General features: G+C 72.6%; 103 protein-coding genes, 3 tRNA genes and 2 pseudogenes (1 of these 108 only partly in view). 49 read left to right on the plus strand and 59 right to left on the minus strand.

All coding sequences use genetic code 11. The annotated features are described in order from the left end of the window. Positions 1 to 834 (plus strand): S-(hydroxymethyl)mycothiol dehydrogenase (locus IG84_RS0112110; RefSeq protein WP_051861641.1); only part of this gene is annotated, 834 nt, incomplete at its 5' end. Further along, a pseudogene (locus tag IG84_RS0112115) lies at positions 777 to 1103 on the plus strand (MBL fold metallo-hydrolase); the annotation flags it as partial. The gene IG84_RS0112110 and the pseudogene IG84_RS0112115, both read left to right, overlap by 58 nt. Before the next feature lie 51 nt (positions 1104 to 1154). Here the strand turns inward: IG84_RS0112115 and IG84_RS0112120 are convergent. Continuing rightward, positions 1155 to 2093: a TIGR03619 family F420-dependent LLM class oxidoreductase gene (locus IG84_RS0112120; RefSeq protein WP_031054893.1), complete on the minus strand. Its 939-nt coding sequence runs from the start codon at positions 2091 to 2093 to the stop codon at positions 1155 to 1157. 144 nt (positions 2094 to 2237) lie between these two features. Here IG84_RS0112120 and IG84_RS42175 point away from each other — a divergent pair, with 144 nt between their 5' ends. The 4 genes from IG84_RS42175 (at position 2238) to IG84_RS0112135 (ending at position 7593) form a co-directional block, all read left to right on the plus strand. Beyond that, on the plus strand, positions 2238 to 2570 hold the full coding sequence (locus IG84_RS42175) for a type 1 glutamine amidotransferase (RefSeq protein ID WP_245659319.1): 333 nt from the start codon (positions 2238 to 2240) through the stop codon (positions 2568 to 2570). A gap of 208 nt (positions 2571 to 2778) precedes the next feature. Next, on the plus strand, positions 2779 to 2973 hold the full coding sequence (locus tag IG84_RS42180) for a type 1 glutamine amidotransferase family protein (protein ID WP_245659320.1): 195 nt from the start codon (positions 2779 to 2781) through the stop codon (positions 2971 to 2973). A 344-nt stretch (positions 2974 to 3317) separates the two neighbouring features. Next, a complete protein-coding gene (gene ppdK, locus IG84_RS0112130) occupies positions 3318 to 6101 on the plus strand; it encodes a pyruvate, phosphate dikinase (protein ID WP_245659321.1) in 2784 nt (927 codons plus the stop codon). A gap of 484 nt (positions 6102 to 6585) precedes the next feature. After that, positions 6586 to 7593, plus strand: coding sequence for an ArsR/SmtB family transcription factor (locus IG84_RS0112135; RefSeq protein ID WP_078648777.1), 1008 nt, complete (start codon positions 6586 to 6588; stop codon positions 7591 to 7593). Here IG84_RS0112135 and IG84_RS0112140 read toward each other — a convergent pair. The 11 genes from IG84_RS0112140 to IG84_RS0112190 form a co-directional block, all read right to left on the minus strand. Next, entirely contained in the window at positions 7571 to 8731 is a 1161-nt protein-coding gene (locus IG84_RS0112140; protein WP_031054899.1) for an alkaline phosphatase PhoX, read from the minus strand. The genes IG84_RS0112135 and IG84_RS0112140 overlap by 23 nt on opposite strands. Positions 8732 to 8854: 123 nt before the next feature. Beyond that, on the minus strand, positions 8855 to 9793 hold the full coding sequence (locus IG84_RS0112145) for a TauD/TfdA dioxygenase family protein (RefSeq protein ID WP_031054901.1): 939 nt from the start codon (positions 9791 to 9793) through the stop codon (positions 8855 to 8857). Between the two features lie 243 nt (positions 9794 to 10036). Continuing rightward, positions 10037 to 10873, minus strand: a complete 837-nt coding sequence (locus IG84_RS0112150) for a carbohydrate ABC transporter permease (protein WP_031054902.1) — start codon at positions 10871 to 10873, stop codon at positions 10037 to 10039. A gap of 6 nt (positions 10874 to 10879) precedes the next feature. Then, positions 10880 to 11794, minus strand: a complete 915-nt coding sequence (locus IG84_RS0112155) for a carbohydrate ABC transporter permease (protein ID WP_031054903.1) — start codon at positions 11792 to 11794, stop codon at positions 10880 to 10882. Further along, positions 11791 to 13059 carry an ABC transporter substrate-binding protein gene (locus IG84_RS0112160; RefSeq protein WP_031054905.1) on the minus strand — a complete coding sequence of 423 codons (1269 nt, stop codon included), beginning with the start codon at positions 13057 to 13059 and terminating at the stop codon, positions 11791 to 11793. Before IG84_RS0112160 ends, IG84_RS0112155 begins: the two co-directional genes overlap by 4 nt. Before the next feature lie 153 nt (positions 13060 to 13212). Beyond that, positions 13213 to 14388 (minus strand): bifunctional 3-oxoadipate enol-lactonase/4-carboxymuconolactone decarboxylase PcaDC, encoded by a 1176-nt coding sequence (gene pcaDC / locus IG84_RS0112165; protein ID WP_031054912.1) that lies wholly within the window; start codon positions 14386 to 14388, stop codon positions 13213 to 13215. 63 nt (positions 14389 to 14451) lie between these two features. Next, positions 14452 to 15852 (minus strand): 3-carboxy-cis,cis-muconate cycloisomerase, encoded by a 1401-nt coding sequence (pcaB, locus tag IG84_RS0112170; RefSeq protein WP_245659322.1) that lies wholly within the window; start codon positions 15850 to 15852, stop codon positions 14452 to 14454. Then, complete coding sequence (gene pcaG / locus IG84_RS0112175; protein ID WP_078648778.1) at positions 15839 to 16429, minus strand: protocatechuate 3,4-dioxygenase subunit alpha; 591 nt, start codon at positions 16427 to 16429, stop codon at positions 15839 to 15841. The genes pcaB and pcaG overlap by 14 nt, the downstream gene beginning before the upstream one ends. Then, the gene (gene pcaH / locus IG84_RS0112180; RefSeq protein ID WP_031054918.1) at positions 16429 to 17196 is read right to left on the minus strand and encodes a protocatechuate 3,4-dioxygenase subunit beta; all 768 of its coding nucleotides are present in this window, start codon (positions 17194 to 17196) and stop codon (positions 16429 to 16431) included. Before pcaH ends, pcaG begins: the two co-directional genes overlap by 1 nt. Before the next feature lie 9 nt (positions 17197 to 17205). Next, complete coding sequence (locus tag IG84_RS0112185; protein ID WP_031054919.1) at positions 17206 to 17985, minus strand: CoA-transferase subunit beta; 780 nt, start codon at positions 17983 to 17985, stop codon at positions 17206 to 17208. Next, positions 17985 to 18827 (minus strand): CoA transferase subunit A, encoded by an 843-nt coding sequence (locus IG84_RS0112190; RefSeq protein ID WP_031054923.1) that lies wholly within the window; start codon positions 18825 to 18827, stop codon positions 17985 to 17987. The genes IG84_RS0112185 and IG84_RS0112190 overlap by 1 nt, the downstream gene beginning before the upstream one ends. A gap of 107 nt (positions 18828 to 18934) precedes the next feature. On the opposite strand from IG84_RS0112190, the gene IG84_RS0112195 reads away from it, so the two are divergent. Then, on the plus strand, positions 18935 to 19372 hold the full coding sequence (locus tag IG84_RS0112195) for a MarR family winged helix-turn-helix transcriptional regulator (protein ID WP_031054925.1): 438 nt from the start codon (positions 18935 to 18937) through the stop codon (positions 19370 to 19372). A 55-nt stretch (positions 19373 to 19427) separates the two neighbouring features. Here IG84_RS0112195 and IG84_RS0112200 read toward each other — a convergent pair whose 3' ends face one another. Continuing rightward, entirely contained in the window at positions 19428 to 20180 is a 753-nt protein-coding gene (locus tag IG84_RS0112200; protein ID WP_031054927.1) for an IclR family transcriptional regulator, read from the minus strand. Positions 20181 to 20375: 195 nt separating this feature from the next. On the opposite strand from IG84_RS0112200, the gene IG84_RS0112205 reads away from it, so the two are divergent. From IG84_RS0112205 to IG84_RS0112240, 8 genes are all read left to right on the plus strand, one after another. Beyond that, positions 20376 to 21731: an MFS transporter gene (locus IG84_RS0112205; protein WP_078648779.1), complete on the plus strand. Its 1356-nt coding sequence runs from the start codon at positions 20376 to 20378 to the stop codon at positions 21729 to 21731. A 185-nt stretch (positions 21732 to 21916) separates the two neighbouring features. Next, complete coding sequence (locus tag IG84_RS0112210) at positions 21917 to 23317, plus strand: condensation domain-containing protein (RefSeq protein ID WP_031054932.1); 1401 nt, start codon at positions 21917 to 21919, stop codon at positions 23315 to 23317. Positions 23318 to 23385: 68 nt separating this feature from the next. Further along, on the plus strand, positions 23386 to 23715 hold the full coding sequence (locus IG84_RS0112215) for a hypothetical protein (protein WP_031054933.1): 330 nt from the start codon (positions 23386 to 23388) through the stop codon (positions 23713 to 23715). 165 nt (positions 23716 to 23880) lie between these two features. Beyond that, entirely contained in the window at positions 23881 to 25038 is a 1158-nt protein-coding gene (locus tag IG84_RS42605) for an acyl-CoA dehydrogenase family protein (RefSeq protein WP_031054935.1), read from the plus strand. A gap of 11 nt (positions 25039 to 25049) precedes the next feature. Continuing rightward, entirely contained in the window at positions 25050 to 26642 is a 1593-nt protein-coding gene (locus IG84_RS0112225; protein ID WP_245659323.1) for a thiamine pyrophosphate-binding protein, read from the plus strand. Continuing rightward, on the plus strand, positions 26639 to 27826 hold the full coding sequence (locus IG84_RS0112230) for a glutamate dehydrogenase (RefSeq protein ID WP_031054938.1): 1188 nt from the start codon (positions 26639 to 26641) through the stop codon (positions 27824 to 27826). The genes IG84_RS0112225 and IG84_RS0112230 overlap by 4 nt, the downstream gene beginning before the upstream one ends. Continuing rightward, entirely contained in the window at positions 27823 to 29997 is a 2175-nt protein-coding gene (locus IG84_RS0112235) for an acetate--CoA ligase family protein (protein ID WP_051861676.1), read from the plus strand. Before IG84_RS0112230 ends, IG84_RS0112235 begins: the two co-directional genes overlap by 4 nt. A 143-nt stretch (positions 29998 to 30140) precedes the next feature. Continuing rightward, complete coding sequence (locus IG84_RS0112240) at positions 30141 to 30878, plus strand: dienelactone hydrolase family protein (RefSeq protein WP_031054941.1); 738 nt, start codon at positions 30141 to 30143, stop codon at positions 30876 to 30878. 303 nt (positions 30879 to 31181) lie between these two features. On the opposite strand, the gene IG84_RS0112245 is transcribed toward IG84_RS0112240, so the two are convergent. Then, positions 31182 to 32747, minus strand: a complete 1566-nt coding sequence (locus IG84_RS0112245) for an APC family permease (protein ID WP_342668422.1) — start codon at positions 32745 to 32747, stop codon at positions 31182 to 31184. A 148-nt stretch (positions 32748 to 32895) separates the two neighbouring features. Here IG84_RS0112245 and IG84_RS0112250 point away from each other — a divergent pair, with 148 nt between their 5' ends. Continuing rightward, on the plus strand, positions 32896 to 33504 hold the full coding sequence (locus IG84_RS0112250; protein ID WP_078648780.1) for a TetR/AcrR family transcriptional regulator: 609 nt from the start codon (positions 32896 to 32898) through the stop codon (positions 33502 to 33504). Here the strand turns inward: IG84_RS0112250 and IG84_RS0112255 are convergent. Both IG84_RS0112255 and IG84_RS0112260 read right to left on the minus strand, forming a co-directional pair. Then, a complete protein-coding gene (locus IG84_RS0112255; protein ID WP_031054947.1) occupies positions 33497 to 33739 on the minus strand; it encodes a DUF397 domain-containing protein in 243 nt (80 codons plus the stop codon). The two genes, IG84_RS0112250 and IG84_RS0112255, sit on opposite strands and share 8 nt — an antisense overlap. Continuing rightward, on the minus strand, positions 33736 to 34590 hold the full coding sequence (locus IG84_RS0112260) for a helix-turn-helix domain-containing protein (RefSeq protein WP_051861643.1): 855 nt from the start codon (positions 34588 to 34590) through the stop codon (positions 33736 to 33738). Before IG84_RS0112260 ends, IG84_RS0112255 begins: the two co-directional genes overlap by 4 nt. 210 nt (positions 34591 to 34800) lie before the next feature. Between IG84_RS0112260 and IG84_RS0112265 the strand changes: the two genes are divergently transcribed. Continuing rightward, entirely contained in the window at positions 34801 to 35268 is a 468-nt protein-coding gene (locus tag IG84_RS0112265) for an ATP-binding protein (protein ID WP_107053863.1), read from the plus strand. A 4-nt stretch (positions 35269 to 35272) separates the two neighbouring features. After that, the gene (locus IG84_RS0112270; protein WP_031054950.1) at positions 35273 to 36658 is read left to right on the plus strand and encodes an FAD-binding oxidoreductase; all 1386 of its coding nucleotides are present in this window, start codon (positions 35273 to 35275) and stop codon (positions 36656 to 36658) included. Here IG84_RS0112270 and IG84_RS0112275 read toward each other — a convergent pair. From IG84_RS0112275 to IG84_RS0112300, 6 genes are all read right to left on the minus strand, one after another. Next, positions 36636 to 37574, minus strand: coding sequence for an oxidoreductase (locus tag IG84_RS0112275; RefSeq protein ID WP_031054951.1), 939 nt, complete (start codon positions 37572 to 37574; stop codon positions 36636 to 36638). The genes IG84_RS0112270 and IG84_RS0112275 overlap by 23 nt on opposite strands. Positions 37575 to 37802: 228 nt before the next feature. Beyond that, on the minus strand, positions 37803 to 38180 hold the full coding sequence (gene nirD, locus IG84_RS0112280) for a nitrite reductase small subunit NirD (protein WP_030249331.1): 378 nt from the start codon (positions 38178 to 38180) through the stop codon (positions 37803 to 37805). Further along, complete coding sequence (gene nirB / locus IG84_RS0112285) at positions 38177 to 40774, minus strand: nitrite reductase large subunit NirB (protein ID WP_031054952.1); 2598 nt, start codon at positions 40772 to 40774, stop codon at positions 38177 to 38179. Before nirB ends, nirD begins: the two co-directional genes overlap by 4 nt. Positions 40775 to 40776: 2 nt before the next feature. Continuing rightward, positions 40777 to 42021, minus strand: a complete 1245-nt coding sequence (locus IG84_RS0112290; RefSeq protein ID WP_031054954.1) for an NAD(P)/FAD-dependent oxidoreductase — start codon at positions 42019 to 42021, stop codon at positions 40777 to 40779. 110 nt (positions 42022 to 42131) lie between these two features. After that, positions 42132 to 43325: a M20 metallopeptidase family protein gene (locus IG84_RS0112295; protein WP_031054956.1), complete on the minus strand. Its 1194-nt coding sequence runs from the start codon at positions 43323 to 43325 to the stop codon at positions 42132 to 42134. A gap of 83 nt (positions 43326 to 43408) precedes the next feature. Further along, positions 43409 to 44707, minus strand: coding sequence for an MFS transporter (locus IG84_RS0112300; RefSeq protein ID WP_051861645.1), 1299 nt, complete (start codon positions 44705 to 44707; stop codon positions 43409 to 43411). A gap of 150 nt (positions 44708 to 44857) precedes the next feature. On the opposite strand from IG84_RS0112300, the gene IG84_RS0112305 reads away from it, so the two are divergent. Then, positions 44858 to 45877 carry an Lrp/AsnC family transcriptional regulator gene (locus IG84_RS0112305; RefSeq protein ID WP_031054959.1) on the plus strand — a complete coding sequence of 340 codons (1020 nt, stop codon included), beginning with the start codon at positions 44858 to 44860 and terminating at the stop codon, positions 45875 to 45877. Between the two features lie 10 nt (positions 45878 to 45887). On the opposite strand, the gene IG84_RS0112310 is transcribed toward IG84_RS0112305, so the two are convergent. Beyond that, the gene (locus tag IG84_RS0112310; RefSeq protein ID WP_031054960.1) at positions 45888 to 46760 is read right to left on the minus strand and encodes an aldo/keto reductase; all 873 of its coding nucleotides are present in this window, start codon (positions 46758 to 46760) and stop codon (positions 45888 to 45890) included. Between the two features lie 73 nt (positions 46761 to 46833). Here IG84_RS0112310 and IG84_RS0112315 point away from each other — a divergent pair, with 73 nt between their 5' ends. Beyond that, positions 46834 to 47619 carry a TSUP family transporter gene (locus IG84_RS0112315; protein WP_211266457.1) on the plus strand — a complete coding sequence of 262 codons (786 nt, stop codon included), beginning with the start codon at positions 46834 to 46836 and terminating at the stop codon, positions 47617 to 47619. A gap of 45 nt (positions 47620 to 47664) precedes the next feature. Here IG84_RS0112315 and IG84_RS0112320 read toward each other — a convergent pair whose 3' ends face one another. Beyond that, a complete protein-coding gene (locus tag IG84_RS0112320; RefSeq protein ID WP_031054964.1) occupies positions 47665 to 48291 on the minus strand; it encodes a hypothetical protein in 627 nt (208 codons plus the stop codon). A gap of 160 nt (positions 48292 to 48451) precedes the next feature. Next, complete coding sequence (locus IG84_RS0112325; RefSeq protein WP_031054966.1) at positions 48452 to 48781, minus strand: cupin domain-containing protein; 330 nt, start codon at positions 48779 to 48781, stop codon at positions 48452 to 48454. A gap of 161 nt (positions 48782 to 48942) precedes the next feature. On the opposite strand from IG84_RS0112325, the gene cutA reads away from it, so the two are divergent. Beyond that, positions 48943 to 49287 (plus strand): divalent-cation tolerance protein CutA, encoded by a 345-nt coding sequence (gene cutA, locus IG84_RS0112330; protein WP_051861646.1) that lies wholly within the window; start codon positions 48943 to 48945, stop codon positions 49285 to 49287. Between the two features lie 18 nt (positions 49288 to 49305). On the opposite strand, the gene IG84_RS0112335 is transcribed toward cutA, so the two are convergent. Continuing rightward, positions 49306 to 49908: a SanA/YdcF family protein gene (locus IG84_RS0112335; RefSeq protein ID WP_107053866.1), complete on the minus strand. Its 603-nt coding sequence runs from the start codon at positions 49906 to 49908 to the stop codon at positions 49306 to 49308. A gap of 169 nt (positions 49909 to 50077) precedes the next feature. Between IG84_RS0112335 and IG84_RS0112340 the strand changes: the two genes are divergently transcribed. Together IG84_RS0112340 and IG84_RS0112345 are read left to right on the plus strand one after the other, a co-directional pair. After that, complete coding sequence (locus IG84_RS0112340) at positions 50078 to 50590, plus strand: gamma-glutamylcyclotransferase family protein (RefSeq protein ID WP_051861647.1); 513 nt, start codon at positions 50078 to 50080, stop codon at positions 50588 to 50590. A gap of 7 nt (positions 50591 to 50597) precedes the next feature. Continuing rightward, positions 50598 to 51596, plus strand: coding sequence for an adenosine deaminase (locus IG84_RS0112345; protein ID WP_031054980.1), 999 nt, complete (start codon positions 50598 to 50600; stop codon positions 51594 to 51596). Between the two features lie 13 nt (positions 51597 to 51609). On the opposite strand, the gene IG84_RS0112350 is transcribed toward IG84_RS0112345, so the two are convergent. Continuing rightward, positions 51610 to 53709: a molybdopterin oxidoreductase family protein gene (locus tag IG84_RS0112350; protein ID WP_031054982.1), complete on the minus strand. Its 2100-nt coding sequence runs from the start codon at positions 53707 to 53709 to the stop codon at positions 51610 to 51612. A gap of 219 nt (positions 53710 to 53928) precedes the next feature. Here IG84_RS0112350 and IG84_RS0112355 point away from each other — a divergent pair, with 219 nt between their 5' ends. The 6 genes from IG84_RS0112355 to IG84_RS0112380 all read left to right on the plus strand — a co-directional run bounded on the left by IG84_RS0112355 (position 53929) and on the right by IG84_RS0112380 (position 61376). Continuing rightward, complete coding sequence (locus tag IG84_RS0112355) at positions 53929 to 54756, plus strand: sirohydrochlorin chelatase (RefSeq protein ID WP_342668423.1); 828 nt, start codon at positions 53929 to 53931, stop codon at positions 54754 to 54756. Then, positions 54753 to 56183, plus strand: a complete 1431-nt coding sequence (locus IG84_RS0112360) for a deoxyguanosinetriphosphate triphosphohydrolase (protein ID WP_078648782.1) — start codon at positions 54753 to 54755, stop codon at positions 56181 to 56183. Before IG84_RS0112355 ends, IG84_RS0112360 begins: the two co-directional genes overlap by 4 nt. A 178-nt stretch (positions 56184 to 56361) precedes the next feature. Continuing rightward, positions 56362 to 57627 (plus strand): NAD(P)/FAD-dependent oxidoreductase, encoded by a 1266-nt coding sequence (locus IG84_RS0112365; RefSeq protein WP_031054991.1) that lies wholly within the window; start codon positions 56362 to 56364, stop codon positions 57625 to 57627. A 10-nt stretch (positions 57628 to 57637) separates the two neighbouring features. Beyond that, a complete protein-coding gene (locus tag IG84_RS0112370; protein ID WP_037800088.1) occupies positions 57638 to 58087 on the plus strand; it encodes a GNAT family N-acetyltransferase in 450 nt (149 codons plus the stop codon). Between the two features lie 44 nt (positions 58088 to 58131). Continuing rightward, positions 58132 to 60036, plus strand: a complete 1905-nt coding sequence (dnaG, locus tag IG84_RS0112375) for a DNA primase (protein WP_031054994.1) — start codon at positions 58132 to 58134, stop codon at positions 60034 to 60036. Positions 60037 to 60164: 128 nt separating this feature from the next. Further along, the gene (locus IG84_RS0112380) at positions 60165 to 61376 is read left to right on the plus strand and encodes an RNA polymerase sigma factor (protein WP_031054997.1); all 1212 of its coding nucleotides are present in this window, start codon (positions 60165 to 60167) and stop codon (positions 61374 to 61376) included. Between the two features lie 38 nt (positions 61377 to 61414). On the opposite strand, the gene IG84_RS0112385 is transcribed toward IG84_RS0112380, so the two are convergent. After that, complete coding sequence (locus IG84_RS0112385; RefSeq protein WP_078648783.1) at positions 61415 to 62932, minus strand: FGGY family carbohydrate kinase; 1518 nt, start codon at positions 62930 to 62932, stop codon at positions 61415 to 61417. Between the two features lie 114 nt (positions 62933 to 63046). Then, positions 63047 to 63346, minus strand: a complete 300-nt coding sequence (locus IG84_RS0112390) for a hypothetical protein (RefSeq protein ID WP_030249277.1) — start codon at positions 63344 to 63346, stop codon at positions 63047 to 63049. 218 nt (positions 63347 to 63564) lie between these two features. Here IG84_RS0112390 and IG84_RS0112395 point away from each other — a divergent pair. The 6 genes from IG84_RS0112395 (at position 63565) to IG84_RS0112415 (ending at position 66363) form a co-directional block, all read left to right on the plus strand. Beyond that, positions 63565 to 63637 (plus strand) — tRNA-Asn (locus IG84_RS0112395). A 5-nt stretch (positions 63638 to 63642) separates the two neighbouring features. Then, positions 63643 to 63715: transfer RNA gene (locus IG84_RS0112400), tRNA-Asn, on the plus strand. A gap of 288 nt (positions 63716 to 64003) precedes the next feature. Continuing rightward, a tRNA-Ile gene (locus tag IG84_RS0112405) sits at positions 64004 to 64080 on the plus strand. A 701-nt stretch (positions 64081 to 64781) separates the two neighbouring features. Continuing rightward, the gene (locus IG84_RS37915) at positions 64782 to 65228 is read left to right on the plus strand and encodes a hypothetical protein (RefSeq protein WP_157848862.1); all 447 of its coding nucleotides are present in this window, start codon (positions 64782 to 64784) and stop codon (positions 65226 to 65228) included. A gap of 321 nt (positions 65229 to 65549) precedes the next feature. Continuing rightward, positions 65550 to 65903 (plus strand): hypothetical protein, encoded by a 354-nt coding sequence (locus IG84_RS38865; protein WP_051861649.1) that lies wholly within the window; start codon positions 65550 to 65552, stop codon positions 65901 to 65903. 28 nt (positions 65904 to 65931) lie between these two features. After that, the gene (locus IG84_RS0112415) at positions 65932 to 66363 is read left to right on the plus strand and encodes a 3-deoxy-7-phosphoheptulonate synthase (RefSeq protein ID WP_157848863.1); all 432 of its coding nucleotides are present in this window, start codon (positions 65932 to 65934) and stop codon (positions 66361 to 66363) included. A gap of 70 nt (positions 66364 to 66433) precedes the next feature. Here the strand turns inward: IG84_RS0112415 and paaE are convergent, their stop codons facing one another. From paaE to paaN, 10 genes are all read right to left on the minus strand, one after another. Next, positions 66434 to 67549 carry a 1,2-phenylacetyl-CoA epoxidase subunit PaaE gene (gene paaE, locus IG84_RS0112420; protein WP_031055006.1) on the minus strand — a complete coding sequence of 372 codons (1116 nt, stop codon included), beginning with the start codon at positions 67547 to 67549 and terminating at the stop codon, positions 66434 to 66436. Then, positions 67549 to 68097, minus strand: coding sequence for a 1,2-phenylacetyl-CoA epoxidase subunit PaaD (paaD, locus tag IG84_RS0112425; RefSeq protein WP_051861650.1), 549 nt, complete (start codon positions 68095 to 68097; stop codon positions 67549 to 67551). Before paaD ends, paaE begins: the two co-directional genes overlap by 1 nt. A gap of 2 nt (positions 68098 to 68099) precedes the next feature. Continuing rightward, the gene (paaC, locus tag IG84_RS0112430) at positions 68100 to 68990 is read right to left on the minus strand and encodes a 1,2-phenylacetyl-CoA epoxidase subunit PaaC (RefSeq protein WP_245659324.1); all 891 of its coding nucleotides are present in this window, start codon (positions 68988 to 68990) and stop codon (positions 68100 to 68102) included. An 82-nt stretch (positions 68991 to 69072) separates the two neighbouring features. Beyond that, positions 69073 to 69390, minus strand: a complete 318-nt coding sequence (paaB, locus tag IG84_RS0112435) for a 1,2-phenylacetyl-CoA epoxidase subunit PaaB (RefSeq protein ID WP_031055016.1) — start codon at positions 69388 to 69390, stop codon at positions 69073 to 69075. Beyond that, entirely contained in the window at positions 69387 to 70406 is a 1020-nt protein-coding gene (gene paaA, locus IG84_RS0112440; protein ID WP_031055020.1) for a 1,2-phenylacetyl-CoA epoxidase subunit PaaA, read from the minus strand. Before paaA ends, paaB begins: the two co-directional genes overlap by 4 nt. Before the next feature lie 155 nt (positions 70407 to 70561). After that, entirely contained in the window at positions 70562 to 71446 is an 885-nt protein-coding gene (locus IG84_RS0112445; RefSeq protein ID WP_078648785.1) for an enoyl-CoA hydratase/isomerase family protein, read from the minus strand. Further along, entirely contained in the window at positions 71437 to 72270 is an 834-nt protein-coding gene (locus IG84_RS0112450) for a 3-hydroxyacyl-CoA dehydrogenase family protein (protein ID WP_031055024.1), read from the minus strand. The genes IG84_RS0112445 and IG84_RS0112450 overlap by 10 nt, the downstream gene beginning before the upstream one ends. Before the next feature lie 47 nt (positions 72271 to 72317). Then, positions 72318 to 73187, minus strand: a complete 870-nt coding sequence (locus tag IG84_RS0112455) for an enoyl-CoA hydratase/isomerase family protein (protein WP_051861651.1) — start codon at positions 73185 to 73187, stop codon at positions 72318 to 72320. Then, on the minus strand, positions 73184 to 74422 hold the full coding sequence (locus tag IG84_RS0112460; protein WP_031055028.1) for a thiolase family protein: 1239 nt from the start codon (positions 74420 to 74422) through the stop codon (positions 73184 to 73186). Before IG84_RS0112460 ends, IG84_RS0112455 begins: the two co-directional genes overlap by 4 nt. A gap of 1 nt (position 74423) precedes the next feature. Further along, positions 74424 to 76181 carry a phenylacetic acid degradation protein PaaN gene (gene paaN, locus IG84_RS0112465; RefSeq protein WP_078648786.1) on the minus strand — a complete coding sequence of 586 codons (1758 nt, stop codon included), beginning with the start codon at positions 76179 to 76181 and terminating at the stop codon, positions 74424 to 74426. A 127-nt stretch (positions 76182 to 76308) separates the two neighbouring features. On the opposite strand from paaN, the gene paaI reads away from it, so the two are divergent. The 5 genes from paaI (at position 76309) to IG84_RS0112490 (ending at position 79947) form a co-directional block, all read left to right on the plus strand. Continuing rightward, positions 76309 to 76686, plus strand: coding sequence for a hydroxyphenylacetyl-CoA thioesterase PaaI (gene paaI / locus IG84_RS0112470; protein ID WP_031055031.1), 378 nt, complete (start codon positions 76309 to 76311; stop codon positions 76684 to 76686). Between the two features lie 5 nt (positions 76687 to 76691). Beyond that, positions 76692 to 78041 carry a phenylacetate--CoA ligase PaaK gene (gene paaK / locus IG84_RS0112475; protein ID WP_031055035.1) on the plus strand — a complete coding sequence of 450 codons (1350 nt, stop codon included), beginning with the start codon at positions 76692 to 76694 and terminating at the stop codon, positions 78039 to 78041. A gap of 63 nt (positions 78042 to 78104) precedes the next feature. Continuing rightward, positions 78105 to 78722 (plus strand): TetR/AcrR family transcriptional regulator, encoded by a 618-nt coding sequence (locus IG84_RS0112480; RefSeq protein WP_031055037.1) that lies wholly within the window; start codon positions 78105 to 78107, stop codon positions 78720 to 78722. 252 nt (positions 78723 to 78974) lie between these two features. Beyond that, positions 78975 to 79358: a thioredoxin gene (gene trxA, locus IG84_RS0112485; RefSeq protein ID WP_030249222.1), complete on the plus strand. Its 384-nt coding sequence runs from the start codon at positions 78975 to 78977 to the stop codon at positions 79356 to 79358. Next, positions 79351 to 79947, plus strand: coding sequence for a histidine phosphatase family protein (locus IG84_RS0112490; protein WP_031055040.1), 597 nt, complete (start codon positions 79351 to 79353; stop codon positions 79945 to 79947). Before trxA ends, IG84_RS0112490 begins: the two co-directional genes overlap by 8 nt. Before the next feature lie 105 nt (positions 79948 to 80052). Here the strand turns inward: IG84_RS0112490 and IG84_RS0112495 are convergent, their stop codons facing one another. From IG84_RS0112495 to pgfA, 10 genes are all read right to left on the minus strand, one after another. Beyond that, positions 80053 to 81084, minus strand: coding sequence for a rod shape-determining protein (locus IG84_RS0112495; RefSeq protein WP_031055044.1), 1032 nt, complete (start codon positions 81082 to 81084; stop codon positions 80053 to 80055). 130 nt (positions 81085 to 81214) lie between these two features. After that, complete coding sequence (locus IG84_RS0112500) at positions 81215 to 81862, minus strand: hypothetical protein (protein ID WP_245659325.1); 648 nt, start codon at positions 81860 to 81862, stop codon at positions 81215 to 81217. Continuing rightward, positions 81846 to 82679, minus strand: coding sequence for an FkbM family methyltransferase (locus IG84_RS0112505; RefSeq protein ID WP_031055050.1), 834 nt, complete (start codon positions 82677 to 82679; stop codon positions 81846 to 81848). Before IG84_RS0112505 ends, IG84_RS0112500 begins: the two co-directional genes overlap by 17 nt. After that, positions 82676 to 82936: a Trm112 family protein gene (locus IG84_RS0112510; RefSeq protein ID WP_031055052.1), complete on the minus strand. Its 261-nt coding sequence runs from the start codon at positions 82934 to 82936 to the stop codon at positions 82676 to 82678. The genes IG84_RS0112505 and IG84_RS0112510 overlap by 4 nt, the downstream gene beginning before the upstream one ends. Positions 82937 to 83021: 85 nt before the next feature. Continuing rightward, entirely contained in the window at positions 83022 to 83774 is a 753-nt protein-coding gene (locus IG84_RS0112515) for a class I SAM-dependent methyltransferase (protein ID WP_031055054.1), read from the minus strand. Continuing rightward, entirely contained in the window at positions 83771 to 85195 is a 1425-nt protein-coding gene (locus tag IG84_RS0112520) for a condensation protein (RefSeq protein ID WP_245659326.1), read from the minus strand. Before IG84_RS0112520 ends, IG84_RS0112515 begins: the two co-directional genes overlap by 4 nt. After that, positions 85192 to 89736 carry an alpha-(1->3)-arabinofuranosyltransferase domain-containing protein gene (locus IG84_RS0112525; RefSeq protein WP_078648787.1) on the minus strand — a complete coding sequence of 1515 codons (4545 nt, stop codon included), beginning with the start codon at positions 89734 to 89736 and terminating at the stop codon, positions 85192 to 85194. Before IG84_RS0112525 ends, IG84_RS0112520 begins: the two co-directional genes overlap by 4 nt. Continuing rightward, positions 89733 to 90458: a class I SAM-dependent methyltransferase gene (locus IG84_RS0112530; RefSeq protein WP_031055062.1), complete on the minus strand. Its 726-nt coding sequence runs from the start codon at positions 90456 to 90458 to the stop codon at positions 89733 to 89735. The genes IG84_RS0112525 and IG84_RS0112530 overlap by 4 nt, the downstream gene beginning before the upstream one ends. Positions 90459 to 90465: 7 nt before the next feature. Next, positions 90466 to 91539 carry a glycosyltransferase family 4 protein gene (locus tag IG84_RS0112535; RefSeq protein WP_031055066.1) on the minus strand — a complete coding sequence of 358 codons (1074 nt, stop codon included), beginning with the start codon at positions 91537 to 91539 and terminating at the stop codon, positions 90466 to 90468. A 106-nt stretch (positions 91540 to 91645) separates the two neighbouring features. Further along, positions 91646 to 92680: a cell envelope lipid trafficking protein PgfA gene (gene pgfA, locus IG84_RS0112540; RefSeq protein WP_078648788.1), complete on the minus strand. Its 1035-nt coding sequence runs from the start codon at positions 92678 to 92680 to the stop codon at positions 91646 to 91648. Between the two features lie 270 nt (positions 92681 to 92950). On the opposite strand from pgfA, the gene IG84_RS41560 reads away from it, so the two are divergent. Beyond that, positions 92951 to 93097 carry a hypothetical protein gene (locus IG84_RS41560; protein ID WP_169749872.1) on the plus strand — a complete coding sequence of 49 codons (147 nt, stop codon included), beginning with the start codon at positions 92951 to 92953 and terminating at the stop codon, positions 93095 to 93097. A gap of 97 nt (positions 93098 to 93194) precedes the next feature. On the opposite strand, the gene IG84_RS0112550 is transcribed toward IG84_RS41560, so the two are convergent. Together IG84_RS0112550 and IG84_RS0112555 are read right to left on the minus strand one after the other, a co-directional pair. Further along, entirely contained in the window at positions 93195 to 93818 is a 624-nt protein-coding gene (locus IG84_RS0112550) for a mycothiol-dependent nitroreductase Rv2466c family protein (protein ID WP_031055073.1), read from the minus strand. Between the two features lie 4 nt (positions 93819 to 93822). Next, on the minus strand, positions 93823 to 94320 hold the full coding sequence (locus IG84_RS0112555; protein ID WP_078648789.1) for a MarR family winged helix-turn-helix transcriptional regulator: 498 nt from the start codon (positions 94318 to 94320) through the stop codon (positions 93823 to 93825). Between the two features lie 96 nt (positions 94321 to 94416). Here IG84_RS0112555 and IG84_RS0112560 point away from each other — a divergent pair, with 96 nt between their 5' ends. The 6 genes and pseudogenes from IG84_RS0112560 to IG84_RS0112590 all read left to right on the plus strand — a co-directional run bounded on the left by IG84_RS0112560 (position 94417) and on the right by IG84_RS0112590 (position 102159). After that, the gene (locus IG84_RS0112560) at positions 94417 to 95436 is read left to right on the plus strand and encodes an NADP-dependent oxidoreductase (RefSeq protein ID WP_031055078.1); all 1020 of its coding nucleotides are present in this window, start codon (positions 94417 to 94419) and stop codon (positions 95434 to 95436) included. A gap of 260 nt (positions 95437 to 95696) precedes the next feature. Further along, positions 95697 to 96125, plus strand: coding sequence for an organic hydroperoxide resistance protein (locus IG84_RS0112565; RefSeq protein WP_031055080.1), 429 nt, complete (start codon positions 95697 to 95699; stop codon positions 96123 to 96125). 323 nt (positions 96126 to 96448) lie between these two features. After that, positions 96449 to 97648, plus strand: coding sequence for a LacI family DNA-binding transcriptional regulator (locus IG84_RS0112570; protein WP_078648790.1), 1200 nt, complete (start codon positions 96449 to 96451; stop codon positions 97646 to 97648). Continuing rightward, positions 97645 to 99258 (plus strand): sugar ABC transporter ATP-binding protein, encoded by a 1614-nt coding sequence (locus tag IG84_RS0112575; protein WP_031055087.1) that lies wholly within the window; start codon positions 97645 to 97647, stop codon positions 99256 to 99258. The genes IG84_RS0112570 and IG84_RS0112575 overlap by 4 nt, the downstream gene beginning before the upstream one ends. A 28-nt stretch (positions 99259 to 99286) precedes the next feature. Continuing rightward, a pseudogene (locus tag IG84_RS42195) lies at positions 99287 to 101202 on the plus strand (ABC transporter permease/substrate-binding protein). A gap of 24 nt (positions 101203 to 101226) precedes the next feature. After that, positions 101227 to 102159, plus strand: coding sequence for a ribokinase (locus IG84_RS0112590; RefSeq protein ID WP_037800092.1), 933 nt, complete (start codon positions 101227 to 101229; stop codon positions 102157 to 102159). 10 nt (positions 102160 to 102169) lie between these two features. Here the strand turns inward: IG84_RS0112590 and IG84_RS0112595 are convergent, their stop codons facing one another. From IG84_RS0112595 to IG84_RS0112615, 5 genes are all read right to left on the minus strand, one after another. Further along, positions 102170 to 103081: an ornithine cyclodeaminase family protein gene (locus IG84_RS0112595; protein ID WP_031055097.1), complete on the minus strand. Its 912-nt coding sequence runs from the start codon at positions 103079 to 103081 to the stop codon at positions 102170 to 102172. Further along, the gene (locus tag IG84_RS39785; protein WP_078648791.1) at positions 103078 to 104442 is read right to left on the minus strand and encodes a nitrilase-related carbon-nitrogen hydrolase; all 1365 of its coding nucleotides are present in this window, start codon (positions 104440 to 104442) and stop codon (positions 103078 to 103080) included. Before IG84_RS39785 ends, IG84_RS0112595 begins: the two co-directional genes overlap by 4 nt. A 7-nt stretch (positions 104443 to 104449) precedes the next feature. Beyond that, a complete protein-coding gene (locus IG84_RS0112605; protein WP_031055103.1) occupies positions 104450 to 105754 on the minus strand; it encodes a pyroglutamyl-peptidase I in 1305 nt (434 codons plus the stop codon). Positions 105755 to 105872: 118 nt separating this feature from the next. Next, entirely contained in the window at positions 105873 to 106919 is a 1047-nt protein-coding gene (locus tag IG84_RS0112610) for an aldose epimerase family protein (protein ID WP_031055105.1), read from the minus strand. 42 nt (positions 106920 to 106961) lie between these two features. Then, positions 106962 to 107885, minus strand: a complete 924-nt coding sequence (locus IG84_RS0112615; RefSeq protein WP_031055107.1) for an SGNH/GDSL hydrolase family protein — start codon at positions 107883 to 107885, stop codon at positions 106962 to 106964. A 326-nt stretch (positions 107886 to 108211) separates the two neighbouring features. Here IG84_RS0112615 and IG84_RS0112620 point away from each other — a divergent pair, with 326 nt between their 5' ends. Beyond that, entirely contained in the window at positions 108212 to 108706 is a 495-nt protein-coding gene (locus IG84_RS0112620) for a DUF3145 domain-containing protein (protein WP_031055108.1), read from the plus strand. A 63-nt stretch (positions 108707 to 108769) separates the two neighbouring features. Continuing rightward, entirely contained in the window at positions 108770 to 109645 is an 876-nt protein-coding gene (locus IG84_RS0112625) for an NAD(P)-dependent oxidoreductase (protein WP_031055109.1), read from the plus strand. A 141-nt stretch (positions 109646 to 109786) separates the two neighbouring features. Here IG84_RS0112625 and IG84_RS0112630 read toward each other — a convergent pair whose 3' ends face one another. The 3 genes from IG84_RS0112630 to IG84_RS0112640 form a co-directional block, all read right to left on the minus strand. Then, positions 109787 to 111067, minus strand: a complete 1281-nt coding sequence (locus tag IG84_RS0112630; RefSeq protein WP_031055111.1) for a beta-ketoacyl-[acyl-carrier-protein] synthase family protein — start codon at positions 111065 to 111067, stop codon at positions 109787 to 109789. A 76-nt stretch (positions 111068 to 111143) separates the two neighbouring features. Next, positions 111144 to 111392 (minus strand): acyl carrier protein, encoded by a 249-nt coding sequence (locus IG84_RS0112635; RefSeq protein ID WP_016642582.1) that lies wholly within the window; start codon positions 111390 to 111392, stop codon positions 111144 to 111146. A 101-nt stretch (positions 111393 to 111493) separates the two neighbouring features. Then, on the minus strand, positions 111494 to 112020 hold the 3' portion of the coding sequence (locus IG84_RS0112640; RefSeq protein WP_031055117.1) for a ketoacyl-ACP synthase III. Its footprint extends 520 nt past the window's final position; the window shows 527 of its 1047 coding nt (coding positions 521–1047); the start codon falls outside the window, past its right edge; it ends in the stop codon at positions 111494 to 111496.

Genomic DNA, 112020 nt, shown 5'->3' on the forward strand with positions numbered 1-112020 from the left:
CCCGGCGACTTCGTCATTCTGAATTGGCGTGCGGTGTGCGGGCAGTGCCGGGCGTGTCTGCGGGGGCGTCCGCAGTACTGCTTCGATACGCACAACGCCCAGCAGAAGATGACGCTGACGGACGGTACGGAGCTGTCTCCGGCCCTCGGTATCGGTGCGTTCGCGGAGAAGACGCTGGTGGCGGCGGGGCAGTGCACCAAGGTCGACCCGGCCGTCTCGCCCGCCGTGGCGGGACTGCTGGGTTGTGGCGTGATGGCCGGCATCGGTGCCGCGATCAACACCGGCAACGTCGGGCGGGGCGACTCTGTTGCCGTGATCGGCTGCGGTGGGGTCGGTGACGCGGCGATCGCGGGTGCCCGGCTCGCCGGCGCCGCGAAGATCATCGCGGTGGACATCGACGACCGGAAGCTGGCGACCGCCGAGACGATCGGCGCCACGCACACGGTGAACTCCAAGTCCGGGGACCCGGTCGAGGCGATTCGCGAGCTGACCGGCGGCTTCGGTGCGGATGTGGTCATCGAGGCGGTCGGCCGTCCGGAGACCTACAAGCAGGCGTTCTACGCCCGCGATCTGGCCGGGACGGTGGTTCTGGTCGGCGTCCCGACGCCGGAGATGACGCTGGAGCTGCCGCTGCTGGACGTCTTCGGACGGGGCGGGGCGCTGAAGTCCTCCTGGTACGGGGACTGTCTGCCCTCCCGCGACTTCCCGATGCTGGTCGATCTGCACCAGCAGGGGCGGATCGACCTCGGCGCGTTCGTGACCGAGACGATCGGGATCGGGGACGTGGAGAAGGCGGGGACGGGCAGGTCTTCTCGGTCGCCGGTACGGAGCTGACCGTGCTGCACACGCCGGGGCACGCGCCCGGCGCGGTGTGCCTGTACGCGCCGGCGCTGGGGGCCGTGTTCACCGGGGACACCCTGTTCGCCGGCGGCCCCGGCGCGACCGGGCGGTCGTTCTCGGACTTCCCGACCATCGTCGAGTCGATCAAGGAGCGGCTGCTCAGCCTGCCGCCGGAGACGAAGGTGTTCACCGGCCACGGCGACAGCACCACCATCGGGGACGAGGCGCCGCACCTGGAGGAATGGATCGCCCGCGGCCACTGAGCCACGGCACCACCTGCACGGCCCCTCAGCACGACCTCGCAGCACGACCCCTCAGGACGTCAGCCGATCCACCCGCCGCATCACCTCGCGGCAGAAGCGGCCGACGTCCTGCGGGTCGTCGGTGAACTGCGACGGCTTGATGCAGAACGTGCCGAAGCCCTGCGCCATCTGCTCCGGCACGCTCTCCAGCGCGCGGCCCAGGTCCGCGACCGCGTCCGGACCGGGGAAGACCGCCCGGGTACCGCCGATCATCTCCAGCTCGTCCATCGAGCGACCGGCCTCCGCCATCGCCGCGCGCAGCTTCTCCAGCTCCTCGGGGGCCGGCCGGCCCAGCGGGTTGAAGCCGTGGCCGTAGCGGACCAGGCGGCGCAGCAGCGGTCCGTGCAGCGAGCCGCCCCCGAACCACAGTTCCGGACCGCCGGGCCGGTACGGCTTGGGCTCCAGGTAGACGTCCTCGAAGCGGTAGTGGTCACCGTCAAAGGACGCGGGGGAGGGGCGCCAGAGCTGTTCCCATGCCGCAAGGTGCTCGTCGAGCAGCTTGCCGCGCTTGGCGAAGGGGACGTCCAGTGCCGCGTACTCGTCGCGGCTCCAGCTCACCGTCGGCAGGACGACCAGCCGCCCCTTGCTGAGCAGGTCCAGCGTGGCCAGCTCCTTGGCGAGGACGAGCGGGTGGCGCAGCGGCGCCAGGATCGCGCCGGCGACCAGGCGCAGCCGCTCGGTGACCGCGGCGATGGCGCTGAGCAGGACGACCGAGTTGGGCCAGGGGGTGTGCGGGTCCTGGTTGCCGGGGAGCGCGTACTCGCGCGGGTTGGGCATGACGCCGTTCGCGCCGGAGTCCGGGCCGAGGACGAGGTGCTCGCTGAGCATGACGGAGTCAAAGCCCGCGTCCTCTGCCTCGCGGGCCCAGCGGACCAGCGCTGCCAGGTCGCAGCGGCCGCCGGTCATCGTCCAGTTCTCGCTGAGGACGAGCAGCATGCGGGGGGATGTCATACGGCGGCCTCCGGGGATCGGCGTTCTTGTTTGATCCCAAACGGTAAGCCGGGGAGCCGGGTGGCTCAAGGGGTGCGGCGCGCCTGTGGGTGCCAGTAAATTTGAACCCAAACGACATCTCCGTACGAAGTGAACGAGGTCCCCGTGACGAAGCGCGCCCTGGTCATCGCCCACGACCATCTCTCCGCCGCCGGCCATGTCGGCGACCGGCTGGCGCAGCGCGGATACGCGCTCGACGAGCTGCTCGTGGTCCCCGCCGAGCGGTACGCGACTCCGGACGTCGAGCCCCGATTTCCGGCGGCCGCCGAATATGACCTGATCCTGTCGCTCGGCGCGCCCTGGTCGGTGAACCGCATGAACGAGTGGATACGGGCCGAGCTGGACCTGCTGCGGGACGCACGGCGCCTGGGGATACCCGTGCTCGGCATCTGCTTCGGCGGGCAGTTGCTGGCCGCCTCACTGGGGGGGCTCAATTGAGCGCGCCCCGCGCTTCGAGCTCGGCTGGACGGAGGTCGAGGCGGAGGAGCCGGGGCTGGTCGGGCCGGGGCCGTGGTTCCAGTTCCACGGGGACCGCTGGCTGCTCCCGGAGGCCGTACCGGAGGAGGGTGGCGCCGGTCTGCCGCTCCGCGAACTCGCGCGCAATGGGGTCGCCTCGCAGGCGTTCGTCTGCGGGCGGTCGTTGGGCGTGCAGTTCCATCCGGAGCTGACGCCGGGGGTGCTGCGGGCCTGGTTCGACGGCGATGACACGGGTGTCGCGGAGTCGCTCGGCGCCGACCCCGATGCGCTGGTCAAGGAGGTGCGGGCGGCGCTCCCCGAGGCGCGGGAGCGGGCGTACGCGCTCGTGGACGCCTTCCTGGGGCGGGTGGCGACGGCGGGATGACAGGGGCGTTACCTGTCCGCCGACGGGTCCGAATCGTGGGATCGGGGGGCCTCGGAGCGCGTGATTCTCGCCACCCTTGATAAGGGTCGCGCTCAGATGAGCGTTTCATCGGGGTTCTATGTCTCCAAGGCTGGCACTGGGTGCCACGACTCTTGAGTTCAGATGATCAAGGCAACCGTCGCGCTCCGTGCGGAACCAGCCATGATCACCCGCACCTTCCGGAGTCATTGCTTCATAAGGTGAATGCATGGTGCCGAGACAGGCGACTTTCGATCTGTTGGCTGACGCCGGGTTACAAGCGCATGTCGACCGAGTGGACGTACCCAGACGCCTTCGATCTGGGTATGTTCCTCGCCGTCAGGGCAGCCCGTCCGCGAGGAGTCAGTCCCGTGTCGGAAACACAAGATCCCCACGTATCCCCGTCCGCCGACGCGGTGAAGTTCGTCTACGACTTCACCGAGGGCAACAAGGACCTGAAGGATCTGCTCGGCGGGAAGGGTGCGAACCTCGCCGAGATGACCAATCTGGGACTTCCCGTCCCGCCCGGTTTCACCATCACCACCGAGGCGTGCAAGGAGTACCTGGAGAGCGGCGAGGAGCCGGCGGCACTGCGTGCCGAGGTCACCGCCCACCTGGACGCGCTGGAGCGCCAGATGGGCAAGAAGCTCGGGCAGGCGGACAACCCGCTGCTCGTATCGGTCCGTTCCGGGGCGAAGTTCTCGATGCCCGGCATGATGGACACCGTGCTGAACATCGGGCTCTCGGACGAGTCCGTGAACGGCCTCGCGGAGCAGGCCGGTTCCGAGCGCTTCGCGTGGGACTCGTACCGCCGCCTCATCCAGATGTTCGGCAAGACCGTGCTCGGCGTGGACGGTGACCTCTTCGAAGAGGCGCTGGACGAGGCCAAGAAGGCCAAGGGCGTGAAGGTCGACGTCGAGCTGGACGCGGCCGACATGAAGAAGCTCGTCGGGCAGTTCAAGGAGATCGTCTCCAAGGAGACGAAGCGCGACTTCCCGCAGGACCCGCGCGAGCAGATGGACCTCGCGGTGCGCGCGGTCTTCGACTCGTGGAACACCGACCGGGCCAAGCTGTACCGGCGCCAGGAGCGCATCCCGGGCGACCTCGGCACGGCGGTCAACGTCTGCTCGATGGTCTTCGGCAACCTCGGCCCGGACTCCGGTACCGGCGTCGCCTTCACCCGCGACCCGGCCAGCGGCCACCAGGGCGTCTACGGCGACTACCTGCAGAACGCGCAGGGCGAGGACGTCGTCGCCGGTATCCGCAACACCGTTCCGCTCGCGGAGCTGGAGCAGCTCGACAAGAAGTCGTACGACGAGCTGATGCAGATCATGGAGACGCTCGAGACGCACTACAAGGACCTGTGCGACATCGAGTTCACCATCGAGCGCGGCAAGCTGTGGATGCTGCAGACCCGCGTCGGCAAGCGGACGGCCGGTGCGGCCTTCCGTATCGCCACGCAGCTCGTCGACCAGGGCCTGATCGACGAGGCCGAGGCGCTGCAGCGGGTCAACGGCGCGCAGCTCGCGCAGCTGATGTTCCCCCGCTTCGACGAGAAGGCGAAGACCGAGCTGCTGGGCCGCGGCATCGCCGCCTCGCCGGGCGCGGCCGTCGGCAAGGCCGTCTTCGACTCGTACACCGCCGTGAAGTGGTCGCGTTCGGGCGAGAAGGTCATCCTCATCCGCCGCGAGACCAACCCCGACGACCTCAACGGCATGATCTCCGCCGAGGGCATCCTCACCTCGCGCGGCGGCAAGACCTCGCACGCCGCCGTCGTCGCCCGCGGCATGGGCAAGACCTGTGTCTGCGGCGCCGAGGAGCTGGAGGTCGACACCAAGCGCCGCTGCCTGACCGCGCCCGGCGGCGTGGTCATCGAGGAGGGCGACGTCGTCTCCATCGACGGCTCGACCGGCAAGGTCTACCTCGGTGAGGTGCCCGTCGTGCCCTCGCCGGTCGTGGAGTACTTCGAGGGCCGGATGCACGCCGGCGCCGATGACGCGGACGAGCTGGTCAAGGCCGTGCACCGGGTCATGGCGTACGCGGACCGGGTACGCCGGCTGCGGGTACGCGCCAACGCCGACAACGCCGAGGACGCGGCGCGCGCCCGCCGGTTCGGCGCGCAGGGCATCGGCCTGTGCCGCACCGAGCACATGTTCCTCGGTGAGCGGCGCGAGATGGTCGAGCGGCTGATCCTCGCCGACACCGGTGAGGAGCGCGAGGCCGCCCTCTCGGAGCTGCTGCCGCTGCAGAAGGGCGACTTCGTTGAGCTCTTCGAGTCGATGGACGGGCTGCCCGTGACGGTGCGGCTGCTGGACCCGCCGCTGCACGAGTTCCTGCCCGACATCACCGAGCTGTCGGTGCGCGTCGCGCTCGCCGAGTCCCGCAAGGACTCCAACGAGAACGACCTGCGCCTGCTGCAGGCCGTGCACCGGCTGCACGAGCAGAACCCGATGCTGGGTCTGCGCGGCGTCCGCCTCGGCCTGGTCATCCCCGGCCTGTTCGCCATGCAGGTACGGGCGATCGCGGAGGCCGCGGCCGAGCGCCGGGCCGCCAACGGCGACCCGCGCGCGGAGATCATGATCCCGCTGGTGGGCACCGTCCAGGAGCTGGAGATCGTCCGCGAGGAGGCCGAGCAGGTCATCGCCGAGGTCGAGCGCGCCCACGGCGTGGACCTGGGGCTCACCCTCGGCACGATGATCGAGCTGCCCCGTGCGGCCCTCACCGCCGGGCAGATCGCCGAGTCCGCCGACTTCTTCTCCTTCGGCACGAATGACCTCACGCAGACCGTGTGGGGCTTCTCCCGGGACGACGTGGAGGCCAGCTTCTTCACCGCGTACCTGGAGAAGGGCATCTTCGGCGTCAGCCCGTTCGAGACGATCGACAAGGACGGCGTGGGCTCGCTCGTACGCAACGCCGCCGAGGCCGGCCGGGCCACCCGCCCCGACCTCAAGCTCGGCGTCTGCGGCGAGCACGGCGGCGACCCCGAGTCGGTGCACTTCTTCCACGAGGTGGGCCTGGACTACGTGTCCTGCTCGCCGTTCCGTATCCCCGTGGCGCGCCTGGAGGCGGGCCGTGCGGCGGCGGAGTCCAAGGGCAGCGACAGCCGCTGACCCGAGGACAGGGCAGCGCTGAGCCGCTGACCCCCTGAGCACGTCTGCCGACCGGTGCACGAAACTCCGGTCGGCAGGCGGTACAACGGCCGGTTTCCCGGCCTGCAGACGACCGGAGCCGCTGTATGGGCCCCCGACCCTCAGCCTGTGGGCGGCTCCGGCTCGCTGAAACGAGGGCGGCACCTGTGCGGAGGTGCCGCCCTCGCCTTTTCCGGACTCCCCCCTCGGGAGCTGCCGCCGCCAGCTCGGCCCGGGCGGCGGCCTTCGGCGGGTAGCGGGACGGCCGGTGATGACTCGTCACCCCCCACGGGTCCGAGCAATCCGTGCCATCCGTATCGCCACCGAATTGAGCAACAGCATTCCGGGAGTTCGTCCCCGGCGCGACCCTTTTCAAGTCTGGCCAAAAGTCCGTGGTGACGCCACGTGGCCGTGTGCATACTCAAGTGCTCGGGGGCCGACAACGGATGGCGATGGTGGGGTTTCGGTGCTGCGCGTCCATTTCAGTGGACCGGATCTGGCCCGCGTGCGGATCGCCGCACGCCCTGATGTGCTGTGGGAGACCGTTTTAAGTTTTCACCGACTTCGTGACCGGCAGGGTGGTACGACGCTGAACGAATGGCGTACCGAAACCCGCTCCCGGTTGAATGGTGAAACACGTTATCTCGCCCCGCTGATACCGTCCAAGGGATATTTTCCCGATTTCCTGACGCCCCCCGAGGGACTGCTCGGAATCGATGACGCACTCGCCGCGCTCAAGGCGACTCCGACCCCGCGGCTGCACAGGGACCTCACCCGGCTGACCGAGGGCCGCCCGCCCCAGCCGTGGCTGCGCGACCTCGCGCAGGGCGACACCCGGCCGCTGCACCGGCTGGCCGGCGTCCTGCGGCACTACCACGACGCGGCCATCGCGCCGTACTGGCCGCACCTCCAGGCCCGTATCGAAGCGGACCGGGCGACCCGCGGCCGGGCCCTGCTGGACGGCGGCGCCGACCGGCTGCTCGGCTCGCTGCCGCCGATGATGCGCTGGCGGCCGCCCGTCCTGGAGGCGGACTACCCGGTCGACCGCGACCTGCGCCTGGACGGGCGCGGGCTGCTGCTGGTCCCGTCGTTCTTCTGCCGCCGTACCCCGGTCACCCTGTTCGACCCGGAGCTCACGCCCGTCCTGGTCTACCCCGTCGAGCACCAGGCGCCGCGGCCCACGGCCCCCGCGGCGCCGGGCCGTTCGCTCGGCAAGCTCGTCGGCCGCACCCGCTCCGCGATCCTGCGGGGCATCGGCGGCGGCTGCACCACCAGCGAACTGGCCCGGCGCGCCGAGGTGTCACTGGCCTCCGCGAGCCAGCACGCGACCGTACTGCGCGAGGCCGGACTCCTGGTCACCCTGCGCCAGGGCAACGCGGTCCTGCACACCCTCACCCCGCTGGGCGCAGCGCTGATCAGGGGCGGCGCTCCGGCGGACCGGGTATCGGCGGCTACGCCCGGAACGGCCCCGTGACCTCGTAGGTGATGCCACCGGACGAGCTGCCGGTCGTGCCGCGCTGGCTGGAGAAGTACAGCCGCTTGCCGTCCGGCGAGAACGCCGGACCGGTGATCTCCGAACCCGACTGGCCGTTGACCCGCAGGAACGGCGCCACGACGTCGTCCGGCGTGATCACGCAGATCTCCATGTTGCCGCCGTCCTCGGCGACGTAGAGGTCGCCCGAGGACGCGCCGGTGACGTTGTCGACCCCGGTCAGCGGCGCGTTTCCGCCGCTGACGAGGGAGTCGTCGTACGCCAGCTCGTACGTGTTGTCCGCCAGGTTCAGCTGCCAGAGGCGGTTGTCGCCCTTGGTGGTGAACCACACCGTGTCGTTGGCGTAGTGGCAGCCCTCGCCGCCGTTGAAGTGCTTGGCGCCGGACACCTGGGTACGGGTGGTGGTCGGCGAGCCGTCCGGGTCGGGCACGTTCGTCCAGCTGAAGGAGCCGGCCGTGGCGGTTCCCGCGACCAGCACCTGGAGCACGCCCGCCGACAGATCGCCCCACGTGGTCGGCACGAAGCGGTACAGGCAGCCGTCCGACTCGTCCTCGGTCAGATAGACGGCCTTGCGCACCGGGTCGGCGGCGGCCGCCTCGTGCTTGAACTTGCCGAGCGCGTCCCGGCGGACGGCCGCCTTCACCCCGTACGGATCCGTTTCGTACACCGCGCCGAGCGAGACCTCCTCGCAGGAGAGCCAGGTGTTCCACGGGGTTCTGCCGCCCGCGCAGTTCTGCCGGGTGTTGGAGAGAATGCGGTATGCGCCGGTGATCGCACCGGTCGCGCCGAACTTCACCGCGCTGACGCCGCCGCCCGGGTTGATCTCCGAGTTGGAGACATAGATCCAGCCCGTGCCGTCGGCGAAGCAGGCACCGCCGTCGGGGGCGTTGTGCCAGGTGTAGCCGGTGCTGCCCACGTTCTGGCCGGACCGGGCGATGACCCGGCTGGTGAAACCGGCGGGAAGCTGGATGCCGTTGGCGTCCGCGGCGCCGAGCGCGCCGTACGGGCCGGCGCCCGGCTGGGCGGGTGCGGCGTAGGCGGCGCCGGGCATCAGGGCGCCGGCGAAGGCGGCCGCCGAGGCACCGATGACGGCTCCGCGCAGGAAGGTACGACGTTCCACGGTCACTCCACGTGTGTCGGGAGAGCCCCGGCCGCCGGGCGGCGGCCGGGGTGGCGCGAAGTGCACGCTAGGAGCGCCGAGTTGACGTGGTGCCAACAAGTGGTGACGAGGGGCCGGACAGTCCTACTGCGGCCGGTCGCCCGCGATCGCGACCCGCTCGGCGACCCGTCCGTGCGGGGCGTAGTCGGCCACCGCGTAGTGCTGCGTCGCCCGGTTGTCCCAGAACGCCACGTCGCCCGCCTGCCAGCGGAACCGCACCTGGTACTCCGGCACATGGGCCTGCTGGAACAGCAGTCGCAGCATCCGGTCGCTCTCCGCCCGGTCCCAGCCCACGATGCGGGTGGTGAAGGAGGTGTTGACGAAGAGCATCTTCCGGCCGGTCTCCGGGTGCCGGCGCACCACCGGGTGCTCGACCGGCGGGAACTGCTCCTGGAGCGGGGCGAGCCGCTCGGCCGGGTAGAAGCGCGAGAAGCCGGGGATGAAGTCGTGCACGGCGCGGGCGCCGTCGATGCGGTCCTTCACCTCCTGCGGCAGGTTGTCGTAAGCGGCCGCCATGTCGGCCCACATCGTGTCCCCGCCGAACGGCGGCACCTCACGGAGCTGGAGCACCGCGCCCAGCGCCGGCCGCTCCCGGAAGGTCACGTCCGTGTGCCAGACGTTCTCGAAGGTGGGCGCCGTGGGGTCCTTTTTGTCGAACCGCACCACCTCCTCGGTGGCCCCGCGCGCCAGCAGCGGATTGGTCTCCAGCTCGCCCCAGTTGCGGGCGAAAGCGGCCTGCGCGCCGGAGGTCAGGTGCGCGCCGCGGAAGAACAGCACCTTCCACTCCAGCAGCGCCCGGTTCAGCTCGGCGTGCAGCGCGTCGCCCAGCGGCCGGGACAGGTCCACGCCGCGGATCTCGGCGCCGATGGTGCGGCCCTGCGGCACGACCTCGAAGCGCTCGTACGGGCGGGGCTCCCAGCCCTCGGGCAGCCGGTTCAGGACGCGTACGCCTTCGTAGAGGCCGTCGGCGGGGATGCGGTGGTCGCGCAGGACAGGGGCGGTGGGTACGGCGATGGCCGTCATCTGGTCCTCCTGAAGAGACAGAGGTGGCAGGAAGGAGAAGGGCGAAAAAAGCGGAGAAAGGGGAAAAGGGGGAGAAAGCCGGAGCGGACGGGCTCAGCGGCAGGAACAGACCGGGGGAGAACCCACCCGGCCACGGCGGCTCAGGAAGCTGAGACCGCGGGGCGCGCACTCACCGCGGGGGCCGCAGAACTGCGGCTCCTGCTCACGGGAGGTCGGTCGCGCCATCATGGTGTGCACCGTACATCAATCGTCGATGCCTGTCCGCTCCACCCCGGCCACGATGTACCGCTGCAGCAGGAAGAAGACCAGGATCAGCGGCAGGATCGAGACCGCGGCCGCCAGGAACAGCTCGTGCAGATTGACGTTCTGCGCGGTCGTGAACGTCGACAGTGCCACCTGCACCGTCCACGCCTCCCGGTCCTGGCCGATCACCAGCGGCCACAGGAAGGCGTTCCACGCCCCGATGAAGACGATCGTGCCGACCGCCGCGAACACCGGCCGCGAGTTCGGCACCACCACCCGCCAGTACGTCCGCCAGTACCCCAGCCCGTCCACCCGCGCCGCGTCCTCCAGCTCGCGCGGGAAGCCGAGGAAGTACTGCCGGAAGATGAAGCACGCGAAAGCGGAGAAAAGGGTGGGAATGATCAGGCCGCGCAGGGTCGAGATCCAGCCGAGGGAGGAGACCAGCACGAAGCTGGGCACGAAGGTGACCGCGGCCGGGACCATGAGCGTGCCGAGGATCGCGTAGAAGACCGCGTTCGCGTGCCGGTACGGGATGCGGGCCAGGCCGTACCCGGCCAGCGAGGCCAGCAGCAGTGTGCCCAGCGTCGTGGCCACCGCGATCACCGTGGAGTTCAGCAGCGCGCGGGCCATCGGCAGGTTCGGGTCCGCGAACAACTCGGCGATGTTGCCCCACTGCAGCGCGCGCGGGAAGAACGTCCAGTCCGGCGCGGTGATGTCCGCCTCGGTCGCCAGGCCGTTCCGCACCAGCAGGTAGAACGGGATCAGGAAGAGGAGGGCCAGGGCGATCAGCAGGACCAGGCGCAGCGCCCGCCCGGCCCGTACCAGAGCGTTCTCCACGAGAGCTCAGTCCTCCTTGCGGCCCAGCCCGAACCAGCGGGCCTGGACGATGGTCGCCACCGCGATGATCAGCGCGAGGATCACCGCGCCCGCGCTGCCCAGCCCGAGGTTCTGCTCGCTGCCGAGCGCGATGTAGTACAGGTAGACCAGCGGCGGCCGGGCGTACGGCGGATAACCGCGGGCGTCGGAGAGCAGGTTGTAGAACTCGTCGAACGCCTGGAAGGCGTTGATGACCAGGAGCAGCACCACCGCCACCGAAGTCGCCCGCAGCTGCGGGAAGGTGATGTGCCGGAAGGTCTGCCAGCCGGGCTTCGCGCCGTCCACCGCGGCCGCCTCGTACAGCCGCGGGGAGATCCGCTGCAGCCCGGCCAGGAAGAGGATCATGTAGAAGCCGGCCTGCAGCCACAGCCGTACGGTGACGATCACCAGCCAGTACCAGGGCGGGTCCGTCGTCGACAGCCATGCCGTCTGGTCCGCGCCGAACCACCCCAGCACGGTGTTGACCAGCCCGAACCGCACCCCGTTGAAGATCGACAGCTTCCACACCAGCGAGGCGACCACGTAACTGCACGCGGTGGGCAGGAAGAAGACCGACCGGAAGAACGCCTGCGCGATCCGCACCCGGTTCACCATCAGCGCCAGCCCGAGCGACAGCGCATACGTCGCCGGCACGATGAACGCCGAGAACAGCAGGAACGTCCCCAGACTGCTGAGAAACGCGTCGTCGCCCAGCATCGAGACGTAGTTGTCCAGCCCGACGAACGTCGTCGGCGTCACGGTGTTGTGCGCGTCGAAGAAGCTGAGCCAGACGCTCCACAGCAGCGGTACGTACGTGAACAGGGCCAGCCCGACCGCGAACGGGCCGACGAACACCCAGAACCACAGGTTGCGGTTCTGGGGCCCCAGCAGGCTGCGGATCACTTCTTCTTGACCCGTTCCAGCTCCGCGTTGGTCTTGCGGACGACCGACTTCAGCTCCGACTCCGGGTTCGCGCCGTCCTTGATGATGCGGCTGACCGCGTCCTGGTAGGCGGTCTTGGCGGCGGTGGTCCACAGCAGCGGCTCGGAGTGGCCGAGGTCGGTGGCGTACGAGACGGCGTCGGCGGCCGCGCCGGAGCGCAGCTCCTTCGCCTTCTCGGCGAGGGAGATCCGGGCCGGGATGTGGAAGCCGTAGGAGAGCGCGAAGTCGCGCTGGTAGTCCGTGCGGTCGATCCACAGCCACTTCGCGAAGGCCACCGCCTCCTTCTTGTGCTTGCTGCGCGCGCTGACCGCCGAGCCGTACGCGCCGACCGGCACGGCGTCCTTGCCGCCGGAGCCGTCCTTCGGGAAGGGCAGCACGCCGAAGTCGTCCCCCAGTGCCTTCTTCACCTGCGGCAGCGCCCACAGCCCCGACCACTGCATCGCGGTCAGCCCCTGGGTGAGCGCGTCCGGGTCGGACCAGTCGGTGGGGGCGCCGAGGAGCAGGGACTTGTCGGCGTACAGCTCATGGATCTTGCCGAGCGTGCGGGCCGCGGCCGGGTCGTCGAAGCCGGTCTTGCCGTCCTCGGTGATGATCGAAAGGCCGGCGGCGTGGAGCGGGGTGCCGCCGAGGGCGCCCGCGCCGCCGTCGTTCCCCAGGAACAACCCCTTGACCTTGTCCTTCTTGCCCTTGGCGGTCAACTCGCGGGCGGCGTCGACCAGTTCGTCCAGCGTCCGGGGCGGCTTCACCCCGGCGTCCGCCAGCATGCTCTTGCGGTAGTAGAGCAGCTGCATGTCGATGACCTGGGGGATGGACCAGATCTTGTCCTGCCAGATCTTGGGCGCGAGGACGGCCTGGTTGAAGTCGTCCTTGACGGGCTCGACGGCGGACGTCAGGTCGACGACCTGGCCGCCGCGGATCTGGTCCAGCGTGGGGCCGTTGACCTCGAAGACGTCGGGGCCCGAGTCGGTCAGCAGGGCGGCGGCGGTCTGCCGGTCGTAGTCGCCGGGCCGCCACTGGACGGTGACCTGCGCCTTGTCGTACGCATCGGCGTACCGTTTCACCGCCTGCTCGGTGCCGGACTCGCCGTACTGGTGGTACCACTGGCTCAGCGCCGGGCCCGAACCTCCGCCGCTCCGGCCGGTGTTGGAGCCGCAGGCCGCCAGTGCGCCGGTGAGCGCGATACCGCCGCCGGCCGCCAACAGCCGCCGTCTGCCGATGTCCGTCATGCCTGCTGTCCCCCAGCGCTCGTCGATGATCGACCCGGTGCGGCGACCACTCTGCCGCACCGGTGTGATGCACGCATGGCAACAACGTGAAACGCGCAACAGATCATTCCGGACGGGGGACCCGCTGGGGCATCGCCTCCCTCGCCGCGCGGGTCACTCCAGCTCGGCGAGCACCTCCTGGGCGATGCCGAATGCGGCGTTGGCGGCCGGGACGCCGCAGTAGATGGCGCTCTGGAGGAGGACCTCGCCGATCTCCTCGGGGGTGAGGCCGTTGCGTACCGCAGCGCGTACGTGCATGCCCAGTTCGGCGTGGTGGCCGTGGGCGACCAGGGCGGTCAGCGTGATGCAGCTTCGGGTACGGCGGTCCAGGGTGTCGCCGGTCCAGATCTCGCCCCAGGCGTAGCGGGTGATGAAGTCCTGGAAGCGGGTGGTGAACGGGGTCTTCTTGGCCTCGGCGCGGTCCACGTGCGCGTCGCCCAGGACAGCGCGGCGGACGGCCATGCCGGCGGCGTGCCGGCCCGCGTCGTCGGCCGGTGCCTCGTCCGTCCCGGCCCCGGCGTCCGGACCCGGCGCGAAGTGCGCGGCCAGCGCGGCGGTCACCGGGCCCGGCCGGTCCACGCCCGCGAGGTGGTAGGCGTCCGCGACCTCGGTGAGGCTCGCGCCGGGGATGCCGTCGGCGATCTCGCGGGCGTGCGCGGGCGGCGTCGCCGGGTCCTCGCGGCCGGCGACGACCAGCGTGGGGGCGGTGATGCCGGCGAGCCGGTCGCGGATGTCGTACGAGGCGAGCGCCTCGCAGCAGGCGGCGTAGCCGGCCGGGTCGGTGTCCAGCAGGTCCTTGATCAGGGCCTGCCCGCGGTGCGCCGCGGCGAACTCGGGCGCGAACCAGGTGCCCGGACGGCTGGTCGCCATGGCCTCCGTACCGTCCTCGCGGACCAGCGCGGCCCGCTCCCGCCAGGTGTCCGGGCCGCCGAAGTGCGCCGAGGAACAGACCACGGCCAGCCGGGTCAGCCGCTCGGGGTGGTCGGCGGCCAGCGTCAGGCCGACCGCGCCGCCGATGGAGATCCCGGCGTACGCGAAGGTGTCCCAGCCCTGCGCGTCGGCCAGCCCCAGCACGAGCCGGGCCAGGTCGGCCATGGTCGCCTCGGCGGGCACCAGGCCGGCCGCCGAACCGCCGTGCCCCGGCAGGTCCCAGCGCAGCACGCGGTGGGTCCGGGTCAGGGCCGCGAGCTGCGGCTCCCAGACGTCGAGCGAGGTGCCGATGGACGGGCCGAGGATCAGCGGCGGGGCGTCCTGCGGTCCGTCCAGCCGGTGGTGGGGGAGCTCGGTCATGTGGGGGCCTCCTCGGGGGAGTTGCGGGTACGGATGGGGAGCGGGTGCCCGGCGGGGCCGCGGTCAGGCGCCGGTCGGGCCCGGCCGGCGCAGCGCGCGGGCGGTGAGGACGGCCGCCGAGCCGGTGTACGCGGCCGGGTCGGCCAGTGCGGCCAGCTCGTCCGGGGGCAGCGCGCCGGCCACTTCCGGGTCGGCGCGCAGCACGTCGGCCAGCGTGCGGTCCTGCTCGACGGCGGTGCGGGAGGCGCGGGTCAGCGCGGCCTTGGCCGCCTGCCGGCCGAGTACCGGCGCGAGCGCGGCGGACAGCCGCTCGGCGGCCATCAGCCCCTTGGTCCGCATGAGGTTCGCGCGCATCCGGTCGGGGAAGACGCGCAGGCCCTCGGCCAGCGCGGCGGCGTGTTCGGCGGCGCCGCCGACCAGCCGCAGCAGCTCGCGCAGCGGCTGCCATTCGGCGTGCCAGGCGCCGGCCGGGCGCTCGTCCTCGGCGGCCAGCGACCCCAGTACGGTCGCGGCGAGCCCCGGCGCCTGCCGCGCGGCGGCGGCGAGCAACGTGGCGCGTACCGGGTTGGCCTTGTGCGGCATCGCGGACGAGCCGCCGCCGCTGCCCTCGGCGACCTCCCCGCACTCGGTACGGGAGAGCACCAGCACATCCGCGGCGATCTTGCCGAGCGCGCCGGTGGCGAAGGCGAGCGCGGCCGCCAGGTCGGCGACGGGCGTCCGCAGTGTGTGCCAGGGGAGCGTCGGCTCGTCGAGCCCGGCCTCCGCCGCGTACGCGGCGATCAGCCGCTCCCCGTCCTCGGGCGCGAACGTCTCCGACAGCGCGCCGAACGCGGCCAGCGTCCCGGCCGCGCCGCCCAACTGGGCCGGCAGCCGGACCGCGGCCAGTCGCTCGTACGCGTCCAGGACCAGCGTCCGCCAGCCCGCCGCCTTCAGCCCGAAGGTGGTCGGCACGGCGTGCTGGGTGAGGGTGCGGCCCGGCATGACCGTCTCGCGGTGCGCGTCCGCCAGCCCGTACAGCGCGGTCGCCGTACGGTCCAGGTCATCCAGTACGGACGCCACCGTCCGCCGTGCGACCAGCATCGCGGCGGTGTCCCAGATGTCCTGGCTGGTGGCGCCCCGGTGGACGTACGCGGCGGCGTCCGGCGCGCTCTCCTTCACGGCGGCGGTGAGGTCCGCGACCAGCGGGATCACCGGGTTTCCGCCGGAGCGGGCGCGCAGCGCCAGGTCACGGACGTCGAAGCGGTCGGCGCGGGCCGCCGCCGTCACGGCCTCGGCCGCGGCCGCCGGAGCCTCGCCGAGCGTGGCCTGCGCCCGGGTGAGCGCGGCCTCGGCGTCCAGCATGCCCTGGAGGAACGCGGCGTCTCCGGTCGCGGCCTCGGCCGCCGAGCCGGCCCGGACGGGGGCCAGCAGCCCCACGTCCGCGGGCCCGGCCACGGATCCCTCGATGGGGTCAGTCGAAGGCAAGGAAGACCGTCTCCTTGTCGCCCTGGAGGTGGATGTCGAAGCGGTACGTGCGGTGCTTGTCCGCCTCGGCCCTGGCGAGAAGAGTCTCCCGCCGCGCGGGCTCCAGACCCGACAGCAGCGTGTCGCCGGCGGGCTCGTCGAGGTAGGCGCGGGTGAAGAGGTGGTGCAGGAGGCCGCGCGCGAAGACGCAGACGGAGAGGTACGGCGCGCCGCCGGGCGGCAGCGTGCGGACCGCGTAGTGCCCGTCGGCGTCGGTGGGCACCCGGCCGAAGCCGGTGAAGTCCACGCCGTTGCGGCCGTAGTAGCCGCCGGTCACCGGGTCGCGGCGGAGCGAGCCGGGCGCTCCGGTGAGCGAGCCGTCGGGCGCCGCCTGCCAGAACTCCAGCAGCGCGTCCGGGATCGGGTCGCCGGCGCCGTCGTACACGTATCCGTGCACGGTGATCGTGTCCGGGTGGCCGGCGGGGGCGATCTCGCCGCCGTCGGGGAAGGGCAGCGCGTACCCGTAGAAGGGGCCCACCGTGTGCGAGGGGGTGGGGGGAAGCGTCCCGTTGGTCTCCATCAGGCTCTGCTCCGACATCAGCGGCCCTCCTCGATCCAGGTGGCGGACGGACCGTCCAGGACGATGTCCCAGCGGTAGCCCAGCGAGAACTCCGGCTGGGACAGGTCGTGGTCGTAGGTGGCGATCAGCCGCTGCCGGGCCGACTCGTCGGTCACCGAGCGCAGGATCGGGTCGTACGGGAACAGCGGGTCGTTCGGGAAGTACATCTGCGTGACCAGGCGCTGGGTGAACGCGTCGCCGAAGAGCGAGAAGTGGATGTGCGCAGGGCGCCAGGCGTTGGCGTGGTTGCGCCAGGGGTAGGCCCCGGGCTTGATGGTGGTGAAGGAGTAGCTGCCGTCGTCGCCGGTCAGCACCCGTCCCACACCGGTGAAGTTGGGGTCCAGCGGCGCGGGGTGGTCGTCGCGCTGGTGGGCGTACCGGCCCGAGGCGTTGGCCTGCCAGACCTCGACGAGCTGGCCGCGCACGGGACGGCCACGGCCGTCCAGCAGCCGCCCGGAGACGGTGATCCGCTCGCCGAGCGGCTCGCCGTGGTGCTGCTTGGTGAGGTCGTTGTCCAGGGCGGTGACGTCGGTGGTGCCGAAGGCAGGACCGGACAGTTCGACGGTCTCCGGGTCGCCGTGCACCGCGACCAGCGGCTGCTTGGGGTGGCGCAGCGCGCTGGAGCGGTACGGGGCGTAGTCGCGCGGCGGGTGGTGCGCGGCGGGCGCGCCGCCGGCCCGCGCCTTGTCGTACGCGTCCTGCAGCTCGGTCACTTCACGGTCGATGTCGTGCTGGGTGAGTGCCATGGTGGTCTCCTACCTCTTCCCTGCTGCCTTGAGCGCGCGCAGCGCGGCCAGCTCCTCGGTGGTGGGCGGGGCGGTGGTGCCCACCTCGTCCGCGACCCGCAGCTCCCAGCCGGTGGCTTCCCGCACCTGGTCGACGGTGACGCCGGGGTGCAGCTCGGTCAGGACCAGCTCGGCGGTCTCCGGGTCCGGGCGCAGCACGCCGAGGTCGGTGATGACGGCGGTGGGACCGGCGCCCGGCATGCCGAGCGCGGCGCGGTCCTTGGGTCCGGCGCCGTGCCCGAGGGTGGTGACGAAGTCCAGTGCCCGCACGAAGTTACGGGTGGAGTGGCGCAGCACCATCAGCACCTTGCCGCAGTTGGAGGCGATCTCCGGGGCGCCGCCCGCGCCGGGCAGCCGGCCCTCGGGCCTGTCCGGGCCGCGGTTGACCACGGTGGTGTTGATGTTGGCGTACCGGTCGACCTGGGCGGCGCCGAGGAAGCCGACGTCGATCCGGCCGCCCTGCAGCCAGTAGTTGAACATCTCCGGTACCGGCACCACCGCGTCGGCGGTCTCGGCCAGTTCGCCGTCGCCGATGGACAGCGGCAGCGCGGTCGGCTTGGACCCGATCGTGCCGGACTCGTAGATGAGGACCAGGTCCGGATTGACGGTGGCGCGGGCCAGGTTGGCGGCGGTGCTGGGCAGGCCGATGCCGACGAAGCAGGTCTTCGCACCGGCCAGCGCGCGGGCCGCGTTGACCTCCATCAGCTCGTCGCGGGTGAACTCGGTCTCGGTGACGGGCGCTTCGGACATCAGGCGTTCGCTCCTTCGGCGTCGGCCACGGGCGCCTGCGCGCCGCGCACCTGCGTCTCGATCCACTGGGTGAAGGCGTCGCGGTCCCGCGCGATGGGGTCCCATGCCTGGTAGAAGGCGTTGTCGCGGACGGTGTAGCCGGTGGCGTACGAGGGGTGGGCGCCGCCGGGCACGGGTGCGACCGCGTCCAGTACCCAGGTCGGCAGGACGACGCCGCCGGGGCGCGGCTCCAGCTCGTCCACGATCTCCTCGACGGTGACCAGCACCCGGCTCGCGGCGAGCGCGGCCTCCTTCTGCACGCCGGTCAGGCCCCACATCTGCACGTTGCCCGCGCGGTCGGCCTGCTGGGCGTGGATGACGGTGACGTCGGGGTTGAGCGCTGCGACGGCCGCCAGCTTCTCGCCGGTGAACGGGCAGGTCACGGTCGAGACGGTGTCCGTACGGCTGGGAATGTCGCTGCCGCGGTAGCCGCGCAGGACGGCGAACGGGAGCTTGGAGGCGCCCGCGACGTAACGGTTCGCCATGCCGGCGTGGCTGTGCTCGTCCAGCTCCAGGGGGCGCGGCCAACCGTTCTCGACGGCGTCGCGGAAGCGGTGCAGCGAGCCGACGCCGGGGTTGCCGCCCCACGAGAAGACCAGCTTCTTCACCAGCCCCGCGCCGATGAGCTGGTCGTAGATGACGTCCGGCGTCATCCGGGCGAGGGTCAGGTCGGTGATGCCCTGGCGGATGATCTCGTGCGCCGCTGCGAACGGGATCAGGTGGGTGAAGCCCTCCATGGCGACGGTGTCCCCGTCGTGGATGAGGTCCGCCACGGCGTCGTGGAGGCTGCGAATCTCGGCCATCATCACTCCGCTAGTGGAAAATGCTCAGTGCACTGACTAATTCTTCAGTGGGCCGTAGACTTCCATCAAGGTTCTGATTCGTCAATGGTTCGCTTACGGGAGGCTCGATGGCTGCGGTCGATCTGAACACCCATCCCGGGCATCTGGCCCGCCGCCTGCAGCAGGCGCATTCGCTGCTGTGGGGCGCGATGGTGTCCGAGGAGATCACCTCGCCGCAGTTCGCCGTGCTCAACGCGCTGGTCGAGAAGCCGGACATCGACCAGCGCACGCTGAGCGAGCACGTCCACCTGGACCGCTCGACCATTGCCGACGTGGTCGCCAGGCTGGTGCGGCGCGGCCTGGTGGAACGGGTGCGAGACCCGCACGACGGCCGCCGCAACGTCCTCAAGCTCTCCGACGAGGGCGCCCGCCTGCACCGCAAGCTCGTCACGCGCACGACCCGCATGAACCGGGTCTTCCTCGCCCCGCTGGACGAGGACGAGCAGGAGACGCTGCTGCGCCTGATCGGCCGGGTCGCGGACGCGGCGGAGGAGCTGCGGGGCTAGCGGGCCGGGGCTGCGGTCCGCGGGGCCGCGGTCCGTACAGCGGACCCGCCGGCGCTCAGCCCGTGACGGGCAGGCCGCCGGCCACCGTGCGGGCCGCGGCCGTCAGGGACGCGACGAAGAGCGGCACCCGCTCGGCGGTGAAGCGCGCCGACGGGCCGCCGAAGGACAGCGTGGCCACCACCTCACCGCCGCGCGAGCGCACCGGCACGGCCACCGACGACAGTCCCTCCTCGTGCTCGCCGTGGCTGACCGCGTACCCGGCGCGCTCGGCCTCGGCCGCCCATTCGGTCAGGGTGCGGGCGTGCTTCGTGCCGTGCGGGGAGCGCCGCGCGACCCGCTCGACCAGCGCCGCCTCCGCGTCGATCAGCAGGACCTTCGACGGCCCGCCGGCCCACAGCGGCAGCTCGTCGCCGACCCGTACGACGTGCCGCAGCGCCTGCGGGCCCTCCTCCTGGGCGATGCAGATGCGGTGCACGTCACGCCGTACGTACAGGTGCACCGTCTCCCGGTGCTCGGCGGCCAGCTCGCGCAGCGCGCGCCGGGCGGTGGCCGGCAGCCGCCAGCCCTGGTCCGCCAGCCGGACCCAGCGCAGGAAGGTCGGGCCCGCCGTGTATCTGCCGTGCTCGTCCAGCCACAGCAGGCCGTTCATGCGGAGTGTCTGCAGTAGCCGGAGCGCGGTGGTCTTGGGCAGCCCGCTGCCCGTGACGATCTCCCGGAGGGTCAGTGCGGGGCGTTCCTCCCCGAAGAGCCCCAGGATGTCGATGGCCCGCTGAACCGTCCGCATGCCGCCGCGCTCGCTCTCGCTCATGGCGCCCAGTATGGATCCGGGTCCACTGTGCGGACCAGGGGCAGGTAATCCTCCGGTTACTCGCCGGCAACCTCTTGTAGATAGTCAGCACACGTTCTATCGTCGCCGCAGCCCGGACCGAGTGGTCCGTACAGCGGACCAGATCCGTACCGCGGACCCCGATCCGTGCAGCGGACCGGACGAAGGAGTCCCCGCATGAGTGCGACCCTGCGCCCCGCCTCGCCCCCACCCGTCGTCCCCGACACCGCCCGCCCCGCGCTCAGCCGCGCCCGGTACGGGCTGCTCGCCTGCCTCTTCGTCATCACGGCGATCAACTACCTGGACCGGACGAACCTCTCGGTCGCGCTCCCGCACATCAAGGACGAGCTGCATCTCTCCGGCACCCAGCAGGGCCTGCTGCTCTCCTCCTTCGGCTGGGCGTACCTGCTGCTCCAGGTGCCCGCGGGGCGGCTGATCGACCGGATCGGCGCCAAGCTGGCCTTCGGGTACGCGCTGGTGGGCTGGTCGCTGGCGACCATCGTGGTCGCGGCGGCGCGCAGCTTCGTCCCGCTGGTCGGCATCCGCGTCGCGCTCGGTGCCTTCGAGGCCCCCGCCTTCCCGTCCAACAACCGCCTGGTCGTGAACTGGTTCCCCGGCCGGGAGCGCGGCCGCGCCACCGCCACGTACACCTCCGGCGAGTACATCGGCCTGGCCGTCGCCGCGCCCGTGCTCTCCCTGCTCACCGTGCACTTCGGCTGGCGCTCGGTCTTCGTGATCACCGGCATCGTCGGCCTGCTCTTCTCCGTGGTCTGGTTCGCCAAGGTCTACGACCGTCCCGAGCACAGCCCGAAGGTCAGCACGGCGGAGCTGGCGCACATCCGGCAGCCCGACGAACTGGAGTCCGCCGAGGAGATCGCGGCGGCCAAGGAACAGGCGGCGGTGCTGGACACCAGCGTCTGGTCCGACCTGCGGGTGCTGCTGAGCAACCGGCGGCTGTGGGGCATGTACATCGGCCAGTTCGCCAGCGCCTCGGTCCTCTTCTTCTTCCTCACCTGGTTCCCCAGCTACCTGGTCGAGGAGAAGCACATGGGGATCATCAAGGCCGGCTTCTGGGCCTCGGCGCCCTACCTCGCGGCGCTGGTCGGCACGATGGCGGGTGGCGCGTGGTCCGACCGGATGCTGAACTCCGGACGTTTCTCTCGCACGTTCGCCCGCAAGGCGCCCGTGATGATCGGTTTCGTACTCGCCTCGGTCATCGTCTGTGCGAACTTCACCAACTCCGTACCGCTGGTGATCACGTTCATGTCCATCGCGTTCTTCGCGCAGGGCCTGATGCAGAACAGCTGGGCGCTCTTCTCCGACGCGGTGCCGCGTCGGCTCACCGGCACCGGCGGTGGCGTCTTCAGCTTCGCCGCGAACGCGGGTGGCGTGCTGACGCCGCTGGTCATCGGCGTGATCGTGGACCGCACCGGCTCGTTCGCCTGGGCGCTCGGCTACATCGCGATCGTCGTCCTGGTCGGCCTGCTGGCGTACGCCCTGCTCATCGACAAGGTGGAGCGCGTCGAGGGCTGAGCCTGACCGGCCCTTGTCAGAGCCCTTGTTCGAGCGGCCCTCGTACGGGCGCTTGTCATGACCCCCGTTTCTGTCGGCATTCCGGCTCGTTGGGTGAAGGAGCGGGTCCGGGTCGTGGCCGCCAATGCCGTCCGCCCCGACCGCGCGAGCAGCATGGCAACTGACAGGCAACGAAAAGAGCCATAGTGCTTCAGGTACCCATCGAAGATGTGGAGATCGCCCCGGGACACGTCTTTGAGTGGTCGGTGGTGGAAACGAGAATGCACGGCTCGGCCGAATCCGGCCCGCCGCATGAGACCACCACGTACAACCAGGCGAAACATTTCGCGGTCGCCCAGGACTCCCGCAGCACGGACGATTCCGTATCCGCTTATGTGGCCGGGTCGTTCGAGATTTCCGGGCCGCTGGACCGGGGCGCGCTGGAATCGGCGCTGCTGCATTTCGTGCGCCGCCACGAGGTGTTGCGCTGCACATTCCAGCAGCTCGCCGGCGACCTGTCCTGCGACGCGCTGGCGCCGGAGGACATCGAACTCAAAACGGTCGACGTGGGGCCGGTCGGTTCCGCCGACGGAATCCGCGCGTATCTGCACGAGTTCTTCCAGCGGGTCGACACGCTGTCCTGGCCTCTGATCATCATGGGCGCGGTGGTCAGGGACGACTCCACCACGGTGTACTTCGCCTGCGACCACCTGGTGACCGACGGGCTCTCGACGCCGATCGCGGTGCACGACATCGCCAGCGCGTACGCGGCCTACGCCGGTGGCGAGGAGCCCGACTTCACCGAGGTGGGCAGCTATGTCGACTTCAGCCGCGAGCAGCGGGGCCGCAACGGGACCATGGTCGCCGAGGACGGCCGGCTGGACCACTGGAAGGGGTTCATGGCGCGGGGCGGGAACTTCTTCCCGCCGTTCCCGCTCGACCTGGGCGTCGAGCCGGGCTGCCTGTATCCCACGGTCAACGAAACGGAAACGCTTCTGCCGGCGGACGGGGCCGCGGCGCTGGACGACCAGTGCCGGGCGGTCGACGGGCGGCTGTTCATGGGGCTGCTGGCCGCGGTCGGGGTGTCCCTCCGCAAAGAAGGCGGACCGTCGGTCTACCGGGGCCTCATGCCGGTCAACGAACGCGGCCGGGGCGTCTATGCGCACACCATGGGCTGGTTCATCAACACGATGCCGATGGAATTCCCGGTGCCGGAGGGCGCGGAGTTCGCGGAGGTGATGACCGGCGTACGGAGCGCCTTCGCCGAAATGCAGCGCCATGCCGACGTACCGTTCGTACAGGCATGGCGGCTGCTCGCGCCGCGCGAATACACCGCGCTCCGCTACTGGCCGTATGCCGTGAACTTCTTCTCCTACCTGGATTTCCGCAAGGCGCCGGGCGCGGAGCACCACGCCGCACGGAACGCCAGAAAGCACCTGTGGGCCTCGCGCAGCAACGGCATCTGTTTCTGGTTCCACCGCAACGACGCCGGCCTCCACATGAACTCCATCTACGTGGATACTCCGCAGGCCCGAACCACGAAGTCGGCCCTCGGTGGGACGTTGGAACACACGCTGAAGAACATGGCAGAAGCGGGAACGTTCTAAAGGACGGCTAGGTCCGCTCAGCGGACCAAGTGGCCCGTTCTGTGGTCCGCCCTCGCTACTCTGGTCCCATGGCCCTGATACCGGAACTTCCCGCCGCCACCGCCGGCGACTGGTGGGTCACCACCGACCAGTCGCTGGCCCTCGCCCAGCAGCACACCGCCGCCGCGCGCACGGCTCCCGATCTGCTGGCCACCCTCGCCGAGATCGGCCGGGTGCGGGCCGCCGCCGATTCCGCGCTCGGTGGCGCCGTGCGCGCGCTGCTGTCCTCCGGACACGACTGGGACGAGATCGCCGCCGCGCTCGGCCTGCCCGACGCGGCCACCGCCCGCCGGGACACCGCGGAAGCGCTGGCCCACGCGGACCGCGCACTGGACCGGCGCCTCGGCCGCCACGGCTGACCGAGCCGGCCCGCCACCCTCCCCGTAAGCGCCGAGCCCGCTGACCGACGATTCAGTCGGCGGGCTCATTGACATGCCCGGCCCCTGCTCCAAATACTGACTCACGATTCAGTAAGCGTCACCGCAGCGCCGCCGCGGTACGTCGCATCCGGAGAGGGAGAGCCCATGTCAGAGCTGCCCACCGAGCTGGTCCCGCTGACCCCTGAGCAGCGGGACATCATCGACCTCACCCGCGCGTTCGCCCGCGACGAGATCCGGCCGCGCGCCCGCGACGTGGACGAGGCCGACACCAAGGCCCCCTGGGACCTGTGGCGCAAGGCCGCCGAGGTCGGCATCACCGGCTTCATGCTCCCCGCCGAGTACGGGGGCGGCGGCTTCACCGACGTCTTCACGCAGGCGCTCGTGCAGGAGGAGCTGTGCGCGGGCGACCTCGGCATCGGCAACCTCCTCTGCTCCAACGGCTTCTTCGCCGACCCCGTGCTGGAGCTCGGCACCAAGGAGCAGCAGCGGACCTGGCTCACCCCGCTCACCGGCCCCGACACCCCCATGACCGCGCTGGCCACCACCGAGCCCGGCGCCGGCTCCGACGCCGCCTCGATCACCACCACCGCGACCCGCACCACGGGCGGCTACCGGATCAACGGCCAGAAGGCGTGGATCTCCAACGCCGGCGAGGCCGACCAGTACGTCGTCTTCGCCAAGACCGACCCCGCGCTGCGCGCCCGCGGCGTCACCGCGTTCCTGCTGCGCAAGGACACCGAGGGCGTCGAATTCGGCGCGCCCATGCGGAAGATGGGGCAGCGCGCGATCGTCTGCCGCGAGATCTTCTTCCGCGACGCGTTCGTACCGGAGGAGAACCGGCTCGGCGACGAGGGCCAGGGCTTCCACGGCCTCATGCGGACGTTCGACATCTCGCGCGCGGTCCTCGGCGCGGCCGCGACCGGCATCGCCCGCGCCGCCTACGAGTACGCCCGGGACTACGCCACCACCCGGCAGCAGTTCGGCAAGCCGATCATCGAGCACCAGGCCGTCGCCTTCCGCCTCGCGGACATGCGGACCCGCGTCGAGCAGGCCCGGCTGATGACCTGGCGCGCGGCCAAGCGGCTGGACGCCGGGCTGGACGCGACCACCGAAGCCGCGATGGCCAAGCTCACCGCCTCGGAGACCGCCGCGTACTGCACCTGGGCCGCGGTCCAGACGCTCGGCGGCTGGGGTTACTCGCGCGAGTACCCGGTCGAGCAGTGGATGCGCGACGCCAAGCTGGAGGAGATCGAGGAAGGCACCTCGGACATCATGCGGCTCGTCATCGCGCGGGGGATGTGATGACGGCGGTCATGACGGGAGGTCAGGCCCTCGTACGCGCACTGGCCGCGCACGGCGTCACGCAGGCGTTCGGCATCCCCGGCACGCACAACCTGGAGATCTACACCCACCTCGACGCGTACGGCATCGCCCACCTCAACCCCCGCCACGAGCAGGGCGCGGGTTACGCGGCCGACGCGTACGCACGTGTCACCGGCCGCCCCGGCGTCGCGCTCACCACCACCGGCCCCGCGCTCCTCAACATCGCGGCGGCGGTCGGCCAGGCGTACTCCGACAGCGTCCCGCTGCTCGTCGTCTCGCCCGGGATGCCGCTGCGCCACCCGCGGCAGTCCACCGGGCTGCTGCACGAGATGCGCAGCCAGACGGACGCGCTGCGGGCGGTCGCGGCGGTCAGCCACCGGGTGTCGACGGTGGCGGAGATCGGTGCGGCGGTGGCCCGCGCGTTCACCCTCTTCCGTACGGGGCGGCCGCGCCCGGTGCACATCGAAGTGCCGCTGGACCTGCTGACGGCGGCGGAGGCACCCGCTCCCGTACGGCTCGCGCCGCCCTGCGTGACGGTGGGCGCCGACGTCGGCCCGGTGGCGGAAGCCGCGCAGACGCTGCGTACGGCACGCCGTCCCGCCCTCGTCCTCGGGGGCGGCGCGCGGGCCGCTGCCTCCGAATGCCGAGCGCTGGCAGAGCAGTTGGGCGCCCTCGTGGTGACCACCGCCAACGGCAAGGGCATCGTTCCCGAGACCCACCCCCTCTCCCTGGGCGTCTCCCTGCACAGCCCGGTGGTGCAGCGCTGGCTGGCGGAGGACTGCGACGCGGCGCTCGCGATCGGTACGGAGCTCGCCGAGTCGGACGTATGGACGACCGAGCCGCTGGCCCTGGGTGGCCCGCTGATCCGCGCGGACATCGATCCGGCGCAGATGTACGGGGTGCTCCCGGCCGACATCGCGCTGGTCGGGGAGGCGCGGGAGACGGTACGGGCGCTGATCGAGGAGGCGGGGACCGAGCGGGACACGGGTGCGGCCGCGCGTACGGCCGCCGCGCTCCGTGCCGAGCGGAACGCGGAGACGGCCGAGCGGGACGCGCGCTGGCTGCCGTACCTCCGGGTGCTCCGCGAGGTACTGGACCCGGACGCCGTGCTCACCTCCGACAGCGCCCAGTGCTGCTACTACGGCGCGATCCCGCACCTCCCGCTCGGTCCCGAGGGCCGCTATCTGCACCCGACCGGCTTCGGCACCCTCGGATACGCGCTGCCCGCCGCCATCGGTGCCAAGGCCGCGGACCCGGGCCGGCAGGTCGTCGCGCTGAGCGGTGACGGCGGGCTGCAGTTCTCCGTACAGGAGCTGGCCACCGCCGTGCAGACCCGACTGCCGCTCCCTGTAGTCGTGTTCGACAACGGCGGGTACGGCGAGATCCGCGACGAGATGGCGGCGCGGGGCGACCGGCCGGTCGCCGTCGATCTGCCACCCGTCGACCTGGCTGCGCTGGCCCGTGCCTACGGGGGCCATGGCGTACGCGCCGCGAACGCCGCCGAACTCGCCGATGCCCTCGGCAAGGCACTCGCCACCCCCGGCCCCACCGTCATCACCGTCCCCGAGGAGTCCGCCCGATGAGCCGCCCTGCTGCCCCCCTGACGTCCCTCACCTGGACCGATCACGAGACCGGTCACCGGGGTTACCTGGTCATCGACCGGCTCGTGCGCGGCGTCTCCAGCGGCGGCCTGCGGATGCGGGCCGGCTGCACCCTTGACGAGGTGACCGGGCTCGCCCGCGGCATGACGATGAAGGAGGCGCTGCACTACAACCCCGAGGGCCGGTACATCCCGCTCGGCGGCGCGAAGGGCGGCATCGACTGCGACCCGCGCGCGCCGGAGGCGTACGGCGTACTCGTGCGCTATCTGCGCGCCATGCGCCCGTACATCGAGCACTTCTGGACCACCGGCGAGGACCTGGGCCTGACGCAGGACCTGGTCGACAAGGCGGCGGACGAGGCCGGGCTGGTCTCCTCCATCCAGGCGGTGTACCCGCTCCTCGACGACGAGCAGGCCGCCCGGCAGCGGCTCGCCGACGCCTTCACCATCGACGTGGACGGCATCGGGCTGGACGAACTGGTGGGCGGCTGCGGCGTCGCGGAGGCCGCGCTCGCGGCGCTGGACCGCGCGGGTGTCCCGTACGCGGGCACCCGGGTCGCCGTGCAGGGGCTGGGCACCATGGGCGGCGCGACGGCGCGCTTCCTGGCCCGCGCCGGGCTGCGCGTCGTCGCGGTCGCCGACGTCAAGGGGACCATGGCCAACCCGGAGGGGCTGGACGTCGAAGCGCTGCTCGCCGCGCGCGACCCGCACGGCACGGTGGACCGCGCTGCGCTGCGCCCCGGCGACCGCGAACTGCCGGGCGACGCCTGGCTGTCGGCCGAGGCGGAGATCCTTGTACCGGCGGCCGTCTCGTACGCCATCGACGCCGCGAACCAGGCGGGCATCGCCGCGCGTTGGGTGGTCGAGGCGGCGAACATGCCGGTACGGGAGGAGGCCGAGGCGCTGCTCACCGCCCGCGGGGTGACGGTGCTGCCCGACGTGGTGGTCAACTCCGGAACGAACGCCTGGTGGTGGTGGACGCTCTTCGGGGACATCGGTGCCGACGCGGACGAGGCGTTCGCGTACACGCGGCGGTCGATGCGGGCCCTGATCGACCAGATGCTGGCGCGCGCCGAGGCCGTCGGCTGCACGCCGCGCGCCGCCGCGCACGGCATCGTGGCGGACCGGCTGCCGGTGATCGCGGAGCGGTTCGGGTGGTACCGATGACGCGCGGCCGGACGGACGGGGAGCCTGACCCGACGGTCCCGGAGCACGACCCGCTGGCCTCGCTCTTCGATCCCCGGTCCGTGGCCGTGGTCGGGGCGTCGGCCAACCCCGAGAAGTGGGGGTACTGGCTTGCTGCCGGGGCGCTCGCCGGGCGCGGGCGCCGGGCGGTGCACCTGGTCAACCGGCGCGGCGGCGCGCTCGACGGCGTGCCCTTCCTGCCGGGCCTCGGGGCGCTGCCGAGCGCGCCGGAGCAGGTGGTGGTGGCCGTGCCGCCGCCCCAGGTGCGGGCGGTGGTCGCCGAGGGCCTGGCGGCCGGTGCCCGCTGCTTCACCGTCATCACCTCCGGCGGCACGGACGCCGCCGCGGAACGGGCGCTGGCGTCCGAGGTCACCGCGCACGGCGCCCGGCTGCTCGGCCCGAACTGCATGGGCGTCGTCGACACCGCCAGCGACCTCCGGCTGAGCTGGGGCGACTTCCCGGCCGGGCAGGTCGGCCTGGTCTCCCAGAGCGGCAATCTCGCCCTGGAGATCGGCCGCCTGCTGGCCCGCGCGGGGCAGGGCTTCTCCCGCTTCGTCTCGCTCGGCAACCAGCGGGACATCGACGCCACGGACGCGCTGTTGGCGCTGGTGCGACATGAGCCGACGCGCGTGATCGCCGCGTATGTGGAGGACTTCCGCGACGGGCGGCGGCTGGCCCGAGCGCTTGCCGCGGCGCACGCGGCCGGGAAGCCGGTACTGCTGCTGACCGTGGGCCGCAGCGCCGCGGCGGGCCGCGCTGCGGCCTCCCACACGGGGGCGCTTGTCAGCGCACGCGCCACGGTGGAAGCCGTCTGTCGGGACGCGGGGGCGTTGCTGCTGGACACGGCGGGGGAGGTGGTGGACACGGCGGTGTGTGCGCTCTCAACGGGAGCTGCGGGCAGTCGTGCCGCTGGGGCGGCACGGGTGGGCGCAGCGGCACCCCAACGGCGGGAAGCCGCGCCCACGGACCCCAGCTACCCACTACCCGCGTGCCCCCGCGTCGCCGTCCTCGCCGACAGCGGAGGCCAAGGCGCCCTCGCCGCGGATGCCTTCGCTGCCCGCGGCGTGGACGTGCCGCCCCTCTCCCCGGACACCACCGCCGCGGTCGCGGCCCACCTCCCGTCCGGCGCGGGCTGCGCCAACCCCGTGGACCTGGCCGGCGCCGGTGAGGCCGACCTCGCCACGTACCCGCGCCTCGCACGCACCCTCCTCACCTCGGGCGAGGTCGAAGCCGTCGTCCTGAGCGGCTACTTCGGCGACTACGCGACCGGCAACCCGGCGCAGGCGGCGCGCGAGACGGAGGTGGCGGGGGAACTGGCCGACGCCGCCGCATCCTCCGGCCGCCCCCTCATCGTCCACACCATGGCCCGCGACACCCCGGCCCTCGCCGTCCTCCGACAGCACGGCGTCCCGGTCTACGAACGCATCGAGCAGGCCGCCGCGGCCCTGTCCGGCTTGGCCCGCCTCCGTACGGCGCAGCTCAGGCCGCCCCTGCCCCTCCCGCCCCCGTCCCTGTACCGCGTCCCCGACGGCGACTACGAGACCACCCGCGACCTCCTCTGCTCGTACGGACTGACGTTCCCCGCCGCCGAGTTCGTCCGTACCGCCGACGAGGCCACGAGGGCCGGTCACCGCGTCGGCTACCCGCTCGTCCTGAAGGCGATGGGCCTGGCGCACAAGACGGAGGCCGGGGGAGTGGCACTCGGCCTGCCCGACGAGGCGGCGCTCCGTGCCGCCTTCGCGCGGATGACCGCCGCGACAGGTGCGCACCGTTACGCCGTCGAGGCCATGGCCACACCTCCGTACGCGGTCGAACTGATCGCGGGCGTACGGCGCGACCCCGCCTTCGGCCCGGTCCTCATGGCCGGCATCGGTGGCGTACGCGCCGAACTCCTCGCCGACACCGCACTCGCCCTGGCCCCGCTCACCCCCGACCACGCCCGCGACCTGCTGCTCTCCCTGCGCCACGCGCCCCTGCTCACGGGCTGGCGCGACGCCCCGCCCGTCGACCTGGAGGCCGCGGCGGCCGCCCTGTGCACCCTGGCCCGCGCCGCCGCCGAACACCCCGAATTCACCGACATCGAGGTCAATCCGCTCCTCGTCCACCCGGGCGGCGCGGTGGCCCTGGACGCCGCCGCTGTACTGGGGGTGTGACCGAGGTACGCGCCAAAGGGGCAACGGGATGATCTTTAAGCCCTGAGCGCTCGGCCCCCGTATTTCAGAGGGACACGCGGATTGTTCTGCCAGCGGCAGAACACCGGCCGGACCGGGCTCGACGATCACTACCGTCCAGTCTCATGACGACGATTACGACGCGTACGGTCGAGTACCCGGCCGACGGTTTGACGATGCTCGGGCACCTCGCGCTTCCTGCCGGTACCGACCGCCGGCCCGCAGTGCTGCTTGGACCAGAGGGCACGGGGCTCAGCGACGTCGAGCGCCGCCGGGCCGATGCTCTCGCCGAGCTGGGATACGTAGCGCTGGCCTTCGACCTTCACGGCGGGCGCTATTTGGGCGACCCCGAGGAGATGCTGGCCCGTTGCATGCCGTTGCTCGCCGACCCCGATCGGATGCGGGGCATCGGCCACGCGGCGCTCGATGTGCTGCGCGCCGAACCGCGGATCGACCCCGACCGGATAGCCGCCGTCGGCTACGGCACCGGCGGCGCGATCGCGCTGGAACTCGGGCGCGACGGCGTCAACCTGCGCGCGATCGGGACCGTCAACGGACTGACCACCGGCCGACCGGACGAGGCGGCGCGCATCCGCTGCCCGGTGTGGGCCGGGGTCGGGTCGGAAGACCCGATCATGCCGCCCGTGCAACGGGACGCGTTCACCGCCGAGATGCAGGCCGCAGGCGTCGACTGGCGCCTCGTGGTCTACGGCGGCGCCTTGCATGCCTTCCACCACCCGCCGGTCGACCACACCGTGCGCCCCGGCGTCGGATACCACCCACAGCATGCGCAGCGAGCCTGGCGTGACGTCGTCGACCTGCTCGCCGAGTGCCTGCCCGTGACGGAAGATCTGCGGGCATGACCCAGGCAAACAGCCTGGCGCCAGGCATGGTCCGCGTCGGGCACTCACAGTCCCCTCCCCTCAAGTCCCCATAGCAGAACCACATTCGGGCGGATGCTCGATCGCGGAGACGCGTTCGCAACTGCCGCAGTAAATACCGGATTTACTGCGACGGGGCCCCTGCCGTGATCCTCGCGACCTGCGGCGCATCAAGATCAACTCATTGCCCCTTTGGCGCGTATCTCGGCTGGACCCCTACTGGGCTGACCCGCAACCACTGGAGGGGCCGCCCGCACACCGCGAACGGCCTCTCCGACGCCAAGGTCACCCCTTCGCGCGTCGCGTCTTCGTGCCCAGCGCGTAGAACACCAACCCGATGACCAGGAACAAGGCCAGCGGCAGTACCTGGCTGAGCGTGTACGCGAGCCGTTGCCCCGCGAACGACGGTGGCAGCGAATCGGCCGCGTTGCCCTCTGTGCCGAACCAGCCCACCCCGAAGCCGGGCCAGATCAGGACCACGACCGTGAACGCCACCAGCCCCGTCGCCAGTGTGGTCACGACCCAGGCCCCGAGCCGCCCGCCCGGTACGGCGTACGGCCGTGCCGTGTCCGGGTATTTCCGGCGGAGTACCAGCAGGCTCGGGAAGGTGATCACGTATGAGATGAATGTGGTGGAGATTGTCAGGCCCAGGCCCGCCGCGAAGTATTTCTCGCCGTCGCCTTCGGTCAGGTTCAGGGCGAGTACGAAGAGGGCCGAGGCGAGGGCCGCCGACAGCAGATTCACCCGGGCCGGCGTTCCGCGCTTTTCGTCGATCTTGCCGAGCCAGGCCGGTCCCACGCCGTCCGCGCAGGCCACCGCCTGCGCCCGGTGGGCGCCCATCGCCCAGGTGACGCCACTCGTCAGCAGCCCGATGATGAGCCCGGCCGCCGCGATGCCGCCGAAGACCGAGCCCGCCCCGCTCAGCGTGACCGTGCCGTCGGCGGCGATATGACCCCCGTACACCGTGAAGACGGCCTTGCACGCGTCGATGAATCCTCCGAGGCTGCCGATCTCCTTCCCTGGAAGGACGAAGAGGATTCCGAGAATCGGGCCGCCGTACAGGACGATCGATGCCAGGCCCGAGCGCAGGATCGAGAGCGGAATGTCCCGGCGCGGGTTGGTCATTTCCTCGGCCGCCGAACTCGGCAGCTCGAATCCCACGTAGTTGAAGATCAGTACGGGGACGAGCGCGATGAATCCCGCATACGTCGGCGTGAATTCACCCGCGGGCAGCGCGTGCACGCCGTGCTCGAACGCGAAGACGACCACGGACACCAGGAAGAACCCCAGCAGCACGATCCGCGCGACGGCCCCCGCGATCGGGACCCACTTCCCGAACCGTACGGCCTGGACGACGGCGAGCGCCCCGCCCCAGATGAAGACCAGTCCGGCCGCGTACTTCCACACCCCCGGCAGCGGCGTGAAGAATTCCTCCCACGTCGTCAGCGCGATGATGCACAGGCTGCCGCCGACCCATACCGGATTGGATATCCAGTACAGGATTTGGTTGAGCCCAGCCGTGAGCCGCCCGAAAGCGAGTCGCGTCCAGACGTACGGGCCGCCCTGTACGGGGAATGCGGAGCCCAATTCCGCGACGAGCAGCCCGTACGGGAGGAAGAAGGCGAGGGCGAGGATTGCCATCCAGGTCAGGCCCTGCGGGCCCTGCGCCGCGACCGAACCGATCGTGTCCAGCCCGACCAGCGTGCAGATCAGGAAGAACAGCACGTCCAGCCGCCGCAGATCCTTCCGCAGCCGGCCGCGCTGCTCGCCCCAGCCCTCGGAGAGGTCGGGCGAGTCCGGGCCCTTGCGGCCCGATGGAGCGGACAACGGTGGCGTCTCTGTGTCTCTCACGGCGGACTCCCTGCGACGACGCGGGCGGGGTGACGGAGCGGACCGCTCCAACTAACTGAACGCGCAGTCAGTAATGGGAAGGGACTGTGGCCCCGTAGCCGGGCGGTGTCAAGGGTTCTCGCACGGCCGCCGCCTGTAGGCTGACGGCGTGGCAAGAGTCCGGTTGAACGTGGCGGAGCGGCGCGAAGAGCTGCTGCGCGCCGCGATTGAGCAGATCGAGGCCCGTGGTGTCGCGGCGGTCCGCGTCTCCGACGTGGCCTCGGCGCTGGGCGTCTCCAACGCGCTCGTCCTGTACCACTTCTCGACCAAGGAGAAGCTTGTCGCGGCGGCGTTCGCGCACGCCGCGGAGGCCGATCTCGCCCACCTGCGGCGCCTCCTCGGCCGCCGCACGACGGCGGTGCGGCGGCTGCGCGCGGCGGTGCGGTGGTATGCGCCTACCGGGCAGGCGAAGGGGTGGCGGCTGTGGATCGAGGGGTGGGCGGCGGCCCTGCGTGATCCCGTCCTGCGGGAGACGGCCGGGGGCCTGGACCAGCAGTGGAAGGCGGCCCTCGCCGAGGTGATGGCCGAGGGCGCGGCGGCCGGTGAATTCGACTGCCCCGACCCTGCGGCGTCCGCGTGGCGCCTCACGGCGCTGCTGGACGGTCTGGCCGTCCAGATGACGTCCTACGAGGGCCCGCTCTCCCGCGCGTCGATGCTGGAGTGGGCGGAAGAGGCGTTGGCCCGCGAGCTGGGCCTGACTCGGGGGTCCCTCAAGTAGTCGCGTACGCGACGAACTCGGCCCACGCGTGCGCCGTCACGGCCAACTGCGGCCCCTCCGCGTCCTTGGAGTCCCGGATGTGGACGGTGTCGGGGCAGGTCGCGACCTCGACGCAACTGTCGCCGTCGGAGCCGCTGTAGGTGGACTTCCGCCAGGAGAGCGCGACTTCGACGCAGTCATCGCCGTCGGAGCCGCTGTAGCTGCTCTTGAACCACGCCAGTTCGGTGGTGCTCATAGCGCTCCTCGCATTCGCCTCAGCAGACTCGCAGAGTCCTCGGGGGTGAGAGCCTGCGAGCGCATCTTGGCATACCGCTGATACAGGATGCTGACCTCCTTGGGCTCGGAGACCAGCATCCCGCCTCGCTGGCCTTCGGCATAGCCCAGCCACTTGTGATCCGGGCCTTCCAGCAGCCGCACGGGGCCGTCGAGGCCAGCGTGCACCGGTTGGTGGAGCGGCATGATCTGCAACTGGACGTGGTGCATCTCGCCGATGCGCAGCAGGTGGTCGATCAGCTCGCGTGTCACCTCCACGCCGCCGGTGCCGCGCTCGAGTACGGCCTGCTCAATGATGAAGCTGAAGGCGATCGGCTGCTTGCGCCGCAGCAGCTCCTGGCGTTCGAGCCGGGCGGTCACTTGCCGCTCGACCTGCTCGTCGTCTTTGAGCGGTGGCACGCTCAAGGTCACCGCTTTCGCGTACGCCCTCGTCTGGAGCAGCCCCGGCACCACCCGGCACTCGTACGTGCGCAGGCTCACCGCCTGTTCCTCCAGCTTCGCCCACTGGCGGAACCACGCGGCGAGGCCGGGCTGCCGCGAGAGATAGCGCGACGCCGCTCTCAACGCGCCGAAGGCGTCAAGGACTTCCTCTGCCCGGTCGACGAAATCGTCCGGCGGGAACCGCCTCCCCTGCTCGATCGACGCCACCGTGTGCGGGGCGTACCGCACCAGTGGGGCCAGCTCTTCCTGCGTCAGGCCGGCGCGTTCGCGGAACGCCTTGGCCACCGCGCCGAATCCCTTCAGGCTGTCCGACGACTCCGGTTCCCCACCGCACCCGCCGCCCTCGCCGTTCATCCCGTACGCCACCACCATGCCCGGTCACCTCCGGTGCTGCCCCGCCCGACTCCCCGCCCGACGCGCACATGGTTACGCGCTGTGATGCGTACTGTCCATACTTCGGACTCGTACGCTGACCCGGCGTACGGGTTCCGCGCCTAGCCGACGGGGCTGACCAGGCGCAATCGTTGGCCCATGGCCATTCCGCCGGCTCATCGGCTGCCCCGCTCGCCCGTTACCGTACGTATGTTCACGCAGCGCTTCAGCTCCACACCCCGCGGCGCCCGGCTGGCCCGCCTCCTCGCGGAGCGGCGGCTCGTCGAATGGGGCATCCCCTACGGCAGTGACGCGGCGTTCTCCGCCACCCTGATCGTCGCCGAACTCGCCACCAATGCCGTCACCCACGGCCGCATTCCCGGCCGCGACTTCGAGCTCTCCCTCACCCTCCTCGTACCGGAACACCAGGCCCCCGCGACCCCCACGATTCTCCGTATCGAAGTGAGCGACACCCGTACCGAATGCCGCCCACCGTCCCCGGAAACGCTCCCCGCCCCTTCCGCGTACTCCGAATCCGGTCGCGGCCTTTATCTCGTGTCAGCACTCGCCGACCGCTGGACCATTCGCCCCCGCAGCCCCCTCGGCAAAACCCTTGTCGCCGAGCTGGAATTGGCGGAGGACGGGCATTGCCGGAGTGCGCCCGCGGCGGGACGCTGACGCCATGAACGCGGAAACGCTGGCCGCATTGCGGAATGCCGTGCGGGGGCCCGTTATCGGGCCGGAGGATTCCGGATACGACGAGGCCCGCAAGGTCTACAACGGGATGATCGACAGGCGTCCCGGTGCGGTCCTGCGGTGCTCGGACGCCGCGGACGTCATGAGCGCGGTGCGGGCCGTACGCGAGAAGGGACTCGAACTCGCCGTGCGGGGCGGGGGACACAGCGGGCCGGGACTAGGGGTCGTGGACGGCGGCGTCACCGTCGACCTGGCGCCGATGCGATGGGTGCGGGTCGACCCCGGCGCGCGGACCGCGCAGGTGGGCGGCGGGTCACTGCTCGCCGACCTCGACCACGCCACACACCCCTTCGGCCTCGGCGTGCCCGCAGGCATCGTGTCCACGACAGGTGTCGGCGGGCTGACGCTCGGCGGCGGGCACGGGTACCTCACACGGAAGTACGGCCTGACGGTGGACAGTCTGCTGGCCGCCGACGTCGTACTGGCCGACGGCAGTTTCGTCACCGCGGACCGGGAAAACCACCCCGAGCTGTTCTGGGCGCTGCGCGGCGGAGGCGGGAATTTCGGCGTGGTGACGTCCTTCACCTACCAACTGCATCCGGTGAGCACGGTGGGGGTCGGGATTACCGTGTGGCCGGCGGAGCAGACGCGCGAAGTGCTGAGCTGGTACGGGGAATTCCTGCCGCGGCAGGGGGACGACCTGTACGGCTTCTTCGCGGTGCTGAACGTGCCGCCGGGGCCGCCGTTCCCCGAGGAAATCCACGGGCGGCGGATGTGCGGGGTGGTGTGGTGCTGGACGGGCGAACTGGAGCGGCTGGGCGAGGCGCTCGCCGCCGTACAGGAGCCCGGAAAGCCCGCATTCCATTTCGCGGCGCCGATGCCGTATCCGGAGCTGCAGTCCATGTTCGACGCGCTGATGCCGCCCGGACTGCAGTGGTACTGGCGGGCGAGCTTCTTCGACCGGATTCCGGACGCCGCGCTGGACGCGCACTTCATGTACGCGGAAGGGCTGCCGGGCGGGCTGTCGACCATGCACCTGTATCCGGTCGACGGGGCCGCACACCGGGTGGGGAGCGACGAGACCGCGTGGAGTTACCGCGACGCCCTCTGGTCCGGGGTCTTCGCCGGGATCGACCCCGACCCGGCCAACGCCCGGACGATCAAGGAGTGGAGCGTCGGGTACTGGGAGGCGCTGCGCCCCCACTCGATGGGCGGCGGCTATGTGAACTTCTTCGGCGAGGGGGAAGGGGAGGACCGGGTCCGGGCCACTTACCGGGAGAACTACGACCGGCTGGCGCGGATCAAGCGCACCTACGACCCGGACAACCTCTTCCACACGAACCAGAACGTCAGGCCCGCACCGCGGCAGTGAAGTCGTAGGTCACGCCCGTCAGTTGTTCCGAAGCCGTCCACAGGGCGTCCGACGTGGTGTCGTCCCGCGTCCACGGGGCGCGGAAGGACAGCCCGGGGGCGCCGCGGAGGCCGCCCTGCGGGCCGATGAACGCGTCGGGCTTCATGTGCGGGGCCGTGGCCGCGCACAGGGCCGGGAGCGCGCCGACTTCGGCGGGCTGGGCGATGACGCGGTTGCCGAGGGCGACGACGCGCTCGGCGCGGGTGCGGCCCTCCATGCGGACGCCCGCCGTCTGGAGATTGGTGGCGGCGTAGCCGGGGTGGGCGGCCACGGACAGCACGTCCGAGCCGGCGCGGGCGAGGCGCTTGGCCAGCTCGTGGGTGAAGAGCAGGTTGGCCGACTTGGAGCGGCCGTAGGCGACCCAGCGGCGGTAGCGGTGGTGCTCGTAGTTGAGGTCGGTGAGGTCGACATTCGCGAGGGTGTGGAGACCGCTGGAGACCGTGACGACGCGGGCGCCGGGCGTGCCGAGCAGCGCGGGGAGGAGCAGGCCGGTCAGCGCGAAGTGGCCGAGGTGATTGGTGCCGAACTGCATCTCGAAGCCGTCGGCCGTGCGGCGGTGCGGGAGCGCCATCACGCCGGCGTTGTTGATGAGCAGATCGAGGCGGGAGGGGGCCAGGTCGGCGGCGAAGGCGCGGACGGAGGCCAGGTCGGCGAGGTCGAGGGTGCGCAGCTCGATGTCGGAGGCGGGGACCTCGGCGTGCAGATGGGCGGCGGCCGCGGCGCCGCGGTCCTTGTCGCGGCAGGCGAGGATCACCCGGGCCCCGCGGCGGGCGAGCTCCCGGGCCGTGACGTAGCCGAGGCCGCTGTTGGCCCCGGTGACGACGGCCTGCTTGCCGGTGAGGTCGGGAATGTGGGAGGTGTTCCAGCGGCGGGCCATTGCCTGAACCTTTCGGTACGCGGGACTCGGCACGTGTCAGTACGCGGTACCTCTGTACCCGTCCGAGTACGCGGTACGTCTGTACTCGTCGGTAGAGCGCTGTGGCCAGCGTACGCCGCTGTGGGTGACGGTCCGCATGCGACCGCCCCGCCGCGCGCCGGGCAGGGCAGGGAAGGCGCGGGCGGGGCAGCCGGGTATGGGGGTGGCGGTCGGGCCGCCGCTGTGGGGTCAGGCGGCCGCGGCGGCCTCCGGAGCCACGCGCGTCTCGTACACCGGGACCGAGACCGACGCGTCGTCCAGGCAGGCGCCCGTCTCCAGGTCGAAGCGCTGCTTCAGGAGCGGGGAGGCCACGTACGGGCGGCCGTCGGCGGAGCCGGTGAGGCCGCGGGAGAGGACGTAGGCGCCGGTGAACGGGTCGCGGTTGCCGATCGCGTACGGACGGCCCGCGCGGTCCAGGAAGACCGCGGCCTGGCCGCCGTCGGGCAGCAGCACGGCCACGCCGCGCCCGGGGACGAGCCCGGAGGGGGCGCAGACGGCGAGCCAGCCGCGGTCGGTGCGCAGTTCGATCGTGCCGGTCGTCAGCGGGCGTTCGAGGGTCTCGGTCATCGGGCGACAGTCCCTTCCAGGGTGCGTACGGGGAGCGTGGGGCCGGCCAGCAGGTCCAGGTCCGGCTTCATCTGGTCCCGCTCGGGGACGAAGCGGACGGACGGGTCGGGCGCGTCCGGCGCGTTGACGAAGGAGACGAAGCGGGCGAGGCGCTCGGGGTCGTCGAGGGTCTCGGCCCATTCGTCGCGGTAGTGGGCGACGTGGTCGGCCATCAGGGCCTCCAGCTCGTCGCAGAGCCCGAGGGAGTCGTGGACGACGACGTCACGGACGTGGTCCAGGCCGCCTTCGATGCGCTCCAGCCAGGCGGAGGTGCGCTCCAGGCGGTCGGCGGTGCGGATGTAGAACATCAGGAAGCGGTCGATCAGGCGGACCAGCTCGGCGTCGGAGAGGTCCTGGGCGAGCAGGTCGGCGTGGCGCGGGTCGGCGCCGCCGTTGCCGCCGACGTACAGGTTCCAGCCGTTCGAGGTGGCGATGACGCCGAAGTCCTTGCCGCGGGCCTCGGCGCACTCGCGGGCGCAGCCGGAGACCGCGGACTTGAGCTTGTGCGGCGAGCGCAGGCCCCGGTAGCGCAGCTCCAGGTCGATGGCCATGCGGACGGAGTCCTGGACGCCGTAGCGGCACCAGGTCTGGCCCACGCAGGACTTCACCGTGCGGAGCGCCTTGCCGTACGCGTGACCCGACTCGAAGCCGGCGTCGACCAACCGGGCCCAGATCCGCGGCAGTTGGTCCACCCGCGCGCCGAACATGTCGATCCGCTGGCCGCCGGTGATCTTCGTGTAGAGGCCGAAGTCGCGGGCCACCTCGCCGATGACGATCAGCTTCTCGGGGGTGATCTCGCCGCCGGGGATGCGCGGCACGATCGAGTACGAGCCGTTGCGCTGCAGGTTGGCGAGGAAGTGGTCGTTGGTGTCCTGCAGCGCCGCCTGCTCGCCGTCCAGGACGTAACCGCTGGCGCCGAGGGTGGGGGCGAGCGAGGCGATGATCGAGCCGATGGCCGGCTTGCAGACCTCGCAGCCGTCACCGTCCTTCGCCTCTTCCCGGCCGTGCGAGGCGAGCAGGTCCTCGTACGAGGTGAGGCGCAGGGTGCGGACGATCTCGTACAGCTCGGCGCGGGTGTGCGGGAAGCAGCCGCACAGGCCCTTGTCGACCGTGATGCCGTTCAGCTCCAGCTCGTCGTTGACCAGGGTGGTCAGCGCCTTGACGCAGGAGCCGCAGCCGGTGCCGGCCTTGGTGCACTTCTTGACCTCGGGGACCGTGCCGCAGGAGTGCTCGGTGACGGCCGCGCGGATGGTGCCCTTGGTGACGTTGTGGCAGTTGCAGATGACCGCCTCGTCGGGGAGCGCGGAGGGGCCGATCGAGACCGGGCCGCCGGCGCCTGCGGGCAGGACGAGCTGCTCGGGGGAGACGGGCGGGACGCTGCCGGTGAGCGGGCGCAGCGTGCCGTACGCCTCGGCGTCGCCGACCAGGACGCCGCCCAGCAGCGTGCCGTCCTGGCCGATCACCAGCTTCTTGTAGACGCCGGAGCGGGAGTCGGCGTACACCACGTCCAGGCAGCCCTCGGCGTTGCCGTGCGCGTCACCGAAGGACGCCACGTCCACGCCGAGCAGCTTGAGCTTGGTGGAGGTGTCGGCGCCGGTGAAGCCGGCGGTCTCCTGCGCCGCGATGGCGGACGCGGCGGTCTCGGCCATCTCGTAACCGGGCGCGACCAGGCCGTACACCCGGCCGTCGACGGCCAGCGCGCACTCGCCGATCGCGAAGACCGCGGGGTCGGTCGCCGTACGGCACTGCTCGTCGACCTTGATGCCGCCGCGCTCGCCGACCTCCAGGCCGCACTCACGGGCGAGCTGGTCGCGCGGCCGGACACCGGCGGAGAAGATCACCATGTCGGTGTCGATGCGCGAGCCGTCGGACAGCTCCATGCCGGTCACCGCGCCGTCCTCGCCCGCGGTGATCTCCTTGCCGCCGACGCCCGTGTGGACGGTGACGCCCATGTCCTCGATGGTGCGGCGCAGCGCCTCGCCGCCGCCGTCGTCGACCTGGACGGGCATCAGCCGGGGCGCGAACTCCACGACGTGCGTGTCCAGGCCCAGGCCCTTGAGCGCGCCGGCCGCCTCCAGGCCGAGCAGGCCGCCGCCGACGACCGAGCCGGAGGAGACGTTCTTGGCGTACTCCTCGATCTCCAGCAGGTCCTCGATCGTCCGGTAGACGAAGCAGCCCGCGCTGTCCTTGCCGGGGACCGGCGGGACGAAGGGGTAGGAACCGGTGGCGAGCACGAGCTGGTCGTACTGGACGGTGAAGCCGGAGCGGGCGGTCACCGTGCGGGTGGCGCGGTCGACGGTCTCGGCCGGGTCGCCCAGCCGCAGTTCGATGCCGTGCTTCTCGATGAAGTCCGCCTCGACGAGGGAGAGGTCCTCGGGGGTGCGGCCGGAGAAGTACGAGGTGAGCTGGACCCGGTCGTACGCCGGGCGCGGCTCCTCGCACAGGACGACGACGCGCGCGGCGTCACCGGTCATCCCCCGGTCGGCGAGGGCCTCCAGGAAGCGCTGGCCGACCATCCCATGGCCGATGAGCACGATCGTGGGAGTGGCAGTCATGGTCAGTGGCCTCCATCATTCGTGAGCAGGTGGAGCACGGGAGCGGCGGGCAGTGGTTCGTCGCCCTCCCAGGTACGGGCGAGCGCGCCGACAGTGCCGAGATCGCCGAGAAGAATGCCGCCGACCAGCCGGTCGCCGCGGACGACGACCCGGCGGTATGCGCTGCGGGTGGCGTCGCTGAGGCGGATGACGTCGTCGCCGGGGGCCGGGGTGGTTTCGCCGAAAGCGGCGAGGTCGAGGACGGGAGCCGCGGGGGAGGGGCTGCCCAGGGTGAGCCGGGTCAGGGCCCGCGTACCGCGGTAGGAGCCCGCGGCGTCGTCGAGCAGCCGGGCGGCCAGCAGATCGGCCTGTTCCAGCGCCGGTCCGGCCAGCCCGTAGGTCACGCCGTCGTGCTCGGCGCAGTCGCCGATCGCGAAGATGTGGGGGTCGTCGGTGCGCAGCGCGTCGTCGACGACGATGCCGCGGCGGACGGTGAGCCCGGCGGCCGCGGCCAGGCCGGTACGGGGGCGTACCCCGCAGGCCAGGACGACCAGGTCGGCGTCGAGCGCGTAACCGTCGGCCAGCTCGACCGCGCGGACGGCGCCGTCGCCGGTGCGCAGGCCCCGGACGCGGCACTCGGTGTGCACCTCGACGCCGAGGTCGTGGAGGTGGGCGCGGAGCAGCTCGCCCGCTTCCTCGTCGAGCTGGCGCTCCATCAGGTGCTCGCCCTGGTGGGCTAGTACGACCTGGGCGCCGCGCTCGGCGAGCGCCCGGGCGGCCGAGACGCCGAGCAGTCCGCCGCCGATGACGACCGCGCGGCGGCCCTCGGCGCCGGCGAGTGCCCGGCAGTCGTCCAGCGTGCGGAACGGGTGGACGCCGCGCGGGAGTTCGTGGGCGCCGGGCGCGAAGAGGCCGCGCAGCGGGGGCAGTACGGGGTTGGAGCCGGTGGCCAGGACGAGGATGTCGTAGGGGACGGCGCGGCCGTCGTCGCAGTGGACCAGTTGGACGTCGCGGTCGACGCGGACCGCCCGTACGCCGCTGAGCCACAGCGCCCCGGGGACCGCGGGCAGCGCGATCACCTCGGGGGTGTAGCGGCCCGCCAGTACCTCGGCGAGCAGCACGCGGTTGTACGGCGCGTGCGGCTCCTCGCCGATCACGGTCACCGTGTACCGCGCGTCACTCTGGCTGTCGCCGGAGCCGAGCTGCCGCGCGAGCCGGGCGGCGGCCATCCCGCCGCCGATCACCACCACGCGCTGTTTCGAGGTCATGCACAGCAGCGTGCGACGCCGCTGTTACCCCACCGCATCCCGGTCGTTTCCCCCAGGGAACGCTGCTCTCCTCACACGGCGGGGTGCCGTGTGAGGAGAGCAGCGGCGCGCTATGCGGCCTTCGTGAGGCGGCGGGCCGCCAGCTCGGCGTAGACCGCGGCGCCGTCCGCCAGCACCGCGTCGTCGAAGACGGCGAGCGGGGAGTGGTTGTTCGGGGAGGTCTCCGGGTCGGCGCCGGGCGGCGGGGAGCCCAGCGTCAGCATCGCGCCCGGCACCTCGGCGATCACCCGGGAGAAGTCCTCCGAGCCGTGCAGCGGCTGCGGCAGCGGCGCGTAGAACTCCTCGCCGAGGGCTTCCCGCACGGTGTGCGCCACGAAGTCCGCCTCGGCGTGATCGTTGACGGTCACCGGGTACTGCTCGACGAACTCCGCGTCCACCTCGACGCCGTACGCCTGCGCGATGCCCCGGCAGACCTCCGGCGAGCCCTCCCTGACCTTGCGCTGCGCCTCGGGCGAGAAGCTGCGGACCGTCGCGTGGAAGGTGGCGGTGTCCGGGATGACGTTCTGCTGGGTGCCGGCGTGGAAGGTGCCCACCGTCAGCACGACCGGGTCGAAGATGTCGAAGGTACGGGTGATCCACGCCTGGAGCGCGGTGACCATGGCGCAGGCGGCCTGCACCGGGTCCTTGGCGCGGTGCGGCATCGAGCCGTGGCCGCCCTCGCCGTTGACGGTCACCTTCAGGACGTTGGACGCGGCGAGCGCCGGGCCGCCACGGGTCCCGAAGACGCCGCTCCGCAGGCCCGCGGACATCACGTGGATCGCGTACGCGGCGTCCGGGCGCGTGCCGGAGGCATCCAGTACGCCTTCCGCGAGCATCTGCCCGGCGCCGTCGAAGCCCTCCTCGCCGGGCTGGAACATGAAGACCACGTCGCCCGCGAGCCGGTCGCGGTGCGCCGAGAGCAGCTTCGCGGCGCCGGTGAGCATGGTGGTGTGCAGGTCGTGGCCGCAGGCGTGCATCCGGCCGGTGTCGGCGGCGAAGTCCAGGCCGGTCTTCTCGGCGACCGGCAGCGCGTCCATGTCACCGCGCAGCAGCACCGTGGGACCCGGCTGTGCGCCGCGCAGTACGGCCGTCACCGAGCTGAGGCCGCTGCCGGTGCTGATCTCCAGCGGGAGGCCGTCCAGCGCCGTCAGCACCGTCTCCTGGGTGCGCGGCAGGTCGAGGCCGACCTCGGGGATGCGGTGCAGCGTGCGGCGCAGCTGTACGAGATCGCCGGAGAGGGCGCGGGCGTCGTCCCGCAGATTCATTTGTGCTCCTTCGGAGTGGGGGAGGCTGCCATGAGAGGACCGCACCGTGAGGGCTTCGGCAAGAGGGCCTCCGCGGTGGAAGATCAGCGCTCGGCGGACTTCAGCGGGCGGATCAGGAGGGTGCCGGCGAGGGAGACGGCGGCGGCCCCGGCGGCCCACCAGGGCACCAGCGTCAGGTGCCCGGCCTTCGCCATGGCCTGGGCCAGCAGCGGGAACGTGCCGCCGAACAGCCCGATCGCGATCGTGTACGGCACGCCCATCGCGACCACCCGCACCGCGACCGGGAAGAGCTGCGCGAACAGCACGTTGGTGAGCCCGATGGGCGCCGCGATCAGGGCCAGGTAGACCACCGTGACCAGCCACATCGGCAGCGCGCCGTGCGCCAGCGCCAGCATCAGCGGCACGGTCGCGAGCGCCAGCACGGACAGGCCGATGCGCAGGGTGCGCAGCGCGCCCAGCCGGTCGGCGAGCCGCCCGACCACGACCATCGCCGCGACCAGCAGCACCAGCGGGCCCAGCATCGAGGCGGCCGACTCGGTGCCGGAGACGACGCCGAGCTGCTGCGCGTACTGGGGGAGGTAGGTGGTGCCGTAGTAGTACCCGACGGTCGCGCCGACCGAGATCAGGAAGACGGCCGCCATGTTGCGCAGGTTCGCCCGGTACAGCGCGCGCCGCTCGGCGGCCGTCGGGCCCGTGGCGCCCGCCTCGGCGAACTCGGTGCTCTCCTCGACGCCGCGCCGGATCCACAGCGCCAGCAGGCCCAGCGCCGCCGCGACCAGGAAGCCGATCCGCCAGCCGCCGCCCCGCACGCCGTCCTCGCCGAACGCGACCAGCAGCAGCGTCAGTACGCCGAAGGAGAGGATGTTGCCGATGACCACGCCCGAGTACGAGATCGAGCTGTAGAGGAAGCGCAGGTGGCGTGGGGCGGTCTCGGTGACGTACGCGGCGGCGCTGGGGTTCTCGCCGCCCATCGACAGGCCCTGGACCAGCCGCAGCACGATCAGCAGGACGGGGGCGGCGGCGCCGAGCAGCGCGGCCGTCGGCAGTGCCGCGATCAGGACGCTGGCTCCGGAGATGACCGCCATGCTGAGCGTGAGGGCGAACCGGCGGCCGCGCGTGTCGGCGATCCGGCCCACGACGTAACTGCCGAAGGGCCGGACGACGAAGCCGACCGCGAAGCCCACGTAGGCCGCGAGCAGCTTGGTCACCGGGTCGTCGCCGGGGAACATGGCCGCCGCGAAATACGGGGCCAGTACGGCGTAGATGGCCCAGTCGAAGGACTCCACGACGCCGCCGACGGTGGCGGCGAGCAGCGCCTTGCGCCCGTTGCCGTGCGCCGTGCGTGGGGTGTCCGCGGCTCTCGCCGCTACCGCTGATGTCATCGCCGACCTCGTCTCATGGGCCCGGACGACCGAACGTCCGGTTCTGGGCGGTGCCGAATGGCTCGAATGGATCGCCATGCTGGCCAGCGGCCGAACGGAGGGAAACGGATTACCCTCAGAACGCAGGAAAGCTTCGTGGAGGCGGTGATCATGCAGGAAAACATTCCTACGGAGCTGAGCGGGCTCGACGCGCAACTGGTCCACGCCCTGCAGATCGCGCCGCGCGCCTCGTGGCAGACGCTCGCCCCGGTACTGGGCATCGACCCGGTCACCGCCGCCCGCCGCTGGAACCGCCTGGAGCGGGCCGGGCTCGCCTGGGTCACCGCCTATCCGGGGGCGCGGCGGCTGGACCGTATGTGCGTGGCGTTCGTCGAGATCGACTGCGTGGCCGGCAGCGTCGAAACGGTCACCGAGACGCTCGTACAACTGCCGCAGGTGGCCACCGTCGAGCAGATGGCCGGCGGCCGTGACCTGGTCATCACCGTCTTCGTGCCGGGCCTCGCCGCCCTCTCCGACCTGCTGCTGCGCCGCATCGCCGAGCTGCCGGGCGTCACCGCCACTCGCGCCGCCATCGCCACCCGGGTCTACGGCGAGGGCAGCCGCTGGCGGCTGCGGGCCCTGGACGCCCGCCAGCGGGAGGCGCTGCGCACCACCGGGGCGCTGCAGGGCGCCGCCGCGCCGCTGGACGCGCAGGACCGGGCGCTGATCACCGAGGTGTCCCGGGACGGGCGGGGCAGCGCCGTGGACATCGGGCGCGCGGTCGGGCTGAGCGCGCCCACGGTACGGCGCCGGCTCGGCCGGCTGATCGCGGACCGGGACATCGCACTCCGCTGCGAGGTGGCCCGCGAGCTGACCGAGTGGCCGATCTCGGCGACCCTGTGGGCGAGCGTCCCCGCCACCCACCTCGCCGAGACCGCACGGGTTCTGCTGGGCCTGCCCGAGGTGCGGCTGTGCGCGGCCGTCACCGGGCAGCAGAACCTCCTCTTCACGCTCTGGCTGCAGTCGGTCCAGGACGTGCAGCGGCTGGAGATCCAGCTCGGCGAGCGGCTGCCGCACCTGCAACTGCACGACCGGGCGATCGTCCTGAAGCAGTCAAAGCTGATGGGGCGGGCGCTGGATGTCCGGGGGCGGGCTGTGGACGTGGTGCCGGTGGATCCGTGGGCAGGGTGATCCCTGCCGGTCAGCGGTCCGCCGCGTCCTCCAGCAGCTTCATGTCGGCCGGGCCGAGGGCCAGGTCCGCGGCGGCGAGGTTCTCCTCCAGGTGCGCGAGCGACCCCGTACCGGGCGTGGGCAGCAGGACGGAGGAGCGGTGCAGCAGCCAGGCCAGCGCGATCTGCCCGTGGCTCGCCCCGTGCCGCTCCGCGACCAGGTCCATGGCGCGCGCGGCGCCGCCGGTCAGCCCGCCGTTGCCGAGCGGGAACCACGGCAGGAACGCGATCCCGTGCCGCTCGCACAGTCCCAGCAGCTCCTCCGAGCCGCGGTCGAGGAGGTTGTAGCGGTTCTGCACGGAGGCGATGGGCGCGAGCGCCAGCGCGGCGGTCAGCTCCGCCGGGCCGACCGTGTCCAGGCCGAGGTACCGGATCTTGCCCGCGTCCCGGAGCTCCAGCAGCGTGCCGATCTGGTCGGCGAGCGGCACCTTCGGGTCCAGCCGGTGGAGCTGGTAGAGGTCGATGGTCTCCCGGCGCAGCCGCCGCAGGCTCGCGTCGCACATCGCGCGCAGCGACTCGGGCCGCCCGTCGATGTGCCAGGCGTCCGCGCTCGTGCGGACTACGCCGCCCTTGGTGGCTATCACCAGGCCCTCGGGATACGGATGCAGGGCCTCGGCGATCAACTCCTCGGCCACCGCGGGGCCGTAGTTGTCGGCGGTGTCGATGAGGTTCACGCCGCGCTCCACCGCCCGCCGCAGCACCGCCACCGCGTCCTGCGGATCGGTGTGCCGTGGACCCCAGTACCCCGGTCCCGCCAACTGCGCCGTGCCGTAGCCGAGCCGCCGCACGGGCAGCCCGCCGCCCAAGGAGAAGACGGGGGCGGGGGAAAAGATCTCGGAGTCCATGACTGCCACCCTAGATCCACAGCTAGATCCTTTAACTCGCCGCCCTGGAACGGCCGGTGGTCCATAAGATCACCTGGTGCCTGACATATCCATGACGACCCTGCTCCTGCTCTGCCTGGCCGCGCTGGCGGCCGGCTGGATCGACGCCGTGGTGGGCGGCGGCGGGCTGATCCTGCTGCCCGCGCTGCTCGTCGGCCTCCCGCACGTACCGGTCGCCTTCGTGCTCGGTACCAACAAGTCGGCGGCGGTGGTCGGCACTACGGGCGCGGCCATCACGTACGTCCGCAAGACGCCGCTGGACGTGCCGTCCGCGGTGCGCATCGGCCTGGCCGCCGCGGGCGGTTCGCTGGGCGGCGCGTTCCTCGCGGCCGGTCTGGACAGCGCGGTGCTCCGCCCACTGATCATGATCGTGCTGGTGGGCGTGCTCGCCTTCGTGCTGCTCCGGCCGTCCTTCGGGACCGCGCCCGCGCCGTCGGGTCCGGTCACCCGGCAGCGGGTGATCGCCGCCGTGCTGATCGCCGGGCTCGGCATCGGCTTCTACGACGGGCTGGTCGGGCCCGGCACCGGCGCGTTCCTGGTCATCGCGCTGGCGGCGATCCTGCACATGGACCTGGTGACCGCGTCGGCGACGGCGAAGGTCGTCAACGTCTGCACCAACATCGGTGCCCTGGCGATGTTCACCTACCAGGGCACCGTGCTGTGGGGGCTGGGCGCGCTGCTCGCGGCGTTCAACCTCGCGGGCAGCACGGCCGGTGCACGGATGGCGCTGAAGAAGGGCGCCGGATTCGTGCGCGGCGTGCTGGTCGTGGTCGTCGCGGGGCTGCTGTGCTCGATGGCGTACGAGCAGTGGCTGGCCTGAGCGCGCGGGGACGCGGCCTCCGGAGGGCGCTCAGAGCTTGTTGGATCACAGCTTGTTGAGCGCCTGGCGGAGGGTGGCCTTGAAGGCCGGTACCGGCGCCTGGTCGAGGTTGCCCATCTCGCCCCACCGCACGACCGTGACGGTCCGGCCCGAGCGGCCCACGCCGAAGAGGTGCACGCCCGGCTCGGAATCGGGGATCGAGGTGTGGATGCCGTACACCCGGCCGCCGTCCGCCGCGGTGACCGTGCCGTAGTCCTTCCAGGACGCGGTCCCGCCGGGCTTGTCGTGCAGCCAGTCGCCGGCGCAGTGCGCGACCTTCTCGCGCAGCTTCGCGGCCAGCCGGCGCGCGCTGTCCTCGCCGGCCGTCACCACGCTGACCTGCTCGGCACCGGTGTCGTACTCGGTCCAGTAGCTGCGGTGGTAGGTGCCGTCGCCGCCGGGCACCACGCCGCCGTCCAGGCAGAACGGCTCCGGGTCCGGCAGCCCGGGCGTGACCTTCGAGGCGTACCAGGGCGAGGACGCGTGCGGCGGGAGCTCGCCGGGGGCGAGGAAGCGCGGCGGGGTGGTGGCGGCCGGAGCGGCGACTGCCGCGGTCGTACCGGCGGCGGTGGCGGCCAGCGCGACCGCGGCGGCGGTGAGCGCGGTACGGCGGCATACGGAGCGGATGCGCATGGACGAGACCTTTCCCCCGTGGTGGTACGTAACGGAGCTCCGGTACGTAACGGAACTCTCGTCAGTCAGACCGCCGGAACGGGGCGAAGGTTGTGCCGCCCACCGCGCTCACACGCCTTCGACGCCCACCGCGCTCACACGCCTTCGATGTGCGTCGCGCTCACATGCCGTCGACGTGCGTCACCGAGGTCAGCAGCACGGCGGAGTTCTCCACGGCCGTCACGCCGTGCTTCTCGCGCGGGATCTGGGCGACCTGCCCGGCGATCATGTCCTGCTTGCCGCGGTCCGTCGTGATCTGCACGTGCCCGTGCAGGATCTGCATGCTGCCGGCCGGCGGCGAGACGTGCTCGTCCAGCGAGGCGCCGCCGACCAGCGCGATCACGGTCTGCCGCAGCGGCCCATCGTGCAGGAAGAGCCGCGCGCTGCGGCCGTGCGGGTCGGCCTTGGCGTCGTCGAGCTGCTGGCGGGCGAGGGCGGTGAGGTCGTCCATGAGGGGCCCTTCGGTCGCGGACGTGCGGCGGTCCGGTGGCGTGGTCCTGTTCCCCATCCTCGCGGGTGCGCCGGACGCCGCAAGTCATCGGCGCGCCGTGGTACCCGTGGATGCGGAAGGATCAGGTACCCGCCCGTCCGCGACCCAAAAGGACCATTTCCGTGACCGACCAGCCCGAGCAGACCGCACCGCCCGCATTCCTGACCGTGCTGACGACGACCGACGCGGCACAGAAGGCCGAAGCGCTGGCCCGCGGCGCGATCGAGGCGCGCCTGGCGGCGTGCGCCCAGGTCAGCGCGCCGGTCACCTCGGTGTACCGCTGGGACGGCGGGATCGAGACCAGCGAGGAGTGGCAGGTACTCCTCAAGACAACCGGCAACCGCTACCAGGAGCTGGAGGAGTACCTCCGCGGTGCACACGACTACGACACCCCGGAGATCATCGCCACTCCGGTCATCCACGGCGCCGTCGACTACCTGGCGTGGATCCAGGAGGAGACGCGGTAGCGGCCGGGGCGCGGGCGTCTAGCGCAGAGCCCGCGCCACCCCGTCCTCCTTCGGGCCGAGGAAGTGCGGGTCGGGGCGGAGGGCCGCGTCGGCCGCCGCCTTGCCCGCCGCGAGGATCTCCCGGACGCCGCCGTAGTACCAGGTGGCGTCGTGCGGATCGGTGGCGCCGACCCCGTAGGCGTCGATGCCCGCGGCACCGCACAGCGCCAGCGCCCGCCGGAGGTGGAATCCCTGGCTGACCAGCACCGCCCGCTCGACCCCGAAGACGCGGCGGGCGCGGCTGCAGGAGTCCCAGGTGTCGAAGCCCGCGTAGTCGCTGACGATCTTCCGCGCCGGTACCCCGCGCGCGGTCAGGTACCGGCGCATGGCGTCCGGCTCGTCGTAGTCATGGGTGCTGTTGTCGCCGGTCACCAGGATCGCCCGGACCCGGCCCGCGTCGTACAGCCCGGCCGCCGCGTCCAGCCGGTGGGCGAGGTACGGCGACGGCTCGCCGTCCCACAGGCCCGCCCCGAAGACCACCGCGACCGGCGCCCTCGGTACGTCCGCCACGGTGCGCACCCGGTCGCCGGAGGCCAGCCGCAGCCAGGTCGCGGGCAGCAGCGCGAGCACGCAGACCACCATGACGGCCCGGACCGCCCGTCGCCGCCCCCGGACCGTGCGCGGCAGCCGCAGCCGCCCCCGTACCCACTTCCGCACAACCGTCCCCCGTTCTCCTGGACCTCCCCGTCAGCGACGCATAACGGCCTGGCATGGTTGCAAGTGGGAAGTACGAACACGAGGAGAACGACCCATGAGTGACCGGCCCGCCGAGCGGCTGCCCTTCTTCGCCTACGGGACGCTGCGCCCCGGAGAGGCCAATCACGCCTGGGCGCTGCGCGGCCGCACCGCGGCGGAACAGCCGGCGCTGATCCACGGGGCGCTGCTGTACGACGGGCCCGGCTACCCGTACGCGATCACGGGCCCCGCCGACGCGGTGGTGCACGGCCACGTCGTCACGCCCGCCGACGGCGCGTACGACGAGGTCCTGGACGTCCTGGACCGGCTGGAGGGCTACACCCCGGGCGCGCCGGACAATGACTACGACCGGGTCGCCTGTGACGCCGTCCTGCCGGACGGCAGCACGGTCCGCGCGTGGGTGTACTTCGCCGCCGAACCCCTGGCCGGCCGCCTCCGGGCCGCCGGCACCCCGATCCCCGGTGGCGACTGGCTCGCCACCGGTGGACGTGCCGCGGGCCCGGTGGGCCCCGGCGTTGCCGCCAACGAGGGCCGCGCCTTCGCCGCCACCGCACAGGAAGGTGCCTGAGCCGACCATGAACACCCCCCACCCCCCGGTCCCCAAGGCCGAGCTGCATCTGCACATCGAGGGCACGCTGGAGCCCGAGCTGGCGTTCGCGCTTGCCGCGCGCAACGGTGTCGAACTGCCGTACGCCTCCGAGGAGGAGCTTCGCCGCGCCTACTCGTTCAGCGATCTGCAGTCGTTCCTGGATCTGTACTACGCGCTGATGGCCGTGCTGCGGACCGAGGAGGACTTCGCCGATCTCGCGAACGCCTATCTCGCCCGGGCCAAGGAGCAGGGCGTACGGCACGCGGAGATCTTCTTCGACCCGCAGGCGCACACGGTGCGTGGCGTACCGATCGGCACCGTCATCGAGGGCCTGGGCCGGGCCCTGGACGCCGCGCAGGAGACCTACGGCATCACGACCCGGCTCATCATGTGCTTCCTGCGGGACGAGAGCGCGGAGTCGGCGCTGGAGACCTTCGAGGCGGCGCGCCCGTACCTGGACCGGATCACCGCGGTCGGGCTGGACTCCGCCGAGGTCGGCAACCCCCCGTCGAAGTTCCGCGAGGTGTACGCGCTGGCGCGGGAGGCCGGGCTGAAGTGCGTGGCGCACGCCGGTGAGGAGGGGCCGCCCGCGTACGTGTGGGAGGCGCTGGACGTACTCGGGGTGGACCGGGTCGATCACGGGGTGCGGTGCATGGAGGACGCGGACCTGGTGGCGCGGCTGGCCGCCGAGCAGGTGCCGCTCACCGTCTGCCCGCTGTCCAACGTCCGGCTGCGGGTGATCGACGACCTCGCCGACCACCCGCTGCCCGCCATGCTGGACGCGGGCCTCCTGGTGACCGTGAACTCCGACGACCCGGCCTACTTCGGCGGGTACGCGCACGACAACTTCACGGCCGTACGGGACGCGCTGCGGCTGGACGAGGAGACGCTGCGCACCCTGGCCCGTAATTCGTTCACGGCGTCGTTCCTGGACGAGGAGACGCGTGCCGCGTACCTCAAGGAGGTCGACTCGTACGGGCGCTGAGCCGTGACGGCCCCTAGTCGGCGACCTCGGCGGCCTCGGCGACCCGGGACAGCCGGACCGCGCAGACCTTGAACTCCGGCATCCGGGAGGTGGGGTCCAGGGCCGGGTTGGTGAGGGTGTTGGCGCGGCCCTCGCCCGGCCAGTGGAACGGCATGAAGACCGTGTCGGAGCGGATGGTGCCGGTCAGCCGGGCGGGGGCCACGGCCCGGCCGCGCCGGGACTCCACCGCGACCCGGTCGCCCTCGCCGATGCCGTACCGCTCCGCGAGCAGCGGGTGGATCTGCACGAACGGGCCGGGCGCCGCGGCGTTCAGCTCCGCCACGCGCCGGGTCTGCGCGCCCGACTGGTACTGCGACAGCACCCGCCCGGTGGTCAGCAGCACCGGGTACTCGGCGTCCGCCTCCTCCGCCGACGCGCGGTGCGAGACCGGTACGAAGCGGGCCCGGCCGTCCGGGGTGGCGAAGCGGTCCAGGAAGAGGCGAGGGGTTCCCGGGTGCGTCTCGTCGGGGCACGGCCAGAAGACGCCGTCCTCGGAGGCGATGCGCCGGTAGCTGATCCCGGAGTAGTCCGCCGCGCCGCCCTCCGAGGCGCGGCGCAGCTCCTCGAAGACCTCCTCCGGATCGGCGGGGAAGCCCTTCTCGTGGCCCAGCCGCGCCGCCAGCCCGTTCAGCACCGCCAGGTCCGTGCGGACACCGGGCGGCGGGTCCACGGCGCGGCGGCGCAGCAGTACGCGGCCCTCCAGGTTCGTCGTCGTACCGGTCTCCTCCGCCCACTGCGTCACCGGCAGCACCACGTCGGCCAGCGCGGCCGTCTCCGAGAGGACCACGTCCGCGACGGCCAGGAAGTCCAGCGACCGGATGCGCTCCTCCACGTGGGCGGCGCGCGGCGCGGAGACGACCGGGTTGGAGCCCATCAGGAGCAGCGCGCGCACATCGGTGCCGAGCGCGTCCAGCAGTTCGTACGCGCTGCGCCCTGGACCCGGCAGGCTGTCCGGGGAGACGCCCCAGACGGCCGCCACGTGCTCCCTGGCGGCCGGGTCGTCGAGCTTGCGGTAGCCGGGGAGCTGGTCGGCCTTCTGGCCGTGCTCGCGGCCGCCCTGGCCGTTGCCCTGGCCCGTCAGGCAGCCGTACCCGGACAGCTCCCGGCCGGCCCGGCCCGTGGCCAGGCACAGGTTGATCCACGCGCCGACCGTGTCGGTGCCCTTGGCCTGCTGTTCGGGGCCGCGCGCGGTGAGCACCATCGAGGAGTCGGCGTCGCAGAACATGGCGACGGCCTCGCGCAGTTCCGGCACCGGCACGCCCGTGATCCGCTCCACCAGCTCCGGCCAGTGGGCCATCGCGGCGGCCCGCGCCTCGGGCCAGCCGGTGGTGCGCTCCGCGATGAACGCCTCGTCCGTACGGCCCTGGGCGACGACGAGGTGCAGCAGGCCGAGGGCCAGTGCGAGGTCGGTGCCGGGGCGCGGGGCGAGGTGCAGGTCGGCCGCCTCGGCGGTTTTCGTGCGGCGCGGGTCGACGACGATCAGCTTGCCGCCGTTCTCGCGCAGCTCGGTCAGGTAGCGCAGCGCGGGCGGCATGGTCTCGGCGAGGTTGGAGCCCACCAGGATCACGCACCCCGTACGGGCCACGTCCGCCAGCGGGAACGGCATGCCGCGGTCGAGGCCGAACGCGCGCCCGTGTGCCGCGGCCGCCGAGGACATGCAGAACCGGCCGTTGTAGTCGATCTGGGAGGTGCCGAGCGCGACCCGCGCGAACTTGCCCAGCGCGTACGCCTTCTCATTGGTCAGGCCGCCGCCCCCGAAGACGCCCACCGCGTCGTCCCCGTATACGGACCGCGCGCTGTCCAGTCCTGCCGCGACCCGGTCCAGGGCCTCGTCCCAGGTGGCGGGCCGCAGCGTCCCACGGTCCCTGACCAGCGGTTCCGTCAGCCGTACCCGCTGGTCCAGTACCTCGGCGGCGGTACGGCCCTTGCCGCACAGCGCCCCGCGGTTCACGGGGAAGGCCGGGCGCTCGACCACCTGTACCCTTCCCTGCTCCGGGCGCAGCGACATTCCGCACTGCAGGGAGCAGTACGGACAGTGCGTGTCGACCGTGCCGGTCGTGACGTCGGCGTTCATACGGTCACGGTGCAACGCGCGCGTTTCCGCTGCCGCCCCCTGGTGTTACATGCCCGGCACGGGTCCCTCCCCGGAGCGCCGCGGAAACCGTGAGGGCGGAGAAACGACTCGTCACCCTCGCGCAACGCTCCGGCAACTCTCCGCTGCCAGGCTCTCTCCATGACGGCGTCGAACGCGCACCTTCCCGCAGCGGTTCCCTTCGACAGTACGGCGCAGCTCATGACAGAGATCACCACACAGCTCAGCACCCAGCTCAGCCGGGTCAGACTCCACAGCCGCCGCGCCGTGTCCGGCGGCGGCACGGGCAGTACCGCTCCACCGACGCTCGTCGCGGTCGCCCACGGAAGCCGTGATCCCCGCGCCCTGGAGACCGTCACCGCGCTGCTGGACCGGGTGCGCGCCCTGCGCCCCGGCCTCCCCGTGCGCCTGGGGCACATCGAACTGAACGAGCCGCTGCTGTCCGACACGCTGGCGGGGCTGGACGGCGACGCGGTCCTCGTGCCGCTGCTGCTGAGCCGCGGCTACCACACCAAGTCCGACATACCGGCGATGGCCGGCGCCGCGCCGCAGGTCAGCGCCCGTATCGCGGCGCCGCTCGGGCCGCACTCGCTGCTCGCCGAGGCACTGCACGAACGGCTGACGGAGGCCGGTACGCGGCCGGAGGCGCCCGGCACGGGGATAGTCCTGGCCGCGGCCGGCTCGCGGGACCCGGACTCGGCCACCGACACCGAACGCACCGCCCGGCTGCTCTCCGTACGGCTGGGCGGCGTGCCCGTCGTACCGGGCTACGCGGCGGGCGCGGGCGCCACCGTGGAGGAAGCCGCTGCGGCCCTGCGGACGCGCGGCCTGCGGCCCGTCCTCGCCTCGTACTTCACCGCGCCCGGCCGCTTCGCCACCGCCTCCGCCGCCGTCCTCGGGCCCGCCGCCGCGCCCCTCGGCGACCACCCCGCCCTCGCCCGTCTCGTCCTGCACCGTTACGACCAGTCGCTCCGCGCGCGTACCGCTTCCGACCGAGAGGGGGCCGGTGCGGCTACCGTCGCGGTATGACGGGTCCCAACTCACCAGAACCACGGGCAGGCCGCGCGGCGCACCGTGCCGGGCGGCCCGTGGGCACCTCGTACGACAACGATCTGTACAACGGTGACCGCTACGGCGCCGCGTACGACGAAGCCGACGCCGAGCGCTGGGTGTCCGAGCCGGACAAGCGCCCCGGCCGTACGGCGTTCCAGCGGGACCGCGCGCGGGTGCTGCACTCCGCCGCGCTGCGCAGACTGGCCGGCAAGACCCAGGTCGTCACGCCCGGCGTCGCCGCGTCCGGTACCGGCGTGCACGCCTGGGACGCGACCCCGCGCACCCGGCTCACGCACTCCCTGGAGTGCGCCCAGGTGGGGCGGGAGCTGGGCGCGGCGCTCGGCTGCGACCCGGACCTGGTCGAGACCGCGTGCCTGGCGCACGACCTGGGCCACCCGCCCTTCGGGCACAACGGCGAGGAGGCGCTGAACGAAGTCGCCGTGCCCTGCGGCGGCTTCGAGGGCAACGCGCAGTCCCTGCGGCTGCTGGCCCGGCTCGAACCGAAACGGTTCGTCACCGCCGACGACGGCCGCATCGTCAGCGTCGGCCTCAACCTCACGCGCGCCGCCCTGGACGCGGCGACCAAGTACCCCTGGGGGCGCGGCGGCCACCCCGAGGATCCGCGCTCGCGCAAGTTCGGGGTGTACGCGGACGACCTGCCCGTCTTCCGGTGGCTGCGGCAGGGCGCCCCCGAAGGCGCGCGCAGCTTCGAGGCACAGGTCATGGACTGGTCCGACGACGTGGCGTACTCGGTGCACGACGTGGAGGACGGGCTGCACGCCGGGCACCTGGACCCGGCCGTGCTGTACGCGGACCCCGAGCGCGCCGAAGTGTTCGCGGTGGCCGCCGACCGGTACGCGCCCGGCGCCGGCGACGCGGAGCTGGGAGCGGCCCTGGACCGGCTGCTGGAGCAGGAGTGGTGGCCGCACGGCTACGACGGCTCCGCGGTCGCCCAGGCCCGCCTGAAGGACGCCACCAGCCAGCTCATCGGCCGGTTCTGCCTCGCCGCGGAAACCGCCACCCGCGCCGCGTACGGCACCGGGCGGCTCACCCGCTACCGCGCCGATCTGGTCGTCCCCGAGGAGGTCCGCCTCGAATGCGCCGTACTGAAGGCGGTCGCCGACCGCTACGTGATGCAGCGCCCCGACCAGGAGGCGCTGCGGGCCGAACAGCGGGTGATCATCGCGGAGCTGGCCGAGGCGCTGCTCGCACGTGCCCCGGACGGCCTGGACCCGCAGTTCCGTTCGCTGTTCGACGGCGCCGGGGACGACACCGCCCGGATGCGCGCCGTCATCGACCAGATCGCGGCCCTCACGGACGCCTCGGCACGCACCCTGCACGCCCGCCTCACCCGCCCCTCGGGTCACACAGAACGGCGCCATCCGCCCGCGCGTGACAACTAAGGGTGACGTAGCAAGGGCCTACCCTCTTCCCCCATCACGCTCTGTGCGGGACGCTCGAACCTCCGCAGTGCGGATGGGCTCGAACGGGGTATGGCTTTTTCGAACGGGGGCGCAAACGGGGGCCGAACGGGGGGCGTTCAAGGCGCAGACGCACTGCGCCGCAGCGAGGAGGAAGCAAGTGGTCGACGCACACCAGACGTTCGTCATCGTCGGCGGTGGCCTGGCCGGGGCAAAGGCAGCCGAGACCCTCCGGGCGGAGGGGTTCAGCGGCCGGGTGATCCTCATCTGTGACGAGCGCGACCACCCCTACGAACGGCCGCCGCTCTCCAAGGACTTCCTGATCGGCAAGGCCGAGCGGGACAGCGTCTTCGTGCACGAGCCGGCGTGGTACGCGCGCAGCGACATCGAGCTGCACCTCGGCCAGCCCGCCGTGGCCCTGGACCCGGTCGCCCGTACGGTACGGCTCGGCGACGGCGCCCTCATCGCGTACGACAAGCTGCTGCTGGCCACCGGCGCCGAGCCGCGCCGCCTCGACATCCCCGGCACCGACCTGGCCGGCGTCCACCACCTGCGCCGCCTCGCGCACGCTGAACGGCTGCGCGGCGTGCTGGCCTCCCTCGGCCGGGACAACGGCCACCTCGTGATCGCCGGCGCCGGCTGGATCGGCCTGGAGGTCGCGGCCGCCGCCCGCTCCTACGGCGCCGAGGTCACCATCGTCGAGCCCTCGCCGACCCCGCTGCACGGCGTCCTCGGCCCCGAGATCGGCGGGCTCTTCACCGAGCTGCACCGCGAGCACGGCGTCCGCTTCCACTTCGGCGCGACGCTCACCGAGATCACCGGGCAGGGCGGCGTCGTCCTGGCCGCGCAGACCGACGACGGCGAGGAGCACCCGGCGCACGACGTGCTCGCCGCGATCGGCGCCGCGCCGCGCACCGCCCTCGCCGAGCAGGCCGGGCTGGCCCTCGCGGACCGCGCGCAGGGCGGCGGCATCGCCGTGGACGCCTCGCTGCGCACGTCCGACCCGCACATCTTCGCGGCCGGCGACGTGGCCGCTGCCGCGCACCCGGTCCTGGACACCCGGCTGCGCGTGGAGCACTGGGCCAACGCGCTCAACGGCGGCCCCGCGGCGGCCCGCGCCATGCTCGGCCAGGAGGTCAGCTACGACCGCATCCCGTACTTCTTCTCGGACCAGTACGACGTCGGCCTGGAGTACTCGGGTTACGCGCCGCCGGGCTCCTACGAGCAGGTCGTGCTCCGCGGCGACGTCGGCAAGCGCGAGTTCATCGCCTGCTGGCTGGACGCCGGCGGCCGGCTGCTGGCCGCGATGAACGTCAATGTGTGGGACGTCACCGAGCCGCTGCAGGCCATGATCCGCTCCGGGCGCCCCCTGGACGCGGAGGCGCTGGCCGATCCGGCGGTGCCGCTGGAGTCGTTCCTCGCGTAGCGTGCGCCCCATGGCGATCCGTACGACAACGGTCCCGCGGGCGGAGATCTTCGACCTGCGCAGGTCGGTGCTCCGCCCCGGGCTGCCCGCCGAGGCCGCGGTGTACCCGGAGGACGCGGACCCCGGCGTCTTCCACATGGCGGCGTACGACGGGGACGCCCTGGCGGCCTGCGCGACCTTCTTCCCCGACCCGGTGCCGGGCGAGGAGGCCGTCCCCGCGTACCGCTTCCGCGGGATGGCCAGCTCGCCCGAGGCACGCGGGCGGGGCTTCGGAGCCGCCGTGCTGCGCGCCGGCATCGAGGAGGCGGCCCGCCGCGGCGCCCAGCTTGTCTGGTGCAACGGCCGGGTCTCCGCGCGCGGCTTCTACGAGCGGATGGGCTTCACCACGGACGGTGAGACGTTCGAGATCGTGCCGAGTGGCGCGCATCACCGCTTCGTCTTCAAGATCGCCGCGGAGTGAGGCGCGGCCCCGGGACTGTCACTGGTGCCCCGTAGAATTCTCGCGTGGCAGGCAGGATCAACGATGACGACGTGCGGGCGGTCCGGGACGCGGTCCCGATCGATGCCGTCGTGTCCGAGTACCTCCAGCTCCGCAATGCCGGCGGCGGCAATCTGAAGGGCCTGTGCCCCTTCCACGACGAGAAGTCCCCCTCCTTCCACGTCAGCCCCGCCAAGGGGCTGTACCACTGCTTCGGCTGCCAGGAGGGCGGCGACACCGTCGACTTCATCATGAAGGTCGACCACCTCTCCTTCGCCGAGACCATCGAGCGCCTCGCCTCCCAGGCGGGCATCACGCTGCGGTACGAAGAGGGCGGGTACGCCCCCGGACGCCAGCAGGGCGAGCGCACCCGCCTCGTCGAGGCGCACAAGGTGGCCGCGCAGTTCTACATCGACCAGCTCGACAGCCCCGAGGCCGAGATCGGCCGGAAGTTCCTCGCCGAGCGCGGCTTCGACCAGGCCGCGGCCCAGCACTTCGGCGTGGGCTACAGCCCGGCGGGCTGGGACCACCTCACCCGCTTCCTGCGCGGCCGCGGCTTCACGGACAAGGAGCTGATCCTCTCCGGCCTCTCCCAGGACGGCCGCCGCGGCCCCATCGACCGCTTCCGCGGCCGCCTGATGTGGCCCATCCGCGACATCGCGGGCGAGGTCGTCGGCTTTGGAGCCCGCAAGCTCAGGGAGGACGACAACGGCCCGAAGTACCTCAACACCCCCGAGACCCCGATCTACCGCAAGTCGCATGTGCTGTACGGCATCGACCTCGCGAAGAAGGAGATCGCCAAGGGGAACCGCGCGGTGGTGGTCGAGGGCTACACCGACGTCATGGCCTGCCACCTCGCCGGCGTCCGCAGCGCCATCGCGACCTGCGGCACGTCCTTCGGCGAGGGCCACATCAAGATCCTCCGCCGACTGCTGATGGACAACAGCGGCTCCGAGGTCGTCTTCACCTTCGACGGCGACGCGGCGGGCCAGAAGGCGGCGCTGCGCGCCTTCGAGGACGACCAGAAGTTCGCCGCCGAGACCTCCATCGCGATCACGCCGGGCGGCATGGACCCCTGTGAGCTGCGCCTCGCCAAGGGGGACGAGGCCGTCGCCGACCTGGTGGAGTCCCGTACGCCGCTCTTCGAGTTCGCGCTGCGCCAGCTCGTCGCCCGGCACAATCTGGCCACCCCGGTCGGCCGCGCCGCCGCGCTGGACGAGGCGGCGCCCATCGTCGCCAACATCAAGAACAGCTCCATCCAGCACGAGACGGCCGTCCAGCTCGCCGGCCTGCTCGGCATCCTGGACACCCAGTTCGTCGTCCGCCGCGTCTCCCAGCTCGCCCGCTGGGCCCGCGAGCGCGGCAGGGACCCGAGGGAGGCCCAGGGCAGGCCGCAGCGGCGCGGCGCCGAGCCCGCGCAGCCCGCGGCCCCCGAAGGCCCCCGGGGCCCCGCACTGAACCTCCGCAGCCCGGCGCACCGCGTCGAGCGCGAGCTGCTCAAGCTCGCCCTGCAGCGCCCCGACCTGGTCGCCCCGACCTTCGACGCGTACGGCATCGACGAGTTCACCGCGCCGCCGTACGCCGTGGTCCGCCGCTGCATCGAGGAGGCCGGCGGCACGACCGCGGCGGACGCCGGCTTCCTCACCCGCGTCCGCGAGGCCGCGCCCGACGACACGGTCCGCTCGATGGTCACGGAGCTGGCCGTCGAGCCGCTGCACACCCGCCGCGACCCGGACGAGCTGTACGCGGGCGTGCAGCTCGTCGCCGTCCGGCTGGCCGCCGTCCGGCGGCGCTGCGGCGAGATCCACGGCGCGCTGCAGCGCCACGACCCGCGCACGGGCGGCGAGCAGTACACCGCCCTGCAGAACGAGCTCTGGGTGCTGGAGCAGTACGCCCAGGCCCTCCGCGAGCGCGGCTCCGCGGCCCTCTGAGGCACGCGCGGAGCTGCCCGCTGCGGGTGGCCGGACTGTCTGCGTAACCACCCGGTCACCCGCTGAAGGCAAAAAGTCGCCGCACGCCCCTCGTGGCGGGAGTGTGTCGTACTCCACACTGAGGAACGGTGCCCGAGTCCTCGAAGCGCGACGGATCCGGAGATACAGAGCCGGAGCCCGACGCCAACCCGCTTCTGATGTACGGGACGGACGGCGGCTCGGCCGCAGCCGTACCCGACCTTTGTGCCGCCTCAGCAGCGATCACCCTGGAGGTCGCCCCCGTGCAGACACGGAGCCTCGCCGACGTGCCGCCCGCCGCGGCCGCCACCGTGCCCCAGCAGGCCGAGCCGCCCGCCCCCGAGATGCTGTCCGAAGAGCCGGACCCGGCACCGGAGCCGCCGCCGGAGCGGGCCAGGCCCGAGGCAGGTGGCCCGTCCTCCGACCTCTTCCGGCAGTACCTCCGGGAGATCGGCCGCATCCCGCTGCTCAGCGCGGCCGAGGAGGTCGAGCTGGCCCGCCGCGTGGAAGCCGGCCTGTTCGCCGAGGCGAAGCTCGCAGGCACCCCCGACCTGGACTCCCAGCTCGCCCTCGACCTCGACAAGCTGGTGGTACTGGGCCGGATGGCCAAGCGCCGCCTGATCGAGGCCAACCTCCGCCTGGTCGTCTCGGTCGCCAAGCGGTACGTCGGCCGCGGCCTGACCATGCTCGACCTCGTCCAGGAGGGAAACCTCGGGCTGATCCGCGCGGTCGAGAAGTTCGACTACGCCCGCGGCTACAAGTTCTCCACGTACGCGACGTGGTGGATCCGCCAGGCCATGTCCCGCGCGCTCGCCGACCAGGCCCGCACGATCCGGGTCCCGGTGCACGTCGTCGAGCTGATCAACAGGGTCGTAAGGGTCCAGCGCCGGATGCTCCAGGAGCGCGGCTACGAACCGACGCCCCAGGAGGTCGCCGCCCAGCTCGAGCTGCCCGAGGAGCGGGTCAGCGAGGTGCTGCGGCTCGCCCAGGAGCCGGTCTCGCTGCACGCGCCGGTCGGCGAGGAGGACGACGTCGCGCTCGGCGACCTCATCGAGGACGGCGACGCCGCGTCCCCCGTGGAGTCCGCCGCCTTCCTGCTGCTGCGCGAGCACCTCGAAGCGGTGCTCTCCACCCTGGGGGAGCGCGAGCGCAAGGTCGTCCAGCTCCGCTACGGCCTGGCCGACGGCCGACCGCGCACGCTGGAGGAGATAGGGCGCATCTTCGGCGTCACCCGCGAGCGCATCCGCCAGATCGAGTCCAAGACCCTGAACAAGCTCCGCGACCACGCCTTCGCCGATCAGTTGCGCGGCTACCTCGACTGAGGGCCGGCCCGTGCCCTGGGGCGCCCCTCCCGCGGCCCTCAGCCCTCGACTGCCTCCTGGCCCGCCGCAGGGCTCCCCACAGGGCTCTCCGCGGGGCTTCCGGCCGCCTCGTGGCCGCCCGTCGCCTCCTCGAAGGCGCCCGGGTGCGTCTCCTCCCGTACCGACGTGTACTGCTGCCGCACCGCCTGCCCCACGGCCAGCTCCTCGCCCGGCTCGAAGACCTGGCAGGCCGCGGCCGGCCAGCGCGGCGGCTCCTGTGCCGTGTGCGTCCCGTGCGCGAGGCCCAGCGCCCACGCCGCCTGCCGGGCCGCGCCCACCGCCGCGTAGTCCGCCGGCTGCGGCACCACGACCTGCGCGCCCAGCAGCGCGGGCGCGGCGGCCTGGACGGCACCCAGCTCGGCCGCGGCACCCAGCAGGAACACTCTGCGCACCGGTACGCCCCGCCCGCGCAGCACGTCCAGCGCGTCCGCGAGGCCGCACAGCATGCCCTCGACGGCGGCGCGCGCCATGTGCTCGGGCTTCATGCTCTCCCGCCGCAGCCCGTGCAGCGAGCCCGCGGTGTGCGGCAGATGAGGCGTCCGCTCGCCCTCCAGGTAGGGCAGCATCACCATCCCGTACGAGCCCGGCGTCGACTTCAGCGCCAGGTCCGACAGGCCCTCCAGATCCGTCCCCAGCGCCTCGGCCATGCCGCGCAGCACCCGTACGGCGTTGCTGGTGTGGACGACCGGCAGATGCATGCCGGTGGCGTCGGCGAAGGAGGTGATCGTGCCGGTCGAGTCCGCCAGCGCCTCGTGGTGGATGCCGAAGACCGACCCGGAGGCGCCCAGCGACACCACGGCGTCCCCGGTCCCCACGCCCAGCCCGAAGGCGGCGGCCATCGTCTCGCCCGTACCGGCGGAGATCAGCAGCCCCTCCGGCGTCACCCCGGCCGCGTCGGCCGGGCCCAGCACCTCGGGGAGCCGCACCTGGTGCCCGAGCGCCAGCTCGACCAGGTCCGGGCGGTACGCGCCGCTCGCCGCCGACCAGAAGCCGGTGCCCGAGGCGCCGCCGCGGTCCGTCGTGCGCCGCGCGGGCCGCCCCAGGAGCTGCCAGACCAGCCAGTCGTGCGGCTGCATGATCTCGGCGACGCGGGCGGCGTGCTCGGGCTCCGCGCGCGCCAGCCAGCGCAACTTCGCCACCGGCTGCGCGGCGTGCGGCACGGAACCCACGCCCTGCGCCCACGCCGAGCGCCCCCCGAGCGCGTCGATCAGGTCGGCCGCCGCGCTCTGCGCCCGCTTGTCGTTGCCCATGAGGGCCGGGCGGACCAGCGCGCCATCGGAGTCCAGCGGGAGCAGGCCGTGCTGCTGCGCCGAGACGCCGATCGCCTGTACGCCCTCCAGGAGCCCGCCGGCGGCCGCCTCACCGAGTGACATCAGCCACGTCTGCGGATCGACATCGGGCCCCTTCCCGTCGGGATGCGGGGCGTACCCCTGCCTGACGACGGCACCCGTTTCGGTGTCGCAGACGACGATGCGTGTGCTTGCGGACGAGCTGTCCAACCCGGCGACTATCCCCATAGGACCTGATGATGCCGCATGCGGGGACCACTGCGGAAAGCCGGACTCCCCGGACCGCACGGCGGCGGCCCGGGGAGAGCGGCGGTCCCGGCCGGCCGCGGCCGGCCCGGCACGCTAGGTGTTGCTGGTGCCCCAGTCGTCCTCTGTGCCGGAACGCTGCTCGCGCAGCGAACGGACGCGGTCCGAAACGGAGTTCGGGATCTTGTCGCCAACCTTGGCCGAAACCGCGTCGTACGCCTTGTTCGCGGCCTGCCGGCCGGTCTGCGCGGCGGACTCGGCGGTGTTGCGGACGGCGGGGTTCTGCGCGACCCGCTGCGCGCTCTTGCGCAGTTGTTCGTACCGCTCCCGCCCGGCCCGGGTGCCGAGCACGTATCCGATGGCCAGTCCCGCGATGAACGTGAGCCGGTAGCGCATCGCTCCACCTCTCTGTCTGTCGGTGCCGCTCCCGGGCGCTTCCCGGCGACGCGGCGAGCCGCTGCTGTACTGCTCTCACCGGTACCCGGGGCCCGGGTGATCACCCGTGGGCATACCGATTGGCAAAGCACCCCCCTGCTTGCGCTAATGTATGTGTCGCAGCGAGCGCACGCCGTCCGGAAGCCCGGACCGGAGTGCATTCGAGGCACACAGAGCAATCCCCTGTAGCTCAATTGGCAGAGCAGCCGGCTGTTAACCGGCAGGTTACTGGTTCGAGTCCAGTCGGGGGAGCGCAGTCCCCTGTAGCTCAATTGGCAGAGCATTCGGCTGTTAACCGGAGGGTTACTGGTTCGAGTCCAGTCGGGGGAGCAGAGGAAGAGGACCCCGCGAGGGGTCCTTTTTCGTGCCCGGCTCCGTGCCCGGCCCGTGCCCGGCGCGGTCGGCGGCGGACCGCCGGGACCTCGCTGCGAATCGAACACCCGGACCACTCCAAAGAGTGATGCTCTGGGTGGAACCGAACGGTGGGTGATCGCAGTCTTCACGATCGCGCGCAGCCGGCCGCTCCGCGCTCGACGCCCACCCTCACGGGCAGCAGATCGTATGAGCGGCTATGCTGCGGCAGACGGCGCGCACAAATGTGCGCGGCGCGCCGTTACGGGGGCGGTAGCTCAGCCGGTTAGAGCAGCGGACTCATAATCCGTCGGCCGTGGGTTCGAGTCCCACCCGCCCCACCACCGCGCGCTGAGCAGAAACGATCTGGCCAGCGGGCGCAGCACATCGAAGGGCCGCCACGCATGCCGCGTGGCGGCCCTCGTCGTTGCCGGGGTGGGGGTCCGGGGTCTGTGGCGGGGGCGGTCGGGCTCGGACGTGTGTCCGAGGCCGGGGGGGCGGTGGTCCAGGGGTCCGGTGGTCCGAGGGTCCCGGTGGTCCAGGGGCGTCCGCCCGACTGGAATTCATGATTCCGAACCCGTATTCCGTATCCGTTCGCCGAGGTGGCAGGACCGGCCTACGGCTCATGAATTCTTCTCTACGGGCAAGCGTCTGACCGAGCCCTGGGGTGTGCCCCGGGGAAGACGGATTTTTGGATGGCCGCCCACTGTTTCCGTCTTCCTTACCACTGCGCTGTGCGCGCGGACGTGAATTCTAGGGACTCCCGCCTGCACGCTGACCGCTGGGCGGCTTCTGGAACGCCCAGTCGTTCCTGGAATTCTTCTTTTCGTGGATGTACGTGGTCTGGGGAGAGGGTACCGCTATGTCTTCACTTGAGGTTGAAAGCAGCACGTTCGATGCCGTGGTCGTCGGCAACGGCGCGCTCGGTTCGTCGCTCACCCTCGTTCTTGCCCGGCTCTGACTCCGCGTCGTACTCGTGGAGGAGCCACACCGGCCAGCCGCCGCTTCGGCCGCTGCGGGGGCGATGCCCGGCTGCTTCAGCGAGGTGACCACGACCCTGCTCAAGAGCGAGCACGGGCGCACCACGCTGGACACGGACGTCAGGGCGACCAAGCTCTCGGACGGCTGGCCGACGCGGCTGTACGAAGAGGTCGGCGGCGACGAGATCCGCAGCGCCAACGGCGCGATCGTCATGTTGAACACCGTCGGAATTCCGCAGATCGACGACGACAACTACGCGGCCATGCGCACCGTGATGGACGAGTACGGTGAGAAGTACGCGGATATTTCGCCGTCGGATATTGCTTGGCTGGATCCGGAGCCGGGGTCGCGTCCGCAGCTCGCGATGGTCATTACCAATGAACGCGCGGTGAATTCCCACGCGCTGCTGGGTCGGCTGCAGTCGGCCTTCACTGAAGCCGGCGGTACGGTCGTGCCCGAAAACGTCAGCGGGCTGTTGAAGAATAGGAAAGAGCCGCCGGCGTCACGCTGAAATCCGGTAGCGAGCTGGAGGCGGGCAACGTCGTACTGCCCGCCGGGGCGGCCACTCAGCACCTCCTGGATACCGCCCCGAGCGACCAACATCATCTCCACCACGCCGCGCACCACACCGCTCCTCAGCGATGTGCTGTTCCTGCTGGGCTGTGCCACCCACCAGGCGTGACGGGGTGCTGGCGCGGCCCGCGCCGGCGGCTGGCCCTGCGCTCGTGCTCCCCGGCGAGCGCGCCCGGCTCCGGGAGCACCTGTCCGCCGCCGCACGCGGGGAGCGCTGCTGATCCAGGCCGTCGACCGGGCGTGGTCAGGTGGCCTGCCCGTGGCCGCGCGCCTCGGGAGCCTGCTGTCGGCGCTGTCGCAGGCCGTCACCGTGCTGTCGTACGCCGCCGGAGTCCCCGTCGTACGGCTGCTGCACAGCGACGCCGCTGACGAGGAGCCGGCCGCCACGCTGAACCCGGCGCGAGCGCTGACGCGTGCCGGGCGGCCGGGCGTGCGGGAGGCCCATGCGGCGAACCAGCGGTTCGTGGCGAGCTCGCCGCGGCGCGACCACTACGCGCCGCTGATCCGGAGATCGACGCGGCGCTGTGCTTCATCCGCGCGCCCACGGTGTCCGCAGGTACCCGGCCCCGATGACGGAACTTCGCCGGCCGTACGCATGCCGCCGGGCATCTGACCTGGCTGGACGCCCGGACGGGCGGCCCGTGACGACAGCGTCGTGGCGCGGTGGCGCGGGCCGGGGGCCAGGTGGGGCGCTGGGATCGGACACCACCAGCGACGTCCTGTCGGCGCTGGTGGACCGCCTGGACCCGCAGTGGTCCGCGGGCCGGCTCACTTTCCTGACCCGGCTCGGCGCCGACGCCGTGCACGACGTACTACCCGTTCTGCTGGGCAAGGTCGCCGCGTCCGGTGCCCTGGGCGTCTGGGCCTGCGACCCCTGGCAAGGCGACGCCGTGCACGCGCCGGACGGCGGGCCGCGCCGGGACCTCGACGCGGTGCTGGCGGAGGCCAGGGCGTTCGCCGAGGTGCACCGTGCGTCGGGTACGTACGCCGGGCCCCACCTCGAACCCGGCAGTGGACCGGCCGCGCGTCTGGACCTGGCCCTCCAGCTCGCCGAGTACTACCGGTCGCCGTGAGCGCCCGTGATCGCCTGTGCCGCCGACGACGGCGGGGCCAGCGTCTGTGCCGCCGCCGACGGCCGGGCCGTCAGCTGTCGAAGTCGACCGTCAAAGTGTCGGAGGCCGGGAAGGTCTGGCAGGTGAGGACGTAGCCCGCCTCGACCTCGGAGGTCTCCAGGGCGAAGTTGCGGCGCATGTCGGCCTCGCCGTCGCGGATCAGCGCGCGGCAGGTGCCGCAGACGCCGCCCTTGCAGGCGAACGGGACGTCCGGGCGAGACTGCTGGGCGCCGTCCAGTATGGCGCGGTCGCGGGGGAGCGGCTGGGTCGTCGTCCGGCCGTCGAGGGTGATCGTGACCTCGCTGACCGGGCCGTCGGCCGCGGCCTCTTCGTGCCGCGCCTCGCGCACCGGCTCGTCGTCGGCGTAGAACAGTTCCTGGTGGACGCGGTCCTCGGGCACGCCGAGGCCGGCCAGTACCTGCTGCGCGTCGCGGACCATGCCGTGCGGGCCGCACAGCCACCAGTGGTCGGCGTCCGCCACGTCGACCAGCGAGTCGATGAGCGCGGACAGCCGGTCGGCGTCCAGGCGCCCGGAGAGCAGTTCGGCCTCGCGCGGCTCCCGGGAGAGGACGTGGCCGAGCTGGAAGCGGGTGGGGTAACGATCCTTCAGGTCGGCCAGCTCGTCCGCGAACATCACTGTCGCCGTGCGGCGGTTGCCGTAGAAGAGCGTGACGCGTGAGCTGTCGTCGGCCGCCAGCACGGATGCGGCGATGGACAGCATCGGCGTGATTCCGGAGCCGGCCGCGATCAGGACGTGGTGGCCGGGGACGGTGAGGTCGGGGGTGAAGAAGCCGGTGGGCGCCATCACCTCGACGGTCTCTCCAGGGCGTACGTCGTTGACCAGCCAGGACGAGAACAGGCCGCCGGGCACGACGCGGACGCCGATGCGCGGGGTGTCACCGACGGGGGCGCAGATGCTGTACGAGCGGCGCTCGTCGCGGCCCTCGATCTCCCGGCGGAGGGTGAGCGACTGGCCGGGCGCGAACGCGAACTCCTCGGCCAGCTCCTCCGGTACCTCGAAGCTGACGGCGGCGGAGTCGTCGGTCAGCGGCTCGACCGCGGCGACGCGGAGGGAGTGGAACGCCGGACGCCGGCGGGCCGGGGCCGCCGCCGGGGCGGGCGAGGCGGGCGCGGTGGGGGCGGTCATCAGATCTCCTTGACGTGCTCGTACGGTTCCCGGCAGCTGCGGCAGCGGCGCAGCGCCCGGCAGGAGGTGGCGCCGAAGCGGGAGAGCTCCTCGGTGTCGGCGGAGCCGCAGCGCGGGCAGGGCACGGCCCGGCGGGTCGGCGACAGGTCCAGCAGGACCGGGCCTCCGGTGCGGCGCGGGGCGGGCCCCGGCGGCGCGATGCCGTGCTCGGCGAGCTTGCGGCGGCCCTCCTCGGAGATCCAGTCCGTCGTCCACGGCGGGTCCAGCACCGTTTCGATACGGACGTCCGCATACCCGGCGGTGCGCAGCCGGGCCGCGAGCGTGGCCCGCATCTCGGCCATGGCCGGGCAGCCCGAGTAGGTCGGGGTCATGGTGGCCGTGACCGAGCCGTCCGGCGCCACCTCGACGCCGCGCAGGACGCCCAGCTCGGCGAGGGTGACCATGGGCAGCTCGGGGTCGACGACCTCGGAGGCGATCCGCCGGGCGCGGGTCGCGGCGGTCTCCGGCGCGGCGCCGTCGTCGTGGAGAACGTGCAGGGTCGCGGCCATCGTCACCACGCGGCTTCCGGGTGGGCGCGGGCGAGGCCCTGCAGTTCGTCGAGGAGCGGCGCCAGGTGCTCCGTGCGGTCGCCGGCCCGGCCCGTGCCCGGCACGGCCGTGACCTGCGCGGGAGTCGTCAGCCTGGCGGCCTCGGCGACCTGCGCGAGCACCGCGCGGGTGGCTTCGGCGACCTCCTCGGCGGGCGCACCGAAGCCCTCGGCGGTCCGGTCCGCGTACAGCTCCTCCAGCCAGGGGGCGAGCTCCGTCCAGGCGGCCTGCATCCGGCGGTGCGACTCCGCCGTCCCGTCACCGAGCCGGACGACCCACTCCGCCGCGTACTGCCGGTGGTACGTCAGCTCCTTGACGCCCTTCGCGGCCACCGCCGCCAGCACCGGGTCGGCGCAGCCGGCCAGCCGCTCGAACAGGGCCAGCCGCCACGCGGACTGCGCCAGCAGCCGCCCGACGCAGCACGCGAAGTCACCGCGGGGCAGCTCCGCCAGGCGTACGTTGCGGAAGTCCGCGGCGTCGCGGAAGTAGGCGTACGCGTCCTCGCCGCGGCCCGTGCCGTCGGCCTGCCCGGCGCGGGCGTACAGCAGCCGGGCCTGGCCGAGCAGGTCGAGGCCGATGTTGGCGAGTGCCATCTCCTCCTCCAGCTCGGGGGCGCGGGTGCACCACTCGGCCAGCCGCTGCGCGGCGATCAGCGCGTCGTCCCCGAGGGCCACGCAGACCTCGGCCAGCGCGGCCGCGTCCACGCCCTCGGGCAGCGCCGTCGGCACGCCGTGCAGCGGGTCGGCGAAGCCCGTGCCGAAGGCCCAGCGGGCATCGCCCTCGTCGCCGTCGGCCAGCGAGAGGTACACGTGATCGTCGGCCGCTTCGCGGGCTTCACTCATGTCGGCTGCCATGTCCTAGCTGCTCCTGGTCCTGTTCCTGCTGGTCCTGCTGGTCCTGCTGCTCCTGGTCGGATCCTGATCGCGGGCCGGCGGGCTAGATGTGCGGGATGTCCGCGGGGATGTCGTAGAAGGTCGGGTGGCGGTAGACCTTGTCGCCGCTGGGCTCGAAGAACGGGTCCTTTTCGTCCGGTGTGGACGCGACGATCTGGTCGCTGCGCACGGCCCAGAGGGAGACGCCTTCGTTGCGCCGGGTGTAGAGGTCGCGGGCGTGCGTGAGCGCCATCCGGTCATCGGCGGCGCGGAGCGACCCGACGTGCACGTGATTCAGGCCGCGCTTGCTGCGTACGAAGATCTCGTACAGCGGCCACTGGGCCTTGGGGTGGCCAGACGCCTGGCCCTGGGTCTCGCTCATGCCGCGTGCTCCTTCTCTTCGCCGCGGGCCCGCTCGGCCGTCCGGCGGGCCTGCTTGGCGGCATGGGCCGCCGCTGCTTCGCGCACCCAGGCGCCTTCCTCGTGGGCCGTGCGGCGCCGGGCCATCCGCTCGGCATTGCACGGCCCGTCGCCCTTGATGACCCGCATCAGCTCGGAGAAGTCGGGGGTGCCGAAGTCGTGGTGGCCGCGCTCCTCGTTCCACTTCAGCTCGGGGTCGGGGAGGGTGACTCCGAGCTTCTCGGCCTGCGGGACGGTCATGTCGACGAACTTCTGCCGCAGCTCGTCGTTGGAGTGGCGCTTGATGCGCCAGGCCATCGACTGCGCGGAGTTCGGCGAGTCGTCGTCCGGCGGGCCGAACATCATCAGGGACGGCCACCACCAGCGGTCCACCGCGTCCTGCACCATGTCGCGCTGCGCCTGCGTGCCCGCCATCATCGTCCGCAGCAGCTCATAGCCCTGCCGCTGATGGAACGACTCCTCCTTGCAGACCCGCACCATGGCCCGCGCGTACGGGCCGTACGAACTGCGGCACAGCGGGACCTGGTTGCAGATCGCGGCGCCGTCCACGAACCAGCCGATCACGCCGACGTCGGCGAAGGTCGGGGTGGGGTAGTTGAAGATCGAGGAGTACTTCTGCCGGCCCTCGATCAGCCGGTCGGTCAGATCGTCGCGGTCCGCGCCCAGGGTCTCGGCCGCGGAGTACAGATACAGGCCGTGGCCGGCCTCGTCCTGGACCTTCGCGAAGAGGATCGCCTTGCGGCGCAGCGAGGGGGCACGGGTGATCCACGCGCCCTCCGGCTGCATGCCGATGATCTCGGAGTGGGCGTGCTGGGCGATCTGCCGGATCAGCGTCCTGCGGTACCCCTCCGGCATCCAGTCCCGCGGCTCGACGCGCTGGTCACGGGCGATCGTGCGGTCGAAGTGCGCCTGGAGTGCGGGCTCCTGGGGCGGCGCCGCCGCGGTGTCGCCCGGTGACGAGGATGCAGAGCTTGGCATGTCCATCCTTCCCAACCGACCGTTCGTTCGGTTACTCAGTCTCGTGTATTCCGGCGTCCATGGCAAGAGGCGGCCGGGAATCTTTCGGGGGGCGCTTCCCGAGGGCGGTGCGCTTTCGGGACGGTCTTCGGGGCAGCCCCGCGCTTGTCCCTCGCTCAGCGGCCTTCGAAGACGGGGCGGCCGCGGTCGAGGAAGGACCGGACGGCCGCTCGGTGGTCATGGGTGGCGCCCAGAGCGGCCTGCGCGGCCGCCTCACGGTCCAGTACGTCGGCCGGGGCGGCGCCGGGCGCCTCCCGCAGCAGCCGCTTGACCTGGGCGTACGCCAGGGTGGGGCCCTGGGCGAGGCGGCCGGCCAGCGCCCGGCCCTCGGCGGCGGCCGTGCCGTCGGGGACCACGCGGTGCGCCAGCCCCCAGTCCAGCGCCTCGTCGCTGCCGAAACGGTCACCCAGCAGGAACAGCCCGGCCGCCCGGGACGGCCCGACGGCCTCGGCCAGCGACGCGCTCAGCCCCGTGTCGGCGGCCAGTCCGATGCCGGTGAAGGCCGTGGCGAACCGGGCCCCGGCAGCCACCACGCGCACGTCGGCACAGAGCGCGAGCCCCAGCCCCGCGCCCACGCACGCGCCCTCGACGGCCACCACGACCGGCTGGGGCAGCGCGCGCAGCGCCAGCACGAGCGGGTTGTACTCCTCGGTGACGGTGGCGAACGCCGAGGCCGGGCGCTCCTCCAGCGCCCGAGCGTGCTCCTTGAGGTCCTGACCCACGCAGAACGCCTTGCCCCGGCCGGTGAGCAGCACCGCCCGTACGGCGTCGCCCTCGGCCGCGACCCGGCGGACCGCGGCCAGCAGGCCCTGCTTCATGGTCACGTCCAGGGCGTTGCCCGCCTCCGGACGGTCGAGCTCGATTTCGGCCACGCCGTCGTTGAGGCGGTAGAGAACGCCGTGGCCGGGGCGGCCGGGGTTACTGGGGTACGTCTCGCCGCGGCCGGTCGTCTCGCTGTGGCCGGCGGTCTCGCCGGGCGTCTCCGAAGGGGTCACTCCCATGTGTAGAACCCCTGCCCCGTCTTCCGGCCCAGCTCGCCGCGGGCGACCTTCTCGCGGAGCAGCGCGGGCGGCGCGAACCGTTCGCCCAGCGTGACCTGCAAGTACTCCGCTATCGCGAGGCGGACGTCCAGGCCGACCAGGTCGGTCAGCTTCAGCGGGCCCATGGGGTGCTTGTATCCGAGGCTCATCGCGGCGTCGATCGCCGCGGGCTCCGCCACGCCCTCCTCGACCATCCGCACCGCCTCCAGGCCGAGCGCCAGCCCCAGCCGGCTGCTGGCGAAGCCGGGGGAGTCCTTGACCACGACATCGGTCTTGCCGAGCGCATGCGTCCAGGCCAGCGCCGACTCCAGCGTGGCGTCCGCGGTCTCCGGGGCGACGACCAGCTCGATCAGCGCCGAAGCCGGTACGGGGTTGAAGAAGTGCATACCGAGGAAGCGGGCGGGGCGTCGGAGCGCGGCACCGAGCTCGGTGACCGACAGGGAGCTGGTGTTCGTCGCCAGCACGGTGTCGTCAGCGACCGCCTGCTCGGCCGCGGCCAGCAGCTTCGCCTTGAGCGCGGCGTCCTCCGGCACGGCCTCGACGACCAGCGCGAGATCGCTGGGCAGCTCCTCGGGGGACGCGACCGTGGTCACCCGGGCCAGCACCGACTCCGCCGGCTCGGCGAGCCTGCCGCGCTCGGCGGCGCGTGTGAGCCCGGTCGCCACCCGGTCCAGCGCGGCAGCCGCGGCCTCGGCGCCGCTCTCGACGACCGTGACCCGTGATCCGGCCGCCGCGAACGACTGGGCTATGCCGGCGCCCATCCGCCCGCCCCCGATGACGGCCATGGCCGCCGGCACGGTGGCGCTCACCGCTACCCCCTCCACTTCCGCACTCACGACCGCTCCTCCTTCTTCACCAGACCGCTCTTCTCCGGGCCCCTCTCCTTCGGGCCCCTCTTTTCCACGCGCCGCTTTTCCAAGAAGTGCGTCATACGGTCGCGCTTGTCCTGCCCCTCGAAGAGCACCGCCTGCGCGAGGTCGTCGGCGACCGGATGCGCGCCGGGCGCGTCCACCACGAGCTTGGTCAGCCGCAGCGCCGTCGCCGAGGAACGCGCCATGCGGTCCAGTACGGCGTGCGCCCGGTCCAGCAGCTCGTCGGCCGGGACGACCTCCATGACCAGGCCCGCGGCGAGCGCCGCCGGCGCGTCCAAGTTCCGCCCGGCGAGCAGTACTTGCTTGGCGACCGACTCGCCGACCAGCTCCGGCAGCCGCCAGGACGCGCCGGCCGCGGCGAGGATGCCCAGCCCCGGCTCCGGGTTCCCGAACACCGCGTCCGGCCCGGCGATCCGGAGGTCGCAGGCGTAACTCAGCTCCGCGCCGCCGCCCAGCGCCCAGCCGTCCACCGCGGCCAGCGTCGGCATCGGCAGCCGCCGCACCCGCTCGAACAGCCGGCTGTTGATGCCGCGCAGCGCGTCGTCCCGGCCGCGGCGCAGCAGCTCGGCGATGTCCGCGCCGCCCGCGAAGACGCCGCCGTGCCCGGTGAGCAGCAGCAGCCGCGGGTCGCGCTCCAGCAGGTCGCAGACGGCGTGCAGCTCGGAGATCATCAGGCCGCTGAGGGCGTTGCGCGCCTCGGGCCGGTACAGGGTCACCACGACCCGGTCGTCCCGCTCCTCGACGCGCAGCGTCTCGTACGGCCCGTCCGCCGCAGCACGGCTGACGTCGGCTGCCTGGTGGCCCGGAGTTGTCGCCGTCGTCTCGCTCATATCCGCTCCACCAGCATCGCGACGCCCTGTCCCACGCCGACGCACAGCGTGGCCAGGCCCTTGCGGGCGTCCTCGCGCTCCATGCGGCCCAGCAGTGTCAGCAGGATGCGGGCGCCGGAGCAGCCGAGGGGGTGGCCGAGCGCGATCGCGCCGCCATCGGCGTTGACCTTGTCCTCGTCCAGGCCGAGCCGCCGGGTGACGGCCAGCGACTGGGCGGCGAAGGCTTCGTTCAGCTCGATCGCGCCCAGGTCGGAGATCTTCCAGTCCGCACGGGCCAGCGCCTTCTCCGTGGCCGGCACCGGGCCCAGGCCCATGAGGTTCGGCTGGAGGCCCGCCGAGGCGGAGGTGACGATGCGGGCCCGGGGCGTCAGGCCGTACCGCCGCACCGCCTCGGCGCTCGCCACCAGCAGCGCGGCCGCACCGTCGGAGAGCGGCGAGGAGGAACCGGCGGTCACGACGCCGTCCTCGCGGAAGATCGTCCGCAGCGTGCCGAGCTTGTCGAGAGTCGTGCCGGGGCGCGGGCCCTCGTCGCGGGTCACCTCGTCGTCCGCGCCGTGCCGGCCGCCCTTGACCGGTACCGGAACGATCTCCCGGTCGAAGTGGCCGGCCTCCTGCGCGGCGACCGCCCGCTGGTGGCTGCGGAGCGCGAACGCGTCGGACTCGGCCCGCGTGATGCCGTCGAGCGCCGCGACCTCCTCTGCGGTCTCGCCCATGGAGAGCGTCGTCTTGGCTGTCTCGGGACCGGAACCGGCCACCTCGCGGTCGGCGGCCGTGAACGCCGGGTTGGTGAACCGCCAGCCCAGCGACGTGTCGTGCACCTCGCCCGGCTTCGCCCAGGGGGTGCCGGGCTTGGCCATCACCCAGGGCGCGCGGGTCATCGACTCCACGCCGCCCGCCACCACCAGGTCCGCCTCGCCCGCCCTGATGGCCTGCGCGGCCGAGGCGACGGCGGTCAGGCCGGACGCGCACAGGCGGTTGACGGTGTACCCGGGGACGGTGTGCGGCAGGCCGGCCAGCAGCACGGCCATCCGCGCCACGTCGCGGTTGTCCTCGCCGGCCTGGTTGGCCGCGCCGAGTATGACCTCGTCGACCGCCTCGGCCGGGGCGCCCGCGCGGCGCACCGCCTCGCCGACCACCAGGGCGGCCAGATCGTCGGGGCGTACAGAGGCCAGCGCGCCGCCGTACCGGCCCTGCGGCGTACGGGCGCCGTCGACCAGATAGACCTCGTCGGACACGTCAGCTCTCCTCGGTGGCGGTGGCCGTTTCGGGGGCCACGTGGCGGCGGGACTGGAGCACGTCGAACCGGCCGGTGATGAAGGCCGAGTCGGTGAGCGTGGCGGACGCCGCCGGGTTCGCCGCGCTGCCGTGGAAGTCGCTGAACGCGGCGGTCTGGTTGGGGAAGACCGCGCCGGTGAGGTTCTCGGAGAGGTGGACGCCGGCTTCGAGGGCGGCGGCGCGGGCTGCCTCCAGGACGTCCTCGCCGGTGGCGTGCATGGTGGCGGTGAGCGCGCCGTGCGCCCGGACCGTCTCGGTGAAGAGCCGCAGGCTGTGCTCCGTGGAGTCGGTGGCGATCACGAAGGAGACCGGGCCGAACCACTCGCGGGTGTACGTCCCCGCGTCGGCGGCCGCGTCCAGCAGCGCGACGTGCGGCGTGCTCAGCGTGGCGCCGTCGTACTCGGGATGGTCGACCGTCTGCGAGGGATGCACGGCCTGGCCCAGGCCCGCCGCCTCGGACAGGCGTGCGCGCACCCCGTCGTTGACGAGCGCGCCGAGCGTGCCCGCCGCCCGCTCCGGGTCGCCCAGCAGCTTGTCCAGCGCTGCCGCCAGGTCCTCGGCGAACTCCGCGGCGGTACGGGTGCCCTGGTCCGTACGGATGCCGTCGCGGGGCACCAGCAGGTTCTGCGGGGTGGTGCACATCTGGCCGCTGTACAGGGAGAGGGCGAAGGCGAGGTTGCGCAGCAGGCCCTTGTAGTCGTCGGTGGAGTCCAGCACGACGGTGTTCAGCCCGGCCTTCTCCGTGTAGACGACGGCCTGGCGGGCGTGCTCCTCCAGCCAGTTGCCGAATTCCTTGGAGCCGGTGAAGTCCACGACCCGGACGTCCGGGTGGAGCGCCAGCTCGGCGGCGGTGCGCTGGTCGGCGGTCTCGGCGGCGAGGAGGACCACGTCCGGGTCGAAGCCGGCCTCGGCCAGCACCTCGCGGGCGATCCGGACCGTGATCGCCAGCGGGAGCACGGCGCCCGCGTGCGGCTTGACGATCACGGGATTGCCCGTGACCAGGCCGGCGAAGAGGCCCGGATAGCCGTTCCACGTCGGGAACGTGTTGCACGCGATGAGCAGGTTCACCCCTCGTCCCACGGGGGTGAAGGTCTTCTCCATGACCAGCGGCTCGCCCTTGCGCTGCGGCTTCGTCCAGCGCGTGACCGCGGGCAGCTTCTTCTGCTCGGCCCAGGCGTACGCTACCGCCTCCAGGCCGCGGTCCTGCGCGTGCGGCCCGCCCGCCTGGAACGCCATCACGAAGGGCTGGCCCGTCGTGTGGTGCACGGCGTGCGCGATCTCGAAACTCGCGGCATTCAGCCGGGACAGGATCTCGGCGGCGACGCCCGCGCGGACATCCGGGGTGGCCGCGCGCCAGGCAGACGCCGCCGCCTTCGCCGCGGCCACCGCCTCTTCGGGCGTGACCTGCGGATAGTCGACATCCAGCGGCAGGCCGTACGGAGAACGCTCGCCGACGGCGACCGTGCCGCTCTGCGGATGTCCGGGGAGCTTGAAGGCGGAGCCCAGGTGGGCGCGGAAGGTGGCCTCGCCGGCGGGCGCCGCCTCCGGGCCGTACACCTTGGGGCTCGGCGACTCGGGGTGCGGCGACCAGTGGTCCCGGTCGCCGGCCGCGGCGACGGCGCGCTCCAGCAGGTCCTTGTGGCGGTGGAAGAAGTCGGTTCGATCAGTGGCGCGACCGGGGGATCGGTCGGTGGCTCGGTCAGTGACGCTCTCGGACAAGGCAGTCCACCTCTTGACAGGCACTTCAGATGCTGATTGTTTAACCGCGTCGTAACGCTAACCGAATGTTCGGTCGGGCAGCAAGGGTGGTTGATGGCCTGTGGATAACTCCGGTCCGGCACAGCGGATGTTCGCCGCGGACCAGGCGTCGCGGCGGCTCGGAATCGAGCTGCTGGAGGCCGGCGAGGGGTCGGCCCTGCTGCGCATGACCGTGTGCGAAACCATGGTCAACGGGCACGGCATCGCCCACGGCGGCTATCTCTTCCTGCTCGCCGACACGGCCTTCGCCTGCGCCTGCAACAGCCACGGCCCGGTGACCGTGGCCGCCGGCGCCGACGTGACCTTCGTGGCGCCGGCAAAGCAGGGCGACGTCCTCCTCGCACGGGCCGAGGAGCGCACGCGGTACGGGCGGAGCGGCATATACGACGTGAGCGTCCAGCGGGGCGGGGAAGTCATCGCGGAGTTCCGGGGGCGAAGCCGCGTGATCCGAGGTGTGGAGGAATGAGCAGCATGGTCAGCAATCCGACGGCCGCGGCGGCCGAGCGCCGGAAGACCGGCACCCCGCTCCCCGACGAACTCCTGGACGCGGGCGAGCGGCTGAGCCGCGACGAGCTGCGGGCGCAGCAGCTGAAGAACCTTCAGGCCACGCTGCGGCACGCGTACGACAACGTGGAGCTGTACCGCAAGAAGTTCGACGCGGTCGGTGTCCGTCCCGAGGACTGCCGCAGCCTGGCGGACCTGGCGCGCTTCCCCTTCACCACCAAGGCCGACCTGCGCGACACCTACCCCTTCGGGATGTTTGCCGTGCCCATGGCGGACGTCCGCCGCCTGCACGCGTCCAGCGGGACGACGGGCCGCCCCACCGTCGTCGGGTACACCGAGGCCGACCTGGACATGTGGGCGGACGTGTTCGCCCGCTCGATCCGCGCGGCCGGCGGCCGCCCGGGCCACAAGGTCCACAACTCCTACGGATACGGCCTGTTCACCGGCGGGCTCGGCGCGCACTACGGTGCCGAGCGCGCGGGCTGCACGGTCATCCCCGCCTCCGGCGGCATGACCGCCCGTCAGGTCCAGCTCATCCAGGACTTCCGGCCCGAGATCATCCTCGTCACGCCCTCGTACATGCTCACCCTCCTCGACGAGTTCGAGCGGCAGGGCGTCGATCCCCGTACGACCTCCCTGCAGATCGGCATCTTCGGTGCCGAGCCGTGGACCGAGGAGATGCGCCGCGAGATCGAGGAGCGGATGGACATCCACGCGGTCGACATCTACGGCCTGTCCGAGGTCATCGGCCCGGGCGTGGCACAGGAGTGCGTGGAGACCAAGGACGGGCTGCACGTCTGGGAGGACCACTTCTTCCCCGAGGTCGTCGACCCGGTCACCGGAGAGGCGCTGCCTGATGGCGAGGAGGGCGAGCTGACGTTCACCTCGCTGACCAAGGAGGCGCTGCCGGTCATCCGGTACCGCACCCGCGACCTCACCCGGCTGCTGCCCGGCACGGCCCGCCCGAACTTCCGCCGCATCCAGAAGGTCACCGGGCGCTGCGACGACATGATCATCCTGCGCGGGGTGAACCTCTTCCCGTCCCAGATCGAGGAGATCGTGCTGCGCACCCCTGGGGTAGCCCCGCACTTCCAGCTCGAGCTCTCCCGGCGCGGCCGGATGGACCACCTGACCGTACGGGTCGAGGCGCGCGCCGACGCTGGTACGGAGGCCCGCGCGGCGGCCGCGGCGTCGATCGCCAAGGGCGTCAAGGACGGCGTCGGCGTGACCGTGAGCGTCGACATCGTCGACCCGGAGACGCTGGAGCGCTCGGTCGGCAAGCTCAAGCGCATCGTGGACGTGCGCGAGCGGGACTGACGCCCCGCGCCCCAGGTGCGGGCGCCCGCCCGTACCGGAAGCACCCCGTGTCACAGTGAGGGCATGATCAGACGACCCGACCGGAACCCGGGGGCACGGCAGGGCCGGACCACCTACGACCGCGACTCCCTCGTGGAGGTCGCGGTCGCGGTGTTCAACGAGCGCGGTTACGACGGCACCGGCATGGAGGAGCTGGCCCGCAGGCTGGGCATCAGCAAGTCCTCCATCTACCACCACGTCTCCGGCAAGGAAGAGCTGCTCGACCTGGCCGTCGGCCGGGCCCTGGACGCGCTCTTCGCCGTACTCGACGAGCCGTGCGGCGAGCACGCGGATGCCACGGCCCGCCTGGAGCACACCGTCCGGCGCAGCGTCGAGACCCTGGCCGCCGAGCTGCCCTACGTGACGCTGCTGCTGCGCGTGCACGGAAACAGTGAGGCGGAGAAGCGGGCCCTGGAGCGGCGGCGTGAGTTCGATCACCGGGTCGCGGAGCTGGTGCGGCAGGCGGCGGCCGACGGCGGGATACGCGGTGACATCGACCCGGGGCTGATCAGCCGGCTGCTGTTCGGTACGGTCAATTCCCTGATCGAGTGGTACCGCCCGGACGGCGGGCTGTCCGTACCGACGCTGGCCGACGCGCTGGCCACGATGGTCTTCGACGGCCTACGGGCGCAGCGGGACTGACCACCCCAGGGAGCGGCGCTCACCACCTGGTGCCGCGGGTGCCGGGGCCGCGACACGCCCGGGCGTCGGCCCATTCCCGATCGGGCCGAATGCGTATGTCTAGGACGGCGCAACGTGGGCAGGGGTGCCGGACGGCCGCGTGGCGCGGGATGCGGAGCACGGTATGTGGGACACCCTGGTGGAATACGCCCCTCCGCGTCTCCCGTTGACGCGGCTGAACACCGACGACCGGACCGGAAGCAGGGAAAGCACATGAGCACGGTAGAGCTCACCAAGGACAACTTCGACGAGATCGTCTCCGGGAACGACTTCGTCCTCATCGACTTCTGGGCCGAGTGGTGCGGTCCGTGCAAGCAGTTCTCGCCGGTCTTCGAGAAGTCCTCCGAGAAGCACGAGGACCTGATCTTCGCCAAGGTCGACACCGAGGCGCAGCCGGAGCTGGCCGCGGCCTTCCAGATCCAGTCGATCCCCACGGTGATGATCGTCCGGGACAACATCGCGGTCTTCTCGCAGCCGGGCGCGCTCCCCGAGGAGGCTCTCGAGGACGTCATCGGCCAGGCCCGCAACCTGGACATGGACGAGGTCCGCGCATCCGTGGAGGAGGCCCAGAAGGAGCAGCAGGGCGGCGGTGAGTGAACTCCTGCTGATCCGGCACGGTGAGACGGAGTGGAGCCGTTCGGGTCAGCACACCAGCTGGACCGACCTCCCCCTCACCGAGCGCGGCGTCGAGCAGGCCCGTGAACTGGGCCCGCTGCTCGCCGGCCGGAAAGTGGCGCTGACGCTGGTCAGCCCCATGGCCCGGGCCCGCAGGACCGCCGAGCTGGCCGGTCTCACCGACACCGAGGTCGACAGCGACCTGGTGGAGTGGGACTACGGCGGCTACGAAGGCGTGCGCACGGTGGACATCCACCGCACCCGCCCCGAGTGGTTCCTGTTCACCGACGGCGTCGCCCCCGGCCCCGAGGGGCATCCGGGTGAGACGCCCGAGCAGGTGGGGGCGCGCGCCGACCGCGTACTGGCCCGGCTGGCGCCGCGGCGCGCGGCCGCCGACGGAGACGTCGCGCTGGTCGGGCACGCGCACTTCCTGCGCGTGCTGGCCGCCCGTGAGCTGGGGCTGCCCGCGTCCGCAGGCGCGCTCTTCACCTTCGAGACGGGGGCGATCGGCGTGCTCGGCACCGAACACGACCGCCCCGCGGTGGTGGCCTGGAACACCCGGACGCCCTGAGGGGTCCGGCCTTCCCGCATACGTACGGAGCCCGCGAGCCTTCTGACTCGCGGGCTCCGCCGTCTGTAGGGGGCCGTGCGCGCTTCATTAAGGGCCGTGCGCGCTTCAGGGGGTCAGCGGCGCCAGCTCCAGAGGGGAGACATGCCCCTCGATCATCGCGGCCAGCCCCTGTACGGCGCAGGTGTCCGGACGCTCGGCCACCTGGACGGGCATCATCGTGCCCTGCCGGATCATCGGCTCCAGGCCCGGGATCAGCGCGCTGCCGCCGGCCAGCATGATGCCGCGCTCGGCGAGGTCGGCGACCAGGTCGGGCGGGCAGCGCCGCAGCACCTCACTGATGCCGTCGAGGACGCCGGTGAGCCGGGCGGCGATGGCGCGCCGTACCCGTTCGGGCTCCACCTGGACGCAGCGGGCCTCGCCGCTGACCACGTCCCGGCCGTGCACCTCCACCGGGGCCGGTTCGGGGCCGCCGTCACCGGCGAGCGCCAGGTGCAGCGGACGGATGTTCTGGCTGGCCACCATCAGCTCGTGGTGCAGCCGCAGATGCTGTACGACGGCGTGGTCGACGGCCTCGCCGCCTACGGGGACGGTCTCGGCGGCCACGATGGACCCGAGGGACAACACGGCGACCTGCGTCGTGCCGGCCCCGCAGACCACGATCATCGTCGCTTCGGGCTGTTCGACCGGCAGTCCGCAGCCGACGGCGGCGGCCACCATCGTGTCGACCAGTTCCACCCGCCGGGCGCCAAGCCCGGTGAGCGTCTCCACGGCGGCCCGCTGGGTCAGCGGCTCGCTCCCGGCGGGCAGGCAGACCGCCGCCCGCATGGTGGGTTTGCGCCGCCACGCGCGGCGCAGTTTGTCGCCCACGAGCTGTCGCAGCAGCCGCTGGGCCATCTCGATGTCCACGATCGTGCCGTGGCAGACCGGGCGGACCACCCGGATATGGTCCGGGGTCCGGCCCGCCATGTACTCGGCGCGGCCGCCGACGGCTATGAGCGCGCCGGTACGGCTGTTGACGGCTGTGACGGTCGGTTCGTCCACGATCAGGCCGTGGTTCTTCACGTACACCCGGGTGCGCGCCGCGCCGAGGTCGACGGCGACCGAGCAACGACGCAGCTGCCCAACGCTGGTGGTCATGGGATTCCTCCGCGGGTGGGCCGATAGGGGCAGGAGCGGCAGCACACCTCTCGACCGTCATCCTTCTGCCGTACGCGTCCGGCTGCCCGCTGAACGGGGCCGTGCGAGTGGCGTCGCGCCTCGCTCCCGGTCAGTCCAGCAGCCGTTGCAGCAGGCCCCACGTGAACTCCGCGACGCGTGGCTTGGGCGGGCCGGAGGCGGTGCTCGGAGCGGTGAAACCCAGCCGCCAGCGGGTGGGCGCCGAGCCCTCCATCGGGTGGGCCGGGGGGAACGCGCGTGCGACCTCGTCGACGGTGCAGGACCACGGCACCAGGTCGTCGGCCGTTCGGAGTACCGGACCCGACGCGTCCGGGGCGCGGATCAGCCACTCGTTCCACACCGCGCCCCCGGGCGCTGTCAGCACCTCGAAGCGCAGAGTGGGCCAGAGGGACACCGGCCAGGTCAGTGCCCGGCACGTCAGGTCGCCCACCCGGCGGGCGGTGTCGGTCTCCGGCGGGCCCAGGACCGAGCGGTACCGCTGCAGGGCGCCGCGCGACCGGGGCGAGCGGCTCATCGCCTGCCAGCGGCGGTTGGCCTCGCGCATTTCGGGGCGGGTTACGCCCAGAGTGCGCAGCGCGTCCTCCACCAGGCCCGGCTGGTGGTCCGCCATCCGGCGCAGCAGGACCAGTTGGAAGCCGAGCCGGCCCGGCACGCCGAGCGGCCCCTGCGGCCCGCCTCCGGGCTCCTGAAGCCGGCTCCGCGGCTCGCGTGGGGTTCCGGGCTCATCCGTAGGGCTCATGCCGCACATCGTCGCGCAGTACGGGGCGGGTGGCGGCCGGGTTCGTACGGTACGCGGGGTCACCGGGGCCGCGGCCGCGCGGGAGGAAGAGCACGGAGTTGACGTAGCGGCGGTGCGGCACCAGTGTGCGGCGCAGCAGTCCGTGCTCGGCCACATAGGACGTGCGGGCCTGGTGCCCCGGGAGGTCGAAGGCGGCCAAGGGGAGCCAGCGGTCGCCGGGCAGCACCCAGCCTCTGTAGTCGCGCGCCGCGACCCACTCCAGGACCGGGCCGAGCGGCTGGATACGCGTCTCCAGTTCGACGAACAGGGCGGGCCGGTACCGCTCGACGGTGCGTTCGGCGCCGCGCAGCACCGCCGGTTCGGCGCCGTCCACGTCGATCTTGATGAGCGTCACGTCGGACAGCTCCAGATGGTCCAGGGCCACGCAGCGCACCTCCAGGGCGCTGCGGTGCAGCCGGCGGCGCACCAGTGAGGAGACGCCGCGGTCGCCGCGCCCCCCGGGGGTCAGCCATAACGTGGCGATCCCCGAACGGTCGCCGGCCGCGGCCCGCACGACCTCGACGTTGTCGGGTGTCACGGCCGCCAGGAGCCGCGCCAGGTGCGGCACCGGCTCCAGGGTGACGACCCGGTCGGCGCGGCGCGCCAGATGCCGCGCCCAGGGCCCGTACCAGCCGCCCACATCCACGGCGGTGCCGCCGGGCCGGCAGAAGTCGGAGAGCCGGCGCAGTTCGGGCTCGAAGCGCGGGTAGAGCAGCGTGGCGGCGGCGGAGACCAGCCGCGGGGGCAGGTGCGGGGCGAGCCGCGCGGCGAGCGTCACGGCCGGGCCCCGCCCTCGGAGGCGCCCGCCGTACCGTGCGCCCCGCCCGCCGCTTGCATACGGGACAGCAGCCGCTCGTGCTCTTCGGGGGAGACCTGCTCCCCCGAAGAGGGCAGTAACTGCGGCACGCCGTCCAGGATCGGATAGCGGCGGCGCAGCCGGGGGTTGTAGAGCACGTCCTCCGCGGCGATCAGGGCCAGCGGGCCCTTGTCGAGCGGACAGGCGAGTATCCGCAGCAGCGGGTCGTCCGGCTTCATGAATCAGCTCCCTCGTACGAGTGCGGTGGCGGGACGGTGCCGGCCGTCGGCCGCCGGCGGTGCCGGCCCACGGCGCGCGGCACGGCTACCGCCCCGCCCGACGGGCGTGCACCAGCAGGATGGACGCCAGCGACGGCAACCGGCAGAGCGCCCGGTCCAGCGGCCGCAGCGGACGCGGCACATCGTGGTACGGCGCCCCCGCCATCCGTACGACCTCGAACCCGGCAGCCGTCAGGAAACCGCGCAGCGCACGGGCGGTGTAGAGCCGCAGATGGCCGACGACCTGGCTGCCCGGGCGGCCGTGAATGCCGCGCAGGCTCACCTCCGAGAACACCGGCTGCACGCCGGCCAGCAGCAGGCCGCGGTTGTACCAGGCGGCGAGATTGGGCGTGGAGAGCAGCAGATGGCCGCCCGGGCGCAGGACGCGGCGCAGCTCGTCGAGGGCCGCGTCGGGGTCCACGAGATGCTCGACGACCTCGCTGAAGAGCACCGCGTCAGCCACGCCGTCCCCGAAGGGCAGCCCGGTACCGGTGAGTTCGCCGCGCACGGTATACGGGATGCGCGTCGCCGCGCGGCGCAGCGCTTCCTGTGACCAGTCGACGCCCACGAGGCGGTGACCGGGCAGGTGCGGTGCGGTGATGGCCGCCGCCGACCCGTCGCCGCAGCCGACATCGAGGACGGTGGCCGGGGCCCGCCCGCCGTCGGCCGGGCCGAGCGCCCGCGCGAGCATCAGCGCCTGGCGCTGCGCCCGTTCGGCCCCGGAGACGACGGGCACCAACGGGTTCTCGTAGAAGGACCGCAGGCCCCCGGGGCCGTGCCGTGCGCCTGTCGTGGTCATGCGCCGCTCCAGGAGGTCGCCGCCAACGACTCCTCGAAGAGCGCGCACAGGGCGGCGCCCGCCGTGTCGTCCAGCAACGCACGGGACCAGCGCAGGGTGAGCTGGATCCGGCCGCCGGTGGAGACGGTGGCGAGCGACAGCCCGCGTGGCATACGGGCCGGCGCGGAGAACCACACCCCGGTGGCCCGGCCCGCGTCGCCGAAGTCGAACGGGTACGGCACCCGGCCGATGTTGGAGAGCAGGGCGGTGGAGGTCCAGGGCGCGGCGGTGGCTCGCGCGCGGCGGGTGACGGCGGCCCGTACGCCGACGGGCAGCACGGGGGCGGTGAGGGCGGCGCCCGTGAGCCCCAGCGGGCGGCCCGGCGTGGCCTTGAGGGCGCGGGTGCGGGCCGCGGTGCGGTGCAGCAGCCGGGCGACCGCCGCCGGGTCCGGTGGCCCCGAGGCGGCGGCCGACGCCGCGTCCCGGAGATCCGCTGGTCCGAAGCGCACCGGAACCAGCCGGGTCCCGTTGCCGAGCGGCATCCCGGTACCGCGCGGCCGGTCGTCGACCGGCATGGTGAGCACCACGGGAGCGGCGCGAGTGCCGTGCAGGCGGTTCCAGCGGGTCACCATCAGGAAGGCGGCCACGAGGAGTTGGTCGTTGACCGTGTGCGCGGACCGGGCCGCTCCGGGGGCGCGGGGCGGCCGGTCCGGTACGGGCAGTTCGGTCAGGAGCATGCCGTTGCCGTTGTTGGGGGCCGTGCCGGCACGGTCGGCGGCGATGCGGGCCGGAGGGCGCAGTGCGGTGCTTACGGGGGCCGCGCCGCCCTTACGGACGCGCCGGGCGGCCGGCTCCGGGGCGCGTACGGGAGGCGGCGCGGGGGAGTTGGCCGCGCCGCCGTACAGCTCGGCGGTGGTCGCCAGCAGGCGCAGGCAGGACGGGGCGTCCAGCGCGGTGTGGTGGGCGGTGAGAAGCAGCACGGTGCCGGTGCCCGTACCGGTGGCCTGTTCGATCACCGCCAGGCGTACGGGCGGCCCGGCGTCCAGGGGCGGGCAGTCGGCAAGTGCCCGCTCCCGGGCGCGGCGCAGCGCCCCCGGATCCGGCCCGGAGAAGGACACCGGAGCCAGGTCCGGCGCGCCGGCCGGCTCCCATACGTACCGCCGGTGCCACCAGCGCCCGGGGGCCTGCCGCAGCAGCGCCCTCGGGTGCCGCGCCAGCGCCTGCCCGAATGCGGCGCGCAGCCGCGGGTGGTCCATGCGTTCCGGCAGGTGTACCTCCACGTGCACGGTCTCCGGCTCGGCTTCCTGGGCGCAGTGCCGGGCGATCTCGTCCACGAGGGTGAAGGGGATGGGGCGGGGAGGCGGATCGGTGGTGCGCGGCGCCCCGGGCGGGTGCGGGGGCGTCTTGGGGGCCGTGGGGGTCATGGGTGTCATCGGGGTCATGGGCCGGGTTCCTCCCCGTCCTTCTCCTCGCGCGGCTGACTGTTGCGCGGATCGCTGTCGCGCCTCCTCCGGCGCGGCAGGGGAGGCCGCGGTGTCTCCTTCTGGCGGGGCGGCGTCTGTTCCTCGGGAGGAGACGTCTCCTCCTTCGGAGAGGGCGTCTGCTCCTCGGAAGGTGACATCCCCGCTTCAGGAGGCGGTGCCTTCGTCTCCGGAGGCGGTTCCTCCGTGGGTACGGGTGGGAGGACCGCCGTGTCGTCCTCGGAGCCCGGCGGAATGCCGCCGTCGGCCGGGAGCAGCCGCGTGGGGGCGGGTTCCCGGCCGGGCGCGCCCGCCTCAGCCGCCTCTTCCACCGACTCCGGCTCCGGCTCCGGCGCCCTCCGCTTCCGCCGCAGTCGCCACGACGCCGGCCACAGCCGTCCCGGTGGCACCGTCACCAGCGCCGCCGCCAGGGCGAGCAGGGCGAGGGCCTGGGCCGGGGCGCTGAACGGGCCGCGGCCGAGCGAGGCCGGGAGGCCCGCTCCGAAGGACGCCACGACGCCGGCCGCCGCCATCGCGAGAAAGGCGAGCGGCGCGAGGACGCCCGGACGGGCGCGGGCGAGCACCGCGAGCACCGGTACGGCCGCGGCGTACGGTCCGGTGGCGAGTGCCAGCACGGCGGTGAGCACGACGACGCCGAGCACCCAGGAGGGCGCGGGCGGCGCCACCGGTACCGGCGTCTCGCCCGCCCCGTGGCGCCGTCGTATCAGCGCGCACGCCGCCACCAGGAGCACGCCGACGGCCCCGAGGATCAGCCCCAGCCGGTACTGCGCGGCCGGCGCGTAGTACAGGTGGACGGTGCCGCCCCCGCCAGCCGGGATCAGGAACGCCTGCTGCCAGCCGTCCACCCGCAGCGGGGTGAGCGGCCGGCCGTCCAGGGTGGCGCGCCAGCCCGCGTTGGCGTTCTCGTACGTCTGGAGGTAGACCGCGCGCCCGGGGCCGACGTAGGCGTCCCGGCTGTCGCCCGACCAGTCGGCGCCCGCGATGACCCGGCGCGGCGCGACGGCCGTCGGCGCCGCGGTGCCGCGGCGGAGCGTCACGTCGGTCAGCGCGAGCGGCCCGTGGTCGCCGGCCTCGACGCGGTGCCGCCCGGCGGGCAGGGCGACCCGGCCGCCCTCCGCACGGCACAGCTCGACCTCGACGGGGCGGCGCTGCACCAGGTCGCGGACCAGGCCGGAGGACTTGGTGGCGTACGGGACGCCGTCGATGGTGAGGGCGGGGCCCCGGCCACAGGGCAGCGAGAAGCGCGCGTCCCGTCGGGGCGGCGGGGTGCGGTACTTCTTGAGGGCGGGGAGGTAGATCTCGCTGAGCCCCACGGGCAGTTGGAGCGGCTGACCGGCGACGGGGTTGTGCAGGGTCAGCGGCGCGACCCGGGAGACGGTGATGTCGAGGCGGTCGGTGGTGATCGGGTCGAAGCGGGCCGTGCCGTTCTCGTCGACCCCGGCGGTGGCCGCCCCGTAGGGGGAGTTGACCAGGATCTGTTCGGGACGCGCCGAAATGCCACCGGCGGCGGGCAGCACCATCGTGTCGATCTTCTTCTTGCCGGGCCAGCGCAGGTGGACCGTGGGAGTGTCCCCGGCGATCCAGGCGGTGGTCAGATCACCGTCCACGAGGTTGCGCGGGCTGAGCGACTGCCCAGTCGTGCTGGTGGAGTCGGCGGTGACGGTGATCCGGCGGCGCTGTTCGGGCGCGGCCTTCGTGAGCAGCGCGTCCAGGGCGCGGCCGGGGACCGCCAGCGCCTCGGCGGAGATCCGGTACGAGCCGTCGGCCCCGGTACGGAACTGGCGGTGCAGCCCGGTCTCCGCCGCGCCCGGGGAGAGCCCGCCGGGGTCGCTGCCCCGGTGCAGCGCGTACGTGGTGGCGGGCGCGTCCGGGTACGTGGCGTCGGCGGGGAGCCGGAGGAGCCGGGTGACCCGGACGCCGGGGACGGCGACCTCGGAGATGCCCGCGCCGGAGACCCCGGGGCGCGGCTGCTCCGCCCCCACGAGGGTGATCTTCAGCCACTTCGCCCGCCCCGGGGGCGCCTTGACCGGCTGCCGCCGCCCGTCGGTGCGCAACTGGCTGACCGCGCTACCGCGGTCCGTGGTGACGCGTACGGCCGTGGGAGCGGCGCGCAGCCCGTCCCCGGGCAGCGGGGTCAGCGAGAGCCTCGCGGGGACGTCCACGGGGCGGCTGAAGGCGATCCTCAGCCACTGGCCCACCGGTTCGCCCGCGCTGCCCTCCGCCCAGGCGGTGTCCGGGTCGCCGTCGAAGGCGTGCACCGGGTCGTACTGGGGGAGGTGGAAGAGCCAACTGCCGCTGGAGGACGCGGTGACCGCGCGGGCGCCGCGCAGCACGGCGGTGGTCTGGTGCTCGATGCCGTGGGTGGGCAGGATCTGGCGCGGCAGGCGCCCGGGGTCCTGCACGCTGTCCGGGCCGTTCCGCTCGCCGGGGGTGTATGTGTAGGACGTGTTGGTGTTGACCAGGCCGAAGCGGGTATCGGCGCGGCGCAGGCCGTCCCCGGTGAGCTGGAGCGCCGGATTGTCGACACCGGGGTGCGCGTCGCCGGTCAGTACGGCCGGCCGGTCGCGCAGCCCGGGGTCGGCGGCGAACTGCAGCAGCGCTTCGGGGCCGCCGCTGAGCTGCGCGGTGTCGGCCGCGGCCTTCACGGTGAGGGGCCCCGGCCGCGGGGTGCCCACCGGCTCGTAGATCTCCACCGCGCGCTGCCTCGGGTACAGCCCCTGCACCTGGACCGGGGTGCCGGCCGCGATCCGGCCACTGGTGGTCAGCGGCCCGAAGGAGGCGACCTTCCGGTAGCCGGACGCCACGAGGGTGCGCCGGACGGTCTGCGGGGGGACGTACCCGATCTGGTCGGGGTCCAGGTCGTTGCGCACCACGACGTTGTAGAGCCCTGAGCGGGCCAGGAAGCCGCGCAGGCCCGGCACTTGGGCGCCGGTCATCAGTGCCTGCTCCACGGCGTCCATCGTGCGCCGTGAGCCCTTCGTCCCGAAGGGGACGAAGTCGCGCTGCGCCCACCGGGATTCGGCGAGCACGTCCAGTGGCTGGTCGATGGGGGAGCCCCAGGTGTACAGGCCGTGCGCGGTGGCGGGGACGACCAGCGCGCGGTCGTCGGGGCTGTGCTCCTTCAGCCAGTCGGCGGTGCGCTGCCAGTGGGCGGGCAGCCGCGTGAAGGCGCCGGACTGCAGGACGGTGCCGTTCAGGTAGGGCAGCGCGAGGGCAGGGAGCAGCAGGAACGCGACGATCAGGGGCACGTACCACCGGCCGCCGCGTACCGGACGGCGCTCGCGCGGCCCGTATGCCGCGCCCGTGAGGTGCGCCAGCCCGTACGCCAGCGCGAGGGCGAGGCCCGGCGCGAACTTGTAGACGTTGCGGAACGGCTGCAGCGGCCCGTCCAGCCAGGCGCGCACCTGCTCGTGCAGCGGGCCGCCCAGCGCGCCCCCGTACCCGGCCAGCGTGACCGTCACGACGGCCAGCACCGTCAGCAGCAGCCAGCGCCGCTCGGGCAGGTCCCGGCGGGCGAGTCCGGCCAGGCCCAGCGCGGCGGTGAGCGCGGTGCCGAGCATCGTGAAGGCCCCCGCGACCAGCGTCCAGCCGGCCGGCAGCCAGGGCTCGCCGAAGTTCAGGTACGCGACCCAGTTCCCGGCGCCGCGCAGAAGTTCGGTGGCCGACATGGTGGCGGTGGTGGTGTCGGCCTGCTCGATGTACGGCATGAAGTTCTCGCCGTGCAGGCCCAGGAGGAGCAGCGGTATCGACCACCATGCGGTGGCCAGCACCACGCCCGGCAGCCACCAGGCCAGGAGCCGCCACCTCCGGGAGCCGGTACGGGTGAGCACGTAGAGCAGCGCGGGCAGCAGCGCGGCGAGTGTGCAGGCCGCGTTGACGCCGCCCATGAAGGGGACCAGCAGCGCCGAACGGGCCGCCGCCAGACGCGCGGTGCGGCGCGGGTCCGCCAGCGGCAGCAGGACCCACGGGAGGACCGCGCCCGGCAGCGCGGCCGCGGACGTGGAGCCGATGACGATGGTGAAGGCGGGCCACAGTGCATACGTGGCGGCGCCCAGCAACCGAGATGGCGGACTGCCCACCTTCAGGCGCTCGGCCAGCCGCAGCGCTCCCCAGAAGGCGGTGGTCACCACCAGGGACAGCCACAGCCGTTCGGCGATCCAGACCGGCAGGTGCGCCAGGTCGGCCAGCGCGTAGTACGGGAGCATCGGGAAGGCATAGCCGACGTACTGGTCGGCGAGGCCGCCGAACCCGGCCCGGTCGTGCCACAGGCTCCCGAGGTCGACGAGGAACCGCCACGGGGCCAGCACCACGCCGAGCTTGGTCTCGAAGGTCATCCGGCCCGGCGATGGCGCCAGGAAGGCGACGAAGGCGGCCGCCCAGAAGGCGAGCAGCCAGCTCCGCCGCCGTGGCCGCTCCGGTGGCGGCCCGCCGGGCGCGGGCGTCGGGGTGCTCCCCGGGTCGGGGGAGCCCGGAGAGCGCGAGGTGGCGAGCGTCTGGGTCATGGCAACCGCCGGAGTATGAGAAGGAGGTTCCAGGTGGCGACCTCGCGCACGCCGGGCAGGCGGGCGACGGCGCCGGCCAGGAACGGCGCATAGCGGGACCGCGCGGCGAGCACCTCGATGTCCCGGCGGGCCCGTACCTGGCGCAGCGTGGGCCCGACATGGAGAGCGAAGAGGTTCTCCCCGAGGGTGTGCTTGGGGCTGCGCCCGGTGCGCCGCCGGTAGCGGTCGCGGGCCCGGCGCGCGCCCAGGTAGTGCCAGGGCGCCGTCTCGTGCCCGCCCCAGGGGGACAGCCAGTTGGTGAAGGCGACGTAGATCAGCCCATCGGGGCGGGTGACCCGCACCATCTCGCTGAGGAAGGTACGCGGGTCGGCGACGTGTTCGAGGACGTTGGAGGAGAAGCAGATGTCGGCGGCGCCGTCCGCGAGCGGCAGCAGGTAGCCGTCGGCGCGCACCGCGCCTTCTGGCGGTGCGCCGCGCGCGTACAGTTCGGCCGGGTCCGGTTCGAGGAGCACCGCGAGCGCGCCGCGGCGGCGGAACTCCTCGGTGAAGTGCCCCGCGCCGCCGCCGACATCGGCCACCACGGCCCCGGCCAGCGGGGCGTACCGCTCGAGCTGGTCGGCCGCGTCCCGGGCGAGCAGCCCGTAACAGCCCTCGGGGTCGGTCTGCTCGTGCCGGAAGGCGCGGAGGAGGGCGAGGGACCTGCGCAGCGAAGGATCGCGCACCGCCGCTTCACCGCCCCCGTGCCGTGTACGCGGCCTCCGCGGCCACCGCGCGGAAGCTGCGGACCGTGGCGCTCCACCGGAAGCGCGCGGCGCGCAACTCGGCCGCGGCGCCCAGCGCGTGGCGGCGCTCCGGGCTGAAGGCGAGCGCGCACCAGTGGGCGGCGAACGCGCTCTCGCCCCGGGCGAGCAGCCCGGTCACCCCGTCCAGTACGGAGTCGCGCAGGCCCGGTATGTCGAAGCCGACGGCCGGGGTGCGCCGGGCCGCGGCCTCCATGACCACCAGGCCCCAGCCCTCGACCAGCGAGGGGTGCAGCAGCAGCCAGGAGCGGCAGAGCAGCTCGTGCTTCTCCCGCTCGGTGACGCGGCCCGTGAAGCGGACGCCGGGGCCCGCCAGGGCCTCCAGGCGGCGCCGCTCGGGCCCGTCCCCGACGATGACCAGGCGGCCCCCGGTGACCGGCCGTACGCGCTCCCACAGCCGCAGGAGCAGGCCGATCCGCTTGTACTCGACGAGTCTGCCCATGGCCAGGAACAGTGGTTCGGGGGACTTCGGGAGCAGCGGACCCGGCGGTTCGACGCCGTTGTGGACCAGCCGGACGCGGTCCCGCGGCACACCCAGGCCGTGCAGCGCCTCGGCGGTCGACCCGGAGACCGCGACCATCAGGTTGCCGCGGTGGGTGCCGGCCAGTGCCCACCGCTCCAGGCGGCGGCCCAGGAAGGCGGCGGGGGCCGGGCAGCGCAGCCCCCACAGGTCGGTGTGGACGTGGTTGACCAGGCACAGGGTCGGGCCGCTGTGCCACAGGGGCGCCAGGTACGGCATACCGTTGCAGACCTCCACCAGCAGGTCGCAGCCGCCGACCTTGCGGGCGAACCGGCCGCGGGCGCGCAGGAAGTGGCTCCCGCCGCCCCCCCCCCCGACCCCCCCGGAGCCCCGGGGGGCGGGCCGGCCCCAGACGATGCGGTGCGGAACGGGCTGTGGCGCTGTACGGGGCGCTCTGCGGGCGTGCGGACGCAGCGGCTCGTGCCAGGGGCTTACGGGCTCCAGGGCAGGGGCGTGCGGCAGCGGTGGCACGTGCTGGGGCATCTGCGCTCCCACTCGTCTCAGGGTGCGGTACCCAGGGTGGGGGACGTACTGCGTACTGAGCCGCGCGGAACGAGCCGACCGGAAAGCGCCGGTGGCCCGAGGGTGGTCAGTGTGCGCCGCGTCCTTCTTCGTGGCCGGATGCCGGAGTGGCGAACTCCGGCCCCGCGCCTTCGTGTTCGTCCTCGGGAGGGGTGGCCTCCGGCCGCGGCCGCCGCCCGATGGCGACCAGTACCGCGCCCGCCAGGGCCAGGACGCCGCCCGCTCGTGCCGCCCACTGAGGAACCGTCTCACCGGCCAGCTCCCGCTTCGTGGCGTCCGCTTCCGCCAGGGCCGCCTGGGCCCGGCGGGTGGCGGGCGTGAAGCGCAGCCGGTGGCCGTCCAGCAGCGTGACCACGTCCCGCTGCCCGCCGGGCGGCCGCAGCGTCCTGCGCGGCGAGGTCATCGCGTCGATGATCCGGCCGCTCAGCGGGTCGACGACCAGCCGGATCCCGGCGTTGGCGTACCACTCCTCGGCCTGGATCTGCGGCTGCCGCGGCCGGTCCACGAACCTGCCCGGCACCTGGCGGGTGCCGGTCCTGGCCGCCGGCACCGATCCGGTGAAGACGTAGCCCCGATAGCCCGCCACCCGCCGCGTCCCGGCATACCGGAGCGGCACCGCCTCCCGGAGCGTGTCGTCCCACCACCGGTAGGTGCGCCGCTGCACATCGAAGGGGAACTTCAGGTACGCCTCGCCCTCGTAGCGCGTGGGGGACTCGGCACAGCAGTGCACCGGTTCGTTCGTCCGCCGGTCGGTGACCCAGCGCCCGGTGGTCCACAGGAGCGCCTTGCGGGGGTCCTTCAGGCGCAGCGTCCGCGGCGTATCGATGGTCGTGGACACGTCCCAGACGGCCCGCCCGGTGCGTTCACTGTCCGCCACGTCACCGAGCACGTGCCGGGTGATCGTGAGGCGGCCCTTTCTGGTCTCCAGGTCCTCGGTCTCGAAGTAGCGCCCGGTCCCGGTGAGCACCGTGGTGACATCGACGTCCACGGGGGTCCGCTTCGCCTGCGGCTCGACGTACCAGGTCAGCATGGCCGCCAGTACCAGCAGGAACACGCCGCTGCCGAGCAGGGCCAGGGACAGGGGTGAGGCAGTCTTCCGCATACGGGCACTCCTGTGAGGCAGGCGCGGGGCACTCCCTGAGAGCCCGTGCCGGGCTCCGAGCGGCACACCGTAGCGGCGCACCTGCCGGGCCGGGCGCCGGTGCCTGGAGGTGGGCCGAACGGGCACGGAAGCGGGCCGAAACCGTGCCGGCGGTCGTACTCCGCCATGGGCCGGGGGCAGTAGACGCGCCTTGACACCCCGTCAGCGCCCGCCGAGACTCTGGGCGCCGCACACGGCGGCGAGGTACCACGACGAAGGGTCCGCCGCGTCATGCCACGACTGCTCGCCGCCGCCCTGACCTGTCTGGCCGCCGCCGCGCTGGCCGTCGGCGCGGGCCTCGGCGCCGTCGCCGTGCTGCACGCCCCCCCGGAGCAGCCGAACGTCCCGCTGGTCACCTTCGAACGGACCGGCGGGTAGGGAGAGCGAGGGCGCCGCCCGCCCCGGTGCGGCGAGCGGCGCTGCGCCTACGGGCCGGCTGCCGTGCGCACTTCGGGACGGCCGCCGCGCCCTCGGGTCAGCTGAAGTCCAGGTCCCCGGTGCGGGTCCGCTTCAGCTCGAAGAACTTGTCGTAACCGGCGAGCAGGCGGGCGCCGTCGAAGACCCGTACCGCTTCCTCGCCGCGCGGGATCGCGGACAGTACGGGACCGAAGAAGGCCACGCCGTCGATGTGGATCGTGGGCGTGCCGACCTCGTAGCCGACCGGGTCCATGCCTTCGTGGTGGCTCGCGCGCAGCGCCTTGTCGTACGCGGTGCTGTGGGCCGCCTCGGCCAGCTCGGCGGGGAGCCCCACCTCGGCCAGCGCCTCCGCGATCACCGCGTCCGTCTCCTCGCCGCGGCCCTCGTTGTGGATGCGCGTGCCGAGCGCGGTGTACAGGTCGCGCAGCACCTCCTCGCCGCGCTGCTGTGCCGCGGCGATGCAGACGCGGACCGGGCCCCAGCCCCGTTCGAGCAGCTCTTTGTACTGCTCGGGGAGGTCCTCGCGGCCTTCGTTCAGGACGGCCAGGCTCATGACCCGGAAGCGCAGGTCCAGGTCGCGGTGGCGCTCCACTTCCAGGATCCAGCGGGAGGAGATCCAGGCGAAGGGGCAGAGCGGGTCGAAGTAGAAATCGACGGCGGTACGGCTGTTTTCGGTACTCATGGCCTCACCGTAGAGGCGCGGAGCCCTCTCCGGGGTCGGTACCGGCAGCACCCGCCGTGTCCTCCGTGTCGTCCTCGGCGTCCATGCCTAGCATCCGCCGCAGCAGCTCCTTGAGCACTGTCCGCTCGGCGAACGTCAGCCCACCCAGCGGCTCGCGCGCGAAGCCGAGCGCGGCCCGCAGCTCCTCCGCCGTGCTCCGGCCCGCCTCGGTCGGCGCGGCGAGCTTCACGCGGCGGTCGGCCGGGTCGGGGCGGCGCTCGACCAGGCCGCGGGACTCCAGGCGGTCCACGATCCCCGTGACGTTCGACGGCTCGCACTTCAGGCGCTGCGCGATGCGGCGCATGGGCAGCGGCTCGCGCGCGAGGAGTCCCAGCACCCGGGCCTGGGCACCCGTGAGCGCATGCTCGGCCGCCGCGTGCTCGTACTCCTCGTGGTAACGGGCGACGACGGTGCCGATCAGTTCCACGACCTCGAGGGTCAACGGGTCGGTGCGAGGCGTCATACGGATGAGGATACCCCGTTGCTTGACAACCTGAAATATTGAGGAGCATGGTTGTTTCAGTACATGAAGCATCTGCCGCATCAGGAGGCTCCGGGCATGTCTGCACTCCCCACGACCGGCCGCGAATGGCACCTCGTCGCCCGCCCGCAGGGCTGGCCGACCCCGGCCGACTTCGCCCTGCGCGAGGCGCCGGTCGCCGAGCCCGGTGAGGGCCAGGTCCTGGTCCGCAACATCCACTTCTCCGTCGACCCGTACATGCGCGGCCGCATGAGCACGGCGAAGTCGTACGTCGAGCCGTTCGAGCTGGACAAGCCCATGCAGGGCGGCGCGGTCGGCGAGGTCATCGCCTCCAACGCCGAGGGCTTCGAGGTCGGCGACCACGTCCTGCACTTCCTCGGCTGGCGCCAGTACGCCACGGTCAACGCGAAGTCCGCGGTGAAGGTCGACCCCGAGGCCGCCCCGCTGAGCACGTACCTCGGTGTGCTGGGCATGCCGGGCCTGACCGCCTACGCCGGCCTGCTCCGCGTCGCCGACTTCAAGGAGGGCGACGCGGTCTTCGTCTCCGGCGCGGCCGGTGCGGTCGGCGGCCAGGTCGGCCAGATCGCCAAGCTCAAGGGCGCGTCCCGGGTGATCGGCTCGGCCGGTTCGGACGAGAAGGTCAAGGTCCTCCTGGAGGAGTACGGCTTCGACGCGGCGTTCAACTACAAGAACGGCCCGGTGAAGGACCAGCTCAAGGAGGCCGCGCCCGACGGCATCGACGTCTACTTCGACAATGTCGGCGGCGACCACCTCGAGGCGGCCATCGCGGCGCTGAACCTGCACGGCCGCATCGCCGTCTGCGGCATGATCTCCCAGTACAACGCGACCGAGCCGACCCCGGCCCCGCGCAATCTGGCCCAGATCATCGCCAAGCGCTTCCGCATGGAGGGGCTGCTCGTCGGCGACCACTACGACCTTCAGCCGAAGTTCGTCGAGGAGGTATCCGCCTGGGTGCGGTCCGGCGAGCTGAAGTACCGCGAGACGTTCGTGGAGGGCATCGAGAACGGCGTCGAGGCGTTCCTCGGCCTCCTCCGCGGCGAGAACACCGGCAAGATGGTCGTCAGCCTGCCCGCCTGACGCGCCACGGCAGCCGTGGGAGCGCGCCGGCGCCCTGCCGATAAGCAGGTGCGTCGTCGTCCGGCGGCTGCCACCGCCCTACCGGCTACCGGGAGCCGTCGCCGTACCGGCGGCTGCTGGAGATTGCCATCGCCTTACCGGCACCCGGGGAATTCGTCAAGGCCCCTTGCTCGCGGCCCTCTTGTGGCCGCCCGTTAGGCTCGGGGCAAGCCGTCGCGATCGTGGGCGCGAGTCGCGGCGTACGTACAGGAGGAATCCGTATGTCCATCCAGCCCGTCGACGTCGTCTACACCGCTGTCGCCACGGCGGAGAACGGCCGTGACGGCCGTGTCGCCTCCGACGACGGCAAGCTCGACGTCGTCGTCAACCCGCCCAAGGAACAGGGCGGCAGCGGCGCCGGCACCAACCCCGAGCAGCTCTTCGCCGCCGGGTACAGCGCCTGCTTCCAGGGCGCGCTGAGCGTCGTGGCCCGCCAGGAGAAGGCGGACGTCTCCGGCTCGCAGGTGACGGCCAAGGTCGGCATAGGCAAGACCCCGGCCGGCGGCTTCGGCCTCACGGTCGAGATCTCGGCCTCGATCCCGAACGTCGACGCGGACACCGCGAAGGCGCTGGTGGAGAAGGCGCACCAGGTCTGCCCGTACTCGAACGCCACCCGCGGCAACATCGACGTCAAGCTGACCGTCGCCTGACCCGTGACGCGCGGCGCACGCCGCAAGAAGGGCCGCACCCCCACCGGGGTGCGGCCCTTCGCGGTTCACGGCAGCCCCCGGTCCCACCTGCGCCGTTCCCCGCTTCCGTCACCTGCATCGGCCCCTGTGCCCGCCCGCGCCGTTCGCCGCTTGCGCCGTCCGCTGCGGCTCCCGGCCCCGTCCGCATCTCCAGCCGCCTGTGACGCAGACAACACTTATGAAACCTTGACGCCATGACCGTGTAATCGATTACGTAGCCCCACGACAGCTCGGGTAATCGATTACACGCGACCAGCGCACCGGAGCGGGAGGGCGAGGACGCCATGGCGAACATCAAGGACGTGGCCGAGCGGGCCGGCGTCTCCGTGGCCACCGTCTCGCGCGTACTCAACGGTCACTCGCCCGTCGCGGCCACCCGCGACCGCGTGCTCGCCGCCGTCGCCGAGCTCGGCTACCGGCCCAATAGTGTCGCCCGCGCCCTGCGCACCGCCCGCACCGGCGCGCTCGGCCTGCTCATCGGCGACCTCACCAACCCGTTCTTCACCGAACTCGCCGACGCCGTGGAGGACGAGGCCCGCAGCCTCGGCTACAGCCTGGTCATCGGCAACGCGGGCGAGAGCCCGCAGCAGCAGGACGACCACATCCGCACGCTCATCGACCGGCGGATCGACGGCCTGCTGGTCAGCTCGGCCGGCACCGGTTCGCCCGTACTGCGCGAGACCGCCGCGGCCGGTACCCCGCTGGTCCTGCTGGACCGCGCCGTCGACGGGCTCGACGTGCCGTGCGTACGGGCCGACGGCCGGGCGGCGCTCGCCGATCTCGCCGCGCACTTCGCCGCGCTCGGCCGCCGCCGCCCCGCGATCATCGTCGCGCCGGCCGGCACCCGCACCGGCGCCGACCGGCTGCGGTTCTTCCGGGAGGCGCTGCGCCCGTACGGCATCGAGCTGCCCGACGAGCGGGTCGGCGCCACGCCCGACCTCCAGCCCACCGGCGGCCGCCGGGTCATGCGCGGCTTCCTGGACCTCCCCGAGCCGCCGGACGCGGTGCTCGCCACGGACAACCTGATGGCGCTCGGTGCGATGGACGAGATCCGGGCGCGCGGCCTGCGCGTACCGGACGACCTGGCGCTGGTGGTCTACGACGACGTGCCGTGGTTCCGGCACACCGACCCGCCGCTGACCGCCATCGCGCAGCCCACCCGCGAGCTGGGCCGGGCCGCCGTGCACACCCTGCTGGAGCGGATCGAGGGCAGGCCGGCCGAGTCCGTTCTGCTCCCCGCCCGCCTCGTACCGCGCCGCTCCTGCGGCGAACCGGTACCGGAGCACGCGCCCCACACGCCGGAGCCGGCCGACGAAGCCCGTGCGCCGGTACGGGAGCACGCCCCCCACGCGCCGGTACCGACGGACGCCCCCCGCACCACCGACGGCAGCAACGGCAGCGACACAGACACCAACACCAACACCAACACCAACAGCGACACCGAGAGCGACACCGACACCCACAACGAGAGGGGCAGCGCATGACCGGCGTCAACGACGACGTACCGGGCGGCCGCGAACTGCTGCGCGTGGAGGGGGTGACGAAGTCGTTCCCCGGTGTGCGCGCCCTGGACGGCGTGGACATGAGCCTGCGCGCCGGCGAGGTCCACGTACTCCTCGGCGAGAACGGCGCGGGCAAGAGCACCCTGATCAAGATGCTCTCCGGCGCGCACCGCCCCGACGACGGCCGCATCCTGGCCGACGGCGGACAGGACGGCTCGCACGACGGCCTGCACGAGGTGCACATCCGCTCCGCGCAGGACGCCGAACGGCTCGGCATCGCCACCATCTACCAGGAGTTCAACCTCGTTCCCGGCCTCACCGTCGCCGAGAACATCTTCCTGGGGCGGCAGCCGCTTACCGCGCTCGGCCTGGTCGACAAGAAGGCCATGCGGGCGCGCGCTGCCGAGCTGCTCGAGCGCGTACGGCTGGACGTCTCGCCGAACACGCCCGTCGCCGAACTGGGCATCGCCCGGCTCCAAATGGTCGAGATCGCCAAGGCGCTGAGTCTTGAAGCGCGAATACTGATCATGGATGAGCCCACAGCCGTTCTCACCTCCGAGGAGGTGGACACGCTCTTCGGGCTCGTCCGCGAGCTGCGCGAGTCCGGCGTCGGCATCATCTTCATCACCCACCACCTGGAGGAGATCGGCGCGCTCGGCGACCGGGTCACCGTGCTGCGCGACGGCCGGTCCGTCGACGAGGTGCCCGCGTCCACCGACGAGGACGAGCTGATCCGCCTGATGGTCGGCCGGGACATCGCCGAGCAGTACCCGCGGCAGCGCCCCGAGGAGCCGGGCGCGCCCCTGCTGCGGGTGCGCGGGCTCACCCGTAACGGGCCCAAGGGCCTGCCGGTGTTCCAGGACGTCGGCTTCGAGGTGCGGGCCGGGGAGGTCGTCGGCCTCGCGGGGTTGGTGGGCGCGGGCCGTACCGAGGTCGCCCGGGCGATCTTCGGCGTGGACGCGTACGACGCCGGCGCGGTCGAGATCGACGGTACGGAACTGGCCCGCGGTGACGTGCGTGCCGCCATGCGTGCCGGGCTCGGGCTGGTACCCGAGGACCGCAAGGGCCAGGGGCTGGTACTGGACGCCTCGCTGCAGGACAACCTCACCCTCGCGCGGCTGGACCGGGACACCCGCGGCGGCCTGGTGGACCGCGGCGCGCAGCGGCGCGAAGCGGCCCGGGTGGCGGGACAGCTGAAGGTACGGATGAGCGGGCTCGGGCAGAGCGCCCGCACCCTCTCCGGCGGCAACCAGCAGAAGATCGTCATCGGCAAGTGGCTGCTGACCGACACCCGGCTGCTGATCCTCGACGAGCCGACGCGCGGCATCGACGTCGGCGCGAAGGTCGAGATCTACCAGCTCATCAACGAACTGACGGCGGCCGGCAAGGCGGTCCTGATGATCTCCAGCGACCTGCCCGAGGTGCTCGGCATGAGCGACCGGGTGCTGGTGATGTCGCAGGGCCGGCTGGCCGGCGAACTGCCGGCGGCCGAGGCCACCCAGGACGCGGTGATGGAGCTGGCGCTCCAGGCAGCGCCGGACGACACGACGAACCATGACGAGAGCGCGATGGAGGGCTCCGATGTCCGCTGAGGTGAAGACGGGAGCCGCCGCCGAGGCGGTGGGTGAGGCACCGGACCGGGACGGCTTCGGGCCGTGGTTCTCCCGCGCGGTGCTGCGGAACGGGCCGCTGGGCGGCCTGATCGCGCTGGTCGTGGTGATGGCGGTGCTGTCCAGGGACTTCCTGAACGGGCAGAACCTCCTCAACGTCGGCGTACAGGCGTCGGTCACCGCGATCCTGGCCTTCGGCGTCACCTTCGTGATCGTCTCGGCCGGCATCGACCTTTCCGTCGGCTCGGTCGCGGCCCTCTCGGCGACGGTCGTCGCCTGGGCGGCCTCGAACGAGGGCCTGCCGGTCGTCGTCGCCGTACTGCTCGGCCTGGCGGTCGGCGCGGCCGCGGGCCTGCTCTCCGGCGCGCTCGTCGCGTACGGCAAGCTGCCCGCCTTCATCGCCACGCTCGCGATGCTCTCCGTCGGCCGCGGCCTCGCGCTGGTGATATCCGGCGGCTCGCCGATCGCGTTCCCCGCCTCGATCAGCAAGCTCGGTGACACGCTCGGCGGCTGGCTGCCGGTGCCCGTCCTCGTCATGATCGTGATGGGGCTGATCGCGGCACTGATACTGGCCCGTACCTACACCGGCCGCGCGATGTTCGCCATCGGCGGCAACGAAGAGGCGGCGCGGCTCTCCGGCATCCACGTCAAGCGCCGCAAGCTCGTCATCTACGCGCTGTCCGGGCTGTTCGCCGCCGTCGCGGGCATCGTCCTCGCGGCCCGGCTCACCTCCGCCCAGCCGCAGGCCGCCACCGGTTACGAACTGGACGCCATCGCGGCCGTCGTCATCGGCGGCGCCAGCCTCTCCGGCGGCTCCGGCAAGGCGTCCGGCACGCTCATCGGCGCGCTGATCCTCGCGGTGCTGCGCAACGGCCTGAACCTGCTGAGCGTCTCCGCGTTCTGGCAGCAGGTGGCCACCGGCCTGGTCATCGCCCTCGCGGTCCTGCTGGACACGCTGCGGCGGCGGAGCGCGCGATGAGGGGGCGCGCCGTGAGGGGAGTTGCGATGAGCCGGCGCACGGGAGCGCTCGGAGTGGTGGGAGCCGTACTGGCCGCCGTCGCCCTCAGTGGCTGCGACCGTGGCGGGAACACCGACCTGGGCCTCGCCCTGTCCACCATGAACAACCCGTTCTTCGTGGGCATCAAGGAGGGCGCGCAGGCCGAGGCGGAGGCGCGCGGGCTGAAGATCAACATCACCGACGCGCAGAATGACCCCACCCAGCAGATCAATCAGATGGAGACGTTCACCAGCCAGAACGTCAAGGCGGCGATCATCAACCCGGTCGACTCCGATGCCGCCGTACCGGCCGTCGGCGTCGCCAACCGGGCGGACGTCCCCGTCATCGCCATCGACCGTGGCGTCAACGGCGGGAAGGTCGGCTCGACCATCGCCTCCGACAACGTCGCGGGCGGCCGCCTCGCCGCGAAGACGCTCGCCGAATCGCTCGGCGGCAAGGGCAAGGTGGCGTTCCTCGAAGGCCAGCCGGGCACCTCGGCGGCGCGCGAGCGCGGCCAGGGCTTCGAGGAGGGGATCAAGAAGTACCCCGGTATCCAGGTCGTCGCGCGGCAGCCCGCCGACTTCGACCGGACCAAGGGCATGGACGTGATGTCCAATATGCTCCAGGCGCACCGGGACATCGACGGGGTCTTCGCCGCCAACGACGAGATGGCACTGGGCGCTTCCAAGGCGCTCGGCGCCCGGTCGGGGAGGTCGGTGAAGGTGGTCGCCTTCGACGGCACGCCGGACGGCATCAAGGCCGTACGCGGTGGCACCCTGACGGCGACCGTCGCCCAGCAGCCCGAGCTGCTCGGCAAGCAGGCCGTGGACTGGGCGCTCAAGGCGTCGCAGCACAAGCCGCTGCCGAAGCAGATCAAGGTGCCGGTGGTGCTCGTGACGAAGAAGAACGCAGCGCGATTCGGGGACTGACCCCGGTCGCGGCAGTAACGACGAATGGATACGGCGGACGTGGACGCGAACGACTACGACTACGACGTGCTGGTGGTGGGCTCGGCCAATGCCGACCTGACGGTCCGGGTGGACCGGCGGCCGGACGCGGGCGAGACCGTGCTCGGTACGGACCTGGTCGAGTCGGCGGGCGGCAAGGGGGCCAACCAGGCCGCCGCCGCTGCCCGGCTCGGCGGCCGGGTCGCACTGCTGGCGCGGATCGGCGGGGACGCGTACGGCGAGCTGCTGCTGAACGCCCAGCGCGCGGCCGGTACCGACGTACGGCACGTCATCGCCGACCCGGAGGCCCGCACCGGCACCGCGATGATCATCGTCGGCACGGACGGCGACAACAGCATCGTCGTCTCGCCCGGCGCCAACGCGGCGCTCACCCCGAAGGACGTCGCCGCGGCCCGTGAAGTGATCGCGGGCGCCGCCGTGCTCTCCCTCCAGCTCGAGATCCCGATGGAGTCCGTGGAGGCCGCGGCCGCCGCGGCGCGCGAGGCCGGCACCCGGGTCGTCCTCAACCCCTCCCCGGCCCCCGAGGGCCTTGCCCCCGAACTGCTCGCCGCCGCCGACCCGCTGGTGGTCAACGAGCACGAGGCACGCCGGATCTCCGGCGCGGCGGACGGCGGCCCGGCGGAGTGGGCCCGCGCGCTGCGCGACCTGGGCGCGCGGTCGGTCGTCATCACCCTCGGCGGCGACGGCGCGTACGTCCTGGACGCGGACGGGGACGCGGCCGTACCGGGCGTGAAGGTCACGGCCGTGGACACCACGGGCGCGGGCGACGCCTTCACCGGCGCCCTCGCCACCCGCCTCGCCCGCGGCGAGACCCTGGCCACGGCCGCGCGCTACGCCGTACGCGTCGGCGCCGCCGCCGTCACCAAGCCTGGCGCCCAGCCCTCCTACCCGACGCCGGACGAACTCCCGGCAGGCTGAGCCCGCCCGTTCAGGGCCGCTTCGCGGCAAGCTCGGCCGCCACCGCCACCTCCGTACCGGCCAGGCCCACCGATGAGAAGAAAGTGATCTGGCCGGCGGAGGTGCGGCCCGGCGCGTCCCCCGCCAGCACGGCGCCGAGCTCGGCCGCGGCGGCCGGGTCGATCAGGTGGTCCGGGCCGTACGCCGCGGTCTGCGCACGGGAGTCCGTCACGAGCACGTCGGCGCGGCCGATCAGCTCCGGCGGGATCTCGTGCGCCGCGCGGTCCTTGGCGCCGAGGACCGATATGTGTGTGCCGGGCGCGATCCAGTCGGCCTCCAGCACGGGCGAGCGGCTGGAGGTCGCGGTGATCACGATGTCCTGGCCGCGCACCGCCGCCTCGGCCGTCGGGGCCGCCACCGCCTCGATGCCCAGCTCCTCGCGCACCCGCTCCGTGAACGCCCGCACCCGCTCCGGGCGGCGCGCGAAGACCGTCACCTCGCTCGGCTTCCGTACCTGCGCCAGCGCCCACAACTGGGCCCGCGCCTGGGTGCCCGCGCCGATGATCCCCAGCCGGGCGGCGTCCGGCCGGGCCAGCGCGTCCACCGCCACCGCGCCGATCGCGCCCGTCCGCCGCGGCCCCAGCTCCTGACCGTGCACCACGGCGAGCAGCGCTCCCCGCGCGCTGTCCCAGACCGCGACCAACTGCTCGCCGCCGCGGGTGTCATAGGCCCGGAAGCCGTGCCGGGCGCCCCCGGCGTCGGCACCCGCCGTGAACACGAGATCGCGATCCCCCAGCGGTGCGGCCAGCCGGGCCGGCGCGGACAGCTCCTCACGATGATGGGCGAGCAACGCCCGGCGAACCGCCGCCACGGCCGTCCCGGCGTCCAGCCGCGCCCGCACCTCCTCGTCCCCGATCAGCAGGGGCGCCGCGTGCCGCGTCATGCGCTCAGCTCCTTCCGGCCGTACAGGCAGTGCTCCGCGCCGGTCATCAGTGCCCAGTACCGGTCGCCGTACGACCAGTGCCACCACTCCGTGGGGTAGTTGACCAGGCCCGCGCGGGCGAGGGCCGTGCTCAGGACGCGGCGGTTGGCGCGGGCCTCGGCGCTCAGCCCCGGCGCGTGCGTGAAGCAGGCACCGGCGCTCTCCTCCGGGCCGGCGTTGAGAGGTGAGCCCATGTCCATCTCCGCGCCGCCGGCCGTGACGAGCAGCAGGTCCACCGCGCCGCCCGCGCTGTGCGGGGCGATCTCCGGCGGCGACACATACTGGCTGGCGGCGTCCCGTATCCGCGCGGGCGGCCACTCCGGATGCGCGGCCCGCAGCTCGTCGGCATACTCCTCGAAGTACCGGCGCTGCAGGGCCGGCGGGCGGTACCCCTCCGCCAACTGCAGCCGAAGACCGTCGGGCAGCGCCTCCTGGGCGCGAAGCAGCCGCTCCACCAGGCCCTCCCGCAGATACGCGAAGGCACCCACCGGGTCCTCGCGGATCTCCGAGACCAGCAGCTCCGGCGCCGCAGTCCGTACGTCGAGCAGCGGCTCGCCGCACTCCACGACGGGCACGGCCGCCACCGCCGGGTCCGACATCAGCGTGATCCGCTCCCGCAGGTCGGCGAGGGCGAGCCCGGCCGTGTCGCCCGCGCCGGCGATCCGGCCCGCTTCCGGCGACCACGCGCCGCTCAGCCCGCAGGCGGTGCCCGCGCTGCCGGGGCCCAGGCCGTTGGCCAGCACCACATGCAGGCCGTACTCCCTGGCGCCCTTGGCGTACCCCGACGCCACCCGATCCGGATCGCTGTGGAACGCGCTCGCCAGGAAGATGCCGCAGCCGTCCGCCGAGGCCCGCTCCCACACCTCCGGGTGCGCGGTGTCGTAGCACGTGGCCAGGGCGATACGGAGGCCGCCGAGCGTGCACCTGCCGTCCGTCCGGCCCGGCGTGAAGACCGCCTTCTCCGGGCCGAACAGATGCCGCTTGTCGTAACGGGTCAGCAGGGCGCCGTCCGGGCCGTAGACGTACGACGTGAGGCTCAGTCCGCCGCCTGCCGCGGGCGCCGGGCAGTTGACCACCGCCGCGGTGCCGGTCGCCCGGCAGGCGGCCGCGACCGGCGCGAGGACCGGGTCGTCCGCGACGTACGCATACCGCCCCGGCGCGGCGGCTATCGCGTCCAGCTCGTACCCCGTCAGGGCCAGTTCGGCGAAGACGACGAGGCCGGCACCGCGGTCCCCGGCCTCCCGGACCAGCCCTGCCATCCGCGCCGCGTTGGCCTCGGCGGCCAGCGGAACGGGTACGAACTGCGCTGCTGCGACGATCATTTGCCCATCATGCACCCGGCCACTGACAACCGGCCTCGACCGCCGTCCGCAGCAGCTCCCGCAGCTGTCCGACGATGGCCAGCCGGTTGCGGACGAAGACCGGGTCGGTGACCGTGCCGGATTTTGGGTCGGTGTTGCCCGGGCCGAAATCCAGTACCGGCGTGTGGAGATGGCCGCCTGGCAGGGACGGGGCCACCGCGTCGCGCAGCAGCGTCGCGCGGTAGGCGATCTCGTTGGAGAGGTAGTCGCCGCCACCGCCCGCGCGGGCCGTGGAGCCCGGGGTCGGGCCGTTCGGGCGTTTCACCGGCTCGGTGCCGCCCGCCGGGACCTCGGTGACCTCCGTGTTGTCGTGCACCGGGTACGGGCCGGTCGCATCGCCCGTGAGCGCCCTGTAGGGCAGCGTCGTGTGCGTCCACTGAGGCTGCGGCCGTACCGTCGGCACGCCGTCCGGGATGGGCACCGTCTCCGTGCGGGACTCCCGGGCGTTGTCCGGGTAGCCGCCGCGCCAGGCCCCGTTGGTGCGCTCCACGTCGAAGCGGCCGGGGCGGCCCTGGCTCACGGTGGTGAAGAGGTCTACCTGGCGCGGCCCCGGACGGAAGTGCGGCAGCAGGGTGTGTTCCACGGTTCCCGCGGCGAAGTCCGACCAGCGGACCGGGAAGACCGCCGTCTCGATCCGTACGGCCCGCCCCGAAGAGGTGCGCAGCGTCGTCCCGTCCAGTGCGAGCGCCGACGCGCCCGACGGGTTGCTGCGGCGCGGATCGGCGTCCAGTTGGAACGGGTCGAAGCCCGTCACCAGGACGCGCGTGACGCCCCGCCCCGGAGGGAGGTCGATCGAGTCCTCGCCCCGGGACGCGCGTTCCAGCGCCCCGGCCAGCGCCGCGCGCCGCTCCTCGGACAACCCGAAGGACGGCTGCCACTCCCGCAGCGCCCGGGTCATCTCCAGTCGCGCCCAGTACAGCGGGCGGTCGTCGTCCCGGCTGAGATCGCCGCCCGCCGGGCCGCGCCCCTGGACCCGGCCCACGGCCCGCTCCCACAGGGCACGCCCGGCCCGTTCGACGTACCGTTTCGCCGCTTCCTCGGAGTGCGTCGCGGCCAGTCGCCGGGCGAACTCCGGCCCGATCTCGTCGAAACCGCTGCGGCGCAGGATCTCCCGCGGCGCGGCCAGCGACAGCCGCTGCTCCTCCACGGCGACCGGGGAACGGTCCGCGTCCGCCGCCCGGTCGCGGGCGGCCGCCGGAGCGGTCAGGGCCAGGGGGAGCGCGGCCGTCAGCGCAGTGCCGAGAGCCAGGAGCCTGGTACGTATGCGTCTCATGTGGCGAGTAAAGCGGGAGGGACCTCTGCGACGGTAGAGGGCAGCCACCGGGGCCGGCGCCCGGCAACAGCCCGGTGCCGGCCACCCGGCAACAGTCCGTAGGCCGCCCCCCCGCTCCCTACTCCGTCCCGAACCCGTACACCGTCCGCGACCGGAACGCCTCGCCCGGCCGCAGCACCGTGCCGGGGAAGTCCGGGCGGTTGGGGGAGTCGGGGAAGTGCTGGGTCTCCAGGGCGATTCCGCCGCCCGCCAGGAGGGGGCGGCCCGTGCTGCCCGTCAGCGAGCCGTCCAAGTGCTCGGCCGTGTAGAGCTGTACGCCCGGTTCGGTGGTCGACAGGCGCAGGACGCGCCCGGAGGCGGGGTCGCTCAGCTCGGCCACCGGGCGCGGTGCCGGGGCCCGGTCCTCGGGGTCGCCGATCGTCCCGGAGCCGTCACCGATCACGAAGGTGTGGTCGTACCCGCGGCCGACCGTCCGGCGCGCCCGGAAGTCGAAGCGGGTGCCGGCGACCGGGGCCGGGGCGCCGGCCGGGATGCCGGTCGCGTCGACCGGGAGGTAGTGATCGGCCGCCAACCGCAGCCGGTGCGTCTCCGCGCTGCCGCTGCCGTCGCCGCTGAGGTCGAAGTACGAGTGGTTGGTGAGGTTCAGGACGGTCGGTGCGTCCGTGGTGGCGAGGTAGTCGCAGGCCAGCTCCCCGGAGGCGGAGAGCGTGTACCGGACGCGGACGTCCAGCGCCCCGGGGAAGCCCTCCTCGCCGTCCCTACTGGTGCGCCGCAGCTCCACCCCTCCTGGGCACGGTGCGGCGTCCCACAGGGCCGTGGAGAAGTTCGCGACGCCACCGTGCAGGCAGTTCGGGCCCTCATTGGCGGGCAGCGCGTACCGCCGCCCTTCGAGGGTGAACGCTGCGCCCCCGATACGGCCCGCGTACCGGCCGACCAGCGCCCCGAAGTACGACTCGCCGTGCGCCTCGTACCCGGCCGCGTCCGGGAAGCCGAGCACGATCTCGCCGCGCGTGCCGTGCCGGTCGGGTGTCTCGACGCTCTGCACGATGCCGCCGTACGTCAGGATCCGTACCCGGACTGCGCCTGCTTCGAGTGTCCAGCGGTGGACGATACTGCCGTTTTTCAAGGTGCCGAAGGGCTCTTCGGCGACGTGGGTCGCGCTCATGCGGGCGAGCCTATGCCCGCGCGTCCCGGAGGCGGCGCGAGGTCAGCCGCGGCCTTCGGGGCGGGTGACGGTGCGGTAGGCCATCTCGGCCAGTTCCCGCTGGCCGCGCTTGCTCGGGTGGAACCAGTCCCACTCGCTCAACTCCCGGCCGGTGAAGCGGTAGTCGAAAACCGCCTGGTCGAAGCGGCAGCGGCGGTCCTGCTCGCACACCTCGCGCAGCGCTGTGTTGTAGGCCATCACCCGGTCCCGCACGCCCTCCCTGCGGTCACTGGCGGCGCGTGAGACGTTGTCCGCGTCGTGGAGCATCGACTGGCAGATCCCGAGCTTCCACACCTGTTTGCCCACCGGGTTCCGGCGGCCCTGCGACCACAGTCGCATCAGGTCGGGCACCGCGGCGACGTAGACCTGCGTTCGGGGCAGCGCCCGGCGCAGCTTCTTCAGGGACGTCCGGAAACCGGCGCGGAAATCAGCCGTCGGTGTCATGGCGGAGGCGTTGTTCCGGCAGGCGTCGTTGGCGCCGATCAGGATCGTGACAAGTTGGGGTTTGTGCGGAATCGCTCGGTCGAGCTGGCGGGGCAGATCGTCCATGAGCGCTCCGGTGCGGGCGTAGTTCCAGGCGTGTCCGGAGGGGTGCGCCACGAGGCGTTCGGCCAGGCTGCGGACGGCCGGATCCGTGCCCGTGGCCCAGGAGGCGGCGGAGCAGTCGGCCAGCAGTCCGCAGGCGTCGAAGCCGGCCGTTATCGAGTCACCCAGCGCGGCCACGGAATCCGGACGGGTGTCCCAAACCGGTGGGAGTGACGGGTGCGGACGGGCGGATTCCGTGCGGCCGCGCGAGGCCGGGGAGTTGTCGCCGCTGTCGCCGGAACCGCAGGCCGGAACGGCGAGGAGCAGGGCGGCGGCGAGCGCCGCGGGCACCGTGACCGGCCGCCGGCGGGGGCGTCCGGAGGCCCAGTTGATCTTTGCCATCCCCTGTCCCCCTCCGACGTGCGAGTGATATCTCTTCCGTGAGCGACGGTACGTCACTCCTCCGCGGTCACAGCGCGATAGCTTTGCCCCGTGGCCGTCGGGCGGCGACCTGGAGGAGTAGCGCACTCCCGTACGAACAAATTACAACACGTCATTTCCTGTCCCTTTTGTGGCGAATTGAGCCCCATGGTGTTTACTGTAGGTAACCTTGCGTGCTGGTGCCGAAGTGATCATTGGGGCAGAATGTCAGCAGCTGTCCCGGCCGCGACCGGAACGGGCACGAGGCCGCTGGGGAAGGCGAACCTCGAACCGTACTGGAGGTCCCGGTGACGACACGTGGAGTTCTGTACGTCCACTCCGCTCCGCGCGCGCTGTGCCCGCACGTCGAATGGGCCGTCGCGGGCGTCCTCGGCGTGCGCGTCAATCTCGACTGGATCCGCCAGCCCGCCTCGCCCGGCACCTGGCGCGCGGAGTTCTCCTGGCAGGGCGAGTCCGGCACCGCCTCCAAACTCGCCTCCGCGCTGCGCGGCTGGCACCTCCTGCGCTTCGAGGTGACCGCCGAGCCGTGCGCGGCCGCCGAGGGCGAGCGCTACAGCTCCACGCCCGACCTGGGCATCTTCCACGCCGTCACGGGCATCCACGGTGACATCCTGATCCCCGAGGACCGGCTGCGGGCCGCGGTGGCCCGCTCAGCGCGCGGCGAGACCGACCTGGCGGCAGAGGTCGCCCGGCTCCTCGGAAAGCCCTGGGACGACGAGTTGGAGCCCTTCCGGTACGCGGGCGAGGGCGCGCCTGTGCGGTGGCTGCACCAGGTCGTCTGACGGGCGCAGGGCCGCGCCGCGCGCCGTTGTCTTCGAGTGCACTCGAACGCCTAGCGTGCCCCCATGGCTGACAACACCTCAGTGGCAGTGCTCGGTACGGGAATCATGGGCGCGGCGATGGCCCGGAACCTCGCCGGGGCCGGTCTGGACGTACGGGTGTGGAACCGCACCCGCGCCAAGGCCGAGCCGCTCGCCGAGGACGGCGCACGCGTCATGGACACCCCGGCGGAGGCCGTGGACGGCGCCGACGTCGTCCTGACGATGCTTCACGACGGCCCGGCCGCCCTGGAGGCGGTGCGCGCCGCCGGGACCGCGCTGCGCCCCGGTACGGTCTGGGCGCAGTCCACCACCGCCGGCCTCGAAGCGCTCGGCGAGCTCGCCGGCTTCGCGCGGGAGCACGGTCTGGTCTTCGTCGACGCGCCCGTGCTGGGCACCAAGGAGCCCGCCGAGGCCGGGAAGCTCGTGGTCCTCGCGGCCGGGCCGGGCGCCGCGCGGGAGCTGCTCGCGCCCGTCTTCGAGGCGATCGGCAGCCGGACCGCCTGGGTGGGCGAGAACGGCGACGAGGGCGCCGCCACCCGCCTCAAGCTGGTCATCAACAGCTGGGTGCTCACCGTCACCCACGGCGCCGCCGAGGCGCTGGCCCTCGCCAAGGGGCTCGGCGTCGCCCCGCAGGAGTTCCTGGACGCCGTCGAGGGCGGCCCGCTGGACATGGGCTATCTGCGCGCCAAGACCCGCCTCCTGCTGGAGGGTGACCTCGCTCCCAGCTTCCAGACCCGCACCGCGGAGAAGGACGCCCGGCTCATCGTGGAGGCCGGCAAGGCGGCCGGTGTCCGCCTGGACGTCACGGCGGCGGGCGCGGAACGCTTCCGCCGGGCGACGGAGCAGGGGCACGGAGACGAGGACATGGTGGCGTCGTACTTCGCGAGCTTCGACCACTGACAGCCGGGGGATGCGAAAGGCCCGCCCGGACGATGTCCGGGCGGGCCTTTTCACCGGCGAAGGCCGCAACCATCAATTGAGGAACCCAAGCGGCGGGCATGGGGTCCGCGAGAGCGGCGCCGGTTCAGGCGCAAAGAGGCGTCAGGCCGTGCGGAAGGCGAGTACCACGTTGTGGCCGCCGAAGCCGAACGAGTTGTTGATCGCCGCGATCGTGCCCTCCGGGAGCTTCCGGGGCTCGTCGCGGACGATGTCCGCGTCGACCTCGTCGTCGAGGTTCTCGACGTTGATGGTCGGCGGGGCCTGGCGGTGGTACAGCGCGAGGACCGTCGCGACGGTCTCGATGCCGCCCGCGCCGCCCAGCAGGTGGCCGGTCATCGACTTGGTACCGGAGATCGCGATGTGGTCCACGTCGTCGCCCAGCACCCGGCGCAGCGCCTTGATCTCGGCGACGTCACCCTGCGGGGTGGACGTGGCGTGCGCGTTGAGGTGCACCAGCTCGGCCGGCTTGAGGTCGGTGGCGTCCAGCAGGTTCTGGACGGCCGCCGCGATGCCCCGGCCGGTCGGCTCGGGCTGCGCGATGTGGTGGCTGTCCGCGGACAGGCCCTGGCCCAGCACCTCGCAGTACACCTTGGCGCCGCGCTTGGCCGCGTGCTCCGCCGACTCCAGGATCACCACGCCCGCGCCCTCACCGAGGACGAAGCCGTCCCGGGCGGTGTCGTACGGGCGGGACGCCTTCTCCGGCTCGTCGTTGTTCTTCGACATCGCCATCATGTTCGCGAAGGCGACGATGGGCAGCGGGTGGATCGCCGCCTCGGTGCCGCCCGCGACGACCACGTCGGCACGGCCGGTGCGGATCATCTCGACGGCGTACCCGATGGCCTCGGCGCCGGAGGCGCAGGCGCTCACGGGGGTGTGCACGCCCGCCTGCGCGCCGACCTCCAGGCCGACGTTGGCGGACGGGCCGTTGGGCATGAGCATCGGCACGGTGTGCGGGGAGACGCGGCGTACGCCCTTCTCCTTCAGCACGTCGTACTGGTCGAGCAGGGTGGTCACGCCGCCGATGCCAGAGGCGATCACGGTGCCCAGACGGTCCGGGTCGATCAGGGCCGAGCCGTCCTCGGCGGTGTCCTCGCCGGCCGGGCCGGTGTAACCGGCGTCGGCCCACGCCTCACGCGCGGCGATCAGCGCGAACTGCGCGGAGCGGTCGAGCTTGCGGGCGACGGGGCGCGGCAGGACCTGGTCCGGCTCGACGGCCGCGGTGGCGGCCATCCGGACGGGCAGATCGGCAAAGCGCTCGTCGTCCAGGGGCCGCACGCCGGAGCGGCCCGCCAGCAGACCTTCCCAGGTCGAAGCGGAGTCGCCACCCAGCGGTGTGGTTGCGCCGATACCGGTGACGACCACGGTGCGATTGGTCGCGTTCACGGGAATTCTTGTCTCCACAGGTAGAGGGGTCGAGAATCGACGGCGCCACCGCGGGGTGGCGACATGCGGGGCTGGATCAGCCCTGGTGCTCGAGGATGTACTTGGTGGCGTCGCCGACCGTCTTGAGGTTCTTGACGTCGTCGTCGGGGATCTTGACGTCGAAGCGCTCCTCGGCGGCGACGACGACCTCGACCATGGACAGCGAGTCGACGTCCAGGTCATCGGTGAAGGACTTGTCCAGCTGGACGTCCTCAACGGGGATCCCGGCGATCTCGTTCACGATCTCGGCGAGACCGGCGACGATCTCTTCCTGAGTGGCGGCCATGATGGCTCCTTCGGTGTTTTTCGAGTGAAACTGTGCGTTGCGGTGAAGTTCCAGTACAGCCGCCGGACCGTCCGGGGACGTCGGTGCTGCGTAGATCTTGCCTAGGGGAGAGTAACGACCGTGGCGGCGTACACGAGACCCGCCCCGAACCCGATGACGAGCGCGGTGTCGCCGCTCTTGGCCTGACCGGTCGCCAGCAGCCGCTCCATCGCGAGCGGAATCGAGGCGGCCGAGGTGTTGCCGGTGGTCTCCACGTCACGGGCGACCGTGACGGACTCGGGGAGCTTGAGCGTCTTCACCATCGAGTCGATGATCCGCATGTTGGCCTGATGCGGGATGAAGACGTCCAGATCCTCGGGCTTGACCCCGGCCACGTCCAGGGCCTCCTGGGCGACCTTGGCCATCTCGAAGACCGCCCAGCGGAAGACCGCCTGGCCCTCCTGGGTGATCGCCGGGTAGCGGATCTCGTCCAGGGCGAGCCGGTCGGCGGGGCCGTTGCCGCCGGGCACCGGAGTGCGGCGGTAGACGTCCCAGCTCAGGGTCTGCTTGATGGTCTCGGACTTGTCGCCCTCCGAGCCCCAGACGGTCGGGCCGATGGCCGGCTCGTCCGACGGGCCCACGACCACGG

Origin of the sequence: Streptomyces ochraceiscleroticus, assembly GCF_000720485.1 — a bacterium.
Taxonomy (GTDB): Bacteria; Actinomycetota; Actinomycetes; order Streptomycetales; family Streptomycetaceae; genus Streptomyces; species Streptomyces ochraceiscleroticus.

Excerpts from the sequence above, each read along its gene's own strand:
- IG84_RS0112120 (WP_031054893.1), bottom strand. The coding sequence starts at position 2,093 with ATGACATCCCCCCGCATGCTGCTCGTCCTCAGCGAGAACTGGACGATG.
- ppdK (WP_245659321.1), top strand. The coding sequence starts at position 3,318 with ATGTTCCTCGCCGTCAGGGCAGCCCGTCCGCGAGGAGTCAGTCCCGTG.
- IG84_RS0112145 (WP_031054901.1), bottom strand. The coding sequence starts at position 9,793 with ATGACGGCCATCGCCGTACCCACCGCCCCTGTCCTGCGCGACCACCGC.
- IG84_RS0112160 (WP_031054905.1), bottom strand. The coding sequence starts at position 13,059 with ATGACGGACATCGGCAGACGGCGGCTGTTGGCGGCCGGCGGCGGTATC.
- pcaDC (WP_031054912.1), bottom strand. The coding sequence starts at position 14,388 with ATGACCGAGCTCCCCCACCACCGGCTGGACGGACCGCAGGACGCCCCG.
- pcaG (WP_078648778.1), bottom strand. The coding sequence starts at position 16,429 with ATGTCGGAGCAGAGCCTGATGGAGACCAACGGGACGCTTCCCCCCACC.
- pcaH (WP_031054918.1), bottom strand. The coding sequence starts at position 17,196 with ATGGCACTCACCCAGCACGACATCGACCGTGAAGTGACCGAGCTGCAG.
- IG84_RS0112185 (WP_031054919.1), bottom strand. The coding sequence starts at position 17,985 with ATGTCCGAAGCGCCCGTCACCGAGACCGAGTTCACCCGCGACGAGCTG.
- IG84_RS0112190 (WP_031054923.1), bottom strand. The coding sequence starts at position 18,827 with ATGGCCGAGATTCGCAGCCTCCACGACGCCGTGGCGGACCTCATCCAC.
- IG84_RS0112195 (WP_031054925.1), top strand. The coding sequence starts at position 18,935 with ATGGCTGCGGTCGATCTGAACACCCATCCCGGGCATCTGGCCCGCCGC.
- IG84_RS0112200 (WP_031054927.1), bottom strand. The coding sequence starts at position 20,180 with ATGAGCGAGAGCGAGCGCGGCGGCATGCGGACGGTTCAGCGGGCCATC.
- IG84_RS0112205 (WP_078648779.1), top strand. The coding sequence starts at position 20,376 with ATGAGTGCGACCCTGCGCCCCGCCTCGCCCCCACCCGTCGTCCCCGAC.
- IG84_RS0112215 (WP_031054933.1), top strand. The coding sequence starts at position 23,386 with ATGGCCCTGATACCGGAACTTCCCGCCGCCACCGCCGGCGACTGGTGG.
- IG84_RS42605 (WP_031054935.1), top strand. The coding sequence starts at position 23,881 with ATGTCAGAGCTGCCCACCGAGCTGGTCCCGCTGACCCCTGAGCAGCGG.
- IG84_RS0112225 (WP_245659323.1), top strand. The coding sequence starts at position 25,050 with ATGACGGGAGGTCAGGCCCTCGTACGCGCACTGGCCGCGCACGGCGTC.
- IG84_RS0112230 (WP_031054938.1), top strand. The coding sequence starts at position 26,639 with ATGAGCCGCCCTGCTGCCCCCCTGACGTCCCTCACCTGGACCGATCAC.
- IG84_RS0112235 (WP_051861676.1), top strand. The coding sequence starts at position 27,823 with ATGACGCGCGGCCGGACGGACGGGGAGCCTGACCCGACGGTCCCGGAG.
- IG84_RS0112240 (WP_031054941.1), top strand. The coding sequence starts at position 30,141 with ATGACGACGATTACGACGCGTACGGTCGAGTACCCGGCCGACGGTTTG.
- IG84_RS0112255 (WP_031054947.1), bottom strand. The coding sequence starts at position 33,739 with ATGAGCACCACCGAACTGGCGTGGTTCAAGAGCAGCTACAGCGGCTCC.
- IG84_RS0112260 (WP_051861643.1), bottom strand. The coding sequence starts at position 34,590 with ATGGTGGTGGCGTACGGGATGAACGGCGAGGGCGGCGGGTGCGGTGGG.
- IG84_RS0112265 (WP_107053863.1), top strand. The coding sequence starts at position 34,801 with ATGTTCACGCAGCGCTTCAGCTCCACACCCCGCGGCGCCCGGCTGGCC.
- IG84_RS0112270 (WP_031054950.1), top strand. The coding sequence starts at position 35,273 with ATGAACGCGGAAACGCTGGCCGCATTGCGGAATGCCGTGCGGGGGCCC.
- IG84_RS0112275 (WP_031054951.1), bottom strand. The coding sequence starts at position 37,574 with ATGGCCCGCCGCTGGAACACCTCCCACATTCCCGACCTCACCGGCAAG.
- nirD (WP_030249331.1), bottom strand. The coding sequence starts at position 38,180 with ATGACCGAGACCCTCGAACGCCCGCTGACGACCGGCACGATCGAACTG.
- nirB (WP_031054952.1), bottom strand. The coding sequence starts at position 40,774 with ATGACTGCCACTCCCACGATCGTGCTCATCGGCCATGGGATGGTCGGC.
- IG84_RS0112290 (WP_031054954.1), bottom strand. The coding sequence starts at position 42,021 with ATGACCTCGAAACAGCGCGTGGTGGTGATCGGCGGCGGGATGGCCGCC.
- IG84_RS0112295 (WP_031054956.1), bottom strand. The coding sequence starts at position 43,325 with ATGAATCTGCGGGACGACGCCCGCGCCCTCTCCGGCGATCTCGTACAG.
- IG84_RS0112300 (WP_051861645.1), bottom strand. The coding sequence starts at position 44,707 with ATGACATCAGCGGTAGCGGCGAGAGCCGCGGACACCCCACGCACGGCG.
- IG84_RS0112305 (WP_031054959.1), top strand. The coding sequence starts at position 44,858 with ATGCAGGAAAACATTCCTACGGAGCTGAGCGGGCTCGACGCGCAACTG.
- IG84_RS0112310 (WP_031054960.1), bottom strand. The coding sequence starts at position 46,760 with ATGGACTCCGAGATCTTTTCCCCCGCCCCCGTCTTCTCCTTGGGCGGC.
- IG84_RS0112320 (WP_031054964.1), bottom strand. The coding sequence starts at position 48,291 with ATGCGCATCCGCTCCGTATGCCGCCGTACCGCGCTCACCGCCGCCGCG.
- IG84_RS0112325 (WP_031054966.1), bottom strand. The coding sequence starts at position 48,781 with ATGGACGACCTCACCGCCCTCGCCCGCCAGCAGCTCGACGACGCCAAG.
- IG84_RS0112335 (WP_107053866.1), bottom strand. The coding sequence starts at position 49,908 with ATGGTGGTCTGCGTGCTCGCGCTGCTGCCCGCGACCTGGCTGCGGCTG.
- IG84_RS0112340 (WP_051861647.1), top strand. The coding sequence starts at position 50,078 with ATGAGTGACCGGCCCGCCGAGCGGCTGCCCTTCTTCGCCTACGGGACG.
- IG84_RS0112345 (WP_031054980.1), top strand. The coding sequence starts at position 50,598 with ATGAACACCCCCCACCCCCCGGTCCCCAAGGCCGAGCTGCATCTGCAC.
- IG84_RS0112350 (WP_031054982.1), bottom strand. The coding sequence starts at position 53,709 with ATGAACGCCGACGTCACGACCGGCACGGTCGACACGCACTGTCCGTAC.
- IG84_RS0112355 (WP_342668423.1), top strand. The coding sequence starts at position 53,929 with ATGACAGAGATCACCACACAGCTCAGCACCCAGCTCAGCCGGGTCAGA.
- IG84_RS0112360 (WP_078648782.1), top strand. The coding sequence starts at position 54,753 with ATGACGGGTCCCAACTCACCAGAACCACGGGCAGGCCGCGCGGCGCAC.
- IG84_RS0112370 (WP_037800088.1), top strand. The coding sequence starts at position 57,638 with ATGGCGATCCGTACGACAACGGTCCCGCGGGCGGAGATCTTCGACCTG.
- IG84_RS0112385 (WP_078648783.1), bottom strand. The coding sequence starts at position 62,932 with ATGGGGATAGTCGCCGGGTTGGACAGCTCGTCCGCAAGCACACGCATC.
- IG84_RS0112390 (WP_030249277.1), bottom strand. The coding sequence starts at position 63,346 with ATGCGCTACCGGCTCACGTTCATCGCGGGACTGGCCATCGGATACGTG.
- paaE (WP_031055006.1), bottom strand. The coding sequence starts at position 67,549 with ATGACCGCCCCCACCGCGCCCGCCTCGCCCGCCCCGGCGGCGGCCCCG.
- paaD (WP_051861650.1), bottom strand. The coding sequence starts at position 68,097 with ATGGCCGCGACCCTGCACGTTCTCCACGACGACGGCGCCGCGCCGGAG.
- paaC (WP_245659324.1), bottom strand. The coding sequence starts at position 68,990 with ATGGCAGCCGACATGAGTGAAGCCCGCGAAGCGGCCGACGATCACGTG.
- paaB (WP_031055016.1), bottom strand. The coding sequence starts at position 69,390 with ATGAGCGAGACCCAGGGCCAGGCGTCTGGCCACCCCAAGGCCCAGTGG.
- paaA (WP_031055020.1), bottom strand. The coding sequence starts at position 70,406 with ATGCCAAGCTCTGCATCCTCGTCACCGGGCGACACCGCGGCGGCGCCG.
- IG84_RS0112445 (WP_078648785.1), bottom strand. The coding sequence starts at position 71,446 with ATGGGAGTGACCCCTTCGGAGACGCCCGGCGAGACCGCCGGCCACAGC.
- IG84_RS0112450 (WP_031055024.1), bottom strand. The coding sequence starts at position 72,270 with ATGGCCGTCATCGGGGGCGGGCGGATGGGCGCCGGCATAGCCCAGTCG.
- IG84_RS0112455 (WP_051861651.1), bottom strand. The coding sequence starts at position 73,187 with ATGAGCGAGACGACGGCGACAACTCCGGGCCACCAGGCAGCCGACGTC.
- paaI (WP_031055031.1), top strand. The coding sequence starts at position 76,309 with ATGTTCGCCGCGGACCAGGCGTCGCGGCGGCTCGGAATCGAGCTGCTG.
- paaK (WP_031055035.1), top strand. The coding sequence starts at position 76,692 with ATGGTCAGCAATCCGACGGCCGCGGCGGCCGAGCGCCGGAAGACCGGC.
- IG84_RS0112480 (WP_031055037.1), top strand. The coding sequence starts at position 78,105 with ATGATCAGACGACCCGACCGGAACCCGGGGGCACGGCAGGGCCGGACC.
- trxA (WP_030249222.1), top strand. The coding sequence starts at position 78,975 with ATGAGCACGGTAGAGCTCACCAAGGACAACTTCGACGAGATCGTCTCC.
- IG84_RS0112495 (WP_031055044.1), bottom strand. The coding sequence starts at position 81,084 with ATGACCACCAGCGTTGGGCAGCTGCGTCGTTGCTCGGTCGCCGTCGAC.
- IG84_RS0112500 (WP_245659325.1), bottom strand. The coding sequence starts at position 81,862 with ATGAGCCCTACGGATGAGCCCGGAACCCCACGCGAGCCGCGGAGCCGG.
- IG84_RS0112510 (WP_031055052.1), bottom strand. The coding sequence starts at position 82,936 with ATGAAGCCGGACGACCCGCTGCTGCGGATACTCGCCTGTCCGCTCGAC.
- IG84_RS0112515 (WP_031055054.1), bottom strand. The coding sequence starts at position 83,774 with ATGACCACGACAGGCGCACGGCACGGCCCCGGGGGCCTGCGGTCCTTC.
- IG84_RS0112520 (WP_245659326.1), bottom strand. The coding sequence starts at position 85,195 with ATGACCCCGATGACACCCATGACCCCCACGGCCCCCAAGACGCCCCCG.
- IG84_RS0112525 (WP_078648787.1), bottom strand. The coding sequence starts at position 89,736 with ATGACCCAGACGCTCGCCACCTCGCGCTCTCCGGGCTCCCCCGACCCG.
- IG84_RS0112535 (WP_031055066.1), bottom strand. The coding sequence starts at position 91,539 with ATGCCCCAGCACGTGCCACCGCTGCCGCACGCCCCTGCCCTGGAGCCC.
- pgfA (WP_078648788.1), bottom strand. The coding sequence starts at position 92,680 with ATGCGGAAGACTGCCTCACCCCTGTCCCTGGCCCTGCTCGGCAGCGGC.
- IG84_RS41560 (WP_169749872.1), top strand. The coding sequence starts at position 92,951 with ATGCCACGACTGCTCGCCGCCGCCCTGACCTGTCTGGCCGCCGCCGCG.
- IG84_RS0112550 (WP_031055073.1), bottom strand. The coding sequence starts at position 93,818 with ATGAGTACCGAAAACAGCCGTACCGCCGTCGATTTCTACTTCGACCCG.
- IG84_RS0112555 (WP_078648789.1), bottom strand. The coding sequence starts at position 94,320 with ATGACGCCTCGCACCGACCCGTTGACCCTCGAGGTCGTGGAACTGATC.
- IG84_RS0112560 (WP_031055078.1), top strand. The coding sequence starts at position 94,417 with ATGTCTGCACTCCCCACGACCGGCCGCGAATGGCACCTCGTCGCCCGC.
- IG84_RS0112565 (WP_031055080.1), top strand. The coding sequence starts at position 95,697 with ATGTCCATCCAGCCCGTCGACGTCGTCTACACCGCTGTCGCCACGGCG.
- IG84_RS0112570 (WP_078648790.1), top strand. The coding sequence starts at position 96,449 with ATGGCGAACATCAAGGACGTGGCCGAGCGGGCCGGCGTCTCCGTGGCC.
- IG84_RS0112575 (WP_031055087.1), top strand. The coding sequence starts at position 97,645 with ATGACCGGCGTCAACGACGACGTACCGGGCGGCCGCGAACTGCTGCGC.
- IG84_RS0112590 (WP_037800092.1), top strand. The coding sequence starts at position 101,227 with ATGGATACGGCGGACGTGGACGCGAACGACTACGACTACGACGTGCTG.
- IG84_RS0112595 (WP_031055097.1), bottom strand. The coding sequence starts at position 103,081 with ATGACGCGGCACGCGGCGCCCCTGCTGATCGGGGACGAGGAGGTGCGG.
- IG84_RS39785 (WP_078648791.1), bottom strand. The coding sequence starts at position 104,442 with ATGATCGTCGCAGCAGCGCAGTTCGTACCCGTTCCGCTGGCCGCCGAG.
- IG84_RS0112605 (WP_031055103.1), bottom strand. The coding sequence starts at position 105,754 with ATGAGACGCATACGTACCAGGCTCCTGGCTCTCGGCACTGCGCTGACG.
- IG84_RS0112610 (WP_031055105.1), bottom strand. The coding sequence starts at position 106,919 with ATGAGCGCGACCCACGTCGCCGAAGAGCCCTTCGGCACCTTGAAAAAC.
- IG84_RS0112615 (WP_031055107.1), bottom strand. The coding sequence starts at position 107,885 with ATGGCAAAGATCAACTGGGCCTCCGGACGCCCCCGCCGGCGGCCGGTC.
- IG84_RS0112625 (WP_031055109.1), top strand. The coding sequence starts at position 108,770 with ATGGCTGACAACACCTCAGTGGCAGTGCTCGGTACGGGAATCATGGGC.
- IG84_RS0112635 (WP_016642582.1), bottom strand. The coding sequence starts at position 111,392 with ATGGCCGCCACTCAGGAAGAGATCGTCGCCGGTCTCGCCGAGATCGTG.